The following is a 109484-nucleotide window of genomic DNA, read 5'->3' as shown; positions in this document are numbered from 1 at the left end:
GGCGCGGAGCTTGGCGACGCCCTCATCCAGCGTCTTGCCGGTGCGGAACACGGCGGCGTCGGACTGCATGGCGCGCTGCATGTCGATGCGCAGCTTGGCGGTCGGGGTCGAGCCCGAGGCGTGGCGGAAGCGGTCGAGGCGGGCCAGGTGGGCGTCGGTCGCCGAGACGGGGGCGTCGGGAACCTTCGAGGCCTTGTCGACCGTCTCGCCGCAACGCAGGCCGGCGGCGCGACCGAAGACCACCAGGTCGGTCAGGCTGTTGGAGCCGAGGCGGTTGGCCCCGTGCACCGAGACGCAGGCCGCCTCGCCGACGGCCATCAGGCCCGGCACGACGGTGTCGGCGTTGTCGCCGACCTTGGTCAGGACCTCGCCGTGATAGTTCGTGGGGATGCCGCCCATGTTGTAGTGGACGGTCGGCAGCACCGGGATCGGCTGTTTGGTGACGTCGACGCCCGAGAAGATCTTGGCGCTCTCTGAGATGCCCGGCAGCCGCTGGTGCAGGATGGCCGGGTCGAGGTGGTCGAGGTGCAGGTGGATGTGGTCCTTGTTCGGACCGACGCCGCGGCCTTCGCGGATCTCGATGGTCATGGAGCGGCTGACCATGTCCCGCGGGGCCAGGTCCTTCACGGTCGGCGCATAGCGCTCCATGAAGCGCTCGCCCTCGGAATTGGTCAGATAGCCGCCCTCGCCGCGCGCGCCCTCGGTGATCAGGCAGCCGGCGCCGTAGATGCCGGTCGGGTGGAACTGGACGAACTCCATGTCCTGCAGCGGCAGGCCGGCGCGCAGCACCATGGCGTTGCCGTCGCCGGTGCAGGTGTGGGCGCTGGTGGCCGAAAAATAGGCGCGGCCGTAACCGCCGGTCGCCAGGATGACCATCTTGGCGCGGAAGCGGTGCATCTCGCCGGTGTCGAGCTGCAGCGCGGTGATCCCGGTGCACGCCCCGCCCTGCATGATCAGGTCGAGGGCGAAATATTCGACGAAGAACTTCACCTCGCGCCGGACCGACTGGCCGTAGAGGGTGTGCAGGATGGCGTGGCCGGTGCGGTCGGCGGCGGCGCAGGTGCGCTGCACCGGGCCCTCGCCGAAATTGCGGGTCATGCCGCCGAAGGCGCGCTGGTAGATCTTGCCCTCGTCGGTGCGCGAGAAAGGCACGCCCCAGTGCTCGAGCTCGTAGACGGCCTTGGGCGCGTTGCGCACCAGGTATTCGATGGCGTCCTGGTCGCCGAGCCAGTCCGACCCCTTGACGGTGTCGTACATGTGCCACTGCCAGCTGTCCTCGCCCATGTTGCCGAGCGAGGCGGAGATGCCGCCCTGGGCCGCGACGGTGTGCGAGCGGGTCGGGAAGACCTTGGTGACGCAGGCGACCTTCAGCCCCTGCTGGGCGGCGCCGAGGGCGGCACGCAGGCCGGAGCCGCCGGCGCCGACGACGACGACGTCATACTCATGGTCGATGAATTCGTAAGCGGCCAACGATCAGGCTCCGAAACCGGCCGGCAGCGGGGCCGAGCCCAGCGCCAGTCGCACGATGAAGAAGACGCCCGCGGCGGCGATCACGACGCAGAGCAGGCCGATGACCGTCAGCAGGGCGGTCCGCGAGGCGGGCTTGTGGATGTAGTCGTCGACGATGACCTTGAGCCCCATGTTCATGTGCCACAGGCTGACCAGCAGGGTCACCGCCAGCAGGGTTGCATTGACCGGCGAGCGGAACCACTCGAGCGCCCCGTCGTAACCGGCGCCCGACATCATCCAGCCGCTCCACAAGCCCCACAGGGTCAGCGGCACGAGGATCAGCGACGACAGCCGCTCCTGCACCCATTCCCCCGCGCCGTGACGCTCGGAGACCTTGACGCCCTTGACGTAGCTTTTTGTCAGCCGGCTCAAAGGACGACCCTCCCCGAGGTGAACAGCAGGACCCAGACCAGCACCGCCAGCGCCACGCCGCCGACGATCGAAAGCCACGACAGGACATCGGCCGTCTTCGGCGTCAGGCCCTCACCCGCGTCCCAGATCAGATGACGGACGCCGCCCGCCAGGTGGATGCACAGGGCGACGGTCAGACCGAACCAGACCAGCAGGCCGAGCGGCGAGCCCATCCAGGCGGTGTAGGTCGCATAGGCGTCGGGCCCGAAGGCCAGGGCCGCCAGCCAGGCCGCGACGAACAGGGCGCCGACCGACAGGGCGCCGCCGGTGATCCGGTTGAGGATCGAGGCCAGCATGGTCACATGCCAGCGCCAGACCTGAAGATGGGGCGAAAGCGGGCGGACGCGGCCGTTGGGCTGGCGCACGAAACGACCGGTCTGGTCCTGGCCAGAGTTGGGGGTCGGATCGTGGGAGGCGTCGCCCGGCAGGGGGGAGATCGACATATGCGAATGGTTCTCAGAAACCTGAGCGAAATCAGCCGCTCGAAATCGGTGATCAGGCTTTAGTCCAGCGGCGCCGCAGGGGTCAACGAACGGTCGGCGGGTGCGACGACAACGAAGCCGAATTCGCGAAATCGGGGCGGTCGCTTTGCCAGCCGGCGGCGAAATCGGCACAGTGAGGTCATGTCGGGAATGCTGATCGCCGCGCTGGCCGGGCTGATGACGCCGCAGGCCGCGCCCAGTCCGTCGAGTCTGGAGCTCTATCAGGCTCCGGTGATCCGTCCGTTCGAGCCGGGAGCGGACTTCGGCCGAGAAATGGCCGAGGGCGACGCGGCGAGTCCGGCCCGTCGCCGGAGGCTCACCGCCCCCGTCACGGTGGAGGCCTACCGGGGTTCCTATGAGGCGACCCCGACCGATATCGAGATCGCCTATGAACAGGGGGTCGCGTCGGCCGAGCGGCGCGCCGATCAGACCGCCGGCCCCCTCGACGGGCTGTGGCGGATCAGCGACGCGGACGGACGGCCTCTCTATGAGGTTCTGCTGATGGACCCGGGCGTCGGGCTGGTCGAGGGCGGTTGGCGCGACGGCCGCGACGCCGGCGGGGCTGTCTCCGACGGGCGCACCCTGACGCTGGAAGGCCTGGCGTCGGGGGACGGCGTCATCGTGCTGGACCGCGCGGGCGAGGGCTGGCGCGGGCGGCTGACCGCGGACGGCCAGACCCGGTTGGTGACGATCACCCGGCCTGACTGAGGCGGATGCGCGAGACCGCCGCCTGCAGGGCCCCGGCGCCGTAAGGCAGGACCTTGCCCCGGCCCCAGACGGGATCGGGCCACAGGGCGTCGTCGTGACGGCGTCCCACGACATGGACATGAAGCTGGGCCGTGACGTTTCCGAGGGCGGCGACATTGAGCTTCTCCACCGGGCGGTGGACGGCCTCGCCCAGCATGCGGACCACGGCGCCCGCCCGGACGACCTCCGCCATCAGGACAGCGCAGTCGGCCTCTCCCAGGTCCTCGAGTTCATGCAGGGCCTCCCGGCGCGGGATCAGGATCAGCCACGGAAAACGGGCGTCGTCCTGCAACCGCACCTGACACAGCGGCCAGTCGCACACCACCACGGAGCCGGCGTCGAAGGCGGGATCGGCTTTGAACGACGTGATCATGTCTCCCGGTCGCCCGGCCTTGCGCATGCGTCAAGCCTGACCACCGGCAGGCTATGGTTGCGATAGATAAAATCTATCGATCATTTGCGTTTCCAATCATTGACTTTGTGCAATGCAACCGCCAATTCGCGGTTGCGGCGCCGCTCCCCCGGCGCTCCAGAGCTTCCATATTTCAGAACCATCAGGAGAACAGCGCATGCTGGGCGTCGGTCAGAAACTGCCGGAATTCAAGATCACGGGCGTGAAGCCGGGCTTCAACAGCCACGAGGAAAACGGCGTCTCGGCCTTCGAGGCGATCACCAACGAGAGCTTCGAGGGCAAGTGGAAGGTGATCTTCTTCTACCCGAAGGACTTCACCTTCGTGTGCCCGACCGAGATCGCCGAGTTCGCCTCGCTGGCGCGCGATTTCGATGACCGCGACACCGTGGTGCTGGGCGGCTCGACCGACAACGAATTCGTCAAACTGGCCTGGCGCCGCGACCACGCCGACCTGTCGAAGCTGCCGATCTGGCAGTTCGCCGACAACGGCGGCAAGTTCGCCCGCGCCCTCGGCGTGCTTGACGAGGACGAGGGCGTCGCCCTGCGCGCCACCTTCGTGGTCGACCCGCACAACGTCGTGCAGCACGTCTACGTCACCAACCTGAACGTCGGCCGCGCCCCGGCCGATACGCTGCGCGTCGTCGACGCCCTGCAGACCGACGAGCTGTGCGCCTGTAACCGCCCGGTCGGCGGCGAGACGCTCGCTGCGTAAAGGCGGCTGATCGAGCGATGGAAGGCGGCGGTGTCCGCATCGCCGCCTTTTCGCTGCTCGCTTGTTTTTTTGGGCGCTATCGGCCGCGACCCGGTCGCGTCCTGCTTGAGCGCGGTCGCGCCGGGCCAATCTTCTTCACGCACAGATTCGGGCTCAAGCAGCGAGCGGCCGCGCCGCGAGCGTTAGCCCCCAAGGAGACATCCCATGTCGGTAGACACCCTGCGCGACCTCATCCCCGCCTACGCCAAGGACATCTCGCTGAACCTCGGTTCGCTGGCGTCCGAGACGGTGCTGAACGACCAGCAAAAATGGGGTTGTTTCCTCGCCTCGGCCCACGCGATCGGCGTGGCGCCGGTGGTCAAGGCGATCGAGGCCCAGGCCGCCGCCGTGCTGTCGCCCGAGGCGCTGAACGCGGCGAAGTCGGCCGCCGCCATCATGGGCATGAACAACATCTACTACCGCGCGCTGCACCTGATGAAGAACAGCGAGTACACCACCATCCCGGCCCGGCTGCGCATGAACGTGCTGGCCAATCCGGGCGTGCCGAAGATGGACTTCGAACTGTGGTCGACGGCGGTCAGCGGCATCAACGGCTGCGGCGCCTGCCTCGACGCCCACGAGGGCGAGCTGCGCAAGCACGGCGTGCCGGCGACGCAGGTGCAGGCGGCGCTGCGCATCGGCGCCGTGGTCCACGCCGCCAGCCGCATCGTCGCCTCGGAAGCGGCGCTGGCGGGCTGAGGTTCAGGCCGCGCTGAACGTGAGCGGCGCGCCCCAGAACCGGGCCACCAGTTCGGACTGTGGGCCAGGCGCGCCGCTGGTCAGGAAGTCCCGCCGCCCGGCGCCGCCCAGCGCGTATTCGGGGTGGCGCGCGAAATAGCGGTCGAGCGCGTCGGCCACGGCGGTCGGCTGGTGGATCACCGGCGTCCCCTCCGGCAGGGCGGCGGCGAACAGGTCGGCGACGATCTCGTAGTGGGTGCAGCCGAGGATGGCCTTGTCCGGATGGCGGCCGATGCGGCGGCGCAGGGCCTCGACGTGGTCGTTGACGACGACCCTCAGCTCGTCCGCCGGGGCCCCCAGTTCGATCAGGCCCGCGAGGCCGGGGCAGGGTTCGGAGAAGACGGCCAGATCCTCGCGCCGCTTGTCGATCTCGATCTCGTAGACCCGGCTCATGGCGGTGGCGGCGGTGCAGAACACGCCGGTGACCTCCAGCGCTTCGATCTTGTCCCCCAGACGCTCGGCTTCATAGGTCCAGGGCAGGCCGGTCGCCGCCTCGATGGTCGGGACGATGATGCCCAGCACATTGATCGGCCGCCCGTGCCGCGCCCGCGCTTCGGGCACCCAGCTCTGCTGCAGGCGACGCAGGGCGATGGCGCTGGCGGTGTTGCAGGCGAGGACGATGACATTGGCCCCGGCCTCGAACAGCCGCTCGCAGCCGGCCCGGGTCAGATCGACGATCTCCTCGCCGGCGCGTCCGCCATAGGGGGCGTGGATCTGATCAGCGAGGTAGACGAAGTCCCGATCGGGGAATCGCCGGGTCAGCTCGCGATGGACCGTCAGCCCGCCCACGCCGGAGTCGAATACGCCAATGGCCATGGCGGCGGTGTTAGCGGCGACATCCAGTCGCGTCCACGTCGAAGATTAAGGTCCGTTCAGGTGACAGTCAGCCGCCGGAAGGCCTATCTAGACGACAACGACCTGAACTGACGGAGCCACATCCATGCATAGACGCCAACTCCTCATCGCCGGGGGCAGCCTGTTCGCCCTGTCGGCGTGCGCCACAGACGGCATGGACATGGGCGGCGCCTCGCCCGCCGGACTGGCCGAGGACGCCCGCATCGCCCGCGCCGTTCTGCCCACCCAGACGCCCCGCGCGGAACTGCTGCAGCCGTGGACCGGGCCCTACGAGGGGGTTCCGCCGTGGGACAAGGTCACGCCGGCCAAGCTGCGCGCGGCGATGCTGGAAGGCATCGAGCTGCAGCGCGCCGAGATCGCGGCCATCGCCGACAACCCCGAGCCGCCGACCTTCGCCAACACCCTGGTGCCGTACCAGATGGCCGGCGAGCCGCTGGACCGGGCCTCCAGCCTGTTCGGCGTGATGACCCAGAACATCGGCTCGGACGACTACCAGGCCGTCGACACCGAGCTGTCGCCCCTGCTGTCCGCCGCCGGCGACGAGATCACCTTCAACGAACGGCTGTTCGCCCGCATCAAGACGGTGGCCGACAACGCCGTCCAGGCCGGGTTGACGCCGACGCAGACGCGGGTCGCCGAGCGCACCCGCGACGCCTTCGTGCGCAACGGCGCGGCCCTGAACGCCGCCGGCAAGGCCGAGCTGGGCCGGATCAACACCGCCCTGTCGAACGCCTTCACCAGCTTCAGCCAGAAGGTGGTCGCCGACGAGAACACCTTCACCCACATCCCGAACGAGGCCGGGGTGGCCGGGCTGCCGGCGTCGAACAAGGCGGCCGCCGCCGCGGCAGCGCGCAGTCGCGACCTGACCGGCTACGCCATCGTCAACACCCGCTCCAGCGTCGATCCCTTCCTGTCCTTCGCCGACAACCGCGGCCTGCGCGAGACGGTGTGGCGCAAGTTCGTCAACCGGGGCGACAACGGCGACGGCAACGACACCAACGCCCTGATCGCCGAGATCGTGAAGCTGCGGGCCGAGCGCGCCCGCCTGCTGGGCTTCGCCAACCACGCCGAATGGCGGATGCAGGACACAATGGCCAGGACCCCCGCCGCCGCCATGGACCTGATGAACCGGGTCTGGGCGCCGGCCAAGGCGCGGGTGACCGAGGAGGTGGCCGACATGCGCGCCATCGCCGGCCACGACATCGAGCCGTGGGATTACCTGTACTACGCCGAGAAGGTCCGGAAGCAGAAATACGACCTCGATCAGAACGAGCTGAAGCCGTATTTCGAGCTGAACAACGTCAAGCGCGGCGCCTTCTACATGGCGGAGCGGCTGTACGGTTACGAGTTCACGCCCCTGCCCAAGGGCACGGTCCCGGTGTTCCACCCGGACGTCGAGGTGTTCGAGGTCAAGGACAAGGCCAGCGGCCGTCACGTCGGCCTGTTCTACTCCGACGACTTCGCCCGGTCGGGCAAGCGCTCCGGCGCATGGATGACCAGCTACCGCCTCGGCTACGGCTATGACGGCGGCGGCAACCACCTGGTTTCGAACAACAACAACTTCATCAAGGCCGAGAGCGGCCAGCCGATTCTGATCTCGCTGGACGACGCCGAGACCCTGTTCCACGAGTTCGGCCACGCCCTGCACTATCTGTCGTACAACATCGACTATCCGGCCCTGGCCGGCACGCCGCGCGACTACGTCGAATATCCGTCGCAGGTGCACGAGCACTGGGTGCTGAGCCGCCCGATCCTCGACGGCTTCATGAAACACGTCGAGACCGGGCAGGCGATGCCGCAGTCGCTGGTCGACAAGGTCGAGGCCGCCGCCACCTTCAACCAGGGCTACGCCACGGTCAGCTATCTGTCCTCGGCCCTCGTCGACATGGACCTGCACACCCGGGCCACGCCGCCGACCGACATCGACGCCTTCGAGCGCGAGAGCCTGGCGCGCTACGGCATGCCGAAGGAGATCGTGATGCGGCACCGCCTGCCGCAGTTCAATCACCTGTTCACGTCGGACGCCTATTCGGCGGGCTATTACAGCTACCTCTGGTCCGAGGTCATGGACGCCGACACCTGGGCCTATTTCGAGGAGTCGGGGGACGTCTTCAATCCGGACATCGCCGCCCGCTACAAGTCGATCATCCTGTCGGAGGGCAATTCCTCGGACCGCGGCGAGGCCTATCGCCGCTTCCGCGGCCGCAACCCGGACGTGGCCGCCCTGCTGCGCGTGCGGGGTTTCCCGACCAACTGATGGCCCGCCGCCTGAGCGCGGCGAGAGAGGCCAAGGGCCCGGCGGAGCGATCCGCCGGGCCTTTTTGCTGGTTCAGGCCACCAGCGGGACACGGCTGAGGGCGTAGTCGACCTGGGCGGCGCCGGGCAGCCGGGTGACCGCCTCGTCGCGAACGGCGGCCTGACAAGCCGCACGCCCGCCGATCATCGGCGTGTTGCGGCACAGCTTGCGGGCGGCGACGCGGACCCGCCGGTCGAAGGCGTCGGCTCCGGCGGCGGTGGACAGGTCCAGATCGCCCCAGCGAATGCGGGCCTCCTGGGCGGAGGCCGAACCGGCGGCGGTGACGATCAGAACGGCGACGAGAGAAGCGAGGGTTTTCATCATTGATCTCCTGCGGGGAGGGCGTCGCTCCTTGGCGGCGACGGTGCGGGAGATACGGCCACGCTGTTGCGGCCCGATGTGGATTTCGCGGCGGAATAGCGACGCTGGATGAATTCGCGGAAATCTGAACGTCGATCAGCCGCTGTTGCGCAGGCCCGCGGCGACGCCGTTGAGCGCCAGCAGGATGCCCTCGCGGACGCGCGGATCGTCGTCCCCGGCGCGCCGGCGACGGATCAGTTCGATCTGCACATGGTTGAGCGGCTCGACATAGGGCATGCGCAGCCGGATCAGCCGCTCCAGCTCGGGCTGGCCGGTCAGCAGGGCCTCCTGGCCGGTGATGGCCAACACCGCCGCCTCGGTCCGATTCCATTCCTCGACGATGGCGCCGTGGATGCGGTCGGCCAGCGCGCGGTCGGGAACCAGATCGGCGTAGCGGCGGGCGATGGTCAGGTCGGCCTTGGCCATGACCATCTCCATGTTCTGCACCAGGGTCCGGAAGAAGGGCCACTCGCGCGCCATGACCCGCAACTCCTCCAGATCGGCCCCCCCGGCCGCCGAGCCGAAGCCGAACCAGCCGGGCAGCATGACCCGCGACTGACTCCAGCTGAACACCCAGGGGATGGCGCGCAGATCCTCGATCGCGGTGGACGAGGTTCGCGAGGCGGGACGGGAGCCGATCTTCAGGTCGGCGATCTCGGCGATCGGGGTGGCGGCGCGGAAATAGTCGACGAAGCCGGGGGTCTCGTAGACCAGCGCCCGGTAAGCGGCCATGGACGCCCGCGACAGGGCGGCGGCCGTCTCGCCGTGACGGGCCGTGAAGGTCTCGTCGGCCGGCGGTTTCAGCGAGGCCAGCAGGACGCCGCCGGTCAGGGCGTCGAGGTTGCGGCGCGCGATCTCCGGCTCGCCGTATTTGTTGGCGATGACCTCGCCCTGTTCGGTGACGCGGATGCGACCGGCCACCGTGCCCTGCGGCTGGGCCGCCACCGCGGCGAAGCTGGAGCCGCCGCCGCGGCCGACCGCGCCGCCGCGGCCGTGGAACAGCTGCAGGCGCAGGCCCGCGGCGTCGGTCACCTCCAGCAGGGCGAGCGAGGCCTCGTGCAACTCCCAGGTCGAGGTCAGGTAGGAGCCATCCTTGTTGGAGTCGGAATAGCCCAGCATCACCTCCTGGACGCCCCGGGCCCGGGCGACGGCGAGGGCGGCGGGTTCCTGCAACAACCGCTCGAGCGTCGCCCGGGCGGCGCGCAGGTCGTCGATGGTCTCGAACAGGGGCGCGGCCTGGATCGGGCAGGCGGCGGGATCTTCGGGCCGGTAGAGACCGACCTCCTTGAGCAGCAGATAGACTTCGAGCAGGTCCGAGGCGGCGTCGGTCTTGGAGACGACGTGGGTGCGGATCGCCTGCGGCCCGAACAGGCGCAGGGCCTCGGCCGCGGCCTGCAGGATGCCGCGCTCCTTCAGCGTCTCGTCGGCGTAGCCGGCGAACGGGCTGAACAGCAGCCGGCCCGAGGCCAGTTCTGCCGCCAGCAGCGCCAGCCGGGCCTCTTCGTCCAGCGCCAGGTAGTCGTCGCAGACGCCGGCCACCTTCAGCAGATCGGCGACGACCCGTTCGTGCACATCGGCGTTCTGGCGCAGGTCGACGGTCGCCATATGGAAACCGAACACGTCGGCGGCGGTGATCAGCCGGGTCAGGCGGTCGTCCGCGAAGACCGCGCCGTGGTTGGCGATCAGGCTGTCGCGGAGCACCGCCAGATCCTTCCGGAACGCCGTCGGCCCGGCGTAGGGCGCGGCGTCGAAGGCGGCGGCGCGCGGCGCAGGCTGACCGGTCAGCACCGGATGCGTCGCCGCCAGCCGGGCGTAGATCTCGCTCAGGGCGCGGCGGTAGGGCTCGTCGGCCCGGTGCGGCGAGCGGTCGCCCGAGGCGCCGGACAGGGCCGCCAGCTCCGGCGAGATGGCGCTGAGCGAGCCGGACAGGCTGAGCTCCGCGCCCAGGGCGTGGACCTCGTCCAGATAGTGGCGGAGCGCGGCGCGGGCCTGGGTACGGAAGGCGGCGGTCAGCACCGCGCCGTCGACGTTCGGATTGCCGTCGCGGTCGCCGCCGACCCAGCTGCCGATACGGATGAAGGGGGCCAGATCCGGCGCGTCGAGCCGACGGCGCCAGTCGGCCAGCTGGGCCGGGGCGACGCGCAGGAAGACGCGCTCGAGGAAGGAGACGACGGTGTCGACCTCGTCCTGCACCACCAGTCCCGCCTGCCGCACCAGCCGGGTGGTCCACAGAATGACCGTCTGACGGCGCAGGCCGGCGGTCATCACATCGGGCGCGCAGGCCAGACTGTTCCGGTCGCAGGCGTCCAGCAGGTCCGAGACGGCGGCGATGCGGTCGATGACGCTCTTGCGCCGCACTTCGGAGGGGTGGGCGGTCAGCACCGGCGATATCAGGGCCCCGGCGAGCAGCTCGCGCACCTCTCCAAGGCTGACACCCATGTCCGACAATCGCTTCAACGCGCCCTCAGGCGTGTCGGCGCGGGCCCCCGCCGCGGCCTGATCCTGCGCCCGCCGCTTGCCGGCCCGGTCCTCGGCGACGTTGGCCAGCAGCGAGAAGACCGCGAAACCGTGGGCCAGCCCCACGGCCTGATCCAGAGACAGCTCGCCCAGCAGCCGCTCCAGCCGGGCCGCGTCCTCGGGGCCCGCGTCGCGATGCCAGGCGACCGAGGCCTGACGCACCGCCTCGATCCGGTCGTAGAGGTCCTGCCCGCCCTCGTCGCGAATGACCTCGCCCAGCAGGCCGCCCAGAAGGCGGACCTCATCGCGCAGTTGGTCGTCGGCGGCAGGGGACATGTTCAGGACTTCCGTGGAACGGCGGGAACGAAACCCTACAGGCCGCCGCGGCTCGTGGCATCCCGCTGCGCCCGACAGAAACCGAATGTGCATCCAGCCCGTCGGACGGGGCATGGCCGCGCTTGATTGCGACCTTGGCCGAAAGGGCGGATAGTGCCGTCACATGCCGCCAGTCAGGGAATCCCCGGGATGAACGACGTCGCCTCCAGGCCGAACCCCCGGTCGATGCTGATCCGACTCGGCCTCGCGATCCTTGTGGCGGCCCTGCTGTTCGGGGCCGGCTATCTGACCCGGGACGTGCCCGCCCGCGGCGCCATCGGCGAGGCCCGGACGGCCCGTGAAGCCGCCGAAACCGATCTCCGGACCCGGGTCACGGCCAATCAGCTGCTGACCGCCAACGTCTGGGTTTACCGGGCCGCGGCCGCGCTGGACGATCGCAATTTCGGGGTCGCCAACGACGCCATGGGCGAGGCTGTGGCGGCGCTGGAAGCGGTGGAGCTGCCCGAGGGCGACCCGCTGCAGGCCGGCGTGGCCGAGGCGCTGACGGCGGCGAAGAACCTGAACATCTCGGTCGCCAGCAACCTGGAGCCGCAGCGCGAGGCCCTGCTGAACCTCGCCCGGCGGGTAACCGCCCTGGCCGAGCAGTCCCAGGCCCGCACCGACGCCTGATCGGCCCGCTAGCCTCGCCCCCGGCAAACAAGCCCCACAGAGCCAGGGCGGGAGCAATTCCGGCGGTCGGGGGTTGGTCCCGGGAAAGGAGATCCAGACATGGAAGCATTTCCCTGGGGCATCGTCATCATCGGCGGTCCCGTCCTTCTCGGCCTGGCGCTGTTCTGGGCCATGATGCGCAGCCGCAAGGCCTCGGACCGGGCCGATCCGAACACCCCCTCGGACGACCCCTCGAAGGGGATGTAGGCCTCGCCTTGTCTTCACCCGTCTTTTCCGCCATAAGCCGCCGCTTCCGACGCAAGTGAACCTCGCGTCTCCACCTGCACGACCCCGGTTCCGGCCGGACGAGGCAGGCGAGAACCCTCCGCCGACGTGATCGTCGCCGGGGGCCGTCGTCGTATGGAGCCGTTTCGCCCGTCGCAACGAGGTAGTGAATGTTCGAGGCTCTGAACGAGCGGCTGACAGGCGTCTTCGACCGGATCACCGGCCGCGGCGCCCTGTCCGAAAAGGACGTGGCCGAGGCGATGCGCGAAGTCCGCGTGGCGCTGCTCGAGGCCGACGTCGCCCTGCCCGTCGTCAAGGACTTCATCGCCTTCGCCACCGAGCGCGCCACCGGCGAGGACGTCATCCGCTCGGTCAAGCCGGCCGATCAGGTGGTCAAGATCGTTTATGACGGCCTGGTCGAGATGCTGGGCGGCGAGGAGCCGGTCCCGATCAATCTGAACGCCACGCCGCCGGCGGTCATCCTGATGGCCGGCCTGCAGGGCTCGGGCAAGACCACGACCTCGGCCAAGCTGGCGCTGCGGCTGACCAGGTTCGACCGCAAGAAGGTCATGATGGCCTCGCTGGACACCCGCCGTCCGGCGGCGATGGAACAGCTGGCCACCCTCGGCAAGCAGATCGAGGTCACCACCCTGCCGATCGTGGCGGGCGAGAGCCCGGTGCAGATCACCAAACGCGCCCTCCAGTCGGCGAAGCTGCAGGGCTTCGACGTCCTGATCCTCGACACCGCCGGCCGCATCACCCTCGACGAGGCCCTGATGGCCGAGGTGGCCGAGGTCGCCGCCGTGTCGAAGCCGGTCGAGACCCTGCTGGTCGCCGACAGCCTGACCGGCCAGGACGCGGTGCGCACCGCCAAGGCCTTCCACGAGCGCCTGCCGCTGACCGGCCTTGTGCTGACCCGCGCCGACGGCGACGGGCGCGGCGGGGCCATGCTGTCGATGCGCGCCGTCACCGGCCTGCCAATCAAATACCTCGGCGCGGGCGAGAAGGTCGATGCGCTGGAGGTGTTCGACGCCCGCCGCGTGGCCGGCCGCATCCTCGGTCAGGGCGATATCGTCGCCCTGGTGGAGAAGGCCTCGCAGGAGCTCGACCAGTCCAAGGCCGAGGCCATGGCCCGCAAGCTGGCCAAGGGCCAGTTCGATCTGAACGATCTCGCCGCCCAGCTGCAGCAGATGAAGAAGATGGGCGGGCTTCAGGGCATCATGGGCATGCTGCCCGGCGTCGCCAAGATGAAGGCCCAGATGGCCGACGCCAATATCGACGACCGCATGATCCTGCGTCAGGAGGCCATCATCTCCTCGATGACCAAGGCCGAGCGCAAGAAGCCCGACCTGCTCAACGCCAGCCGCAAGAAGCGCATCGCCGCCGGCGCCGGGGTCGAGGTCCAGGACATCAACCGCCTGCTCAAACAGCACCGCCAGATGGCCGACATGGTCAAGTCGATGTCCAAGGGCGGCGGCAAGGGCCTGAAACAGATGGCCGCCATGATGGGCGGCCTGGGCGGGGGCATGGGCGGCGGACCCGACATGGCCCGGCTCAAGGCCATGGGCGGCGGCAAGATGCCGGAACCGACGGCCGAAGACATGAAAGCCATCCAGGACCGGCTCGCCGGCCTGGGCGGCGGACAACTGCCGGGGGGGCTTCCGGGCCTGCCGGGCTTTCCTCCCAAGAAGAACTGATTTCGTAGAAAGAGACTGAAAATGCTGAAGATTCGTCTGGCCCGCGGTGGCGCCAAGAAGCGCCCCTACTACTATATCGTCGTCGCCGATTCCCACTCGCCGCGCGACGGCAAATTCATCGAGCGCGTCGGCAGCTACAACCCGATGCTGCCGCGCGACGGCGAGCAGAAGCGCGTCACCCTGAAGGCCGACCGGATCGCCGAATGGCTGTCGAAGGGCGCCCAGCCGACCGACCGCGTCGCCCGCTTCCTGTCCCAGGACGAGGTGCTGGCCGACAAGGTCAAGTGGACCCAGTCGAACAACCCGAACAAGGCCCAGCCGGGCAAGAAGGCCCAGGAACGCGCCGCCGAGCGCGCCCAGCGCGAAGCCGACCGCGCCGAGGCCGAAGCCGCCGCCAAGGCCGAGGCCGCCGAAGCCGCCGCCCGCGCCAAGGAAGAAGCCAAGGCCGCCGCCGAAGCCGCCAAGAACGCTCCGGCTCCCGAACCCGAAGCCCCCGCTGAAGAGGCTCCGGCCGCTGACGCCGTGACCGAGGAAGCCCCGGCTGAAGCCGCTGCGGAAGAGGCTCCGGCCGACGCCGCCGCCGAGGACGCCCCGGCCGCCGAAGCGACCGAGGAAGAGAAGACCGAGGCCTAAGCGCCCCGGTTCCCGCCCCGGCGGGATCAAGACGACGGAAAGCAGCGTCCGGACGCCCGGGCGCTGCTTTTCTGTTATCGGGACGGACCAACAGGAGATGCGGATGACCGCCGACAGCAGACTCATCCTCGTCGCCCAGATCGCCGGCGGGTTCGGGGTCAAGGGCGAGGTGCGGGTGACGGCCTACACCGCCGAACCGATGGCCCTGATGGCGTACGGACCGCTGCTGCGGGCCGACGGTTCGGTGGGGCTGACCCTGACCTCGGCGCGGCCGGACAAGAACGGCGTCGTCGGCCGGGCGAAGGAGATCGCCACCAAGGAAGAGGCCGACGCCCTGCGCGGCCTGAAACTGCACATCCCGCGCGACCGCCTGCCCGCACCGGACGAGGACGAATTCTACCTCACGGATCTGGTCGGCCTGCAGGCGCGCGATCCGGCCGGCGTCGTGCTCGGCGCGGTCAGGTCGGTGCAGAATTTCGGGGCCGACGACATGCTGGAGATCGCCCCGGCGGCCGGCGGCCCGACCTGGTACCTGCCGTTCACCCGCGAGGCGGTCCCGGACGTCCACATCGCCGACGGCTGGCTGCTGGCCGTGCGCCCGGTCGAGGTCGGCGAGCGCGAACCCGACTGAACCGGCCTGTTCGGGATGCGTTGAGACGCGGTCCAGCACAGGAGCACGCGTTCATGGGTATCTTCAGCTCGATCTGGGACCGGATCAGAGGGCATCGCCCCCAGGCCGCCTCCACGGCGCCCGCGCCTCAATCCACACCCGCCGCTCCGACCGCGACCGCCCCGGTTGATGTCGAGGCTGTTCTCGTCTCGATGGCGGAACTGAAGGGTGAACAGGCGGCTGGCAACTGGCGTACCTCGATCGTCGATCTGCTCAAACTTCTGGGCCTTGATTCCAGCCTCGAAGCCCGCAAGGAGCTGGCGCAGGAACTTGGCGTCAACGCCGGGCCTCACGGCAGCGCCGAGCAGAATATCGCCCTGTCGAAGGCCGTCTGGCGTAAGCTGGAAGAGAACGGCGGGCGGGTGCCGGACTCTCTCAGGGACTGAGGCCCGGAAGCGGGGCGGAGCCGTCGGCGCGATCCGGCGTTCAGCCCTCATGCCCTCCAGCGTCATCCGCCGCTTCAGCTATGACGAGCCCCGCCGGCGGCTGCGGGTAACCTTCGTCAGCGGCGATGTCTATGAATACGACGGCGTGCCGCCGGAGGTGAACTCAGCCTTTCGCGAGGCTTTTTCGAAGGGCCGGTTCTTCGGCCCCAACATCCGCGACCGCTATCCTTTCCGGCGGGTAGAGCGAGGCCTGCACGCGGAATAGGCGGCCCGGCTCCGCTTTCGCGCGGGCGCGAACCGTGCCTATGGTGGCGCTTCGGAACCTGTCGGAGTGATCGGGATGCGCCGGACCGTCGTCGCCCTTGTGGCCATGACCGCTCTCGTGGCGGCCTGTCAGCAGCCCGCCGAAGCGCCGGTGGCGGAACCGGCCGGGGCGGACGCCCCGCCGCCCGTCATGCCCGCCGACGCCCCCCCGCAGGAAGAGGTCGACCCTGCCGTGGCGGCGCTGCCGGCGGGCGAACCGGTTCCCTGCCGCAACCAGCTCGGCGAAGCGGCCGCGATCCGGCTGGTCGAGCGCTGCGTCCAGGTCAGCCCCGCCAGCCACCCGCCCTGCCACCCCGACAACCCCTGCGCCCTGATCCAGGGCGAGATCGACCGGTCCTGCGCCATGTACAAGCCCGGCGAAACCCGTCCGGCCGAGTGCGGCGCTTAACGGTTCCTAGAGCCTGAAACCCTAGTCTGGCGGTCATGACGCCGGTCCAGACGCCCCCCGATCTTCGCGCCCTGACCACGCTGCGGTTCCTGGCGGCGCTGTGGGTGGTGCTGTTCACGGCCTGGCCGCATCTCGACATCGGCGTCGTGCCGACCGCGGTGACCAAGGGCTACCTCGGCGTCGAGGTCTTCTTCGTCCTGTCGGGCTTCATCCTCAGCCACGTCTATCTCGAGGCGGCCGGCCAGGGACGCCGGGAGGGCGGTTTCAGCTATCGCGGCTTCCTCTGGGCGCGGATCGCGCGGGTCTACCCGCTGCATCTGGTGACCCTCGCCGGCATGATGGCGCTCGGCGTCGCGGCCACGGTCGCCGGCCTGACCGTCAGCGAGAGCCTGCTCGACTGGCGCTCCCTGCCGGCCCACCTCAGCCTGACCCATGCCTGGGGCCTGGCCTCCAGCGCCGCCTTCAACCATCCGTCGTGGTCGATCTCGGCCGAGTGGTTCGCCTATCTGAGCTTCCCCGCCTTCGCCTTTGTCGCCTGGCGGATGCGCGAGCGGCCGGTGATGGCGGCGGGGGCGACCGCGGCCGGGGCGCTGGCGCTCTACGCCGTGTTCGAACCGGTGGCCGGCTTCTCCCTGACCGAGGCGACCTTCCTGTGGGGGGCCTTGAGAATTGTTCCGTGTTTCGCCCTCGGCTGCGCCCTCTACCTGATCCATCGCCGGGCTCCGGTGCGTCACGCTGGCGCCGTCGCCCTGGTCTGCGGCGCCGGCGTGCTGGTCTGCGCCTCGCTGGCGCTGTGGGACCCGCTGGTGGTGCTGTTCGCCGGGGGGCTGATCCTCGGTCTGGGCGGTCTCGACAACGGCCGGGCCGGCGTCTTCGCCTCGAAGGCGGGCGTCTACCTCGGCGAGATCTCCTATTCGATCTACATGGTCTGCGCGCCGGTGCTGCTGCTCGGCGTCAACGTCGCGGCGCGCATGACCGGGGCCGACGACAAGAAGCTTCACATCCTCGTGTGGTTGGCGGTTCTGGCGGCCATTCCGGTCGCGGCGGCCCTGACCTATCACCTGGTCGAACGCCCGGCCCGCAAGGCTCTGAGGGGTTTGGCGGCCAGAAAACCCGCGGCCCCGGTCGCGGCTCCGGCTGTGGCGAATTCGCCTTAAAGGGTTCTTCAACCCTCGCAAACTATCGTCTAAGGCTGATTCCGAGGCAGGTCGGGAAACACGCCAGCATGATGAAACGGCTCACAGCCGCCGCGGTTGCGGCGACCCTCGGATTTTTCGTGCTGGGCCCCATGGCCCCCGCCGCGAAGGCCGGTGAACCGTACTGGCAGTGCGTGACCTTCGCCCGGATGTTCTCCGGCATCGAAATTTTCGGCGACGCCCACACCTGGTGGTCCCAGGCCCGAAACCGCTTTCAGACCAGCGAACGTCCGCGCACCGGCTCCGTTCTGGCCTTCAAGCCTAGCGGCCGGATGAGCCGCGGTCACGTCGCCGTTGTGTCGGAAGTGCTGACCGACCGGGTCATCCGCGTCACCCACGCCAACTGGGGCGGCAGCCGCGGCAAGGTCGAGGAAAACGTCACCGTCGTGGACGTGTCCGACCGCGGCGACTGGACCGCGGTCAAGGTCTGGTACAACCCGATCAACGACCTCGGCACGAGCGTCTATCCGACCTGGGGCTTCATCCACAAAGCCCCGTTCCAGCCGTCGGACGGCCTGCTGATGGCCTCAGCGTCGGTCGGGGCCGACGGCCAGCCCTGATCTTCGAACGTCGGCGAGGCCACGCCGACGCTTGACGGAGCCCCGCCTCCCGCGCTCCATTCCCCGCCTCCGGGAGATATTCATGCGTGCTTACACCCCCTTCGCCCTGACCGCCGTTCTCGCCGCCTTCGCTCTGGCGGCCTGTTCGCCGCCGGCCGAAGCCCCGGAGCGGCCGGGCCCCGCGCCCGGTCCCGCACCGGTCCTGGCGGGCGTCGATCTGACGCAACCGTTGCGGGCGCTGGGCACGGAGCCGTTCTGGGCGGTGGAGATGACCGGCTCGGAGTTGGTCTATTCCGGGGTCGACCGACCCGAACAGCGCGCCCCGCAGGGCCAGCCCACGATGCAGGGCACCATGGCGGTGTGGGAGGCGACCACCGGCGCCGGCAATGCGCTGAAGGTCACCCTGACCGCCACCGACTGCAGCGACGGCATGAGCGACCGGATCTACCCGCTGACCGCCATGGTCGAGACCGGCGGCGAACTCCTGATGGGCTGTGCGGCTGCGGTGTCGGCCATCGAATCCGCTGGCGAGAGCGGGCGCGTGGTCGGCGGACCCGCTCAGCCGACCGGCTGATCCCTCAGCGTCCTGAGGGCCCCCAGCCGGGCGAAGGCGAGGGTCAGGGCCTTGCGCCGGGCCGGGGCCAGGGCGACCGGGGCGGCGTCGCGCACCACCGCCCCGCCGAAGCCGTCGGCGACGATCAGCCCCGGCTCGTCCGGCAGGATGTCTGACGGGAACTCCGGCGCCACGGCGAAATAGAACAGGTCGCAGTAAGGCCGGTACTCGCCCCATTTGCGATCGACGCGGAAGTCCTCCAGCCCTGACTTCACTTCGCAGATGACGATCTCTCCGCGCGGGCCGAGGCCCATGACATCGGCGCGGCGGCCGTTGGGCAGGCCGACCTCGAGCAGGGGGGCGAACCCCATGTCCGCCATCAGCCGCGCCGCGCCGCGGGTGACCGCCAGGGTCGTCGCGGGCCGGCTGAAGACGAGATCGATGTGGACGGCGGCGGCGGGCATGGAGCCGTTATGTTCGGCTTTCGTTCCAGTATCAACCGCGGGACGGATGGTGGCCGCTCAGAGACGACGGCCGCCAAGGGTGGAAAGCGGGCCTCTTGCGCATCGATTTCGCCTTAGCGGTAGCGACCAGCGGCGGCGTCCAGGCGTCGGTCGCCGGCCTCGACGCCCGAAACGGCCCCAGGTATCTGCTGTGAGAGATATTGGCACCGTGCTTTCAGGCGCGGGTACATGTCGCGCAGACGCCGACGCGCCTGCTGCGGTGTCACGCCGGTCGCATTCATGACGATCCCTATTTCAGCGCGTTCCAGATCCCGGCCCCTGTCATAGGCGCCGGCCCGGCGTTCGACACTCCAGCCAGCTTCATCCGAGCGCCGTTCGAAATCCTCGGCAAGGCGGCGCCCGACGGCGAGGTCGACGGTGTAGTAGGGCTCGCACAGCGCGAACAGGGTCGACAGGCGACCGAGATGTTCACCCTCCGCGGTCAGGGGATCGGCCGCATCTTCGGGCGGGCTCCCGACGTGCGGGGGACAGGTCGGCAGGGCGTCGTCAGAACGCCGGAGCCCGCCGATCACGACCTGCATGACCGGCTCGGGCCAGTGCTCGTACGTCGCCATTCCGGGCGGCACGGTGCACACCGATGTTGCATCCGGACCGCGCGCCTGTCCGCCGACGTAGCGTACGATAAACCCCGAATAGGCCAGCCCCTCGGACTGGCCGTTCTCGACCTTGAGCACAGAACCGATATCCTGGCGGGCATGGAGGCCGAACCTCAGGGTTCCGGCGTCAGCATGGTTCACGGACGCACGCGATCGATCCATCGGCGGCAAGACGTCCTGCACCTCGATCCGGTCGACGCCTATCAGGTCATAGGTTCCGTCATCATTCCGGCGGAGGGTCGCGCGCTCGCCGGAGGCGACGTTCAGCGTTCCCTGGACGTAGCCGGAGCGCCGGTCGCGAAACTGCTGCGGCGTCTCCGGGTAAGCGATCGGCGCGTCCTGAAAAGCCATCGCCGACACAAGGAAGGTGAACAACATAGCGCGCTCCGGTTGCCGCGGGCGCCAGCTAGCGCCCGCTCGCCAATGCTGGTCAAGCTGAGCCGCGCGGGCGCTCTATTGGCCTTGAGCAGGCCTGCCGCCGGCCCCCAGCGCCCATCCTAAAGAATAAACCGGCTGAGATCCGCGTCGCGGGCCAGGTCGGCGACCTTGTCGCGCACCTGATCGCCATCGAAGGCGACGGTCTGGCCGGTGAGGTCCGAGGCCCGGAAGCTGGTTTCCTCCAGCACCCGCTCGAGCACCGTCTGCAGCCGGCGCGCGCCGATGTTTTCGACGGTGGAGTTGGCGGCAACCGCCGCGTCGGCCAGCGCGCCGATGGCGTCGTCGGTGAAGCTCAGGGTGACGTCCTCGGTGGCCAGCAGGGCCTGGTTCTGGCGGATCAGATTGGCCTCGGGCTCGGTCAGGATGCGCACGAAGTCGTCGCGGGTCAGGGCCTTCAGCTCGACCCGGATCGGCAACCGACCCTGCAGCTCGGGCAGCAGGTCCGACGGCTTGGCCACATGGAAGGCGCCCGAGGCGATGAACAGCACATGGTCCGTCTTGGCCGGCCCGTATTTGGTCGACACCGTGGTGCCCTCGATCAACGGCAACAGGTCGCGCTGCACGCCCTCGCGGCTGACGTCGGCGCCGGACGCGCCCTGACGGGCCGCCACCTTGTCGATCTCATCGAGGAAGACGATGCCTTCGTTCTCGGCCAGCAGCACCGCCTCGCGGGTCAGACTGTCCTGATCCAGCAGCTTGTCGCTCTCCTCGGTGACCAGGGGGCCGACTGCGTCGCGCACCGGCAGCTTGACCGCCTTGGTGCGGCCGCCACCCAGCTTGCCCAGCATCTCCGACAGATTGATCATGCCGATGCCCCCGCCGCCCGGCAGGTCCATCCCCTGCATCGGCGAGGCGGTATCGGCCAACTGCAGCTCGACCTCCTTGTCGTCCAGCTCGCCGGCCCGCAGCTTCTTGCGAAAGCTGTCGCGCGTCGCCGGCTGCGAGCCCGGCCCGACGAGGGCGTCGAGGATGCGCTCCTCGGCAGCCGCCTCGGCCTTGGCCTTGACCCCGGTGCGGCGCTTGTCGCGGACCATCACCAGCGCCGATTCCACGAGATCGCGCATGATCTGGTCGACGTCCCGCCCGACGTAGCCGACCTCGGTGAATTTGGTCGCCTCGACCTTGAGGAAAGGCGCCCCCGCCAGCCGGGCCAGCCGCCGGGCGATCTCGGTCTTGCCGACGCCGGTGGGGCCGATCATCAGGATGTTCTTCGGCGTCACCTCGTCGCGCAGGTCCTCGGGCACGCGCTTGCGCCGCCAGCGATTTCTCAACGCCACGGCCACGGCGCGCTTGGCGTCGTCCTGGCCGACGATGAAACGATCGAGTTCGGAAACGATTTCGCGGGGGGATAGGTCGGTCATTGGGGTCCAGATGGGGCGGCGGGTCGGATTTGGGGAGGGGTTGGTTCCATGGGGCTCTTGCTGGCGAGTTGAACCAACCGGCCCAAAAGACTCTGCCAGCCTCCCTAGTCCAGCGTCTCCACCACCAGATTGCCGTTGGTGTAGACGCAGATGTCGGAGGCGATGGCCATGGCGCGGCGCGCGACGGTCTCGGCGTCCATGTCTGAATGGTCCAGCAGAGCGCGGGCCGCCGCCAGCGCGAAATTGCCGCCCGACCCTACCGCGGCGACCCCGTGTTCCGGCTCCAGCACGTCGCCGACGCCGGTGACCGTGAAGATCGACGACCGGTCGGCGACCAGCAGCATGGCCTCGAGCCGGCGCAGATAGCGGTCGGTGCGCCAGTCCTTGGCCAGGTCGACGCAGGCCCGGGCCAGTTGGTCCGGATACTGCTCCAGCTTGGCCTCAAGCCGCTCGATCAGGGTGAAGGCGTCGGCGGTGGCCCCGGCGAAGCCGGCCAGCACCTTGCCGCCGGCGAGGGTGCGAACCTTGCGCGCCGCGCCCTTGACGATGGTGGGGCCCATCGAGACCTGGCCGTCGCCGGCGATCACGGTGCGGCCGTCCTTGCGCACGGCCAGAATGGTGGTGCCGTGCCAGCCGGGGCCGGTGGAGTCATGCGGATGCGTCATCCGCCCCAGATGGAGACCGAATTACGGCCCGACAAGCGTTTTCGGCGGAAATTCAACAGCTGTGCCGGGCCATATTATAACCAATGTAATCCGTTACTTTGACATTATATGCCCTTCAATTCGACGAACACAGCAAGTGGCGTGCTCCACCGCGTCATCTACGCGAGCGAAGCCGTCGGCTCGACCGGCGCCTCGACGCTGTCGATCGCCCAGATTCTGGGCGTGTCCGGGCGCAATAACCGCCGCGACCACCTGACCAGCTGCCTGATGTTCCACCGGGGCCATATCCTGCAAGGGATCGAGGGCGCGCGGGTGGATGTGGACCGGCTGATGCGGCGCCTGCAGGACGACCCCCGCCACACCGGCCTGCGCATTCTCGCCGATACGCCCATTCAGGCGCGACGCATCGACGAGCCCATGATCCTGTGCGCCGACCCGGACGCCCTGCTGGAGCGGGTCGGCCTGCCCTGCCTGTCCCTGGCCACCGCCAACGAGGCGGAAGTGTTGCTCGAGCTCCGCAAGGCGGCGTGACGCCACGCGCAGGAGCGCCTAATCGGGGCGGGTGAGCTTCTCCGACGACGAAATCGAACGCTACGCCCGTCATCTGGTGCTGGGCGAGATCGGCGGCCCCGGCCAGCAACGGTTGAAGGCCGCGCGCGTGGCCATCGTCGGGCTGGGCGGCGTCGGGGCTCCGGCGGCCCTGTATCTGGCGGCGGCGGGCGTGGGGTCTCTGCGCCTGATCGATCACGACACGGTCGGACTGTCCAACCTGCAGCGCCAGATCGCCTTTTCCGAACAGGACGTCGGCGACCTCAAGGTCGAGGCCGGGGCGACGCGGTTGACCGGGCTGAACGCCCACGTCGGGCTCGAGACGGGGGCCGAGCGGCTGACGCCCGACAACGCAGCCTGGCTGCTCGAGGGGTGCGACGTCGTCGTCGACGGCACGGACGACTTCGAAACCCGGTTCGCGGTCAACGCCGCCTGCGTGGCCGGCCGGATCCCTCTGGTCTCGGGCGCGCTCGGACGCTGGAGCGGCCAGGTCGGCGTCTTCGCCGGCCGGCCCTGCTACCGTTGTCTGGTCGCCGAGGCCCCGCCGGACGCCGAGACCTGCGCCCGCGTCGGCGTCGTCGGCGCCCTGGCCGGGGTGGTCGGCGCGATGGCTGCGCTGGAGGCGATCAAGCTGGTCACCGGCGCCGGCGAGGCCTTGGCCGGGCGCCTGCTGATCTACGACGGCCTGGCCGGGACCGCCCGCACCGTCGCTGTCGCCCCCGACCCCGGCTGTCCGGTCTGCGCGTAGCGTCGGCTACAGCATCGCCGGAATCACCCGGTCCGGGGGCCGATGGCCGTTCTGGAAGGTCATGATGTTGGTGATCACCCGGTCGCCCATGTCCTGACGGGCCTCCAGCGTCGCCGAACCCAGATGGGGCAGCAGCACGACGTTGGCGTGACCGAGCAGCCCGGGATGGATGGCCGGCTCGTGCTCGTAGACGTCCAGACCGATCCCGGCGATGGCTCGACGGGCCACGGCGTCGGCCAGGGCGGACTCGTCGATCAGCTCGCCGCGGGCGGTGTTGATGAGCAGGGCGTGCGGCTGCAGCCGCGCCAGCCGTTCGGCCGACAGCAGGTGATGGGTCTCCTTCGTCGCCGGGCAGTTCAGGGAAATGATGTCCATCCGCGCCAGCATCTGATCCAGATCGTCCCACCAGGTCGCGCCCAGCTCTTCGGCGACCATGTCCGGGACCGGCTTGCGGTTGTGATAGTGCACCTGCATGCCGAACGCCTTCGCCCGCCGCGCCAGCGCCTGGCCGATGCGGCCCATGCCGACGATGCCGAGCCGCTTGCCCCACAGCTTGCGCCCGGTCATCCAGGTCGGGGTCCAGCCCTCGAACCGCCCTTCGGCCACCACCTGCGCGCCCTCGACGATGCGCCGGCTGACCGCGAGGATCAGGGCCATGGCGAGGTCGGCGGTGTCCTCGGTCAGCACGCCCGGGGTGTTGGTGACGATCAGGCCGCGCCCCACCGCCGCCTCGACATCGATGTGATCCACCCCGGCGCCGAAATTGGCGATCATCTTCAATTGCTCGCCCGCGCTCTCGATCAGACTGGCGTCGACCGTGTCGGTGATGGTCGGGACCAGCACATCGGCGCGCCGCACCGCCGCCTCCAGCGCCGCCCGATCCATCGGCGTGTCGGTCAGGTTCAGTTCGGCGTCGAACAGTTCGCGCATCCGCGTCTCGACCGCGTCCGGGAGCCGTCTGGTTAATACGACCTTAAGCCTGGGCGGGGACATTCGGGGCCTTCGATTTCATGGACCGCTCGTGTCTAGCAAAGCTCGCCCCCGCTTCCAAAGGCCCGCCGTCGCGACGTCGATCGCCTGCGCCGCGATATTGGCCGGAGCGGCGCAGACCATGCCCGACGGCCGTCCGACGCCGAGCGGCCAGCCGGTGCCGCGCTGGCTGTCGCTGAAATCGTCCGAGGTCCACGCCCGCTTCGGCCCCGGTCTCGACCACCGCATCCTGTGGGAGTACCGCGTCTCCGGCCTGCCGGTGCAGGTCGTCGCCGAGACCACGGAATGGCGCAAGGTCTGCGATCCCGAGGGGGCCGTCGCCTGGGTCCACCGCAGCGTGGTGTCGAGCCGGCGCAGCGTCTTCAACGCCTCGGACAAGGAAATCGCCATCCATTCCGGCCGCTCGGAAACCTCGCCCGTCCGCGCCCGGCTGTCGCCGCGCTCGCTGGTGGCCATGGACGAGTGCGAGGATGGCTGGTGCCGCATCCGGGCCGGACGGCTGCGCGGCTGGGTGCGCCAGTCCGCCGTGTTCGGGACCCAGGAGCGGGCGCTGTGCAACGCGGCCCGGCCGGCGGGGACCGGTCGTCGCTGACGGGGGTGGTTGAGCCTGCCCCCGGGCTCGTGTAACCCGACGGCCACACCGGCCATCAACGGCGTTCGCGCCGCCGGCCCCCTGACAGGCGAGCGCCCGTGACCCAACCCGACCGTCCCTCCTCGTATGATTATGCGGCGCTGCTGGCCGCGGGCCGGGGCGAGCTGTTCGGCGAGAAGAACGCCAGACTGCCGGCCCCGCCGATGCTGATGTTCGACCGCATCACCACGATCAACGGGGACGGCGGCGCCCACGGCAAGGGCTATGTCGAGGCCGAGCTGGATATCCACCCCGACCTCTGGTTCTTCCAGTGTCACTTCATCGGCGACCCGGTCATGCCGGGCTGCCTCGGCCTCGACGCCATGTGGCAGTTGGTCGGCTTCTACCTCGGCTGGATCGGCGGCCCGGGCCGCGGCCGCGCCCTCGGCGTCGGCGAGGTCAAGTTCACCGGTCAGGTCCAGCCTGACGTCAAGAAGGTGGTCTACAAGATCGACCTGAAGCGGGTCATCAACCGCCGCTTGGTCATGGGCATCGCCGACGGGGTTCTCGAAGCCGACGGCGTCCCCATCTATACGGCCACGGACATGCGGGTCGGCCTGTTCGGCGCCGCCGAACCGGTCGGCGGCTAAACCGTTTCCCGTCAGCACGGCCGCGCTCAGCACCGGCGGCCAAGGGTTCAAGAAGGAATCATCATGCGGCGTGTCGTCGTCACCGGACTGGGTATCGTCTCTTCCATCGGCACGGGCCAGGACGAGGTCGCCGCCTCCCTGCGCGAGGCGAAATCGGGCGTGCAGGCCTCGCCGGATCACGCCGCCCATGGCTTCCGCTCTCAGGTCTGGGCCCCGCCGTCGCTGGGCGTGACCGCCGAGGACTGGGCCCCGCACGTCGACCGCCGCGCCGCCCGCTTCCTCGCCAACGGCACCGCCTGGGGCCATATCGCCTTCGAGGAGGCGCTGAAGGACTCCGGCCTGACGCCCGAAGAGATCAAGGACGAGCGCATCGGCCTGATCGTCGGCGAGGGCGGCCCCTCGACCCAGGTGATCCTTCAGGCGGCCCAGACCACCATCGAAAAGGGTTCGCCCAAGCGCATCGGCCCGTTCGCCGTGCCCAAGGCCATGGCCTCGGGGCCGTCGGCCGTGCTGGCCACCTGGTTCGAGCTCAAGGGCATCAACTATTCGATCAGCTCGGCCTGCGCGACCAGCGCCCACTGCATCGGCGCGGGGGCCGAACAGATCGCCTGGGGCAAGCAGGACGTGGTCTTCGCGGGCGGTTGCGAGGACATCGACTGGTCGATGTCGAACATGTTCGACGCCATGGGCGCCATGTCGTCGAACTTCAACGAGACGCCCGCCGTCGCCAGCCGGGCCTATGACAAGGACCGCGACGGCTTCGTCATCGCCGGCGGCGCCGGCATCGTCGTGCTGGAAGAATATGAGCGGGCCAAGGCGCGCGGCGCGACCATCTACGCCGAGGTCACCGGCTACGGCGCCAATTCCGACGGCTTCGACATGGTCGCCCCCTCGGGCGAGGGCGCCGAGCGCTGCATGAAGATCGCGCTGGACATGGCCGGCAATCCGAAGATCGACTACCTCAACCCGCACGGGACCTCGACGCCGGTCGGCGACTCCAAGGAGATGGCCGCGGTGCGCAACGTCTTCGGCGACGACCTGCCGATGATCTCCTCGACCAAGTCGCTGACCGGCCATTCGCTCGGCGCGGCGGGCGCGCAGGAGGCGATCTACTGCCTGCTGATGATGAAGCACGGCTTCGCGGCCGAGAGCGCCCACATCGAAAATCTCGATCCCGAGTTCGAAGGTATGCCGATCCTGCGGAAGCGCCACGACGGCGAGCTGAAACACGTCATGTCCAACAGCTTCGGCTTCGGCGGGACCAACGGCACGCTGATCCTGTCGAAGATCTGACAGCAACCGCCACGGCGCCGGTGCGCTATAGTCGACTTCCCGACATCTGGAGCCGACCCTGACCGCCGACCCCTATATCCTGTTCCTGCTCGGCCTCGGGGCCGTGGTCCTGCTGGTCTCCTGGGCGCCGGTGGGGCTGAAGCGCGTGCCGCTGACCCTGCCCATCCTGTGCGTGGCCATCGGGGTGGCGGTGTTCTCGACCGGCCTGTTGGCCTTCGACCCCGATCCCCGCACCTGGGACACCCTGACCGAGCGGCTGGCCGAACTGGTGGTCATCATCAGCCTGATGGGGGCGGGGCTGAAGCTGGACCGGCCGCCGGGCTGGAAGGCATGGAATTCGACCTCGCGGCTGCTGATCGTGGCCATGCCGCTGACGATAGCGGCGACGGCGTTGCTCGGCTGGGCCGGGCTCGGCTTCAGCCTGGCCATGGCCCTGCTGTTCGGCGCCTCGATGGCGCCGACCGATCCGGTGCTGGCCGCCGACGTCCAGGTCGGGCCGCCGCGCTCGGGCGACGAGGACGAGGTCCGCTTCGGCCTGACCTCCGAGGCCGGTCTCAACGACGCCCTCGCCTTCCCCTTCGTGCATCTGGCCATCCTCGCCGCCGCCGGGGGGTTGGCGACGCAGGGCGGCCTGCTGGACTGGTTCACCGTCAAGGTCGGCTGGAAGCTGCTGGCCGGGCTCGGCGCCGGCTGGCTGATCGGCCGGACCCTCGGCCACCTGCTGTTCCGCAGCCGCCGCGGCCTGTCGAAGCTCGGCGACGGGCTGATCGCCCTCGCCGCCACCCTGATCGCCTACACCCTGACCGAACTGATCCACGGCTACGGCTTCCTCGCGGTCTTCGTCTGCGCCTTGATGATCCGGCATTCGGAGAGGGACCACGAGTTTCATCAGGAGATGCACGACTTCTCGGACCAGATCGAGCGGCTGCTGATGATGCTGCTGCTGGTCCTGTTCGGCGGCGCGCTGGCCAACGGCCTGCTGTCCAGCCTGACCTGGACCGACGCCCTGATCGGCGTTCTGGTGGTGTTCGTGGTCCGGCCGGTAGCGGGCCTGATCGCCATGGCCGGCTCCGACCAGCCGTGGCGCGAGCGGCTGCTGCTGGCCTTCCTGGGCATCCGCGGGGTCGGCTCGATCTACTACCTCGCCTACGGCATCAACCACGGGGACTTCGGGAACAGCGAGCGGCTGTGGGCCGTGGTCGGCTTCATCATCCTGCTGTCGATCATCGTCCACGGCGTCACCGCCACGCCCCTGCTGGCGCGGCTGGCGCGACGGCGCGCGGCTGACGCCTGACGCTTCCCCCCGAAAGCGGGCGCTGCTAACCCTCCGCCACGGCTTCAGGCCAATCAGACCGGCCTCATGCAGCGAGCAACCGCGTTGCGAGCGTTAGGCCCAAACGAGGAGACGGACCATGGCGAGCGAGAGCGGCTGGAACATGCCCACGGGCGACCTGATGAAGGGCAAGAAGGGCCTGATCATGGGGGTCGCCAATTCGAACTCCATCGCCTGGGGCATCGCCCAGCAGCTGGCCGCCCAGGGGGCCGAACTGGCCTTCACCTACCTCGGCGAGGGGCTGGAGCGCCGCGTCCGTCCGCTGGCGGAGAGCGTCGGCGCCAAGCTGCTGATCCAGGCCGACGTCACCGACGACGCCTCGATGGACGCCGCCTTCGCCGAGCTGGAGACGGAGTTCGGCACGATCGACTTCGTGGTCCATTCGGTGGCCTTCGCCAACAAGGACGAGCTCAAGGGCAGCTTCGTCGACAACACCAGCCGCGACAGCTTCCTGCTGGCCATGAACATCTCGGCCTTCAGCTTCGTCGACGTGGCCAAACGCGCCTCGAAGCTGATGCCGAACGGCGGCTCGCTGGTGACCATGACCTATCTCGGCTCCGAGCGGGCCATCCCCAACTACAACACCATGGGCGTGGCCAAGGCGGCGCTCGAGGCGGCGACCCGCTACATCGCCCGCGACCTGGGGCCCAAGGGCATCCGCTGCAACGCCATCTCGGCCGGAGCCATGCGCACCCTGTCGCTGGCCGGCATCTCGGGCGGCCGCGGCATGATCGCCCAGGGCCGCGCCATGTCGGCGATGAAGGAGGACACCTCGATGGAGGGCGTCGCCGGCTGCGCCCTGTGGTTGTGCTCCGACCTCGGCCTGTCGACCACCGGCGAGATCATCCACGTCGACGCCGGCTTCCACATGATGGGCCTGCCGGACGGAGACGAGGGCTGATCAACGAGGGGTGATTTGCGTATTCGCCCTGGATAGCCTTGAGTTGTCCAGAAGGCGGAGGTGGCGAATGACCGATCCTGCGTATGACCTCGGAACCGTCTGGGTGGTAGGCCAGCGCCGCCGGCCCCGCGGAACATTTCCTCCGGCGAGTGGCGGAGGCGGCGGCGGAATCCCCGGCGACTCTGGCGGAGTTCACCAGGACGAGGTCGATCCCGATCCTGACCACCCGGGGCCGGGTCCCCTGCGACGATCCGGAGACCGCGCGGGAATGGAACGCTGATGCGGCGGCTGCGGAAGCGCTCAGGCGAATGATCGCAGCTGCCTTGGCGCAGGACGACCCCACCCACCATCTCGCGAACCGAGAGTATGGAGCGATGATTTGTGAAAGGGCTGATGGCGTTCTGACAATCTCCCCGGTTGTGTGGGGTGATCCAATCTTTGATGCGGGAGGAACCTGGGTGAATCCCGGAGAGCAACCGACCGTACCTGTCGACATTGATGCCTGCGGTATCGGGAGTACCCCGCTAGCGATGATCCACACCCACCCAAGCACCGGCGGTGCGGGAGCTATACCGTCGTGGAATGATGCTCAATGGGTGGCCGCGATCAACGCGCGTCGAGGAGACAATCACGGTCGGATCTACGTTGTTGCGATCGACGGGACCTCATTTCGCATCGAAGTTTATGACCAGTCGAACGCAGGGGCTTGGGAGACGGGCGAACGCGGGCCAGAGGTCAACCCGAACGCCCAACCCTGCACATTGGATGCCGTCCAATGAGGAAGGCCATTTCGGCCATCGCCTTGGCTATTGCCGTCATCGCATCAACGGCAGCCGCGCAGGTCACGGACACAATTGCCGGTAGGGCTCAGAATGAAGCTTTCAACGGGCGAAATGCGTTTTTGGTCTACGCCGTTCAGGACGGTCGCGGCTGGAATCTTGTGTCCGTGTTCTCCCAACCCTTCGGACCCGCCGTGTCTACGCAACCGACTGCGCCCCGCCGCTGGGTGGCACGAAGGCAGGCCGGCTGGAGCGATACCCTCTCTGGCGTCGTGACTTGGGCCGACAGCGCTACCTGCCCCCAACTGGCTGGCGTCCTCTGGTCGCTGCACCAAGCCGAGGTTCCCTCTTTTGAAGTTCCTGGAATCGCCGCGCTTCGACCTGATGCGGGCGTCGAGCCCGTCCCGGTCCCTACCCATGGCCCGGTCTTCACGATCTGGGGGCGGGGGAGCCAGCCGAGCGGAGCGCTGACGTGGATGCGGGTTCAACCGTTCGGAGGTGAGTTGGCGAATTGGGGGCTGAACGCGGAACGGCATTTGGCCAACTGCTGGACGACGGATGTCCCGCTGGCCGAATATCCGAACTAGGCCCCCCTACCGCCCCAGCGCCGCCCGCTGCAGCGCGAACAGCTCGGCGCAGCCGCCCTCGGCCAGCTGGAACAGGCGGTCGAATTCGGCGCGGGTGAAGCCGCGCTTCTCGCCGGTGGCCTGGATTTCGACGATGGTCCCCGAACCGGTCAGGACGAAATTGCTGTCGGCCTCGGCGGTGGAATCCTCTTCATAGTCGAGGTCCAGCACCGGCTGGTCGCTGCACACGCCGCAGCTGATCGCCGCCACCTGGTCGAGGATGGGATCGCTCTTCAGCACCCCCTCGGCGCGCAGGTAATCGAAGGCCGAGGCCATGGCCACCCAGGCCCCGGTGATCGCCGCCGTGCGGGTGCCGCCGTCGGCCTGGATGACGTCGCAGTCCAGCGACACCTGCCGCTCGCCCAGCGCCTTGAGGTCGACCACCGCGCGCAGCGAGCGGCCGATCAGGCGCTGAATCTCCTGCGTCCGCCCGCTCTGCTTGCCGGCGGCGGCTTCTCGGCGGCCGCGGGTGTGGGTGGCGCGCGGCAGCATGCCGTATTCGGCGGTGACCCAGCCGTGCCCCGTATTGCGCATCCAGCCCGGCACCTTCTCCTCGACCGAGGCGGTGACCAGCACCTTCGTGTGGCCGAAACTCACAAGGCATGACCCCTCGGCGTAGCGGTTGACCCTGGTCTCCAGCGTCACGGCGCGGAGTTGTTCGGGCTGGCGTTCGGAGGGGCGCATGAGAAATCCTTGGAAGCGGTCGCGGGGCTGCTTATCCTGAAACGGTGAGCCTGTATTCCCCCCCGCCCGCGCCTTCCGCCGTCCGGCTGCGCCCGGTCGACCGGGAGCCGCGCCCATGACGACCTTCGGCGGCCCTGCTTTCGGCGGACCCAGCCTCGCCCTGCCGGGTCTGGACCAGCGCGCCCGCGACATCTTCCGGCGCATCGTCGAGAGCTATCTGCAGACCGGCGAGCCGGTCGGGTCGCGGACCCTGTCGCTGACCGGGGTGTCGCTGTCGCCAGCCTCGATCCGCAACACGATGCAGGATCTGACCCTCGCCGGCTTGCTGGCCTCGCCGCACACCTCGGCCGGGCGGATCCCGACCCACGCCGGCCTGCGCCTGTTCGTCGACGGCCTGCTCGAGATCGGCGACGTCGGGACCGAGGAGCGGCGCGAGATCGACGCCCGCCTCGCCGGCAGCGGTCGCAATTTCGAGGAGGCCCTGAACGAGGCCTCGTCCCTGCTGTCCGGCCTCGCCGGCGGGGCCAGCATCGTGGCCAGCCCGGTGCGCGAGGCCGGGGTCAAGCACGTCGAGTTCGTCGCACTCGGTCACGATCAGGCCCTGGCGGTGCTGGTCGGCGACGACGGCTCGGTCGAGAACCGGCTGATGCCGCTCAAGGCCGGGGTGACCCCCTCGACCCTGCAGGAGGCGTCCAACTTCCTCAACGCCCGGCTCCGGGGGCGCCCCCTGCACGAGGCGCGCACCGAGATGCGCACCGAACTGGAAACGGCCAAGCGCGAACTCGACGCCGCCGCCGCCCGTCTGGTCGAGGACGGCCTGGCCGCCTGGTCCGGCGGGGCCGAGCGCGAGCGGTCCCTGATCGTGCGCGGCCGCGCCAATCTGCTGCACGACCGCGAGACGGCCGAGGACCTCGAGCGGGTCCGCGTCCTGTTCGACGATCTGGAGCAGAAGGAACAGTTGATCAGCCTGCTCGACGGGGTGTCCACGGCCCAGGGCGTACGCATTTTCATCGGCGCGGAAACGCGGTTGTTTTCGCTTTCGGGTTCCGCCGTCATCGCGGCGCCCTATATGACGGGCCGGCAGCGGGTGCTGGGCGCCATCGGCGTGATCGGCCCCGCGCGACTGAACTACGCCCGTGTCATACCGTTGGTGGACTATACCGCCCGGGTGCTGGGCCGGATGCTGGACGGACAAGAGACTTGAGCGACATTCACGACAACACCCCGACCTCCGAGGAACTGGCCGCTGACATCGGCGAGAGCGAAGGCTTCGACGGCGAGCCCGATGACGGTCTTGGCCCGATCGACGCCCTGATCGCCGAGCGCGACCAGTGGAAGGACCGCGCCCTGCGCGCCGTGGCCGAGGCCGAGAACACGAAGAAGCGCGCCGAAGCCCAGAACAACGACGCCCGCGCCTACGCCATCCAGAAATTCGCCCGCGACCTGCTCGGCGTGGCCGACAATCTGGAGCGCGCGCTGCAGGCGGCCCCGAAGGACGCCGACGCCGGCGAGGCCGGCCTCGTCACCGGTCTGGAGCTGACCCAGAAATCGCTGCTGCAGGCCTTCGAGGCCAACAATCTGAAGCGCGTCGCCCCCGAACCGGGCGAGGCGTTCGATCCGCATTTCCACCAGGCGATGATGGAACAGCCGTCCGACACGGTTCAGGGCGGCCAGGTGATCCAGACCCTGCAGGCCGGCTACGCCCTGTTCGGTCGCACCGTACGCCCGGCCATGGTCGTGGTCGCCGCCAAGGGCTCCGGCGCCGCGGCCGGGAACGCCGCCTATGCCCGGGCCGAGGCCTCGGACGGCGGCAATTTCGACGGCACGGCGTAAACCCCACATCCTCCCCCCTTGGGGGAGGGGGACCGCGTAGCGGTGGAGGGGCTGACTTCGGCCGCCGGCGGATGGGTTCGGCCCCCTCCACCACCCTTCGGGCGGCCCCCCTCCCCCTTCGCTCCGCTCGGGGAGGACTACTTCAACCGCGCCTCGAACAAAGCCAGTAGCTTGGCCCAGCCGTCGGCCGCGTCGGCCGGGCGGTAGCTGTCGCGGTAGTCGGCGTGGAAGCCGTGCGGGGCCGCCGGATAGACCTCGATCCGGCTGTGGGTCTGGCCAGCGCGCTGCAGGGCGCTGCGCATGGCCTCGACGCTGTCCAGCGGAATGCCCCGGTCGGCCTCGCCGTACAGGCCCAGAACCGGCGCCTTGAGGTCTCCCGCGAGATCGACGGGCCACGGCTGGCCGGCCGCCTTCTGCTCGGGCGTGGCGTTGGCCGGCGGGGCCAGACGGCCGTACCAGGCCACCCCCGCGTCGATGGCCGCGAACCGGGCCGCCGCCTGCCACACCACCTTGCCGCCCCAGCACCAGCCGGTGATGCCGACCTTGTCGGCGTTCGCCCACAGCTGCTGGCTGGCCCAGTCGAGGGTGGCGGCGACGTCGCCCATGACCTGTTCGTAGCCGGCGGCGGCGACGATCTGCTGAACCCGGGCCATCTCGGCCCCGGCCGGGTCCTCGACGCGAACGAAGAAGGCCGGAGCGATGGCCGCGTAGCCCTCGCGCGCCAGCCGCCGGCAGACGTCGCGGATATATTCGTGGACGCCGAAGATCTCGGACACGACCACCACCACCGGGAAGGGACCGTCGCCCGCGGGCCGGGCGACATAGGCAGGCAGGTCGAAGCCGTCCGGGGCCGGATAGCTGACGTTGGCGATCTCCAGCCCGTCCGCAGGGGTGCTGACCGGGCTGGCCTGGGCCGCCAGGGCGGCCGGGGCGTAGCCGGCGAACAGCAGGCCGCCGAGCCCGGCCGTGGCGAGACCCCGGCGGCTCAGGCGGATGTCGTCGGCCTCGGGGCCTTCGGGACGGATCAGATCGGACATCGGAGCCTCCGGCGCGGAAAGCGGGACAGTGACCCGGCCCTTTCGGAGCGTCGAGTCACGATTGCCGTGAAGCCCCGGCCCGGCGCAGCGTCAGATTGACCCGCCCGCCGCCGGGGATCAGGGCCGACGATCCCGCCAGAATCCGGTCGACGCCGTGCCGGGCCAGCCGCGCCGGTCCGGTCAGGGCGCAGACGTCGCCCGAGGCCAGCCGCACCGACCGGGTCGGTCCGCCCTCTGCCGCCCCGACCCGGAACACCGCCGTATCGCCCAGCGACACCGACAGCACCGGCGCCGCCCGGTCGGCCTCGTCGAGATCCTGATGCAGCCCCATCCGGGCGGCTCCTCGGTACCGGTTGACCAGACAGGCGTCGGGCGGCTCCGGCCAACCGGTCAACTCATCCCACAGCTCAACCAGCCGCTGCGGCATCGGCGGCCACGGCGCGCCGGTCACCGGGTGGGTCGGCTGGTAGCGGTAGCCCGCCCGGTCCGAGACCCAGCCCATCGGGCCCAGATTGCTCATCTCCACCGAGAACGGCCGCCCGCCCCGCGTCGTCGGGCGATAGAAGGGCGCGGCCTCGACCGCCGCCAGCACCTCATCCTTCAGCGCCGCCTGCTCGTCGGGCGACAGGGCGGCGGGCCACAGGCGGAAGCCCTCGATCCCCGTGTCGATCTCGCGCCGCGTCAAGGCTCAGCGGGTCAGGTAGTAGTCGGCGATGCGGCAGACGTTGATATTCTCGCGCAGCAGCACCTGCCCGCCAGCGAGCTCGGCCCGCAGGTCGTAGAGGCAGCCGCCGGTTCCGGCGTCGATGGTCACCGGCGTGCTGGCGCCGCTGGCCACCGGGGTCCCCCCCAGCAGGTCGCCGCCGAAGGTTCCGGTGCGGACGTCGGCCGCCTGCAGCTTCTGCAGCGTGACCCCGGTCTGGTTGTGGATGCGGACGCGGCGGTTCTGGCCGTCGCTCGACTGGCTCCCGGGCGGCGGAGCGGCGATGAAGCCGGACACGCCGAGCGCGGCGGTCATCAGGGCGACTGTAAGAGCTCTTCGGGCGATCATGGCCCCTCCTTTCGGCGGCCTCTCGGAGGGGGGCCGCCCGGGATACTATATGCCGATGCGCGCTTCGTGACACACCTGACAGAGACTGACGCTGAATCGCGATCAGGCCTTGCGGGGCGAGGCCAGTTTCCCATATCGGCGACAACCCGTCGGAAAACCCCGCATATCGTGGGGCTATCCGACCGGAACCGTACAATCGACTGAGACCCTGCTACCGGGGGCGGTCACGCGCGGCGCTTGGTTCAAAGGCCGCCGCACCGCCCGCTGAAATGGAGTGAAAGACAAAAGATATGGCCAAGATCATCGGCATCGACCTCGGCACCACCAACTCGTGCGTGGCCGTCATGGACGGCAAGAACCCCAAGGTCATCGAGAACGCGGAAGGCAACCGCACGACCCCGTCGGTCGTCGCCATCCAGGACAATGGCGAGGTGCTGGTCGGCCAGCCCGCCAAGCGTCAGGCCGTGACCAACCCGACCAACACCTTCTTCGCCATCAAGCGCCTGATCGGCCGCAACTACGACGACCCCGTCGTGGCGAAGGACAAGGGCATGGTGCCCTATGAGATCGTCAAGGGTCCGACCGGCGACGCCTGGGTCAAGGCGCACGGCAAGGACTATTCGCCCCAGCAGGTTTCGGCCTACACCCTCGGCAAGATGAAGGAGGCCGCGGAGGCCTACCTCGGCGACACCGTCACCCAGGCCGTCATCACCGTCCCGGCCTATTTCAACGACGCCCAGCGTCAGGCCACCAAGGACGCCGGCAAGATCGCCGGCCTCGAGGTGCTGCGCATCATCAACGAGCCGACCGCGGCCGCCCTGGCCTACGGCCTCGACAAGAACGACGGCCAGAAGATCGCCGTCTACGACCTGGGCGGCGGCACCTTCGACGTCTCGATCCTCGAGATCGGCGACGGCGTGTTCGAGGTGAAGTCGACCAATGGCGACACCTTCCTCGGCGGCGAGGACTTCGACCTGCGCCTCGTCGACTACCTCGCCGACGAGTTCAAGAAGGAGCAGGGCGTCGACCTGCGCCAGGACAAGCTGGCCCTGCAGCGCCTGAAGGAAGAGGCCGAAAAGGCCAAGAAGGAGCTCAGCTCCACGACCCAGTACGAGGTCAATCTGCCGTTCATCACCATGAACGCCTCGGGCCCGCTGCACCTCAACATCAAGCTGTCGCGCGCCAAGCTGGAGGCCCTCGTCGAAGACCTCGTCCAGCGCACCATCGAGCCCTGCGCCAAGGCGCTGAAGGACGCGGGCCTCAAGGCCTCGGACATCGATGAAGTGGTGCTGGTCGGCGGCATGACCCGCATGCCCAAGGTGCAGGAGGCCGTGAAGGCCTTCTTCGGCAAGGAGCCGCACAAGGGCGTCAACCCGGATGAGGTCGTCGCGCTCGGCGCCGCCGTTCAGGCCGGCGTGCTGCAGGGCGACGTCAAGGACGTGCTGCTGCTCGACGTGACGCCGCTGACCCTCGGCATCGAGACCCTTGGCGGTGTGTTCACGCCCTTGATCGAGCGCAACACCACCATCCCGACCAAGAAGAGCCAGACCTTCTCGACCGCCGACGACAACCAGTCGGCCGTGACCATCCGGGTCTTCCAGGGCGAGCGCCCGATGGCGGCGGACAACAAGATCCTCGGCCAGTTCGACCTGATGGGCATTCCGCCGGCCCCGCGCGGCATGCCGCAGATCGAGGTCGCCTTCGACATCGACGCCAACGGCATCGTCCACGTGACCGCCAAGGACAAGGCGACCAACAAGGAGCAGTCGATCCGCATCCAGGCCAACGGCGGCCTGTCGGACGACGACATCGAGAAGATGGTCAAGGAAGCCGAGGCCAACGCCGCGGCGGACAAGGCCCGCAAGGACCTGGTCGAAGCCCAGAACTCGGCCGACAGCCTGATCCACTCGACCGAGAAGGCCCTCGCCGACCACGGCGACAAGGTCGGCGAGACCGAAAAGGCGGCCATCCAGACCGCCCTCGATGACCTCAAGGCGGCCAAGGACGGAACGGACCCCGACGCCATCCGCGAGAAGACCAACACCCTGGCCCAGGCCTCGATGAAGCTGGGCGAGGCCATGTACGCCGCCGCTCAGGGCTCCGGTGACGGCGCTGCGGCCGAGGCGCCCGCCGACGACGGCGTGGTCGACGCCGAGTTCGAGGAAGTCTCCCCGGACGGCGACGCCAAGGCCGACGCCGACGACGAGAAGAAGAGCGCTTAAGGGCGGCGGCAAGGTCCTCCCCCTTGGGGGAGGGGGACCGCGAAGCGGTGGAGGGGGCCGGGTTCGGGTTCCGGCGTGAGCCCGAGCCCTCCTCCACCATCCTTCGGATGGTCCCCTCCCCCGTCGCTTCGCCGGGGGAGGACTTGCCGTTTCACAAAACTTGCATCAGTCGACCGGGCGCCCATGTCAGCCCGGTCAGCCTTTTCCATAGCGGCCCGGCAGAGGCGGCGGCGGAAGCGGCGGAGTAAGAGGACGAACGCCAGATGGCGACGCGTGACTATTACGAAATTCTGGGCGTCGAGCGGACCATCGACGCCGCGGGGCTGAAATCCGCCTATCGCAAGCTGGCCATGCAGCACCATCCGGACCGCAACGGCGGCTGCGATGACGCCATGGCCCGCTTCAAGGAGATTTCCGAGGCCTACAGCGTTCTTTCCGACGACCAGAAGCGCGCCGCCTACGACCGCTTCGGCCACGCCGGCGTCAACGGCGGCGGAAATCCGTTCGGACAGGGCGGAGCGGGCTTCGCCGACGTCAACGACATCTTCTCCCAGGTCTTCGGCGACGCCTTCGGAGACGTCTTCGGCGGCCGCGGCGGCGGCGGGGCGCGCCAGCACGGACCGCGCCGCGGCTCGGACCTGCGCTACGACCTCGAGATCAGCCTGGAGCAGGCCTACAAGGGCGCCGATGTCGAGATCGGCGTGCCCACCACCGCCAGCTGCGACACCTGCGACGGTTCAGGCGCCAAAAAGGGCACCAAGCCGGTCACCTGCACCACCTGCCAAGGCGCCGGCCGCGTCCGCACCGCCAACGGCTTCTTCCAGGTCGAGCGCACCTGTCCGCGCTGCGGCGGTCAGGGCCAGATGATCGCCGAGCCCTGCGCCACCTGCCACGGCCACGGTCAGGTGCGGAAAAACCGCACCCTGCAGCTCAAGATCCCCGCCGGCGTCGACGACGGCTCGCGCATCCGCCTGTCGGGCGAGGGCGACGCCGGCCAGCGCGGCGGCCCGCGCGGCGACCTCTATGTCTTCATCTCGGTGACCCCCCACGAACTGTTCGAGCGCGACAACCTCGACCTGCTGGTCACGGTGCCGGTGCCCATGACCACCGCGGCCCTCGGCGGCGAGATCGACGCTCCCTGCCTGGTGTCCGAGGCCTGCGACGGCCGCTGCAAGGCCCCCGTCACTGTCCCCGCCGGCGCCCAGACCGGAAAGACGGTGCGCATCAAGGGCAAGGGCATGCCGCACCTCAACGGCCGCCAGCGCGGCGATCTGGTGGTCGAACTGTTCGTCGAGACTCCGACCGACCTGACCGCCCGCCAGAAGGAGCTGCTGGAAGAACTGGCCGCCTCGCTGGGCGACCTGCAGACGCCGCGCAACTCGTCCTTCGCCGGCAAGGCCAAACGCTTCTGGGCCGACATCCTCGGCGCGGAAGCGACGCAGTAGGTTCCGCTCGCGCGGGTGCGAAGATGACGACCGCCGCGAAAGCCTTCACAGTGCCGCCGACAGGTTCAGGGGTCTGATTTGAGCGCCATCTTCCATGCCGGCATCTCCGGCGCCCGGGGCCGTATGGGCCGCGCCGTCTCGGCCGCGCTGGACGCGCGCGAGGACGTCGTCGTCGCGGCCCGCTTCGATCGCGGCGAGACGCCGGATCTGTCGCTGTGCGACGTGGTCATCGACTTCTCCACCCCCGACGCCTCCGTCGAACTGGCCCGCGCCTGCGCCGCCCGCGGCGGCCCCGCCCTCGTTATCGGTTCGACCGGCCTTACCCCCGAGCAGGAGGCCGAAATCCTCGAGGCCTCGGGGTCCGTGCCTATCGTCCGCAGCGGCAATTTCTCGCTGGGCGTCAACATCCTGATCGGCCTGGTCGAACACGCCGCCCAGCGGCTCGACCCCGCCGACTGGGACATCGAGGTGCTGGAGGCCCATCACCGCCGCAAGGCCGACGCTCCCTCGGGCACCGCCCTGATGCTCGGCGAGGCCGCCGCGAGCGGCCGCGGCGAGGACCTCGCCGACGTGCGCAGCGCCCCTTACGACGGCCTCACCGGCGCCCGCCAGACCGGCAAGATCGGCTTCGCCTCGCTGCGCGCCGGCGGCATTGTCGGCGAGCATACCGTGTTGTTCGCCTCGGACGATGAGACCCTCACCCTCAGCCATTCGGCCATCGACCGCGCCCTGTTCGCCAAGGGCGCCGTCGCCGCCGCCGCCTGGGTCCGCAGCCGCAAGCCCAGCCTCTACGACATGCAGGATGTGCTGGGTTTCCGGCAGGCCTGACGCGCCGCCGCCATTCCCCCCGGCGGGGAGGACTGCCTACCGCCCCGTCGAGCCGAAGCCGCCGGCGCCGCGCGCGGTCTCGTCCAGCGCTCCGACTTCCGTCATCGCGGCCTGGGCGTAGGGGGCGATGACCATCTGGGCGATGCGTTCGCCGCGCCGGATCACGAACGGCTCATGGCCGTGGTTGATCAGGATGACCCCGACCTCGCCGCGATAGTCGCTGTCGATCGTCCCCGGCGAGTTGAGACACGTGATCCCGTGCTTCAGCGCCAGCCCGGAGCGCGGCCGCACCTGCGCCTCGAAACCGGGCTCCAGCGCGATCTTCAGCCCCGTGGGAACAAGCGCCCGGGCGCCGGGTGCGAGGGCGACCGGCGCGTCCTCCGCCACCGCCGCCCGCAGATCCATGCCGGCGGAACCGGATGTCTCATAGACCGGCAGGGGCAGGCCTTCGGCGTGCGGAAGGCGTTCGACGCGAACGGTCGTCATGGGCGGGCTTTCCTCAGGTCCTGAAATGATCGGCGATGCGGGCGGCCAGCTTCCTCGCCACCTCCGCCTTCGACTGGCGCGGCCAGCTCTCGGCCGCCCCGTCCCTCGTGAACAGGGTCACCGTATTGGCGTCGGCCCCGAACACCGCCTCGGACACGTCGTTGCCGACGATCCAGTCGCAGCCCTTGCGCGACAGCTTGGCCCGGGCGTTGGCCTCCAGGTCCGTGGTCTCGGCCGCAAAGCCGACGACCAGGCTCGGCCGCGTCTTCCCCGCCGCCGACACCCCGGCGAGGATGTCCGGGTTCTCGATCAGGCTCAGCGACGGCGGCCCGCCGGGGGCCTTCTTGATCTTGCCCGAGGCCACGCCGTCGACGCGCCAGTCGGCCACCGCGGCGCTCATCACGGCGATGTCGGCGGGCAGGGCCTTGTCCACCGCCGCCTGCATCTCCCGCGCCGTCTCGGCCCAGACCCGCTCGACGCCCGCCGGGGCCGCGATCGCCACCGGCCCGGAGACCAGCGTCACCCGCGCGCCCAGCGCCGCCAGCGCCCCGGCGACGGCGTAACCCTGTTTGCCGCTGGAGCGGTTGGTCAGGCCGCGCACCGGATCGATCGGCTCGAACGTCGGACCCGCCGTCACCACCGCGTGCCGCCCCGCCAGCGGCCGGCCCGGCTCCGAAGCATTGGCAGGCCCCGCCAGCAGCCCCTCGATGGCCTCGAGAATCGCCGTCGGCTCCGCCATCCGCCCGGGTCCGAATTCGCCGCAGGCCATCTCGCCCTCGTCCGGCCCGACCAGGGCCGCGCCGTGAAAGCCGTCGAAGCCCTGCAGCCGTTCGACATTGGCCTGCACCGCCGGGTGCCGCCACATCCGCACATTCATCGCCGGGGCCAGCAACACTCGCTTGTCGGTCGCCAGCAGGGTGGTCGAGGCGAGGTCGTCGGCCAGGCCGTTGGCCGCCTTGGCGATCAGTCCCGCCGTGGCCGGCGCGACCACGACCAGATCGGCCCAGCGCGACAGTTCGATATGGCCCATGGCCGTCTCGTCGTCGGGCAGGAACAGATCCTGCCGCACCGGCTGGCCAGTCAGGGCCGCCAGCGACATCGGGGTGACGAACTCGGCGCCAGCGGCGGTCAGCACCGTGCGCACCTCGGCGCCCGCCTTCTTGAGCAGACGCACCAGCTCCAACGCCTTGTAGGCGGCGATGCCGCCGCCGACGATCAACAGGATCTTCCGTCCGGACAGCGACGCCTGGGTCATGCCGTTGATCTAGCGACCCGGCCCCTCGCCGTCGAGTGAGGCGACACTCTCCAAGAACATTGCAAGAACAGCATAACAACGGGGGTGTATCCCCTCTAGACATGTAAGCCCGGATATGGGATATTCGGGACATGGAAAAGACCCCGACCCCGAAAGGCCCGACCCTCCGCCAGTTTCAGGCGCGGTTCCCCACTGAGGATAGCTGCCTCGAACACCTGAAGCTGGTTCGCTACGGGGCCAAACACACCTGCGCCAAGTGCGAGCGGGAGGCCCGCTATTACCGGGTGAAGGCGCGCCGCTCCTACGAGTGCGAGCATTGCGGCTATCAGGTCTATCCGACCGCCGGGACGCCGTTCCATGGCACCCGGACCAGCCTGCGCGACTGGTTCTATGTGATGTTCCTGTTCACCAGCACCCGGAACGGGGTGGCTGCGAAGCGGGTCCAGCGCGAGATCGGCGTGACCTACAAGACGGCTTGGCGCATGTGCAATCTGATCCGCAAATACATGGGCTATGTGGACGGCGACGACGCTCTGGGCGGTGCGGACGGTCAACCTGTCGAGGTTGACCACGCCTTCATCGGCGGCGAGACGACGAAGGCCAACGCCTTCCGTAACAAGGCCATCGTCATGGGTATGGTCGAGCGCGGCGGCGACATCATCACCCGCCACATCCCGGCCCGTAACAGCGGCCAAGTGAGCCGGGTTGTCCGGGCTGCGATCAAGCCAGGTTCGCGGGTTTCATCCGATGCCGACGTTAGCTTCGGCGGGCTGTCCACCATGGGCTACAGCCACACAGAGGTTAAGCAGCGTCGGGGCTCCTACAGCGCCGAAACCAACACCATTGAGGGCTACTGGGCTCTGCTTAAGCGCGGCATCAACGGGACGTATATCAGCGTCTCGCAGAAGCACCTGCAATCGTATCTGAGCGAGTTCGAGTTCCGCTATAACCTGCGGAAGCACCCCCACATGATGTTCGATCTGCTGCTGCTGTCGTTCCCGCGCGGTGCATAAAGCGTTGTTTTGATTCGCGCCTTTCTTCTTGAATTTTCTTTATATTCAGCCATAATGCGCCGCCAATAGGAGGCCGAAGGTATGCCCAGTGCGCGCGATGTCGCACAGCACATTCTGGAACGTCGCGGCGGCATGACTGCGATGAAGCTCCAAAAGCTTGTCTATTACAGCCAAGCGTGGAGCATCGTCTGGGATGACAACGTAGTCTTCCCCGAGCCTATCGAGGCTTGGCGGAATGGACCCGTCGTGCGCGATCTCTGGGAGAGCACCCGGGGCCAATTCCGGGTCGACCGCGTTCCCGGCGGGACGGCGGGGAACCTGTCTGCCGCCCAACAAGAGACGGTCGATAGGGTTCTGGCGGCGTATGGGGACAAAGACGCCCAATGGCTGAGTGACCTGACCCACATGGAAGCGCCGTGGCAAGAAGCCTTCGCCCGGGGCCAAAGCTCGCCCATTAGCCTTGAGATCATGTCAGAGTTCTACTCCTCTCTCGGCCCAAATGAGCAGGCGGCAGGCGCGGCTTGAGCGCGAGGCGCAGCGGAAGCTTAAAGCGGCGGAGAAGTCGGCTCGGCTACGCGAGCGCCCGGTAGAGGAAAAGACCGTCAGGTTCGGCGCGGACCCGGGATCCATTTTCCACATGCAGATGACGTGGACCGTCGATCAGGCGGATTGCGATGGCGCTTGGGCCTCGGGAACGCCGAGGCAGTGGTCCGAGGAGTGTTGGGCCAACGAGATTGAACCGAAGCTGGGCGAGTTCGCCGCGCTGACGTGGGCGGAGATCGACACGTTCACAACCAGCAGCGGCCACAAGATGCACCACTCAATGGACACGTCGCAAATCGCCAACGAAGCTCAAGCTAGGCTGGCGGAGCTATCCCGGAGCGAGGAATCCATCTTCCGGTTTCGGCTGGGCGGGAAGCCGCGCCTCTGGGGCTTCAGAGTGGTTTCGACCTTCAACGTGCTTTGGCATGACCCGGAGCATGAGGTTTACCCGGTGGACGTGGACTAGCCCTCGTCGTCCTCGCGCTTGTCGTCGTCATCCATCTGCTCGTCGTGAGGCTGGACCTTCTCTAGCGGCGGCTTGTTGACCATCGCGTCTAGCAGACGGTCGAAGCGTTGTGTGTCGTTGTGCTCAGGCATTGCGGGCCATCCCGCTGTCAATCATCCCGTTTAGGTCCTCGGCCCACGCTCTTGCCTTGACGATCATAGCGCGCATCTCTGCCATCCAACGATCACCCTTTTTGAACTCCGCCTCCATCTTTAACACAAACTCCTCGTTAGCACCGGGGAGATAGACGACCCCGCTTCCACTTCCGCCGGGGTTATGGCGCAGAATAGGCTCGTGTTTGACGATATCTGGCGGGGCGGGCACTGGTCCGATCAAACGAAGATTGGGCACAGGCGAATAGGGTGTAATTTTGGGCAGAATGTATTGGGCGTGGGTGGCTTGCCGCTCTTGAGTGTAGTTCATCTTGAAGAGCATTTGGTTCTCGCCATGCGTACGCATTGCAAGATCGACATAGCGCTCTAGTTCATTGGCCTCATTGGTTACGCGCTGGGCCTTGTGAAGCAAAAGTGGCTGCTCGTAGTATTTCTGAAATCCCGCGTGTTCGCTGCGCATTTGCGCAATCAGTGACTCCGCCTCTCCCCTTACACTGTCGGCCCGTATGGCCTCCTCCTGTTTGTACAGGTCGAAGCGCCGACGCTCTGCCCTCCACAGCTGATAGGGGGCAATCACGAGCAGCTGTAGGAAAAACACCCCCAGGACGATGAGCCCAGAGGCAGCGAGCGCCAAAAATACGAGCGTGACCTCGTCGCTAAAGAGCGAACCGTCAGCGCCAGCGGTCTGCTGAGTGTAGAAAGCGAGCGCGAGCAAGAGGACCGCTGTAGTCAGCGCCTTGATCGCGAGTTGCTGCCACGAGTGCGCGATCACGGCGCGCCACGTCGCGCTGGACGCCTCTCGAAGGAGTTCGAGGAAGTAGCTTGGCCGGTCCATAAGCCAGCCATATCACATATCTCCTCTACATGTCGCAAGGGGATACATCCCTAACAACGTTATGGAGTCCGGCGGGTTTGGAACCACGGAGGGTTGTGATGATCGGCCGGCGCGAATGGAAGGGCGCGACGACAGGACTGGCGCTGTTGGGACTGGCGGCGTGCGGCAACGGCGGCTCGGCGGTCGAGACGCGGGACCGGACGGCGGACGGGGCGGAGGCGGTCCTGATCTCCGCAGCGGGATCGGCCAAGGCGTCTGAGGCGGCGCCCGAGACAGCCAAGCCGGTCCTCACCGCCAACCGGCGCGAAACGGTCGACGCCAAGACGGCGCGGCTGTTCGAACGCAACGGAGCCGACTTCGGCGCCACGACACCCGGGGATTATCTGGCCAAAGTTCAGGCCTTCACGACCCGGCCGCCGTCCGGAACCGAACGGGTCGAGCGGCCCAACGGCGATGTCCTGCTGTATCAGGCCTCGACCAACACCTTCGCCGTGGTGTCGCGCGAAGGGATTGCCAAAACCATGTTCAAGCCGCGCGACGGCGCCGCCTATTGGGCCGAGCAGAAGGCGGCCGCGCCCGATTTCGGGCGGCGTCGACCGTCGGCGGACTAGTCAGGGCCGACGGGGTCAGGCCTCGTCGGCGTCCCTGCGGTCCGCCATGTCGCGGATCAGCTCCAGCGCCAGCTTCTGCTGCCGGGACGACAGTTGCGGCGCGAGGCGGCCGATCTCGATCGTGTAGCGGGTCGCCGGGAATTCGTGCTCGTAGCCCGCGCCGCCCTCGGCCATACCGGCCAGCTGGGCGCCGCTGAGGCCCTCGAAGAAATAGCCGATGTCGACCTTGAAGAAGCGCGCGATGTCCCAGAGTTTCGACGCCGAAATCCGGTTCGCGCCTTTCTCGTATTTCTGGATCTGCTGGAAGGTCAGCCCCAAGGCCCGACCGAGGTCGCTCTGGTTATACCCGAGCGCCAGTCGTTTTTCGCACACCCGCCGGCCAACGTGCCGATCTACGGGATGGGGTCCGTCCTCGCCCTTGCCTCTTGCCATGTTTCCTTATGCCCTCTCGTGGCTGACTTTCGTCCTGAATGCGCCCGCTTTTTTCTACTGTCACGGAAAAACGCCCCGTTTCGGCGCTCTCACAGACCTGTGGTTGCGTAGCCGTTTCGACCCCTCTCCACTGGCGGGAAACTCGCGTAAGAGGGGAAGTTTCAGCCTCGCATCCCACGGCGGAGCCGACGCCACGGCGTCAGGGGGACGAAGGCCGCCAACAGACCGAGCCCGAACAGGATATCGCCGAACCGGCCGTAAACAGTCGCTGCCGTCGGGGCCGGCAGGCGGGCGTCGATGACCCCGCTTTCACCGGGTTCGAGTCGTTGCTCGCCGACAACCCGGCCCCATGGGTCAATCATAGCCGAAACACCGGTCGGTGTCGACCGGACCACCGGCAGGCCGGTCTCGACCGCGCGATAGCTGGCCAGGTTGAGATGCTGCAGCGGACCCGAGGTGCGTCCGAACCAGGCGTCGTTCGAGATGTTGACGATCCAGCGCGGCCGGTCCGCCCCGCCCGGGGTGAAGCCGGGATAGAGGCTCTCGTAGCAGATCAACGGCTGGGCCCGCGGCAAGCCGGGAATGTCGATCGGCGCTGGCCGCGGTCCGGCGCTGAAGTCCGTCGGCATGTGGGTCAGGCTGCGCACGCCCAGCGCGCCCAGCAGGTCGCCCGCCGGCAGGAATTCCCCGAACGGCACCAGCCGGTATTTGTCGTAAACGGCGGCGATCCGCAGACCATCGTCGCCCGCGTCGGTCAGGGCCAGCAGGCTGTTGTAATAGCGGCCGCCGTCGGGCGCGGACGCGTCGGCGACACCCCGGCCCAGACCGAGGATCAGGCTCTGGCCCGGCTGCACCGCCCGCGCGATGGCGGCGGCGTCGGGCGAGCCGGCGGCGAACACCTGGTTGAACGAAGCGGGCAGGGCCCCCTCCGGCCAGATGACCACGTCGGGGACCACCGCCCCGGGCCGCGCGGTCAGGTTCACATAGCGATCGACGATGCCGCGATAGGCCTCGGGCGTCCATTTCGACTCCTGCGCCACGTCGGCCTGGACGATGCGCACCACCGTGTCGGTCAGGGACAGCTGGGCGCCCGACAGCCTCGCCGCCCCGCCGATCTGCAGCGCCGCCAGCGCCAGCGCGCCCAGCACCGCGGCGCCGATCCGGGCCTTGCGCGGCCCCGGACCCGCCAGCGGGGCGAAGGCGGCCACCGCCGCCACCGTCACCAGTCCCAGACCATAGACTCCCACCACCGAGGCGAACTGCGACCCGGCCGATCCGGCCTTCCAGCTGGCCCCCGCCGGGTTCCACGGAAAACCGGTCAGCACATGGCCGCGCAGCCACTCGAGCAGGCAGAAGAAGGCGGCGAAGACCAGCACCCGGCCCACGCCGGCCGGTGCGAAGCGGCGGTACAGCGCCGTCGCCGCCCCCCAGAACAGACCCAGGCCGACGGGCAACAGCGAGGCCGCGAAGGGCGCCATCCACGCCTGCGCCGGATTGACCAGAAAGGCCTCGGCCACCCACCAGCAGCTGATGAAGAAATAGGCGAAGCCGGCCAGCCAGCCCATCCAGAAGCCGCCGCGGGTCGTGGCCGAACGCTCGGCCAGCAGCATCAGCAGCGCATAGCCCAGCAGGCCCGGCAGGAAGCCGAACGGCGGATGCGCCAGGGCCGCGCCCGAACCCGCCGCCAACGCCAGGGCGATACGGCCGAAGCGCAGGATCAGCCGGTCGCGGCGGGAGGCGGGATCAAGCTTGAGCATCGGCCCTGTATGGGTCGGCGACGCCCAGCGTGGCAAGGATGCTCCGCTCCTCGGCTTCCATCGCCTCGGCCTCCGCCTCGTCCTCGTGGTCGCGGCCCAGCAGGTGCAGCACGCCGTGCACCGTCAGATGCGCAAGATGGTCGGCCAGCGTCTTGCCCTGCGCCTCGGCCTCGGCCGCGCAGACGCCATAGGCCAGCACCAGGTCGCCGAGCGGCGCCGCCTGTCCCGGGATGGTCATCCCGGCGGCTGGAAACGACAGCACATTGGTCGGCCGATCCCGGTCGCGGAACCGCGCGTTGAGCTCGCGCACCGTATCGTCATCCGTCAGCAGCACCACGACGCCGCCCTCGACCGTCCCGAGCGCCGCTGCCGCCGCCCGCTCCGCCACCGCCGCGGCGTCCGGCAGGGCGGCGGTCCAGGCCGCGTCCTCGATCTCGACCTCGATCACGAGTCCGGGTCTTCCAGATCGGCCGAGGGCCGGTGTTTGGCGGCGTCGGCGTCATAGGCGCGGACGATGCGCTCGACCATGGCGTGGCGGACCACATCCTGGGCCTGGAAGGTCTGGATGGCCACACCCTTGACCCCGTCGAGGATGCGCAGGGCGTGGCGCAGGCCGGAGTCGCGCGGATTGAGCAGGTCGATCTGCGACGGGTCGCCGGTCACCACCATGCGCGCCCCCTCGCCCAGCCGGGTCAGCACCATCTTCATCTGCAGCCGCGAGGTGTTCTGGGCCTCGTCGACGATGATGAAGGCGTGGGCCAGCGTCCGGCCGCGCATGAAGGCGATCGGCGCCGCCTCGATCTCGCCCTTGTCGCGGCGGCGCCGCACGTCGTCCGGCCCGAGGATATCGTTCAGCGCCTCCCAGATCGGGGCCAGATAGGGATCGACCTTCTCGTTCAGGTCGCCGGGCAGAAAGCCCAGCTTCTCGCCCGCCTCGACCGCCGGCCGGGTGATGACCAGCCGGTCGACCTGCCCCCGCCGCAGCAGCGAGGCGCCATACGCCGCCGCCAGGAAGGTCTTGCCCGTCCCCGCCGGCCCGACCCCGAAGGTCAGCTCGCATTTCGAGAGCATGTCCAGATAGTTGGCCTGGGCCGCCGTCTTGGGCGCGATGGCCCCGCGCCGTCCGACCGGCAGGGCGATGGCGTTGGGCGCCACGGTCCCCTGCCCGTCTCTCGGCCGGGTCGCCGCCGCGCCCAGCGCCGTACGCACATCGGCCTCGGTGATCTCGGCCCCGGTCGTCGAGCGCGCCGCCAGCGTCTCGATGACCCGTTTCGCCTGGGCCCTGTCGCGGGTCGAGCCGTTGATGGTCACGCCGCCGCCGGGGGCCTCGACCAGCACCTTGTAGGCGTCCTCGATCAGGGCGATGTGGCGGCTGTGGGGGCCCACGACGGCGCGCAGGGCGGCGTCGTCCAACGCCAGGAACTCACTCTCACGCGCCATCAGGCCGCCTTCTGCTGGAGCCGGCCCGTGAGGCTGTTCTGCTGGCCGCGCTCGATCTCCACCGGAACGATCCGGCCGATCAGATGATCCGCGTCCTCGACATGGACCGACTGCAGATACGGCGAACGGCCGATGGCCTGCGCCCCGTGCCGGCCCTTGCGCTCGAACAGCACCGGCAGGGTCCGCCCCGCCTGGGCCGCGTTGAAGGCGACCTGCTGTTCGGTCAGCAGGGCCTGCAGCGCATGCAGCCGCGCCCGGCTGACATCGTCCGGAACCTGCGCCGCCATGGTCGCGGCCGGCGTACCGGGGCGCGGCGAATACATGAAGGAGAAGGCCGAGGCGTAGTTCACCCGCCGCACCAGATCCATCGTCGCCTCGAAATCGGCGTCGGTCTCGCCCGGGAAGCCGACGATGAAATCGCCCGACAGCGCCATGTCCGGCCGGGCCGCGCGGATGCGGTCGATCAGATCGAAATATTTCTGCCGCCCGTGCTTGCGGTTCATCAGCCGCAGGATCCGGTCCGAGCCCGACTGCACTGGCAGGTGCAGATACGGCATCAGGGCGTCCAGCTCGCCGTGCGCGGCGATCAGGTCGTCCGACATGTCGTTGGGATGGCTGGTCGTATAGCGGATGCGGTCCAGCCCCGGGATCTCCGCCAGGGCGTACGCCAGCCGCGCCAGCGTCGACGGCTTGCCGTCCGGTCCCTCGCCGTCATAGGCGTTGACGTTCTGGCCCAGCAGGGTGACCTCGCGCACGCCCCGCGCCGCCAGCTCGCGCGCCTCGGTCAGCACGTCCGCCACCGGCCGAGACCACTCGGCGCCGCGCGTATAGGGCACCACGCAGAAGGTGCAGAATTTGTCACAGCCCTCCTGCACGGTCAGGAAGGCCGTCACCCCGTCGCCGCCGCGCGGGACCTGCAGGGCGTCGAACTTCTCATTGGGCGCGAAATCGGCCCCGATGCGCTCGCCCCGGGCCCGCGCCGTGCGGGTCAGCAGCTCCGGCAGCTGGTGATAGGCCTGCGGCCCGACCACCAGATCGACCGCCGGCTGCCGCCGCATGATCTCCTCGCCCTCGGCCTGGGCCACGCAGCCGGCCACGGCGATGGTCATGCCGCCCTCGCGGCCCTCCTTCAGCACCCGCAGCTTGCCGAGCTCGGAATAGACCTTCTCGGCCGCCTTCTCGCGGATGTGGCAGGTGTTGAGGATGACGAAGTCGGCGTCCTCGGCCGTGTCGGTCGGCGCATAGCCCAGCGGGCGCAGCACATCGGCCATGCGCTCCGAGTCATAGACGTTCATCTGGCAGCCGTAGGTCTTGATAAACAGGCGCTTCGGCGCGGCCTGCCGGACCTTCGGCGGGACAAGGGTTTCGGTCATGGCGTGTCTTTTAGAGCGCCGGGGCCGCCTGCGCCACTTGCGCGGTTCTAGGCCGCGTCGCCGCCGTCCTGCGCGTGGCGTTTGTAGATCAGGCCCTCGCGGCTGGACGGCTCGGCGCCCTCGATCGGCTTGCCGTAGAGTTCCAGCTTGTGGCCGATCAGTTCGAAGCCCAGCCGTTCAGCGATCTCGGTTTTGAGCCGCTCGATCTCGGCGTCGAAGAATTCGATCACCTCGCCGGTCTTGGTGTCGATCAGGTGGTCGTGGTGGTCGTCCCCCGCCTCTTCGTAGCGCGACCGGCCATCGCCAAAGTCATGTTTTTCAACGACTCCGGCTTCCTCGAACAGCCGCACCGTGCGGTAGACGGTGGCGATCGAGATATGCGGGTCGATCGACGAGGCGCGGCGGTACAGCTCCTCGACGTCGGGATGGTCCTCGGCGCTCGACAGCACCCGGGCGATGACCCGACGTTGCTCGGTCATACGCATGCCGCGGTCGGCGCAGAGTTTCTCGATCCGGTCCATGGCCGGGAGAATAGGCGGGCCCGACGCCCTAGGGAAGCGTGCCCGGCAAGTTGAGAACCAGAATCAGGGCGTCGCGCCGTCCCCCGTCGGCGCCGGCGTAATAGGCGGGACGCCGGCCGGCCTCCGCGAACCCCGCCCGGGCGTAGAGCGCCCGCGCCGCGGCGTTATCCTCCGCCACCTCGAGGAAGACCCGCGCGGCCCCGCGCGCCGCCGCCGCCAGCACGCCGTCGCCGACCAGCCGCGTCCCCTGGCCGCCCCGCCGCGCGCCCGGCCGCACCGCCAGCGTCAGGATCTCCGCCTCGTCGGCTGCGGCCCGCATCAGGATGAAGCCGTCGGCGCTGTCGAGGGCGAAGACACCCGCCTGCGCGAGCAGGTCGGCGAAGGCGGCTTCGCTCCACGCCGCCTCATTCGGCCCCGCGAAGGCCTCGGCGTGGATCGCCGCGAACCGCGCGGCCCGCTCCGTTTGGTCCCGGCCCGTGTCCCCGCCCGGGTCGCCGCCCGTCATGGCGTCTGCGGCCGCGGCTGCCCCGGAAGACGGCTGGGCGGGGTGGCGTCGGGCGCCCGCAGATAGAGGGGGCGGGGCGGGCTCATTGCCGGATCGGCCGCCGCCGTCAGCCGCGCCAGCGCCTCGGGCGCGGGGCCGTCGAGCCCCGTCGCCGCGGCATGCTCCGTCACCAGCCCAGCCCCGGACCCGACCAGCCGGACATCAGAACCGAGCGCCAGGACCCGCGCCCGCGCCGCCTCGATCGACAGGGCCTCGGCCGGCCCCTCGGGAACGCCGAGCCGCCAGAATCGGGCGTAGACCTGCCCCCGCCGCGCATCGATCAGGGCTGCCGTCGGCCCCTCGCCATCGACCGACGCCGCCAGGGCGTCCAGCGTCGAAACCCCCACCACCGGTACGCCGAGCGCGGCCCCCAGCCCCTGGGCGAAGGCCAGCCCGACCCGCAGGCCGGTGAACGACCCCGGCCCGACCGTCACGCCGATCCGGTCGATCCCGGCGAAGCCCCCGGCCTCGGCCACGGCGTCGCGCGCCATGCCCGCCAGCCGCTCCTGATGGCCGCGGGTCATGGCTTCCGAGCGCAGGCCCAGCGGCCGCGCCACGCCGCCGGCGCCGGCCTCGACCTCGAACACCCCGGCGCTGCACAGGCCCAGCGCCGTATCGACGACCAGCACCCTCATGACGCCGCCCCGGCGCGGCGGGCGGTCAGTCGCGCCGGGCCAGGGCCCGCACCACCCGCGCCAGCGCCTTGCGCACCTCCCGGTCCTCGATCAGCGGCCAGGCCGCCGCCACCGAACGGCCGTCCGGCGTGGCGGCGATATGCCCCAGCGCCTCCCAGCCGGCGTCGCCCGGCCCGCGCGCCGTCTCGACCGGCGGAAAGAAGGCCTCGACCGAGGTGGCCAGCACCGTCGCCACCCGGTGCAGCCGCGAGGCCGAGATGCGGTTCTGCCCCGTCTCGTATTTCTGCACCTGCTGGAAGCTGATGCCGATCTGCTGCGCCAGCGCCGTCTGCGACAGGCCGAGCGCCGAGCGGCGCAGGCTGATCCGCGCGCCCACGAAGGCGTCCACCCTCTCCGGTTCCCCGACCCTGGCCATGGCGCCGCTCCTCCTGCCTGCAACCAGACAGTTTCATGGAAACCGGGTTCCTGCAACCGTTTCGTTTCATCTAGACATCCAGCCGGGCTGTCACCGCCGACACCTGCCGCGTCGCCGACCGCTCGATCCGTTCCTCGCCGCCCCGTAACCCGCGCACCGTCAGGGCCTCGGCGTCGGCGTGCTCGTAGAGACGAACCCGCAGTTCCCCGTCGGCCATTTCGATGACGCAGCCCTGACCCCGCCGCGGCCAGCGCCCCGGCTCATACTCCAGCACCACGCCCGAGGCGGCCCACGGCGCCAGATCGTCGTTGGACAGCTGCAGCCGCCGCGTCGCCGCCGACGGTCCCGCGAACGCCCGCCCCCGGTTCTCCACGCCCGATGCGGCCGGCTCGGGCGGCGGCGGCGCAGGCGCGCCCAGCTTCAGCGCCAGCGCTTCGGGCGAGGCGCCGAGCGCCGTGGTCAGCCGCCGCTGCACGTCGGGCCGGAACAGGCCGGGACGCTTGCCGGATTCATACAGTCCCCAGCCCTGGCTGGTCATGCCGACCCGTTCGCCCGCCGCGGCCTGGCTCAATCCCGCCTCCTGGCGCAGGGCGGCGAGCGCCTCGCCGAGGCGCCGGGCGTCGCTGTCGCTTTCGAACCGGGGCATGGGGCGATGATGACGGGTTCCGCCGCCCGAAGCGAGGACGGATTTGTTTCAGGCGCGATCAGGAAGCGAGTGACCGCGTCGCGAGCTATAGCGCGCAAAACCCGCGCTCAAGCAGCGAGCCGCCGCGCGGCGAGCGATAGCGCCACTTAAATGACCTGCTCGACCCGCGTCACTTCCGGCACATAGTGGCGCATCATCTGCTCGACCCCGGCCTTCAGGGTCGCCGACGACGACGGGCAGCCGGCGCATGCGCCGCGCATGCGCAGGCTCAGCACCCCGGTTTCCAGATCGAACGAATCGAACAGGATGTCGCCGCCGTCCTGGGCCACGGCCGGTCGCACCCGGCTGTCCAGCAGCTGTTTGATCTCGGCCACGATCTCGCTGTCCTCGCCCTCCGGGTCGCCTCCCTCGACGGCCCCGCCAGGCAGCAGCGGCGCGCCCGAGACGAAATGATCCATGATCGCCGCCAGGATCGGCGCCTTCATCTGCGGCCAGTCGGGACCCGCCGGATCGCGCGTCACCGAGATGTAGTCGGCCCCGTAGAACACCCCCGCCACGCCCTCGAGCTGGAACAGCCCCTCGGCCAGCGGCGACGCCGTGGCCTCGTCGATGGTGCGGAACTCGCGCGGATCGGCCGAGACCTCCCGTCCGGGCAGGAATTTCAGCACGTTCGGATTCGGCGTCGGTTCGGTCTGGATAAACATGGCCGGTAAGTGCGCCCGGCGGACGGCGGGTTCAAGGTCTGCACGTCTCCCTCCCCGCCCCGGGGAGGGTGGTCGCGCAGCGACCGGGTGGGGAGGGCTCGGCGACACGAGCGCCGTCGTCCGTTTCGCGGTGACGCCCCCACCCCGCCGATGCTCCGCATCGACGACCCTCCCCTGAAGGGGAGGGAGAACCCCCGCGCTCAAGCAGCGAGCGCCCGCGGCGCGAGCGTCAGCGCCCTCCCGGCGCTACGCCAGGTCCTCGATCTCTTTCTCGGTCAGTTCGCCCGGCACGATGGTCACCGGCAGCTTCCGCCCCGTGAAGGCCGCGCCCTGTTTGACCACCGCCGCCACCAGCGGCCCCGGCGCCGCGGAGCCCGCCGCGAGCACGAGAATCTTGATGTCCGGGTCCTCGCCGACGACCTTGCGGATACAGTTCTGCGGCTCGCCGCGCTCGATCAGCAGCATGGGGGTCGAGCCCGACCGTTCCGCCGCGTCGCCGGCCCATTTGTTCAGCGTGGCCTCGGCCTCGGCCCGGGTCTGGCGCTCGATCTCCTCGCGCACCCCGGCCCAGTGGGCGTCCGACGCCGCCGGCGGGATGATCCGCAGCATGACCACCCGGCCCCCGGTCGAGCGCGCCCGCCGCGCCGCATAGAGCAGCGCCGCCTCGAACTCGGGACTGTCGTCGACGACGACCAGAAACTTCCGCGGCATCGGCGGCCCTCTCCCACTCCTCGGCACGCTAGCAGATCACGACCGCCCGCGCGAAGCGCCAGGCCGCGTCGGGTCGGGACCCGAAGGGCGGCGCGCAGCAGTCAGGTCCCGAAGGGCCGACGACCGCGGCCCAGGCAAGAGCGCGTCCTCAGCCTGCTGAGGACGCGATCTCGCGGATCACCGCATTGGCGATGGTCAGCTTGGCGAAGGTCCAGCCCGACCCGGAAGCCTCGATCTCGTCGACCGAGGCGCGGACGCCCTCGACGATCGCCTGGCGCGGTCCGATCCAGCGGTCGACCGCCTTCTCGGACAGCAGTTCGCTGGCCCCGACCGAGGCGTCCGCCGACCGGGCCACGGCCCGGGTCAGGGCCAGTTGCTCGTTCATCAGATCCTCGATCATCCGACGCACGGCCAGACGGTCGAAATGGTCCGCCGAGGGCACCGCCCCCGCCGCCGCCCGCAGCCGGTCGAAATCGAACGCCGCCCCGACCTGGTGGTACAGGGTGGCCATGGCCGGCTCGGGCCAGCCCGCCTCGCGCGCCAGGTCGCCGATATCCGCCGTGGCCACCAGCGGCCGCAGCATGGCGAGGTCGCGCGCCATGGCGTCCGGCGCGCCATAGCCGGCGAAGGTGGCGATACGCGCCTGCAGCCCGGCCTGTTCGAACCGCGACAGCACCGATCCGCCGGCGGCGCGCAGGGCGTCGGCCGCGGGACGATAGGCCGCGATCAGCCCGTCGACCGAGGCGCCGTCCCGCGTGGCGCGGCGGGCCAGCCAGAACGTCTGGCGGCGCAACACGGTCGAGATCTCGCGATAGAGGGCGATCTGGGCGTCGGCCGAAATCTTGAGGTCCAGCGCCGAAACCTGGTCCCAGGCCTCGTCCAGCCTGAACACCTGCCGCGCCGCCTCGAAGGCGATGACCATGGCCGAGGTGTCGCACTGCGCCGACAGCCGCAGCCGCTCGGGGAAGGTCGGGCCGCACATGTTGACGATCTCGTTCGACAGCACCGTCGAGATGATCTCGCGCTTCAGCCGGTGCCGCTCCATGTCGGCCTCGAACCTGGCCAGCGGCTCCGGGAAGTAGCGCACCAGGGTGCGGTGGAAGAACGGATCGTCCGGCGCGGTCGAGGCGACCACGTCGTCGAACAGTTCGATCTTCGAATAGGCGGTCAGCACGGCCAGCTCCGGCCGGGTCAGCCCCTGTCCGGCCGCCTTCATCTCGGCCAGTTTGAGATCGTCGGGCAGGCCCTCGACCTTGCGGTCCAGCTTACCCTTGCCGCCCAGCCACTGCATGAAGCGCTGCTGCGAATCCAGCGCCGCCGCGCCCTCCGCCTCCTGCAGGCTGATCGCCAGGGTCTGGTCGTAGTTGTGGGCCAGCACCTTCAACCCGACCTCGTCGGTCATCGAGGCCAGCAGGGCGTTGCGCTTGTCCGCCTTCAAGGCCCCGGAGGCGATCGCCGCCCCGGTCAGGATCTTGATATTGACCTCGTGGTCCGAGGAGTCGACGCCCGCCGAATTGTCGATGGCGTCGGTGTTGATGCGGCCGCCGTTGCGCGCGAAGCCGATGCGGCCGGCCTGGGTCATGCCCAGGTTCGCGCCCTCGCCGATGACCTTGGCGCGCACCTCGACGCCGTCGACCCGGATCGCGTCATTGGCCTTGTCGCCGACCTGGGCGTCGGTTTCGTGGGCCGCCTTCACATAGGTGCCGATGCCGCCGAAATAGAGCAGTTCGGCCGGGGCCAGCAGGATGGCCTTCATCAGGGCGGCCGGATCCAGGGCGTCCGCCTCGATGTCCAGCGCGGCCTTGATCTCGGGCGACAGGGCGATCGACTTGGCCGAGCGCGAGAACACGCCTCCGCCCTTCGAAATCTTCGACGTATCGTAGTCCTGCCAGGACGAGCGCGGCAGGGCGAACATCCGCTCACGCTCGACCCAGCTGGTCGCCGGGTCCGGGTTCGGATCGATGAAGATGTCGCGGTGATCGAAGGCGGCGACCAGTTTGATGGCCTTCGACAGCAGCATGCCGTTGCCGAACACGTCGCCCGACATGTCGCCGACGCCGACGACGGTGAAGGGCTCGGTCTGGATGTCCTTGCCCATCTCGCGGAAGTGGCGCTTGACCGCCTCCCAGGCGCCGCGGGCGGTGATGCCCATGACCTTGTGATCGTAGCCGACCGACCCGCCCGAGGCGAAGGCGTCGTCCAGCCAGAAGCCGTAGTCGGCCGAGATGCCGTTGGCGATGTCCGAGAAGGTCGCCGTGCCCTTGTCGGCGGCCACGACCAGATAGGGGTCGTCGCCCTCCCAGATCACCACCGCGTCCGGATGGATCACCGATCCGTCGGCGGCGATGTTGTCGGTGATGTCCAGCAGACCCGACAGGAAGGTCTTGTAGGCGCGGATCGCCTCGGCCACCTGGGCGTCGCGGTCGCCCCCGGCGCGAACGATCTCCGTCAGGCATTTGGGGAAGAAGCCGCCCTTGGACCCGACCGGCACGATCACCGCGTTCTTGACCTGCTGCGCCTTCACCAGGCCCAGCACCTCGGTGCGGAAGTCGTCGCGCCGGTCCGACCAGCGCAGCCCGCCGCGCGCCACCGGGCCGAAGCGCAGGTGCACGCCCTCGACGTGCGGCGCCCAGACGAAGATCTCGCGGAACGGCTTGGGCAGCGGCACGTCGTCCAGCTCGCGCGAGGCGATCTTGATCGAGATATGCGGCTTCGGCTCGCCATCGGGGCCGGTCTGGAAATAGTTGGTCCGCTTGATCGCCTGGATCAGCAGGGCGAGGCGCCGCAGGGCCCGGTCGTGGTCGAGGCTCTTCACGTCCCGCAGCAGGGCGATCAGCTTGTGGAACTGCTCCCGGACGGCCGGCTCGCGGGACAGCGGGTCGCCCCCGTCCGCCGGATCGAACTTGGCGTGGAACAGCGACAGCAGGCCGCGCGCCACGGCCGGATAGTCGCGCAGCGCCTCTTCCTGCACCGCCTGGCTCGGATCGAGCCCGGTCTGCTGGCGATAGCGGGCGAGGGTGCGCACCAGGGCCGCCTCGCGCCAGCCGACGCCCAGTTCGATGACCAGCCGGTTGAAGCCGTCGCTCTCGGTGCGGCCCGTCCACACCGCGGCGAAGGCGTCCTCGAACGGCTCTCGCACGTCGTCGAAATGCAGGTCGCCGCCGCGCGGGTCCTCGAGCAGGAACTCGTGAACGTGGATCTTCGGCCCGCCCAGCGGCGTCAGGGCGTTGCCCCACTCCTCCAGCGTCTTCAGTCCCATGTCGGCGAGGATCGGCAGCACGTCCGACAGCGGCACCGCCGCGCCCCGGCGATAGAGTTTGAAGCGGAAATTCAGCGGCCCGTCGCGCGCGTCCCGGAAGGCCCGCACGGCCACCGGGTCGCCGCCGTCGTTGAGGCCCGAGGCGTTCAGCCGGTCGGCGGACTGCAGGTCCCGCACCGCCTCGTCGGCGTCGTAGCGGTCGCGGTAGCCGGCCCCGAAGGCCCAGGCCCAGCGGCCGCTGAGCGAGCCGATCTGGACGTCGTCGACCTCGGCGGCGCGCAGGGCGCTCTCGAAACGGTCGACCCAGCCCCGCCCGGCCTCGGCGATCTCCATGTCGAGCGCGACCGGATCCGGGCACGGATGATCGCCCGGCGTCACCCCGATGATGTAGTGGATGCGCACCAGCGGCTGGTCGGAGAGCTGCGGATACCAGGCCGACAGCCGTCCGCCCCAGGCGTTGGCGAGAATCCGCCCGATCCGTTCACGGACGGCCGGGTTGAAGCGCTCGCGCGGAATGAAGGTCAGCACCGAGACGAAGCGGTCGAACGGGTCCTTGCGCGTGAAGCTCTTGATCCGCGGCCGGTCATGCAGGTGCAATATGCCCAGGGCGATCTCGAGCAGCTCGTCCTCGCCGATCTGGAACAGCTCGTCGCGCGGGTAATTCTCGAGGATGTTCTTCAGCCGTTTGTGGCTGTGCGACCCTTCCACCTTGTCGGCCCGCTTCAAGGCGTTGGACACCTTGCGGCGCAGCAGCGGCACCTCATTGGCGGTCTTGTCATAGGCCTCGGCGGTGAACAGGCCGACGAAGCGGGTCTCGCCCGATGGCTTGCCGTCCGCCCCGAACCGCTTGACGCCGATATAGTCCATATAGGCCCGGCGATGGACCTTCGAACGGGCGTTGGCCTTGGCCACCGTGACCGGCTCGGACAGGTTCAGCTGGCGCTTCATCGACTTGGTCAGCACCGCCGGCTCATTGGCCCGACGCAGCACCGTCCGGTCCGGATCGACCAGCACCCCCAACCCGGCGCCCGACTGCGACAGCGGGGCCTCAGCCTCGTAACCGCCGTCGCTGGTGCGCGGATAGTCGTAGTCGCGCGCGCCGAGGAAGACGAAATGATCCGCCTCCAGCCAGCGCAGGAAGGCCAGGTTCTCGGCCAGCACGTCCGGGTCGACGCCCGCGACCCCGGCCTCCAGATGCGCGATCGATCGGGCCATCAGCGCATTCATCGCCGCGTGATCCGAAACCGCCGCGCGCACGTCGGCCATGGTCGCGGCCAGGCTTTCGCCGAGCGCATCGCGCCGCTCCTGCGGGGCCGGATCGATGACCACGACGATCAGCGAGGTGCGCACCCCCTCCAGCTCCACGATCGGGTGGAACATCGAGCGCACCGTGACGCCCGCCTCCGCCAGTTCGCCCATGACGCTGTCGACGAGGAAGGGCCGGTCGTCCTGGATGATGGCGATGGCGTCGTAGCCCGAGGCGCGGCCGTCGGCGCCGGTCACGGGCCCCAGGGTGATCCGGGCGGCCTCGCCCGGCTTGCGCCCCACCGCCGACTTCCACACCGAGGCCAGCAGACAGGCCAGATCCATGCCGCCCAGTTGCGGCGTCTCGTCGGCGACATAGTCGTCATGAGCCTGGGCGAGATAGGAGCGCGCCGCCTCGCTCCACGCGCCGCCCACCGCGGTTTTGAAGCTCGCCTCCAGCGCCTCCAGACTGATGGCCTGAGGAACCGTGGGGGCGGAGGCGCCGGGCATGAAGGGCTCGCTTGCGGACGCGGCCGTTGACCGGCCGCCGGGGAAAACATCGCCAGACTAGGCCGCTTCGCCACTTCGGCAAGCCGACTGCCTGACCCCGGCTCCACTAGGCCAGCGGGAGAGCGGCGGGAAGCCCCAAACGAAGAAAGCCGGCCCCCTTCGGGACCGGCTTCCTCGACCATCCGCGGATGGCGGCTTCGTTTTAGAAGCGGACGTTCATGCCCAGCCGGAAGGCGTGGGTTTTGAACGAGTCGCCCGAGCGGGTCATGTCCGTGCCCGTGGTGTTCGGGGCCAGGATGAACGGGTTGGTCGCCGGCGTCGTGCCGTTGTTGGCGACGCGGATGTTGTACTCGCCCGTCTCGAGGTCCGAGTAGATGTACTCGCTCGTGAAGGTCAGGTTCGGGGCCAGCCGCCACTCGACGCCGCCGCCGAACTGGTAACCGTCGGCGTCGTCCTCGTCCGCCGTCACGGTGAAGCTGTTGGCGGAGTTGTCGGTGACGAAGCTGTTCTCGACCTTGCCGTAGGCGACGCCGCCGGTGGCGTAGATCAGGGCCGGGCCCGCCGCATAGCCGACGCGGGCGCGCAGGGCGGCCGTGTGATCGAGGTTGCGGGTGAAGCTGTAATAGGCCGGGGTCGAGCTGAAGCCGGTGACGCTGTCCTCGGCGTCGGAGCCGGCCACTTCGCCGACCGCGCCGACGACCCAGCGGCCGAACTGCATGTCATAGCCCAGCTTGACGCCGCCCTCGACGCCCGAGCCGTCGGAGTCGCACGGCTTGGCGCCGCCGCTGATCTGGTCGGCGCAATAGCGGGTGAAGGCGTCGTTCCCGCCCGACGTCCTGACGGTGTCGTCGTACTGGCCGTCGAGATCGCGATCGAACACCAGGGTCTCGTTCCTGTCGTCGCGCGGCTGGGTGTAGCCGCCGAACACGCCGACGTAGGGGCCCGACCAGTCGGGAACGGATTGGGCCAGGGCGGGCGCGGCGACGCCGGTGAACAGAAGCGCCAGGGAGGCGGCGGATACGGTCTTCAGCATTGAAATAACGTCCTTGAAACTGCGGGTAGCCCCCTCCCCGGCCGCAGCAACGGGACGCGCCCGGCCCCGTTCCGGATCCGAACGTTGGTTTGTGGCGCTGGGGCAACTCCTCCCGAAAATCGTGTCATTCTCGCAACAGGCAGCCCGGGGCCCGGCGCATACGACAAGGCCGCCGGACTTTCATCCGGCGGCCTGTCGGACCGGCGCCCAGGAGGGGGAGGGAAGGCGCCGATCTGGGCGCCGCGGTCTTGGGGGGAGGGGGACCGCGGCGACAGGGCTGAGATAGGCGCGGGTTGTGGCCAATCAAGGGCGCCGGAACGGGGTCAATCGGCCTTGGCCTGCGGCGGGTTGACGCGGTTCTTCCCGGGCTTGGCGGGGCCCTCCTCCTCGGCGTAGGGCTCGCCGTCGCCGGACAGCAGGATGGCCATCCAGCGCGACCCCCGGAACTCCGCCAGAATGGCCATGGCCATCACCGCCAGCGGGGTCGACAGGAACATGCCCACCACCCCCCAGACCTTGCCCCAGAAGGCGAGGGCCAGCAGCACCACCACCGGATCGATGTTCTGGTTGTCGCCCTGCATGCGCGGCTGGATCAGGTTGCCGCTGATGAACAAAATGGCCTGTAGCCCGATCAGCAGAACCACCGCCTGCCAGTAGGTCTCGAACTGGACCAGGGCGAACAGCGGCGGCGCCAGCCCCGCCACGGCTCCGCCCAGCACCGGGATGAAGCCGACGATAAAGATGATGAAGGTCCAGAACTCGGCGTTGGGCAGGCCGACCGCCCGCATCAGCACCCAGGCGAAGGCGCAGATCAGGACGCCGGTCACCGTCTGAACCCACAGATAGCCCTCGACGCCGCCACGGACCCGCTGGAACACCTCCTGCGCCTCGCCCCGCGCCGCGCGGTCGGGGAACATGCCGACCAGCTTGCGCCGGAATCCCGCTTGGGAGGCCAGCAGGAAGCCGAGATAGATCAGCACGAAGATCGATCCGGTGACCACGCCCTGGGCCTGGCGCGCGACCATCGCCAGATAGCTGCCGACGTCGATCCGGGCGATCAGGTCGCTGACCGTCGGCGGCTCGTCGGTCATGCCGGCGATCCGGTAGATGTCGACGAGGATCTGGTCCAACCGGGGACCGATCCGCGCCACCACGCCGGTCGACTCGTCGAAGAAGCCGGCGGCGCCGTAGACCACGATGCCGATGGAGGCGAAGAAGCCGAGGATGACGAGGATCAGCGCCGCCGCCCCGGCCAGATGCGACGGCACCGGCGTCCGGTCCTCGATGAACCGCTTCACCCCGTCGATCATGATCAGCAGGAAGATGGCCATGGCGAGCGGCGTGAGGATGTCCCGCAGCCAGAACACGGCGGCCCCCGTCGCCACGACGGCGATGGTCACCAGGGCGTTTCGGCCCACGGTCGAGGTCGGCAGGCTGATCGGCGCTTTCATCGGCATATGGTCAAGCCCCGCGGAGGCGGCGTCAATCGGCCTTGAATCGCGACGCCGCCAGCCAAGGCAAGAGCGCCGCTCCTGTCCGGGAGTTCCGCGCCGCTCGACGCCGGTTTGTTCATCTCAACGGCAATTGCTGCGCTGCAAGTTAATGTGCAATCCGCCTATCGAAATCTCCCAACCCGTTGTTTTCCTTGCTCCCGGTTCGTGATCGAGCGTCCTGAACCCGCCTGAGGGCGGAGGGGGTTTAGGATAGGGGCATCCCGTCGGTGGGGAGGGCGTCGGATCCACGTTCTCGATGGCGGCGGGCTGTGGTCGAGCGATGAAGCCCGGGCGACGGAGAGTCCGGGGGTCCTCGTCGGGCAGGGATGGATCCTGCCCGCTTGCTCGCCGCGCGCTAATGGAAGCGGGCTGCTGACGTCAGCAACATGCCGTCATGTCCGCCCCGCGTCGAAGTCAGCAATGGCGGCGGCGGTGATCCGGCAAGGCTCGAATGACAGGGCCGCCAGCCGGAGGGCGCGTGGATAACGACCGCGCGGGACAGTCTGTCTCGTCGAAACGGTATTCACATCCCAACCGGGCGAGGCCCGGCTGTCCCGCGCCCTCCCCACCTTCCGCGGCCCGCGCCCCGGAGGACGATCACCCGTGCGTTCGGGTCTTTGACAATTCGATCAGTCGCCGCGCGGAACCAGCCGCCACATCCGCAGCGGATGACGCACGGCGCCGGCCTCCTCGCCCGCCGCCGCGCCCCGGCCCATGTAGAGGTCGGCCCGCACCGGCCCGCGAATGGCCGAGCCGGTGTCCAGCGCCACCACCAGACCCTGATAGCTGCCCCGGGCCCCCCTCAGATTGCCGCCGTCGGCGTGGATCCAGACGAGGTCGCCGTAGCGCCAGTGGGCCGGGTCGACGGCGATGGCGCGGCGGGCGGGCAGGGGGATGCCCGCCGCGCCGTTCGGATCGCCGCCGTCGTCCGGGTCGAGCCTGAAGAAGATGTAGCGCCGGTTCAGGGCCATCACCTCGCGCGCCGCCGGCCCCCGGTGCGCCGCCAGCCAGGCCCGGATGGCCTCGCCCGAGGTCCCGTTCGGCGGCAGCAGGCCCCGCTCCGCCATCGGCCGGGCGATGCCGGTGAACGGCCGTCCGTTGTCGGCGGCGTAGGCGGCCCGCGCCTTTGTCCCGTCGGCAAAGGTCAGATAGCCCGACCCCTGGATCTGCATGAAGAACAGATCCTCGGCCCGCATCCAGGCCAGCGGCGCCACCGGGGGCGTCGCCTCGATCTCGGCCCGTTCGGGCAGGACCTGGCCGCGCGTCCAGCCGGCGGGCGGGGCCAGCACCGGCATGTCGAACTCCGCATCCGGGGCGCGGCGCGCCGGATACTCCGGCGCGAAATAGGCGGTCAGCAGGCCGGGGCCGCCGTCCGCCGTCTCCGCTGCGACCACCGAGAAGCCGCTCTCGAAAAAGGTCCGCGCCATCGACGGCGTCACCGGTCTTGAGGTGCGGCGGAGGGTCAGGGCGCGCTCGCACTGGACTCGCGCCGCCGGATCGCGGGCCGGGCGGCAGCCGTCCACCCAGGCGTCGAAGGCCGCGAGATGATTTTCCTGGTCCCAGCCGGGCAGGGCCGCGGGGCTGGTCCCGGCCGGCGGAACCGGCGCGGGAAGGCTCGGCGGCGACACGGGACCGGGAGCGGGAGCAGCAGCGGTCGGGGCGGGGGGCGGAGACGCGGGGGCCGGCGCGGTGGCGCAGCCGGCGACGAACAGGCCGAGGGCCAGAACCGGACCGACAACCCCGGCGCGGCGCCCGGTCATCAGGCGGAGGCGGGTTCGGTGCGGGCCAGCAGCCAGTTGGGATCGCTGGCGCCCAGCGTCCGTTCGAAGGTCCAGACCTCGGCCACCCGGCGTTCCTCGACCTGCTCCTCGGCCGACGCATCGGCGGGCTTCACCCGGTTGCGCAGCTCGGCGAGGAAGCGGACCTTGGCCACGGCGCGGTTCTCCTCGGCGGTGGCCGTCTCCAGATCGGCCCGGGCGGGATGCAGGAACTCGGCCTCCTCGGTCTCGCCCCGCGCCTCGCGGGCGGCGATGCCGCTCTCGAACGAGGCCATGACGTGCGGGGTGAGCAGCGGCTTGAGCGTCTCGCGGTCGCCCGCGGCATAGGCCCGAACGATGGTCTCGTGGGCCTGACGCGCGCCCTCGAGGAAGCGGACCGGATCGAAATTGGGGTCCCGGGCCCGGAGGCCGGCGATGGAGGCCAGGGTCACCGCGTCCAGGGCATTGGGCCGGCCGGCGCCGCCGTCCGCGGCCGGCGCGGCCGCGGCAGGCTGGGCGCGAGCGTCTTCCTCGGGCTGCCGCCCGACCTTCTTGCCCAGCATATTGTAGAGCTGGAACAGCACGATGGCCGCGATCACCGCGGAGATGACGATCAGAACCTGGTCCGGCACGGGCGTTCCCTGACTGGCGCCCGAAGAACGCGGGGCGCGATGAATGGACGATTAGGGGCTGATATGGGGGCGCGCAAGGCGAAGGCAGCCCCGCCCCGCCTGCGGCGGATCGCCCACCGCGGTCCACGGCCCCTTGGGCGAGCGTCGTTGCCGCAACCGGCGGTGCATGCTAGTCGCCGCGCCTTCCGGGCCGGACCGCCGCGCCCCCAACGCCATTCCAGACAAGACCGATCGCCATGACCGACGCCGCCCCGCCCGCCGACGCCAAAACCGCCGATCCGGCCGCCGGCCAGAACGGCGAAGCCGCCGGCCCCGGCTTCCGCATCCTCGCCCAGTACGTCCGCGACCTGTCGTTCGAGAACCCCAAGGCGCCGGACTCGCTGCGCATCGACACCAAGCCGGCCATCGACCTCGGCGTCGAGATGAACGCCCAGGGCCGCAAGGACGGCCTGTTCGAAGTCGAGCTGCGCCTGACCGTCAAGGCCTCGACCGACGCCATGACCGTGTTCAACGTCGAACTGCTCTACGGCGGCTTGTTCGCCCTCTCCGGCGTCGCCGAACAGGACATCGAGCCGCTGCTGCTGATCGAGTGCCCGCGCTACCTCTTCCCGTTCGCCCGCGAGATCATCGCCCGCGCCACCTCGGACGGCGGCTTCTACCCGCCCTTCATGCTCGACCCGATCGACTTCGCCGGCATCTACATGTCGCGTCAGCAGCAGGTCGCGCGCGGCCCGGCCGAGAGCGCCCAGGCCTGATACCGGAGGCTCGAGGGCGGTTCAGGCCGCCTCGACGTCCAGCCCGTAGGCCACCCACAACGAGCGATCCTTGAGGGTCTCGCGCAAGAAGGCCAGATGCGCCGCCCGTTCGGTCTCGGTCGAGCGCGGCGCCAGCGGCCGGGGCCGCTCGCCATAGCCGCCCGACGTCGCCGCGACGACCTGGGCCGTCGTCGTGCGGGACGACGACAGGTCCAGCCGCCGCTCCTTGCCGCCCTTGAGCTCCAGATAGACTTCGGCCAGCAGCCGGGCGTCGATCAGGGCCCCGTGCAGCGTCCGTTCGACCAGGCTGATCTTGAACCGCTTGCACAGGGCGTCGAGCGAATTGGCCATGCCGGGAAACCGCGTCTGCGCCAGTTTCAGCGTGTCGATCCAGCGCGTCTCCTCGATCAGCGGGTGGCTGCACAGACCGCATTCGTGATCGATAAACGAGCGGTCGAAGGCGGCGTTGTGGGCGATCACCGGCGCGTCTCCGATGAAGTCCATCAGGTCCTGCACCACCTCGTGGAAGCGGGGCGCGCCACGCACCTTCTCGTCGGTGATGCCGTGCACCCGGATGGCGTCCGGCGGGATCAGCCGCTCGGGATAGACCAGGGTGTGGAAGGTTCGCCCGGTCGGCAGCAGGTCCTCGATCTCGATACAGCCGACCTCGATCAGCCGGTCGCCGGTCTTCGGGTCGAAGCCGGTGGTTTCGGTGTCGAGAACGATTTCGCGGGCCATGGCTCTTATTGAATCGGTTCGTCGCCGGGCGAAACCCCGCGCCGCGGCGAAGTCCACGCCGGGGCCAGAACCGTCCCCACGATTTCTCGCACCCGGGCCCGCGCCGCCTCCAGCCCGTGACCGGTGTCGACAATGAAGTCGGCCCGTCGGCGCTTCTCGACGTCGGGCGTCTGCCGCGCCAGAACGGCCTCGAACCGCTCGCGGGTCATGCCCGGCCGGGCCAGCACCCGCTTGGCCTGCACGTCCGGGTCGGCGGTGACCACCACCACGGCGTCCACGGTGGCGTCGCCGCCGGTCTCGAACAGCAGGGGGATGTCCAGCACCGCCAGCCGCACGCCGCGCCGCTCGGCCTCGACCAGATCCTCGAGCCGCCCCTGCATGACCAGCGGATGCACGATCGCCTCCAGTCGCCGGAACGCCGCCTCGTCCTGCCCCAAGGCTCCCGCCAGGCGGATGCGGTCCACGGCACCGTCGACCACCACCCCCGGAAAGGCTTCGCCGACCGGCCCGACCGCCGCTCCGCCCTCGGCGTAGAGGCGGTGCACCGCCTCGTCGGCGTTCCACACCAGCGCGCCCTCATCGGCGAACATCCGCGCCGTCGTCGTCTTGCCCATGCCGATGGAGCCGGTCAGGCCGAGCACGATCATGCCGTCTCTCCCAGCGCTTCGAGCGCGAGCCGGCGCACGTCGACCTCCGGCGGTTCAAGCCCGAAGAAGGCCCTGAAGGACGGTCGCGCCTGGCCGATCAGCATGGCCAGGCCGTCCACGGTCGTCAGCCCCCGCGCCCGTCCCGCGGCGAGAAAGGGCGTCAGCAGCGGACGATAGGTCATGTCCATCAACACAGCGTCGCCCCGCAGCGACGCCGCGTCGATGTGCGGCGGAACGCTCAGCGCATTGACCACCAGAGCCGCCGTCGCCACCGCCTCCGGCCCCGCGGCCCGGACGCCGAGATCAGCGGCGAGCCGCTCCGCCCGCTCCGCCGTCCGGTTGAGCACCGCCACGTGCGCCCCCGCCGCCTTCAGCGCCGCCGCCGCCGCCCGCGCCGCGCCGCCCGCGCCGAGCACCAGCACCGGCCGGTCCGTCACCTCGAGCCCCGGCGCCTGGTCCTCCAGCGCGGCCATCAGGCCCTCGCCGTCGGTGCTGTCGGCGCGAACCCGGCCGCCGTCGAGCACCAGCAGATTGGCAGAGCCGCACAGCCGCGCCGTCGCGCTGACCTCGTCAGCCAGCGCCAGGGCCGCGGCCTTGAACGGCGCCGTGACGTTCAGGCCACGCAGTCCTTCCGCCCGACCCTCGGCGACCAACGCTGCAAAGCCGGCTTCGTCGTCCGGCCCGAACGCGCGGTAGTCGGCGTCCAGCCCCGCCGCCGCGATCCAGGCCGAGTGGATCAAAGGGCTGAGAGAATGCGCGATCGGCTGGCCCGCAACCCCCGCGACGACGGTCATGTCGTCAGCACCCCGGTCCGGCGCAGCTCTGCCAAGACGGGCCATAACGGCAGGCCGAGGACGGTGAAATAGTCGCCGTCGACCGCCTCGAACAGCTGCGAGCCCATCCCCTCCAGCCGGTAGAATCCGACCGAGCTCAGCAGCGCCTCGCCCTCCGCGGCGAGATAGGCCTCGAGGAAGGCGTCTGTGAAATCGCGCATACGCATCGTCGCCGTATCGACCCCGGACCAGACGACCTGGCCGTTGCGGGCCAAAGCCGCTCCCGAATGCAACTGGTGGCTTCGCCCGCGCATGGTCTGCAGCCGCGCCGCCGCCTCATCCAGCGAACCGGCCTTCGACACCAGCCCCCCGTCGAAGGCCAGGGTCTGGTCCGCGCCCAGCACCCAGGCCTCGGGATCGTGCCGCGACACCGCCAGCGCCTTGATCCGCGCCAGCTCGACCGCCAGCCCCGCCGAGTCGGCCGGATCGTGATGGGCCTTGACCGCGTCCTCGTCGACATCGGCGATCTGAACGGAGAACGGGACGCCGGCGCCCTCCAGCATCGCCCGCCGGGCCGCGCTCCTTGACGCCAGAATGAGCCGTTCGCCGCTCACCAGCTGGTCCCCACACGATGGGTGCGGCGCTCGTTCAGCACATTGATGATCGCCGCCGCCGTCTCCTCGACCGAACGCCGGGTCACGTCGATGACCGGCCAGCCGCGGCGCTCGAAGGCCCGGCGCGCCTTGACCGTCTCCTCGCGCACCGCCTCGTGGTCGGTATAGGTCGAGGCGCGGCCGGCGTTGAGCCCGTCCATCCGGTTGCGGCGGATCTGCACCAGACGATCTGGCGAGACCGTGAGGCCGATGACCAGCGGGTTCTTCAGCCCGACCAACCGCTCGCCGTCTTCCTGACCGGGCACCAGAGGCACATTGGCGGCGCGGATGCCGCGGTGGGCCAGGTAGATGCAGGTCGGGGTCTTCGAGGTCCGGCTCACCCCGCACAGCACCACGTCGGCGCCCTCCAGCTGCTCGGTCGTGCCCTGTCCGTCGTCGTGGGCCATGGCATAGTCGAGCGCTGCGATGCGGTTGAAATAGTCGGTGTCCAGCGCGTGCTGGGCCCCCACCCTTGTCGACAGGGCCGCGCCGAGATAGCGCGACAGGGCCCCGACCAGCGGATCGAGCGCCGCGATCTGCGGCATGTCAACGCGCCGGCAGCCCTCCTCAAGCTGTTCCCGCAGGTCGCGGTCCACAAGCGTGTGCAGCACCACGCCGGGCGACGCCGCGATCTCCTCCAGCACCCGATCCATCTGTTTCGCCGAACGGACGAGGGCGTAGATGTGCTCGATCGGGATCACGCCGTCGAAACGGGCCACAACCGCCTTGGCCATGGCGTTCAGGGTCTCACCGGTCGAATCCGAGACCAGATGGACGTGGAAATAGGTCGCCAGACGCGTCAGGCCGGCGGGCCGGGCCGGGCTCATGCCGCGGACTCCATGGGGACGGCTCGGTCGGATCTGTCCATGGCGGCGAGACTCCTGTGGACGGGGCCGGGCGCCGATCACCCTGACCGGGGCGCCGATCTCTATAGCGGGGCGCGTCGAAAGCGGCGAGCGGGGATCAAGGTGGATGACGATCCAGCCAATCCGTCGTCTTGTCCCATGGTCCCGCGTGACATCCGGTCTGGATGTGGACAGTCTTAACAGAGTCTTAACGGCGCCGGGTCGCCGAGCGGGCCCGGCGCCGCCCCAGGGCCCGCCGGTTAAGGTCTCGTTAGGATTTTTCCCCGCTATCACCAGCCCGATGAACGGGCGGGGATGACCCTCCGGTCGCCTGCGGAAAACTGGCTGCCCGCTCTTCTGTCGGTGGTCTTATCCCCGTGATCCCCGGCCCTGCTTCCTTCCTCCAGTCTTTTCGAATCTCTTTCATTGAAGGATTGGAGGGTGCGACATCGGCCCGGGCTTGAGCGTGACCCCGCCCCCCGGTAAGCCCCGATCAGATGATCGCCCCAGACACACCCCTGCTGCTCAAGGTTCTCGCCGGCGAGGCGACGGCGCGACCGGCGGTCTGGTTCATGCGTCAGGCCGGGCGTCATCTGCCGGAATACCGGGCGCTCAGGGCGACCACCCCGGACTTCATCTCCTTCTGCCTCGATCCCGAGAAGGCGGCCGAGGCCACCCTGCAGCCCATGCGGCGCTACGGGTTCGACGCCGCCATCGTCTTCGCCGACATCCTGCTGATCCCCCGGGCCCTGGGTCAGGACGTCTGGTTCGAGGCGGGGGAGGGACCGCGCCTTGGCGCCCTGCCGTCGGTGGAAGCGATGCAGACCTTGGCCTCCGGGGCGGGCGAAGCCCTGAACTCGGTGGGCCGGACCCTGTCGATCGTGCGCCGCGAGTTGGAGCCGCATCGGACCGTGATCGGGTTCGCCGGCGCGCCCTGGACGGTCGCGACCTATATGCTGGACGGCGAAGCCCGGACCATCGGCAAGGGCGAGCGGGCCCAGGCGCGGACCTACGCCTATGCCGAGCCGGACAGGGTGGCGGCCCTGCTCGAGGTGCTCGTCGAGGCCACGGCGCATTATCTGAAGATGCAGGCCGACGCCGGCGCCCAGGTGCTGAAAATCTTCGAGAGTTGGGCCGAAGGCCTGCCGGACGACCTGTTCGAAAGCCTGGTCCTGAAGCCGCATCAGGCGCTGGTGAAACGGGTTCGGGAACTGGGCGTAACCGTCCCCCTGATCGGCTTTCCGCGTGGGTCGGCCGCCTTGGCGGAACGCTATGCGGCCGAATGCGACGTTCAGGCCGTGGCGCTGGACACCGCCTGCCCGCTGGCCGTGGGTCGCCGGGTTCAGGCCCTGAAGCCCATCCAGGGCGCGCTCGATCCGTTGTTGCTGCGCGCCGGCGGCCCGCTTCTGGACCGGAGGGTGGATCAGTTGCTGGAGGCCTGGGGGCAGGGGCCGTGGATCTTCAACCTCGGCCACGGCATCCTGCCGGACGTGCCCATCGCCCATGTCGAGCAGGTCCTGAAGCGGATCGGCGCCCAATGAAGACGCTCACCGGTCGCCGCATCGCCGTGGTCCTGTTCAATCTCGGCGGGCCCGATGACCAGGCGTCGGTGAAGCCCTTCCTGTTCAATCTGTTCAACGATCCGGCCATCATCGGCCTCCCCGGCGTGGTCCGGACGCCGCTGGCGCGGCTGATCTCCAGTCGGCGCGAGAAATCCGCCCGGGCCAACTACGCCCTGATGGGCGGCGGCTCGCCCTTGCTGCCCGAGACCCGGAAGCAGGCGGCGGCCCTCGAGGCGACCTTGGCGCCGCGGCTGCCCGACGACGAGGTGCGGGTCTTCATCGCCATGCGCTACTGGTCGCCGCTGACGGAGGAGACCGCTCTCGAGGTGGCCGCCTTCGGTCCGGAAGAGATCGTCCTTCTGCCGCTGTATCCGCAGTTCTCCACCACCACCAGCCAGTCCTCGCTTAAGCGCTGGAGCGCCGTCTACGCGGGGTCCGGCGAGAGCCGCACGGTGTGCTGCTGGCCCGAAGCCCACGGCTGGATCGAGGCCCAGGCCGCGGCCATCGCGACGATGCTGGACGAGGCCGGCGACCGTCCGGTGCGCGTACTGTTCTCCGCCCACGGCATCCCGGAGTCCCTCGTCAGCCGCAAGGGCGATCCCTACCAGGAGCAGGTCGAGAGCACCGTCGCCGCCGTCGTGGCGAAGCTCGAGGCCATGGGCCGGACGGTCGATCACGCCCTCTGCTACCAGAGCCGGGTCGGACCGATGAAATGGCTCGGGCCGTCGACCCCGGAGGCGTTGGAGCAAGCAGCGGCCGACAGGGTCGGGGCGGTGGTCGTACCGATCGCCTTCGTCTCCGAGCACGTCGAAACCCTGGTCGAGCTCGACATCGAATACGGTGAGCTGGCTCACGAGCTGGGCGTTGTCCCCTACCTCAGGGCTCCGGCGGTCGGGACCTCGGCGCCCTTCATAGCCGCACTCGCCGACGCCTCGCTGCACGCCTTGTCCCGCACCGGGGTCGCTCCCTATGGTCCCGGGTGCCGCGGGGACTGGAAGGCCTGTCCCTGCCAGGCGGAGAACCGGTCGGGATGAGCTACGAGGTCTTCAACGTCGTGCGCGGCCTGCACATCCTGGCGGTGATCGCCTGGATGGCCGGCATGCTCTTTCTGCCCCGCCTTTACGCCTACGACGTAGAACAGACCGGCAAGGCGGAACCGCTGCGCTCCGAGATGCAGGGGCTGCTGCGGCTATGGCAACGCCGCCTGCTCAAGATCATCATCAACCCTGCGATGACCGCGGCCTGGATCTTCGGCGTCTGGATGATCCTCGTCCACGCCCATGGCTTCGGCCAGGGCTGGGGCTTCATCCTGCTGCCGTGGATGGCGACCAAGCTGATCGCGGTCGTCATTCTCAGCGGCTGGCACGGCTTCCTCGCCGGAGAACTCAAGCGTATTCACGCCGGGACCTCGACCCGCTCCGGGCGGTTCTGGCGCATGACCAACGAGATTCCCTTCCTGCTCGCCATCGTCGCGGTGCTGTCCGTGACCGTCGAGTGGACCCTGGGATAGCCGCCGACGCTTGACCTTGCCCGCCCGGCGTGGTTTCGCTGGTCGCGAACCGCTCCTGGCCCCGGGCTAGCGCCCTCCGGACGGTCCCTCTCTTACAGCGACGCCTGCCGGGTCGACCCTGCGGGACCCACGTCGCCTTCCCTGCCGGCCTCCGGGCCAACATCGCCAGCCTGCTCCGACGCCGTTTCCCGCGGTGCGCCCGGACGTGCACGCCTGAAGAAGATTTCCATGACCGACGTCCGCGACACCGATCCCACCGCTCCCGAGACCGGGACCCCCGATGGCGAACAGCCCGCCAACGAGGTCGCCGCCGCAGATCTGCCGATGGTCGACCAGGAGGCTGACGAGGACGAGGATGACGGCGAACCCATCGTTCCCAACGGCCGCATCACCCTGGCCGAGCTGAACGAAAAGACGCCCGCCGATCTGGTCGCCTTCGCCGAAGGCCTCGAGGTCGAGAACGCCTCCAACCTGCGCAAGCAGGACCTCCTGTTCGCCATCCTCAAGGCCTTGGCCGACGAGGAAGTCGAAATCATTGCCGACGGCGTGCTCGAGATCCTGCCCGACGGCTTCGGCTTCCTGCGCAGCCCGGACGCCAACTATCTTCCGGGTCCGGACGATGTTTACGTCTCGCCGTCGCAGATCCGCCGCTTCGGCCTGCGCTCGGGCGACACCATCCACGGCGCCGTGCGTGGACCCCGTGAAGGCGAGCGCTATTTCGCCCTGCTCAAGGTCGATACGATCAATCTCGAAGACCCCGAGATGGTCAAGACCAAGGTCCTGTTCGACAACCTGACCCCGCTCTATCCCGAAGAGCGCCTGCATATGGAGATCCAGGACCCGACCCTGAAGGATCGGTCGGGCCGGGTCATCGACATCGTCGCGCCGCTCGGCAAGGGCCAGCGCTGCCTGATCGTCGCCCCGCCGCGCGTCGGCAAGACCGTGATGCTGCAGAACATCGCCAAGTCGATCGAGAAGAACCACCCCGAGGTCTTCCTGATCGTCCTGCTGATCGACGAGCGGCCGGAAGAGGTCACCGACATGCAGCGCACGGTGAAGGGCGAGGTGATCGCCTCGACCTTCGACGAGCCGGCCACCCGCCACGTCGCCGTCGCTGAAATGGTGATCGAGAAGGCCAAACGCCTGGTCGAGCACAAGAAGGACGTGGTTATCCTGCTGGACTCGATCACCCGTCTCGGTCGCGCCTACAACGCCACCGTCCCGTCGTCGGGCAAGGTGCTGACCGGCGGCGTCGACGCCAACGCCCTGCAGCGGCCGAAACGCTTCTTCGGCGCCGCCCGGAACGTGGAGCAGGGCGGCTCGCTGACCATTATCGCCACCGCCCTGATCGACACGGGCTCGCGGATGGACGAAGTGATCTTCGAGGAGTTCAAGGGCACCGGCAACTCGGAAATCGTGCTGGACCGCAAGGTCGCCGACAAGCGCATTTTCCCGGCCATCGACGTGCTCAAGTCCGGCACCCGCAAGGAAGAGCTCACCACGCCGAAGGATCAGCTGGCGAAGACCTATGTCCTGCGCCGCATCCTCAACCCCATGGGGCCCCAGGACGCGATCGAGTTCCTGATCGACAAGCTGCGGCAGTCGAAGAACAATGCGGACTTCTTCCAGTCGATGAACACGTGATGCAGCGGCGCCTGTTTCACGTGAAACATGGAGCGGTGGCATGAAGGTCAATGTCGAGGTAGACTGCACGCCGGCGGAGGCCCGCGCCTTCCTTGGCCTGCCGGATGTCCAGCCGCTCAACGACCATCTGGTCGCCGAGATGAAGCGTCGCATGGACGAGAACATGGCCGCAATGCAGCCGGACGAGCTGATGAAAACCTGGACCAGTTTCGGCCTTCAGGCCCAGGATCAGTTCCGCAAGCTGATGGAAGCAGCAACCAAGCCGTGAGCCGGTCGGTCTCCTCCCCCTGCGGGGGAGGGGGACCATCCGAAGGATGGTGGAGGGGCCAGTCCCTGACGCTGCCGGATGCCGATCCGCCCCTCCGCCGCTTCACGGTCCCCGTCCGCATTGCATGGGGACGAGACACGTGACTTCAGACACCATTTTCGCCCTCGCCACCCCGCCGGGCCGCGGGGCCATCGCCATCATCCGCCTCTCCGGGTCAGGGACCGGGAGGGCGCTGGAGACGCTGGGAGCTTCCAATCTCAAGCCGCGCATGGCCTCGCTCCGGGCCCTTGGCATGGACGGTCACGCCCTCGATCAGGCGCTGGTGCTGCGTTTCCCCGCGCCGAACTCCTATACAGGCGAGGACTGCGCCGAACTCCACCTCCACGGCGGCCGCGCGGTGGTCGAGGCGGTCGGAGAGGCACTCGTGACGCTCGGCGTGCGCCCGGCGGAGCCTGGGGAATTCACCCGGCGGGCCTTCGAGAACGGGCGTATGGATCTGGCCCAGGCCGAGGCCGTGGCCGATCTGATCGACGCCGAGACGACGGCCCAGGCGGCGCAGGCCCTCGGCCAGCTGGATGGGGCTTTGTCACAGGCCTATGCCGGTTTCCGCCGGGACCTGCTCAAGGCTCTCGCCCTCGTCGAGGCGGAGATCGATTTCCCCGACGAGGAGGTCCCCGACAACCTGGCTCGCGCCGCCGGTCCGGTGCTCGACAGCCTGATCGTCGATCTTCAGACGGCTCTGGCCGACGGCCGGCGCGGCGAGCGGGTGCGTGAAGGCTACCGCATCGTGCTGATCGGCGAGACGAACGCCGGCAAGTCGTCGCTGTTCAACGCCCTCGTCGCCCGCGAGGCGGCGATCGTCACCCCGATCGCCGGGACCACGCGGGACGTGCTCGACGCCGACCTGGTCATCGGCGGCTACGCTGTGACCCTGTCCGACACCGCCGGCCTGCGCGACAGTAACGACCCGATCGAGGTTGAGGGGGTCCGGCGCGCCCGCGCCTGTGCGGAACACGCTGACCTCCGCCTATGGGTTCGGGCGCCGGGTGATCCTGAGGGTCCGGCCGCCCGGTTCGCTCGGCCTGAAGATCTGCTGGTTCTGACAAAGTCCGACCTGGATCGCCCCGCGCCGCCGGCCGACCGCCACGCGATCAGTGTCAGCACCCGGACAGGCGAAGGCCTCGGCGCCTTGCACGACTGGCTCGCCGCAAGGCTGGCGACAGACCTGTCCGGGGCCGATTTCCCTGCGGTCACACGGGAGAGACACCGGCGGCGTCTGACCGAGGCCCTGGCGTCGGCCCAAGCCGCCCGCCTTGCTCTCGAAGTCTCCCCGGAACTGGCAGGCGATGATCTAAGGCGCGCGGCCGACAGTCTCGCCCGTGTCACGGGGGCCATCGGGGTCGAGGACATCCTCGGCGAAGTCTTCTCGACCTTCTGCATCGGCAAGTGATCGTTTCACGTGAAACAGTCCGGCGGCGCCGGTGGCGAAGTCGGCCGTTTTCGCCTATGTCCCCGGCCATGAAGCGTTTCGACGTCATCGTCATTGGGGGTGGGCACGCCGGCTGCGAGGCCGCGGCGGCGTCGGCCCGCGCGGGTGCGGCCACCGCCCTGCTGACGCAGAAGCTGGAAACGGTCGGGGAGATGTCCTGCAACCCGGCCATCGGCGGGCTCGGCAAGGGCCATCTGGTGCGCGAGATCGACGCCATGGACGGCCTCATGGGGCGATTGGGCGACGTGTCCGGTATCCAGTTCCGTCTGCTCAATCGCTCCAAGGGGGCGGCGGTGCAGGGGCCGCGCAGTCAGATCGACCGCCGGCTCTACCGCGAAGCCATGCAGGCCGAGCTGGCCGCGACTCCGAACCTCACCCTGATCGCGGGAACGGCCGAGGGCCTGATCCTCGATGAGGGCCGGGTGGTCGGCGTGGTCACCGGGGAGGGCGCCGGGTTCCGCGCCGGCGCTGTGGTCCTGACGACCGGCACCTTCCTCAACGGCGTCATTCACAAGGGCGACCAGCGCATCCCGGCCGGCCGCCACGGCGAGGCGCCTTCGACCGGTCTGGCCGCCGACCTCTGCGGGGCGGACCTGGTCATGGGCCGGCTCAAGACCGGCACCCCCGCGCGCCTCGACGGCCGCACCATCGCCTGGGATCGGCTGGAGATGCAGGCGGCCGACGACGAACCCGTGCCCTTCAGCTTCCTGACCGATCGCATTGACGTGCCCCAGATCGCCTGTGGCGTCACCCATACCACGGCCGAGACGCACCAGATCATCGCCGACAACCTCGGCGACAGCGCCGTCTATGGCGGCCACCTGTCCGGTCGGGGGCCGCGCTACTGCCCCTCGATCGAGGACAAGGTGGTCCGTTTCGCTGACAAGCCCTCGCACCAGATCTTTCTCGAGCCGGAAGGGCTCGACGATCCGACCGTCTATCCGAACGGCATCTCGACCTCGGTGTCAGACGCCACCCAGGCCGCCTTCCTGCGCACCATCCCGGGGCTGGAAGCGGTCGAGGTGTTCCGCTTCGGCTACGCCATCGAATACGACTTCGTCGACCCGCGCGAGCTGACCCCGGCGCTTGAGGTCAAGAAGCGGCCCGGCCTGTATCTGGCCGGCCAGATCAATGGCACCACGGGCTATGAGGAGGCGGGCGCGCAGGGGTTGATCGCGGGGCTGAACGCCGCCCGCGCCGCCGCCGGCGCCGATCCGATCATCCTCGGCCGGGACCAGGCCTATATAGGCGTCATGATCGATGATCTGGTCACACGTGGCGTGACCGAGCCCTACCGGATGTTCACCAGCCGGGCCGAATACAGATTGACGCTCCGCGCCGACAACGCGGATCAACGGTTAACCCCCCTCGCCATCGAGGCGGGCATCGTTTCGGAGGCGCGCCGGACCGTCTTCGGGGCCAAGGCGGCGCAGCTGGCCGAGGCGGCGGCGCTCGTGCGCGGCGCGACCTACACCCCCAGGGAGGCCGGCGCGCTGGGCATCGCCGTCAACGCCGACGGTCAGCGCCGCTCGATCCGTGACCTCCTCGCCTTCCCCGGTGTCGACTTGAGGATCTTCGAATCCGCCCACCCGGAAATCGCCGCCTGGCCCCGTCAGGTCCGCGAGCAGATCGAGATCGACGCCGGCTACGCCGGCTACCTGGATCGACAGGCCTCGGACGCCGAGGCGCTGCGGCGGGAGGAGGCCCTGGCCATACCGGTGGACCTCGACTACGCCACCATCGGCAGCCTCTCGAACGAGGTGCGCGAGAAACTGGCCCTGATCAAGCCGCGCACTCTCGGTCAGGCTGGCCGCATTGAAGGCATGACGCCCGGCGCCCTGACGGCGCTGCTGTCGCACGTGAAGCGGGCCCGGGTGGCGGCGTGACGCCCTCGGAATTCCAGACCCTGACCGGCGCGACGCCGGCGGGCATCGCCGACCTCGAAGCCTTCATCGAGCGGCTCGCCGAGGCCAATGCCGTGATGAACCTGATCGGCCCCGACACCCTGCCGGACGTCTGGAACCGACACATCTGGGACTCGGCCCAGCTGCTGAAGCCGGCGGGGGACGCGCGGACGTGGGCCGACCTTGGGGCCGGGGCGGGCTTTCCCGGCATCGTGCTGGCGATCCTGCTGAAGGACCGCTCTGACGCCCATGTCTGGCTGGTCGACAGCTTGGGCAAACGCTGCCGCTTTCTTCAGTCCGTCGTCAATGAACTGTCCCTTCCGGCCACGGTGATCAACGGCCGCGCCGAGGCGCAGAGGCTTAAGGTCGATGTCGTCACGGCCCGGGCGGTGGCGCCGATGGAGAAGCTGATCGCCTATGCACAGCCTTATCTACAGCGCGGCGCACAGGGGCTGTTTCTCAAGGGGGAAAAGGCCGAGGCTGAGTTGATCGAAGCCCGCAAGGTCTGGCATTTCGACAGCAGCCTTTCCGTCTCGCGCAGCGATCCGCGCGGCCGTATCGTTTCCGTCCGGAGCCTCCGCCGTGTCCACAACCGGTAAGACTCGCGTCCTCGCCGTCTCGAACCAGAAGGGCGGGGTCGGCAAGACGACCACGGCGATCAACCTCGGCACGGCCCTGGCCGCGATCGGCGAGAAGGTGCTGATTGTCGACATGGACCCGCAGGGCAATGCGTCCACGGGCTTGGGTGTTCCACGTGAAACACGGCGGGTGACCATCTACGACGTCATCGTGGACGGCCGCTCGGTCGACGAGTCTGCGGTTCCGACGGCGGTGCCGGGCCTGCATATCATTCCCGCGGACGCCGACATGTCCGGGGTGGAAATCGAACTGAGCCAGGCCGACCGTCGATCCTATCGCCTCCGGGACGCCCTGGGGGGGCAGGGGGCCGAGGGGCAGGCCCGCTATGACTACGTCCTGATCGACTGTCCGCCGTCGCTGAACCTGCTCACCCTGAACGCCATGGCCGCCGCCGACGCCGTGCTGGTGCCGCTACAGTGCGAGTTCTTCGCGCTCGAAGGCCTGACCCAGCTGATGAAGACCATCGAGATGGTGCGGCAGAGCCTCAATCCGTCGCTGGAGATACAGGGGCTGGTGCTGACCATGTACGATCGACGAAACGCCCTGTCGGGCCAGGTCGCCGCGGACGTACGCTCGCATTTCGGCGACAAGGTCTATGAGGCGGTCATCCCCCGCAACGTGCGGGTCTCGGAGGCGCCCTCGTTCGGCAAGCCCGCCCTGATCTACGACCTGAAATGCGCCGGCAGTCAGGCCTATCTGCGCCTCGCCCGCGAGGTGGTGGCGCGCGAGAAGACCCGGCGGTTGCAGGCCGCGTGATGAAAACTTTCGAAGTGGAATCAGTCTCTTGAGCGAACGTCAGCGCGGTCTGGGCCGGGGGTTGTCGGCCCTTTTGGGGGAACAGGCGGGGGAGGCCGTGCCGATCGACGGCTCGGTCGCGGCGTCGGGCGTCCAGATGGCCCCGATCGAGTCGTTGAAACCCAATCCGGATCAGCCGCGCAAAATCTTCGACCAGACGGAACTGACCGAACTGGCCGAGTCGATCCGCGACAAGGGGGTGCTGCAGCCCATCCTCGTGCGGCCGCAGCCGAACCAGGACGGTGTCTGGCAGATCGTGGCCGGCGAGCGTCGCTGGCGGGCGTCCCAGCTGGCGCGCCTGAGCCAGGTTCCGGTCATCGTCCGCGAGATGGACGACATCGCCGTGTTCGAGGTGGCGATCATCGAGAACGTGCAGCGCGCCGACCTCAATCCGCTCGAGGAGGCCGACGCCTATCGGATGCTGATGGAGCGGTTCGGCCGCACCCAAGACGCCGTCGCTGGCGTGGTCGGCAAGAGCCGCAGCCATGTCGCCAACACCCTGCGGCTGCTGCAGCTGCCCGAGGAGGTGCTGTGGTATGTGCGGCACGGCAAGTTGAGCGCGGGCCATGCCCGGGCGCTGATCACCGCCCCCAACCCGGCCGCGCTCGCCGAGCAGATCGTCAACGAGGGCCTCAACGTGCGCCAGACCGAGGCGATGGCGCGGCGGGCCGCCGAGGGACCGAAGCCCGGCAAGGCGAAGACGCGGTCGAGCGGCAGCGGCGGCGAAGGCGGCGCCGACATCGCGGCGCTGGAGCAGGACCTCACCGACGCGCTGGGTCTTCAGGTCCAGTTGGCGGATCGCGGCGGCAAGGGTGAACTGACCCTGCGCTACGGCACGCTGGAACAGCTGGACGAGCTGTGCCGTCGCCTGATGCGCGGCTGAGAGAACCGTGCGAGGATGATCGGATGACCGACAAGCCCGCGAATCCGACCGCCGAAGCCATGAAAAAGGCGCTCGCCGCCAAGCGGGCGGCGGGCGGACCGGCCCATACCGGCCTTCAGGGCGGGCAGCGGGCCGAAGAGAAGGCCCAGAAGGCGCGCAATGTCGCCCTGGCCAAGCCGGCCTTCCGAAAAGCCTCGAAGCGGGGCTAGCTAAAGGCCCAACCGTCGCGCCCGGGCCGAGATTTCCAGCAGCAGGCGTTCGGCGATCAGCTGGTCGGGGGAACCGGTCGTCTTGGTGGCGATGTCGGCGGCGTTGACGCTGTCCAGAACCTTGTCGAGGTCCTCGAGTCGCCAGCTGCGCGCCTGGCGCAGCATCTCCGCCTCCTGTTTCCAGAACACGCCGGCGGCCTTGGCGGCCTCCTTGGCGCCCGCGCCGTTGGACTGCAGCACATTGATGCGGCGCAGCTTGCCGAGATGGATCGAGGCCTGGCGCACCGCCATCACCGGCGACTCCCCCTCGGCGAGGGCCCGGCGAAGTCCGGATTGGGCCGGGGCGGGCCGACCGCCGAACGCCTGCAGGGCGGCGTCCTGCCGGGAGGCGTCGGGCTCGACCCCGAGGTGCAGCTCCAGCTCGGCGACGTCGATGGTCTTGCCCGAGCCGGGGCCGATGTAGAGCGCCAATCGCTCGATCTCCTGCCGCATCAGGCCGCGTTCGCGGGGCAGGCGGGCTACGAAGCGGTCCAGCGCGTCCTGGGTCAGGCCGACCTTGTCGGCGGCGAGCGCCTCGCGCGTCATCCGGGCCACGTCGCCCGTTTCGTCCTCGTAGCAGGCGATGCCCACGGCGGCGCTGGACGCCTCCGCCGCCTTGCGCAGGGCGGAGTCGCGCCCCAGCGCCCCGGCCTCGATCACCAGCATGGCGTCGGGGTTGTAGGCCCCCTCGGCGTGGGCCTTGAGGGCGGCGGCGACCTGTTTGTCGATCGAGGCCTTCTCGGACCCGAGCCGCACGCGCACCAGCCGGCGGCCCCCGATCATCGACAGGGCCGTCAACGCCTCGTCCAGCCGCGTCTCGTCGCCGTCGATGTCGCTGTCGGTCAGGACGGTGACATTGAACGGGTCGTTGAGGTCGGGGGTGATCGCCCTGCAGAGCAGCGTGGCGCGCTCGGCCACGCCGGAGCGATCCTTGCCGTGGATGACGGCGGCGCGCACCGCCGGGTCGGGCGATTTGAGGAAGCGATCGACCTCGGGCCGTTTCGCAAGGATCATGGCCGGCGGATCATGGATGGTCCGGCAGGGCCCGCAGCAGCTCCAGCCGGATCTGGCGGGCCAGCCCGGCCGCGGCTCGGTCCTCACCGTCCTGCTGGGCGGCGATGGCGGCGTAGGGCTGGTCGGCGGCGGCATAGGTGGTGGTCACGGTCTGGACGCCCGACAGGGGCGGACCGCCCCCCACCGGGGTCAGGGTCCACGAACCCCGCACGGTCAGTTCGTAGCGGGTCGCGGTGGCGTCGATCCGTCGACCGAGCGGGCGGCGGGTCTGTTCCGCCGTGGTCTCGAGCCGCCACAGGGGGGCCTGGGAGGCGTCGCGACCCAGCGCATCCTCAAGCTGTTCGCGCAACCGGTAACCGAGGCGGTCGTCCTGGGTGGTGACGGCGATGCGTGACAGGCTGGAGCCGACCCCGGTCTCGCCGTACAGCGGCGTGAAGCCGCAACCGGCGAGCATCAGTCCCGCGAACGAGACAAGCGCCGCGGCCCGCGCGCCCATCACCCGACCACCAGATTGACGATGCGGTCCTTGACCACCACGATCTTCCTCACCGTCTGACCCTCCAGGCGCGCCTGCACGTCGGCGTCGGCGAGGATGATGGCCTCGACCTCGGCCGGCTCCAGCCCGCGGGCGACGCGGATCTCGCCGCGACGCTTGCCGTTGACCTGGATGGGCAGAATGACCTCGTCGTCGGCCGCCAGCGCCGGATCATACTCAGGCCACGGCGCATCAAGGATCATCCCTGCTTCGCCGAGCCGCGTCCAGCCTTCCTCGGCGAGGTGCGGCGTGAAGGGCGCGACCAGTCGCAGCAGGGCCGACAGCGCCTGCCGCCGGGCCTCGCCACCGGCCTTGCCGTGATCCCGAACGGTGGCGACGAAGGCGTAGAGTTTGGCGATCGCCGAGTTGAAGCGGAAGCCTGCGATGCCTTCGGACACGGCCTTGATGGCCTTGTGTGTCTCGCGGACGAGGGAAGCGTTGGCCTGTTCGTCGCCAGCGAAGGCCGGATCGAAGCCATCAACCTCGGCCCAGACGCGCTGGACAAAGCGGCTGGCGCCCTCGACGCCGCCGGGGGTCCACTGCACGTCCCGCTCGGGCGGGCTGTCCGACAGGACGAACAGGCGGCCGGCGTCGACGCCATGGGTGTCCACGATCTCCTGCGGGGCGACGACGTTCTTCTTCGACTTCGACATCTTCTCGATGTCGCCTATGATCAGGGGCTCCCCGGTCGACAACTGGCGGGCCGAGCGAACGCCGCCCTCGTGGATCAGCTCGACATCGGTCGGTTCCACCCAGGCGCCGTTGGCGCGGCGATAGGTCTCGTGGATGACCATGCCCTGGGTGAACAGGCCGGCGAAGGGCTCGCGGACGTTCATCAGGCCCGCGTCGGACAGGGCGCGGGAGATGAAGCGGGCGTAGAGCAGATGCAGGACGGCGTGCTCGACCCCGCCGATATACTGGTCGACCGGTAGCCATCTGTCGGCGGCGGCCTTCGAGATCGGCTCGTCGGCGGTCGGATCGGCGAAGCGGGCGAAATACCAGCTGGAGTCGACGAAGGTGTCGAGCGTGTCGGTCTCCCGCACCGCCGCGGCTCCGCACGACGGGCAGTTGACGTGCTTCCACGTCGGATGCCGGTCCAACGGATTGCCCGGCGTATCGAAGGTCACATCCTTCGGCAGCTCCACCGGCAGGTCGGCCGCCGGCACGGGTCCGCAGGACGGACAGTGGACGATCGGGATCGGGCAACCCCAGTAGCGCTGGCGGCTGACGCCCCAGTCGCGCAGGCGATAAATGGTCGCGCCCTGTCCCTGACCGGCCGCCTCGACGCGGGCGATGGCCTGGACCTTGGCTGTCTCGATGTCGAGACCGTTCAGGAAGTCGGAGTGGAAGATCGAGCCTGGGCCAACATAAGCTTCTGTTCCGACAGAAAAGTTTTCACCAGCCCCCTCAGGTCTCACAACCGGGATAACGGGCAAATCGTATTTGCGCGCAAAGTCCAGGTCACGCTGGTCGTGAGCCGGACAGCCGAAGATGGCGCCTGTGCCGTATTCCGACAGGATGAAATTGGCGATCCAGACGCTGACCTCACGGCCGTCGAACGGGTGGAGGACTTTCAGGCCGGTGTCGAAGCCGATCTTCTCGGCCTGTTCGATCTCGGCCTGGGTCGAACCGCCCTTGCGGCACTCGGCGATGAAGGCGGCGGCGTCCGGGCTGGTTTCGGCGATGGCGCGGGCGACCGGGTGGTCCGGGGCGATGCCCATGAAAGAGGCGCCGAACAGGGTGTCGGGACGCGTCGTATAGATTTCGAGTCCATCCGGAGCCGAACGGGGCGCGTCGCCGGCCCAGCGCCAGGTCATCTGCAGCCCTTTCGAACGGCCGATCCAGTTCTCCTGCATCAGCCGGACCTTGTCGGGCCAGCGTCCTTCCAGCTCTTTCAGCCCCTCGATCAGATCGTCAGCGTAATCGGTGATGCGCAGGAACCACTGGTTCAGCTTGCGCTTCTCGACCACCGCGCCAGAGCGCCAGCCGCGACCGTCGACGACCTGCTCATTGGCCAGCACGGTGTTGTCGACCGGGTCCCAGTTGACCACCGAGTCCTTGCGATAGACGAGGCCGCGCTGGAACAACTCCAGGAACCAGGCCTGCTGCTTGCCGTAGTAGGCCGGGTCACAGGTGGCGAACTCGCGCGACCAGTCGAGCGACAGGCCGAGAAGCTTGAGCTGTTCGCGCATCGTGGCGATGTTCGACCAGGTCCAGTCGCCGGGATGGACGCCGCGCTCGATGGCGGCGTTCTCGGCCGGCAGGCCAAAGGCGTCCCAGCCCATCGGGTGCAGCACGTCGAAGCCCTGGGCCCGCTTCGACCGGGCCACGACGTCGCCCATCACATAGTTGCGGGCGTGACCCATGTGGATGTTCCCCGACGGGTAAGGGAACATCTCCAGGACATAGTATTTCGGCCTTCCCGTTTCCGCGGTCGGCGTTCGGAAGGCGTCGGCCTCCGCCCAGCGGGCCTGTTGGCGGGGTTCTGCGGTCTTGGGCTCGTATCGGGCCACGGCGATCTTTCAGGCGGCTCCTGAAGGGCGCGGCCTTGAGGAGGCTGTGGTCGGGAAGAAGGGATCAGCGGGCGGTGGAAAGGTTGAGCTGGCGCGCCTTGGTCAGGATCGCGTTCTCGAGATCGGTCTCGGTCTGGGCGGCCACCGGAGCGCCGACCCACCCGCCGGTCGCGTCGCGGACTTCCTTGGTCACCGTGACGTTCAGCGCGTCGGCGCGCAGACGGGTGTCGAGGATGAACACGGTGGCCTTGAAGCGCTCGTTCGGGGTCTGGGGATCGGTGTACCAGTCATAGTTGACGACGCCGCCCCACGGGTCGGCGCTGGCCAGCGGCATGAAGCTGAGCGTGTCCAGCGTGGCGCGCCAGAGGAAGGCGTTGACGCCGATGCCCGTCTGGGCCCCCGTCGCGGGTTTGGACCCGCCGCCAAAGCCCGGGATCCCGCCGCATCCGCCCAGCATCAGACCCGAGGCGATCAGGGCGATCGCTGCGCCGCGAACCAGCACCATCGAGACTCTCCATTCCATCAAGACGTACAGCGGACCTTCCGCGCACGCGCCGGCTCGCCCACAGGGTCGAAATGCCGAAGCGACGCTCTATAACACGGTCAAAAGGGGCGATGACAAGGCGAAGTCTCTTCACTGGGGCCACAGGCCGGCGATCAGGCGGCGACAACCCGTCCGGCGCGACTTCGACGCGTGACGCTCGCGCCACAGGAGTCCCGTAGAGTTGCGCGGAACCATGGGTCGAAGGCCACGTTTCGTTGACCGGGCTGACCAGCGGTGTCTAATCGCTGGCGAGAACCGTGACGGAGGCTCCGTCGCGGCGTGAAGGGCAGGATATGCGCAAGGGCGCTGTCATCGCTGGACTGGCCGGGGGCCTCGCGCTCCTCGTCGTGGCCGACGCCGCTTCGGCCCAGACCGCCGCTGCGCGCAGCCGCGCGCCCGCCGTCAGCCTGACCGAAGCCCAGACCGCCCGGTCCGCGGCCAATCCGGGACAATCGCGCCTCCGCTTCACCGAGCGAGGCCGTTGGGGTCTCGATCTCAACCTCAGCCAGCCGGTCGGGCGCGAGAGCAATCTCGGCGACGTCGAGGCCGGCGCCTACTACCGGGTCAATCCGCGCCTGCGGGTCGGCGCCGCGGCCGGTCTGGCCGAACCTGAAGCCGATCCGGCCAGCCCCCCGCAAACGGAACGCCGCACGGCGCCGCGTTTCCGTCTGGAATCGATCTTCCGCTTCTAGTCCGGGCCGAACGCCGCCCGGATCGCTGACACCCCCGCCAGCCCGCAGGCGCCCGTGCCGATCAGCGCCCCCGCATTGGCGGCGTCGATACCACCCAGCGCATAAACAGGGATCGTCGCCTCCCGCACCCGATCCTCGAACCCGTCGAGGCCGAGCGGCGGGCGGTCAGCCGAGGCCCCGCCCGCCCCGAACACCGGCGACAGCACGGCGGCGTCCAGCCCGTTCGCGCCGGCGAGCGCCTTAGCAGAATGGACGGCACCGGTGATCCGCCAGCCCGGCCGGGCGGCGGCGAGTTCCGGCGCCAGACCGAGCGCCCGCTCGGGAAGATGGACGCCGTCGGCTTCCACCAAGGCGGCCAGCTCGGCGTCCAGCCCGATGAGCAGCAGGGCGTCGCGCTGCCGGGTCACCTCGCGCAGGCGCAGGCCGGTTTCATGGGCGTCCGGCTGGCCGAACGACCGGAACACCACCGCCGCGCCCGGCGGCAGACGCGCGGCCGTCTCCCACGGGCGGGGCGTGCGTTCGGGGTCGGTGAAGAACAGCAGGGGCGGCAGGCTCGGGCCCGGACGGGCGGACGTGCGGCTGACATCGGCCGCGTCCCGTGCGAGGACGCTGGCTGTCTCCCACAGGATACTCGCCGCGGACCGGTTCATGGCCTCCTCTTCTCCCGATCCCGCCCGGACGTCCAGCACGGTCGCCGAACGCCTCGCCGGTGTGCGCCGCGACATCGCGGAGGCCTGCCGCGGCGCCGGACGGTCGCCGCAGGCGGTGGTGCTGACCGCCGTGACCAAGACCCAGCCGAGGGACGCCCTGGAGGTCGCTCTCTCGACGGGGCAGCGGGTGTTCGGCGAGAACAGGGTTCAGGAGGCGCAGACCCATTGGGCCGATCTCCGCGCCCGGGTCCCCGACCTCGAGCTGCGCCTGATCGGGCCGCTGCAGACCAACAAGGCGGCTGACGCTGCGGCCCTGTTCGACGTCATCGAGACGCTGGACCGCGCCAGGCTGGCCGACGCTCTCGCCGTCGCGGCCGCCAAGGGGGGGCGGACAGTCCGCGTGCTGGTTCAGGTCAACACCGGGGCCGAACCGCAGAAGGCGGGGGTCCTGCCGCGGGACGCCGACGCTCTTGTGGCCTACGCCCGCGACAAGGGGCTGTCGGTCGAGGGCCTGATGTGCATTCCGCCCGCGGACGAGGCGCCCGGTCCGCATTTCGCCCTGCTGCGCAAGATCGCGCGCCGCAACGGGCTCGATACGCTTTCGATGGGTATGAGCGGCGACTACCGGACCGCGATCCGCTTCGGCGCGACCCATGTGCGGCTCGGGTCGGCGCTGTTCGGGGAACGAAACCGCCCCGAAACGCCCTCTATGGACTGAAAACCGCTCCGCTTCAGGTCCAACCCTTGGCGGAACGTCCGACGCTCTCCATTCTGGTATCCATGCCCACGCCCAAGACCATCCTCATCATCGACGACGACGACGACCTGCGCGAGGCCCTCGCCGAGCAGCTGGCCCTGCACGAGGCCTTTCGGCCGGTGCAGGCGGCCACGGCCGCCGAGGGAGTCAAACTGGGCCGGGAGACCCGGGCCGATCTGATTCTACTCGATGTCGACCTGCCCGACATGGACGGGCGCGAAGCCTGCCGGCTGCTGCGTAAGGACGGGGTCTCGACCCCGATCATCATGCTGACCGGCCAGGTGTCGGACGCCGACACGGTGCTGGGCCTCGAGTCCGGCGCGAACGACTATGTCACCAAGCCCTTCCGATTCGCGGTTCTGCTGGCCCGCATCCGGGCCCATCTGCGCAGCCATGAGCAGTCCGAGGACGCCGTCTTCCGGGTCGGCCCCTACGAATTCCGCCCCGCCGCCAAGGTGCTGGTCGACGACGGCGGGCGCAAGGTGCGGCTGACCGAGAAGGAAACCAGCATCCTCAAATATCTCTACCGTGCCGGGGCCAAGGCCGTATCGCGCGAGGAACTGCTGACCGAGGTGTGGGGCTACAACGCCGGGGTCACGACCCACACGCTCGAGACCCACATCTATCGCCTGCGTCAGAAGATAGAGCCGGAACCGGGTCAGGCCCGCCTGCTGTTGACCGACGCCGGCGGATACCGGCTGCAGCCGTGATCAACCCGGCCGCCACTCGCTGAGCGTCTCGCCGTCGGCGGTCTGGAACGCGACGCGGTCCAGTTGAATGGCCGCCACGCAGACTGGCCGCTGGTCGGGGCCCGAAGCCCGGCAGCGTATGGCTCGCCCGCCGGGGAAGGCCGCGAGCCGGCCCTCGAGCACAGCCCGATATCCGCCGGCCGGCGCGGCTAGGGGCGAGTCGCCGTCGGGCCGGACCGTATAGGCGTAGGCCCGGCCGTTGCGGCGACCCACGCGGGACTCGTCGGCCCGGAACACCGCCGCCAGCCCGACGGTCTGCGGAGAGGGAGTCACTTCGCCGCTCTGCAGGGCGTCGGCCCGGATCGAGGAACAGGCTTCCTTGCGCAGCCAGGGACGCGGTATCCAGAAGCCCTCGACCGCCTCCCAGTCGGAACCGTCCGCCGCGCCCGCGATCAGCGCCGTGTTCAGCCAGTCTCCGGGGGTCAGGGTCAGCTGAATCGTCTTCTGCTCCGGGCCCCAGGTCCAGCGCGCCAGGCCGTCGCCCGTCGCTGCGGCGGGCGTCGGCTGGGGACCGTTGCATCCGAAGGGAATGCGGATGGCGAAGGGACGTCCGACGAGCGAATCCGAACCTTGCGTGGCCTCGCCCGCGGCGTAGGCGGAGGCGGCGCGGGACACGGCGTCGAGCAACTCCTCGCGGCTCATGGCCGTGGGCGTCGCGATGACTTTTGGCGGCGTGGGTTCCGGCGCAGCGGCTGGCGGGCTCGCCGGCTCGGGCTCGTTGCGATTGCACTGGGCCAGCATCACGCCGGATGCGGCCATCGCCAGAACAGCCAGACGGCGGTGAGAAATCGTCTTTATTCCAAGCATGACCTCACCTTAGCATAGACCGGCGCGTTGTCGTCCCCGCGTCAAAACCATTGACGCAGGCGTTCCCGGCGGGTCTCAAGTCAGCATGAATTTCGATCAAATCGCGGCGCTGGTCGTTCTGGTCGCCGTCGTGGCGGTCCTGATCCACGGCCGGCTGCGGTCGGATGTGGCCGCGCTGTCGGGCGCGGCCGCCTTGCTTCTGCTTGGCGTGATCCGCCCCGTCGAGGTGCAGGGCGCTTTCGCCAGTCCCGCCGTCATCGCGCTCGCCAGCCTGTTCGTCATCGCCTACGCGATCGAATTATCCGGGTTGCTGGGCCTGCTGATCCGGCAAGCGACAAAACTGTGCACCCGGCTCGGGGAACTGGGCCTGTGGGTGGTGATCGTGTTGTGCGGGGGCGCGTCGGCGTTTCTCAACAACACGCCCATCGTGGTTCTGGCCGCTCCGGTGGTGAAGGACGTGGCGGCGGGCATGAACCTCTCGCCGAAGCGGTTTCTGATCCCGCTCAGCTATGTCTCGATCATGGGCGGCGCCTGTACGCTGATCGGCACCTCTACCAACCTGCTGGTCAACGACATGGCGCGAAATGCGGGCCAGCCGGTGTTCACCCTGTTCGAGATCACGCCGGTGGCGTTGGTCATCGCGGCGTTCGGCGGCGCCTACCTGTATTTCATCGGCGGCCGGTTGCTGGGTGGGGCCGACGCGGGCGCCCCCCGGGTCCAGCCCCATGAGCAAACCGGCGACGGACTGTTGGGGGACGCGGAGCTTTTCGCCGCGGCTGACCGGCCGTTCGAAGCCAAACGGGCCTTCCTGTCCCTCGGCGTCTTTCTGGCCGTCATCGCCGCGGCCGGACTGGGTATCGCCCCGATCGCCGCCTCGGCCTTCGCGGGGGCGGTCATCCTCATCTTGCTGCGCGTCGTCAGCCCGGAGGAGGCCTATGCCGGATTGCGGCCGGAAGTTCTGCTGCTCATCGCCGGCATGGTGGTCGTGGGTCTGGCCATCGAGGTTACGGGGCTGGCCGGCGAGGGAGCCGAGCTGCTGATCGGGGCGATCCGGCCGCTCGGGCCGTTGGGCGCGCTGATCATCCTGTACGGTGTGACGCTGTTCGCCACGGAGTTGCTGTCGAACGCCGCCGTCGCGGTCCTCATCACGCCGGTCGCGGTGGCGCTCGCGGCCAGTCTGGGGGTCGACCCCCGGCCGTTCCTCGTCGGGGTCATGATGGCCGCCTCTGCCGCCTTTGCGACGCCGTTCGGCTACCAGACCAATGTGCTGGTGTTCCAGATCGGCGACTATAGCTACATGGATTTCGTCCGGATCGGGGTGCCGCTGAACCTGGTCACCTGGGCCGCCGCCATGGTGGCGATCCCGATCTTCTTCCCCTTCTAGGGGGCCGGGCTAGACGTCGAGATCCATCGTGACCGGGGCGTGGTCGCTGGGCTGGGTCCATTCGCGGACGGTGTCGTGGATGCGGGCGCTGGCCGGGACGACGGCGGGCGTCAAACCCGGCGAGGTCCACAGGTGGTCGAGGCGCAGGCCGCGGTTAGACTTGCGAAAGTCGGCGGCGCGGTAGCTCCACCAGCTGGCCAGTTTGACCGGCTCGGGAATCTGGTCGCGGACCACGTCGGCGAAACCCCCGGCCGCCTGCAGGCGGCGCAGGGTCTCGACCTCCAGCGGGGTGTGGCTGACGATCTTCGACATGTAGCGGTGGTTCCAGACGTCGTTCTCTCCGGGCGCGATGTTGAAGTCTCCCGCCAGCACCAGCGGCCGCTGTTGGTCCCGGCCCGCCATCTCGGCGGTCAGCCGCTCGTAGAAATCCATCTTGTGATCGAATTTCGGGTTCAGCTTCCGGTCGGCCACGTCGCCGCCGGCGGGAATGTAGAAATTCTGGATCTCGACCCCGTCGACGTCGGCGGCGACGCAGCGGGCGTGACCTTCACGGCAGACGTCGAGGCGGGGCGCCTCGGCGATGGGCTTGCGGCTGGCGATGGCGACGCCGTGCCAGCCCTTCTGACCGCCGATCTTCAGATGCGGCAGGCCCATGGCCTCGAAGGCGGCGCGGGGGAACTGGTCCTCCAGGCATTTGATCTCCTGCAGGCACAGGACGTCGGTCCCGCTTTCGGCGACGAAGCGGGCGACCTGATCGACGCGCAGGCGGACGGAGTTGATGTTCCAGGTGGCTATGCGAAGCATGAGAGGGCTCTAGCAGGCGATGCGACTGCGGCCCACCGTGCCGCGCTCAAGCAACGAGCGACCGCGTCGCCCGCGATAGCGCCCTTCCGGACAAAGAGACGCCCGGTCCTTGCGGGCCGGGCGTTTCAGGTTCGTCTCTCTCGCCGCCGGGAAGGGGATGAAATCCGTAGCGGGTCAGACCGGCTCCCGCCGATCTGTGACTAAAACAACACGCCAGGCAAAAAATGTCAAGGTGAACTCGCGCGGCGGGGGAGATCAGTTGCGGCGCGGACGGGTGGTCGGATCGCGCAACTGGAACAGGCTGGCCGACAGGCCCGAGGCCGGGCGCAGCGTGGTCAGCTGGGTGCGGGTGCGGCCGCCCTGGGCGTCGATGATGGTCCACTCCTGCAACCGGACCGGATCGCCGGCGAAGGCGAGGACCACCGAACCGTCGTTGGGCCGGCGGTTGTCGCGGGCGGTGATGGCGAAGGCGCCGGAGGCCATCCGGGTGACGCGGTCGATCCGCACGCCCTGATCGAGGCGGACGGTGCGGGCCAGGAAGGTCGACAGCGGCGTCTGGCCCAGCGGCACCTGGCGGAAGACGTTCAGGCGCGGATCGTAGCGCTTCACGTTCGAGCCGTCCGAGACGACCAGCAGGCCGGCCGGGTCGGTGTATTCGAACCGCATCCTGCCGGGGCGCTGCAGATAGAAGCGGCCCTGACGGCGCTGGGCGCCCGAGGTCTCGACGAAGGTTCCCTCGGCCGAGGTCAGGCCTTGAAGGTAGGTCTGGGCGCGAGCCAGGACGGCGCGGTCTTCCGCCGAAAGATTCGACTGGGCGTGGGCCGGCAGGGCCGCGACGGCGGCGACGGCGGCGGTTCCGAGCGCGAAAGCGCGGCGTGAGACGGTCATGATGTCTTCTCCCGTTCGGGATGGTTGAGAATGCCGTCTTGCCGGGTCGGTCTGGCGAGGGCGTGACCCGAGCCTGACCATATTCCGGCGCTGCGATGAAGCCCTGTTCAGCTTCCTCCCGGCGAACGGCGGCTCTTCCTAACGCCGCGGGCCCTGGTCCGTTGCCCGGAGCCGCCTACATCGGCGGCGGACCCGCGAGGATGTCGCGTTTGCCGGCGTGGTTGGCGGGGCTGACCACGCCCTCCTGCTCCATCCGCTCGATCAGCGAGGCGGCGCGGTTGTAGCCGATCTGCAGACGGCGCTGGATATAGCTGGTCGACGCCTTGCGGTCGCGGGTCACCACGGCCACGGCGCGGTCGTAGAGGTCGTCGCCCGAGCCGCCGCCCTCGTCGCCGAAGGCCGCGTCGCCGTCGCCGTCCGGATCGTCTGTGATCAGGTCCAGATAGTCGGGCTCGGCCTGGGCGCGCAGGTGTTTGCAGACCTCATCGACCTCCTGGTCGGTCACGAACGGGCCGTGCAGACGGGTGATGCGACCGCCGCCCGCCATGTAGAGCATGTCGCCTTGACCGAGCAGCTGCTCGCCGCCCTGCTCGCCGAGGATGGTGCGGCTGTCAATCTTGGAGGTGACCTGGAAAGAAATCCGGGTCGGGAAGTTCGCCTTGATCGTGCCGGTGATGACATCGACCGATGGGCGCTGGGTGGCCATGATCAGATGGATGCCGGCGGCGCGGGCCATCTGGGCCAGCCGCTGCACCGCGCCTTCGACGTCCTTGCCGGCGACCAGCATCAGGTCGGCCATCTCGTCCATGACCACGACCAGATAAGGCATGGGCTCGGGACGGATCTTCTCGGACTCATAGACCGGCCGGCCCTGGTCGTCGAAGCCGGTCTGGACCGTACGCTCGAAATGCTCGCCCTTGGCCTGGGCCTCGCGGGCGCGCTCGTTGTAGCTGGCGATGTTGCGCACGCCGAGCTTGGACATGCGGCGATAGCGATCCTCCATCTCGCGCACCGTCCACTTCAGCGCGACGACCGCTTTCTTCGGATCCGTGACGACCGGGGCCAGCAGGTGTGGGATGCCGTCATAGACGCTGAGCTCCAGCATCTTGGGATCGATCATGATGAAGCGGCACTCGGCCGGGCTGTGCCGGTACAGGATCGACAGGATCATGGCGTTGACCCCGACCGACTTTCCCGAGCCGGTGGTGCCGGCGATCAGCAGGTGGGGCATGCGCGCCAGGTCGGCGACATAGGGCTCGCCACCGATCGACTCGCCGAGGGCCAGCGGCAGCAGATGGGCCGGCTTGTCGTATTCGGCCGAGGCCAGCAGGTCGCGCAGATAGACGGTCTCGCGCTTGGCGTTGGGCAGTTCGATGCCGATGGCGTTCCGCCCCGGCACGACGCTGATGCGGCAGGCGCGGGCCGACATCGAACGGGCGATATCGTCGCTGAGAGCCACGACGCGGCCATGCTTCACGCCCGGGGCGGGAACCAGTTCGTACAGGGTGACGACCGGGCCGGGGCGGATCTGGTCGATCACGCCGCGCACGCCGAATTCCTGCAACACGCCTTCGAGCATCTTGGCGTTCTGCTTCAGCGCCTCCTCGTCAACCGAGGCGACGCGCTTGGCCGGCTTGGTCAGCATGGCCAGCGGCGGCAGGTCGAAACCGGTCGAGGGTTTGGCGAAGTCGAAGGCGGCCTGGCTGTCGTCGGCGTCGCGTTTCGAGGCTTTCGGCGCCTTGACCGCGGCGACTTTCGGCTCGGGCGCGCCACGGGCGGGGGCCGGCGCCTCCTCGCGCCACGGCGGACCGTCGTCGGGGTCGGGGCTGGCTGGGTCGTAGCTCTCGGGCTCCGGCGCGGGCCGCGGCCGGGGCGGGGCCTTCGCGCTTCGGCGTGCGGCGGCCGGCGGCGGGCCCGCCCGGCGCGCACCCCGCGCCCAGTCGACCGCCTCGCCCAGATCGGCGACACGCAGACCGATGGCGTAGCCGACGCTCCACAGGCCCAACGCCAGGAAGACCGCGCCGGCGGCGATGGCCGCGCCGGGCAGGCGCAGCGCCGCGAAGGCGAGCGCCACGAGGCCGACGAGGGCGTCGCCCCACAATCCACCGAGACCGGTCGCCAGAGGCCAGGCGGCGGGCTGGGCCAGGGCGGACAGGGCGGCGGACAGGCAGAATACCCCGCCCGTGGCCGCGAAAATCTTCAATGCCGTGGGCTTCAGACGCTGCTGGATCGCGTCGCCGATAGCCCCGGCCAGCCCAAAGGCGATCAACAGCAGGGCGGCCGGCCAGGCGGCGAGCCCCAGCGACTGCATGAACAGGTCGGCGAACAGGGCCCCGTTCAGCCCCAGCCAATTGGTCGGCTCGACGGAAGAGGCGGCGTTGAGGCTAGGGTCGGCCGGATTCCACGAGATCAGCGCGACCAGCAGCAGGGCGGCCAGCAAGGCCTGCAGCACGCCCCGGAAGCGCACCGCGAACGGCGCGGCCCAGACAATGCGGGCGCTCTCGAAGGCGCGATTGCCGAGGGCGAGGGCGGCGGACATGCGGCGGCGGACTCCGGCAGTGGCGAGACTCCGAACGTTGTCGCCCGGACAGGGTTAAGGGGCTGTTTACTTTAGGCGGCAGGCAACAGGTCGCACTGGACCTCGCGCCCCGCCGGCGCGACAACCGGCGCATGACCGAGACCGACCACTACGACGTCATCATCGCCGGCGCCGGGCTGGCGGGCGCGACCTTCGCCCTCGCCGCCGCCCAGGGCGGGCTCAAGGTGGTCCTGGTTGATCCGCAGCCGTTCCCGGCCCAGCTGGCGCCGACCTTCGACGGCCGCTCCACCGCCATCGCCTTCTCGACCTTCCGCATGCTCGACGCGCTCGGCGTCGGCGAGGGCCTGCGCCCGTACGCCTGCCGCATGGACCGCATCCTCGTGACGGACGGACGGCGTCCGGGGGCGGCGTCGCCGGCGGCCTCCTCCGCCTTCCTGCGCTTCGACGCCGACGAGATCGGCGAGCGCACCGATGGCGAGCCGCTCGGCTATATGGTCGAGAACCGGCGCATCCGCGTCGCCCTCAGCGAGGCGGTGACGGCGGCGGAGATCGAGGTCCGCGCGCCCGCCTCGGTCGACCGGGTCGGGACCGGTCCCGGTCTGGCGACGGTGACCCTCGCCGACGGCGCCGAGCTGCGCGCCCCGCTGGTGGTCGGGGCCGAAGGTCGCGGTTCGCGGGTTCGGCGCGAGGCCGGCATCGACACGGTCGGCTGGGGCTATGGCCAGAGCGGCGTGGTCGCCACCGTCGCCATGGGCCGCGACCACGGCCATGTGGCGCACGAATATTTCCTGCCCTCGGGCCCCTTCGCCATCCTGCCGCTGACCGAGCAGCGCGCCAGCCTGGTGTGGACCGAGACGACGCGACGGGCCGAGGCGCTGAAGGCCGCTTCGGACGAGGCCTTCCATGCCCATCTGATGCGCCGGTTCGGGGATTTCCTCGACGACGTCTCGGTGGTCGGACCCCGGTTCGTCTATCCGCTGTCGCTTCAGCTGGCCGAACAGCTGACCGCGCCGCGCGTCGCCCTGATCGGCGACGCCGCCCATGCGGTGCATCCGGTCGCGGGGCAGGGCCTGAACATGGGGTTGAAGGACGCGGCCGCCCTGGCCGAGGTGCTGGTCGAGGCGGTGCGCTTGGGCGAGGACATCGGCTCGGAGACGGTGCTGGACCGCTATGCCCGCTGGCGGCGCTTCGACAATGCAGCGCTGGCGGCCGGATTTGACGGCTTCGTCCGGCTGTTTTCCAACGACATCGCCCCCGTGCGGCTGGCGCGGGACCTCGGCATCGCCGCCGTCAACCGCATCGCCCCCCTGCGCCGCGCCTTCATGCACGAAGCCGGCGGCGCGACGGGCGACCTGCCGCGCCTGCTCAGGGGCGAAGCGCTCTGACTAGTCCAGTCTGCGGGCCTCGTCCGCCAGCATGATCGGCACACCGTCGCGGATCGGAAAGGCCAGCCTGGCGCCTTTCGAGACCAGTTCCTGGCGCTCGCGATCATACGTCAGGCGGCCCCGGGTCACGGGGCAGACCAGCACTTCCAGCAGGCGCGGATCGACCGAGGCAGGGGTGTTGAAGGCGTCGCTCATCACATCACTATTGCATCGAAGGGGCGTCGCCGTCGCCGGTTTCCGCCGCGTCTATGGTCATCAGGGCCGTCAGAACGCTGGACCGGTCGGTCAGGCTGGCGGCCTCAAGCAATGCCTGTTTCTCCGCCGGTTCGAACGGCAGGGCCATCGACAAGCTGTTGATCAAGGCCTCGGGCGGCGCCGTCTCGGCGGTGTCCCAGTCAATCTCCAGACCGCGGGTCTCAAGATAGGCACGCAGGGCGTCCAGCAGGCCTTCCCGGTCCAGGCCGACGTCGTCGACGGGCGGCGGGGCCAGATCGGCCTCGAACGGCGTGAAATCGGCGCGCACCTGGCGATAGGGCGACTGGCTCGGCAGTTCGCTGCCGAGGCGGAAGCGGGCGCAGCCGGTCAGGGTGATCAGATAGCGGCCGTCCGAAGTCTCGGCGAAGCTGGTGATCCGTCCCGCGCAGCCGACCGGCGACAGCCCGGGCGCGGCGCGTGCGCCGGGCCGGGGCTGGATCATGCCGATGATGCGGTCGCCGGCCATCGCGTCGTCGATCATGTTCAGATAGCGCGGCTCGAAGATGTTCAGCGGCAACTGGCCGCGTGGCAGCAGAATGGCGCCGGGCAGGGGGAAGACCGGGATGACCTGCGGCAGGTCGGCGGCCCTGTGATAGCCCTGCGCCATCGCAACCCCCTAGGCGAACAGGATGGAGGAGAGACGGCGGCGGCCGTCGCGGGCGACCTCTGAAGACGCGCCGGCCGCCTCGAATACGGTCAGCAGCTGTTTCCGCGCGGCGTGATCGTTCCATTCGCGGTCGGCGGCGACGATGGCCAACAGGCTGTCGACCGCGCCTTTCAGGTCGCCGGCCGCGGCCTGGGCCAGCGACAGATCATAGCGCGCCTGGTGGTCGGAGGGATCGGCGGCGACCTTCGCCTCCAGCTCGGCGCTCGCGCTCGCCGGGGCGGCGGACGCCAGGCTCAGCTGGGCCCGGATCGACTGGACCTGCGCATTCTTCGAATCGGCCGGGGCCATGGCGATGGTCTGGCGGGCCTGTTCGGGGTCGCCGTCGGCCAGATAGACGCGGGCCATGCCGGCGATGGCGCCCTCGTGTCCGGGCTCGAGGGTCATCACCTGGGCGAAGGCTTGGGCGGCCCCGCCGAGGTCGTTCAGCGACAGCGACTCCTCGCCCATCGACATCAGCTGCTCGATATCGGAGTTGGCGCTGGTCCCGCCGGACAGTTTGTCGATGAAAGCCTTGAGCTGGCTCTCAGGCACCGCGCCCTGGAACCCGTCGGCGGGCTGGCCGTCGACGAAGGCGTATACGGTGGGGATCGACTGCACGCGCAGCTGGCCAGCATAGGCCGGGTTCTTGTCGACATCGATCTTGACCAGTTTGACCGCCCCACCGGCGGCGCGAACGGCCTTCTCCAGCATCGGCGTCAGCGTCCGACACGGTCCGCACCAGGTGGCCCAGAAGTCGACCAGCACCGGCTGGGTCTTCGAGGCCTCGACCACATCGGCCATGAAGCTGGCGTCGGAGCCGTCCTTGATCAGGTCGTCAGGCAGGGTGGTGGGGTCGGCGAAGCTCATCGGGCGATCCTGTGGTCGGTAAGGCGTAACGCGGCAGTCCCAAGATGGTCGCGGCGACCGATCGTCTCAAGGGACGGGTCAGGTGGGATCGCCGCCCGAGCCGGCCGGGCTCAGCTTCCAGCGGATCTTGGTCTCGGAATCGGTGCGGGCCGAGCCGCGCACGACGATCTGCAGAGAGCGCCGGGTCAGACCCTCGTCGATGTGGACCGAGGGCTCGATGGCCACGTCCGGCCCGTCGGTGCGGAACCACCATCCCCGGCCGGAATGGCCGCGCAACAGGATCGAGCGGCGGTCGCGGGCCAGCGAGGCCTGCACGCCCGGTTCGAGCTGAAAGCGGATGGCGTAGGGGGCGGCGATGGCCCGAACCACCTCCTTCTGGCCCGGTCCGGGATGCAGCCGCTCCTCGGCGCGCAGCTCATCGAGGCGCTGGTCCAGATAGAGCCGGCGTTGGTGGAGCAGGCCATAGTCGTGGACCCAGCCGTCGTGCTCGGCTTCCAGCCAGACCGCGCCCTCGCCGTCGCGGCGATGCACCTCGACGTTCAGGGGTCGGCTGATCAGACGATGGCCCAGAAGCCCACCCCTCCAGCCGCCGAGCGGCGCCCCGGTGGAGCTCTCGGCGAGGGTCAGGGTCGAGTGGCCGGGGCCGAGCCGCAAGCCCTGACGGTCGGCCGCGCCGGGGGTCCAGCCGCAGCCGGTGACCAGACGGTCGCGTCCACAGACGATCTCCAGCGCCAGCGGCTGGGCGCAGGCGGCGGCGGACCAGGCGCCGCGCGCGGGGGCGGCGATGTCGGCGGCGACGGTCAGCAGCGGGCTGCGGATACGGGCGACGCCGCCCACCGTTCCGGTCGGGGCCTCGTCGCCCTCGGCCTCGTCGTGGGCCACGGCCGCGGCCACCCGCGCCGGCGTCGATGGCCCGCCGCCCTGCAGGGTGATCAGGCGGCCGTCGGGCAGGGTGTGAAAGCTGGCCGCCGAGGTCAGCCGCCGGATCGCCGACCGCATGGCGTCCGGGGCCGGCTCGGACAGCTGGGCGAGGGCGTCCTCGAGCGTCAACAGGTCGAGCAGCAGCTCCAGCCCGGCCTCGGGGCTGCGGGAGGTATGGGCTCCATCCTCGCCGACGGTCTGCACCAGCGCCGACGGCAGGGCGCCCAGGGCCGCCCGGCGCAGGGCGGTTCCAGGGGACCCGGCCAGCACGCAGCCGGCGACGGCGGCGGCGATCAGGCGTTCGGCGCGGCCCGCGATCCCGCCTGGCGGACGCAACAGCTGTTTCGCCTGCCGGCCCAGTACATCGGCCAGCCTCAGCCTTTCCGCCTCGGTGGCGACCTGGCTCATGCGGCGCGCGGCGCAGGCGAGGTTGAGGGTGCGCCGGGCGAGGATGGCGGGGTCCCAGGCGAACGGGGACCAGCGCGCGAACACCGTGGCCCAGGTCAGGGTCAGACGCAGCGCCTCGCGGGCCCCTCGCTCACCCTGCAGCATCAGCGACGGCAGCCAGGCGAAGGCGTGCAGTTCGACGGCGAAGGCGCGGGTCGGGCTGGGCCGGTTCCAGGGATCCTCGGGCGCGGGCGCTTCGAGACTGGCGCCCGCCAGCACGAACCGACCGCCCAAGGCGGCCTTGCCAGGCGCGGGGTCGACCGGGCGGAAGTCGCGCGGTGTGGCGGCGAAGCCCTGCGCCGTCCGACCCCGGAGGGTCAGGCCGTAGCCGGGCAGGCCGTACAGTTCGATCCACAGCTGCCGTGTCAGCAGCCGGCCGAGGACGGCGGGCCACAGGCCGGGCCCCGCCGACGCCTCGGTGGTACGGACCGGCGTGCGCATGGGCGCGCCGCGAAGTCCGGGAATCTCGCCGGGCGCGGGCGCTGCGGCCTCGGTGCGGGCGAAGGGGCCGAGCGGACTCACGCGGTCTTCAGCGCCCGGATGTTGTCGGCGTAGGCCGGGGGGCCGCCCCGGAACACCGCCGTGCCGGCGACCAACGCGTCGGCGCCGGCGGCGACGCAGGCCCCGGCGTTGGCGGCGGTGACCCCGCCGTCGACCTGCAGATGGGCCCTGGAGCCGGCTGCGTCGAGCAGGGCCCGGGCTCGTTCGATCTTCTTCAGGGTGGAGGGGATGAAGGACTGGCCGCCGAAGCCGGGGTTGACCGACATCAGCAGCACCAGGTCGACCAGGTCGATCACTTCTTCCAGCACGGACAGGGAGGTGCCGGGGTTGAGCACCACGCCCGCCTTGAGGCCCAGCTGGCGGATGCGGCCAAGCGTGCGGTGCAGGTGCGGCCCGCTCTCGGGATGGACGGTAAGGTAATCGGCCCCGGCGTCGCGATAGGCCTCCAGCCACGGATCGACCGGCGCGACCATCAGGTGCACGTCGAACGGTAGCTTGGTGTGGGGACGCAACGCCTTCACCACGTCCGGACCGATGGTGATGTTGGGTACGAAATGGCCATCCATCACATCGACGTGGACCCAGTCGGCGCCGGCCGTTTCGAGGGCGGCGACCTCCTCGCCCAGACGGGCGAAGTCGCTGGCGAGGATCGATGGGCAGATCAGCGGGGACGGCATGCGTCCGGGGATAAGGCGGGATGCGGGCCGTAGCAAGGCGCGGGCTGGGTTTCGACGACATCCGCGGCTACACGGTTCGGTCATCGCGCCCAGCCGGCCGAGCGGAGACCCGTCATGAGCGAGCACATCGCCACCGTGGAATGGAGCCGCGACGGCCAGCCATTCTCCGACAACCAGTATAGTCGCGCCCATGACTGGCGGTTCGACGGCGGCGCGGTGGTGCGCGGATCGTCGGCGCCGACCAGCGTGCCCGAGCCTATGTCCGATCCGGCGGCGGTCGACCCCGAGGAGGCGCTGGTCGCCGCCGTGTCCAGTTGTCACATGCTGTTCTTCCTCGCCTTCGCCCGCAAGGACGGCCTTGTGGTCGACCGCTACCGCGACGACGCGGTCGGCCTGCTCGGCCGTGACGAGCGGGGCCGGATGTCGATCACCGCGCTGACCCTGCGGCCTCAGGTGAGCTTCGCCGGCGCGGCGCGGCCCGACGCCGCCGCCCTGGACGATCTGCATCACCGCGCCCACGAGGCCTGCTATATCGCCAACTCGATCCGGGCCGAGGTCGCCGTCGAGCCGCGCTGAACCATCCGACGGGCGTTCACACGCCGGAACAAATGAGGCACAAGGCGGCGATGCCCGCCGACTCGCTTTCAACCGCCGCCCCGCCGTCCCTGGCCGAGGCCCGGGCGACGCTGGAGCGGGTCTGGGGCCACGCCGGCTTCCGGGGGCTGCAGGCCGAGGTGGTGGCCGAGGTTCTGGCGGGCCGGGACGTGATGGCCGTGCTGCCGACCGGCGGCGGCAAGAGCGTCTGCTACCAGATCCCCGCCATGCTCCGGCCCGGCCTCGGCCTGGTTGTCTCGCCGCTGATCGCCCTGATGACCGACCAGGTCGAGGCCTTGAAGCAGCAGGGCGTGGCCGCCGCCCGCCTCGATTCCGGCGTCTCGCTGGACGACCGGTCGGAGATCTGGCGCGCGGCGAGGGCCGGGGAACTCGACCTGCTCTATGTCTCGCCCGAGGGACTGGCCCAGCCGCACCTGATCGACCGGCTTCACGACCTGCCGCTGTCGCTGATCGCCATCGACGAAGCGCACTGCGTCTCGCAGTGGGGACATGACTTCCGGCCGGACTATCGGAGCCTCGGCCGGCTGGCCGAGCTGTTCCCGGGCGTGCCGAGGATCGCGGTGACGGCCACCGCCGACGCCCGGACCCGCGAGGATATCGTCCGCTCGTTGCGGCTCGGCGAGGCCCGCATCGTGGTCGACAGCTTCGCCCGGCCGAACCTGCAGCTGGCGGCGGTGCGCAAGGAGAACGCGTCGCGGGCGAAGACCGACGCGGCGGTGATCGATCTGGTCCGCCAGAGGCGCGGCAAGTCTGGCGTGGTCTACTGCGGCTCGCGTGACGGCTGCGAGCGGGTGGCGCACGCCCTGCGCGACGCCGGGACCAACGCCATCGCCTATCACGCGGGCATGGAGGCCCGTGACCGGGACCGCCGGCTGGAGCGGTTCCTCGCCGAGGACGGGGCGGTGATGGTGGCGACCATCGCCTTCGGCATGGGGGTGGACAAGGCCGATGTGCGCTTCGTCATCCACGCCGATCCGCCGGGCTCGCTGGAGGCCTATTGGCAGGAGATCGGCCGGGCCGGGCGCGACGGCGACCCCGCAGAGGGAATCACCCTCTATGGCCCATCGGACATCGCCTGGACCCTGCGCCGGCTCGAAGGCAGCCCGATGGCCGGGGAGGTCAAGGCGGTGCAGGTGCGCAAGGCGCGCCAGCTGTTCGCCATGCTGGACGGGGCGGTGTGCCGCCCGCAGGCGGTGCGGCGCTACTTCGGCGAGACCGGCGCGGAGCCGTGCGGCGTCTGCGACATCTGCCAGGACCCGCCGGCCCTGTTCGACGCCACGGTGCAGGCCCAGAAGGCCCTGGCCGCGGTGCAGCGGCTCGGCGAGCGCTTCGGCCGGGGCCGGGTCGTCGACCACCTGCTCGGCAAGACGAAGGATGCCCAGCCCTGGGAGACGGCGCTGTCGACCTGGGGCGTCGGCGCCGATACCGCACTGCACACATGGCGGGACGTGATCGATCACCTGATGTTCGAGGGCCTGCTGGTCGAGGATCCGAACGAGGGCAAACCGCTGGTCATGCTCGGCGATCCCGAGGCGGTGCGGGCGGTCTACCGCGGCGAGCGGGCGATCGAGGTGCGTCGCCAGCCGGCGCGCGCCGGGGCCTCGCGCGAACGGACCCGCACCGGTCGCAATGCCGCGCTGGAATCGATGGACGCCGACGTGCGCGCGCGCTTCGAGACCCTGCGGGCCTGGCGCCGTGATCGGGCAGCGGAGCAGCGGGTGCCGCCCTATGTGATCTTCCAGGACAAGACCTTGCTGGAAATCGCCCTCGCGGAGCCCGGCGATCTGGACCACCTGGCCCGTATTCCCGGCGTCGGTCAGACCAAATTGGACCGGTATGGCGCGGGAGTCCTGCAGGCGCTTTCACAGCACGCCGCCTGACCCAAAACGGGGAACCACCGTTCCCGCGGTAAGATTCGGTCAAGGTCTCGGAAGGGGGGCCTTAAACTTTCAGCGCCACAGTCCGACGGTGCTCCCCAATCGCGCTCCATCTCCGATCGACAAACTGGCCGTGGCCGTCGTCCACGAGCCGGCGCGCGCCGTGAACGCCTATGCGCCGCTGCCGGCCGGCGCGCGCGAGGAAGCCTTGCGGTTTCTGCTGCAGACCGCCGCCGACGCCGGGGTCACCCTGGTGGCGACCAAGCCGGACGGCGACGGCGAACGCCGGCTGGGCCAGGCCTGGCCCTTCCCCTCCCCCTTCCAGGTCACGGTCCGCACCGTCTCGATCACCGACGGGGTGGATCGCGTCGAGGCCCGCGCCCGCCGCTCGCTGGAGCGGCTCGGCCTGCCCCGCGGCGACACGCTTCTCGTCTCCAGCGCTGACGATCTGGCCGGAGCCGAGGGCCGCGCCCTGTGGGACCGGCTCGAGGCGCTGAAGGCGCGCAGCCTCTATCGCCGCATCGGATTCCGCGCCGGCGTCGAGGACGGCCCCGCCCTGCTGGCGCGACGGTTCCGGCCCGACGTCATCGAACTGCCGATCAACCTGCTCGACCAGCGCATCCAGCACACCGGCGTCCTGTCGGAGCTGGCCACGCTCGGCGTCGCCGTTCACGCCACCTCGGTGTTCGCCGACGGCCTTCTGTTCATCAGCGGCGAGCCGCTGCCGCCTGAAATGGCCCGCCATGCCCACGCCCTGTCGCGCATCCGCCGCCGCCTGGCCGAGGCCCGGATCGATCCGATGCAGGCCACCCTGGCCTACGCCATGGGCCTGCCGGAGGTCTCGGCGGTGATCGCCAGCGTCGCCTCGGCCGCCGAACTGCGCGCCGTGGTCGCCGCCGCCAACGCTCCGACCCCCGCGCTCGACTGGGCCGCCCTGCAGCTGGAGCCGGCGACGGTCGCCGCCGCCGGCCCCCGCGCCATCAGTAGCGCAGCCTGATCCCGAGGTAGCCGGACCGGCCCGGCTCGCCATAGCCGAGCAGCTGCTGATAACGCTCATCCGCCAGGTTCTCGACCCGCGCCGTCAGGGTGACCCGATCGGTCAGGTTCCAGGCGGCGTTCAGGTTGGCGGTGACGAAGCCGTCCCGCGTCCCGCCCGAGTCCGGCATGTCGCCTTCCGCCCGCACGGTCAGGGCCGCCGACAGCCGCTCGCCGCTCCAGCCCAGCGTCGCCGAACCGGCCTGCTCCGGAACGCGCAGTATGGCCGCGCCGGTCGTGGCATTGACCGCTTCGGTCCACGCATAGGCCAACGACAGATCGAAGCCGCCGCCGAGGATCGCGCCGCCTTCCAGTTCGACCCCGTCGGTGCGCGTCTCGGCGATGTTGACGTAGTAGAACTCGAAGGATCCGGGATCGAAGAAGCCGTCGATCTGGTCTTCGACCTCCAGCCGGTAGAGGGTCGCCCGGCCGTCGAAGCGGCCGTCGGCGGAGCGCCAGCCGAGCGCGATCTCGCCGCCCGTGGCGTATTCCGGGACCAGCGGCGCGACAACGGTGCCCGGCAGGACGAAGCAGAAATCGCACACTGCCTGGCTGACGCTGGGCGTTTTGAAGCCGGTCCCCCAGGCCCCTGACACGGTGAGGCCGGCAAGGAGGTCGTACGCCGCCGACAGCCGCCCCGTGGTCTCGCCGCCGAAGTCATCGGTCGAATCGTGGCGGAGACCGAGGTTGAGGGTCAGCCGATCCGAGGCCTGCCAGCGCACGGTCCCGAACGCCGACCCGACGCCCAGCCCGGCGCTGGAACCGTTCAGGAACGCCTCGGTCTCCTCGCGCTCAAGGCCGACGGCGTAGCGGACGGGGCCCGCCCCCCGGCTGTCGGCCTGCCAGCGCCACAGGCGGTGCTTGCCCTCATAGGTCGAGGGGAAGGCGCTGTCGGTGATACGCTCGACATCTGATGCGGCGGCGATGAACTGATGGTCCAGTCCCAGCAGGTCGCGAACTGTCATTCGCGCCCGGCCGGACCGGTTGACCGTGGCGGCGGTGTCGAGGGTGTCGACCGGACCCCAGCCGTCGATCTCGGCGAAGCTGTCGGCTTGCCGGACCCGCGCGTCGATCCCGACCCGGTCGCTAAAGGCGTAGCGGCCGTTGGCCCCAACAGTGGTGTTGTCAAAACCGTCGGCCTCCGTCCCCGTGGCGGCGGCGGAGATCCCGTCGGTGTCGAAGCGCGACACGAAGGCGCCGATGGCGTAGCGGTCTTCAGCGACGCCCGCCGCGAGGCGGCCGCGCACCGTGTCGAACGCGCCGGCCTCGACCTCGGCCCGGACGCCGTCCAATTCGCGCGAGGTGAAGGCGATGACTCCGCCGATGGCGTCGGATCCCCACAGCGACGATTGCGGCCCGCCAAGCACCTCGATGCGTTCGATGTCGCCGAGGTCGAATCCGGAGAAGTCGAAGCCCCCGGCCGGCTGGCTGGGATCGTTGACCGGCACGCCGTCGACCAGCACCAGCGACTTGTCCTGGCTGGTCCCGCGAATGCGCACGGAGGTGACGCCGCCGAGGCCGGCCCGATAGACCGACAGACCGGGCACGTCGGGCAGGATGTCCGCCGCGAACACCGCCCCGCGCCGGTCGATGGTCGCCCGGTCGATGACCCGGGCGCCCGGCGTGTCGGCGACGACGGCGGGCAGGCGGGTGGCGGTGACCACCACCTCGGGCAGGGGATCGTCCGCCGCCTGGGCGAAGGCGTGGGCGGGCAGAAGCACGGTCGCGGCCGTGGCGAGCAGAAGGGATCGCGTCATTGCGATGGCTCCGTCGTCCCCGCGCGAGCGCGTCGCGGCGACGTGTGAATGGCGGCCGACCCGCCCGGAATGGACGGCGCAGGTGTCGGGTCGCCTCGACGGATCACCGCGTCTCTGCCTGGTCCCGGGCAGCGGACGGACGACATCGGCGGCCAGGTCTCCTGGCTTGCGGGTCAAAAACGGAGGATCGCGCCTTCCCGGTTTCCCAGTGACGCCGGAGCCAAGGCCCCGGAATGATCGTCCGTCTCGCCGCCTACAGTTGCGGGCACAGCCGCGGTGTCGGACCGCGTTCCCTTAACCGCCTGCCCCGCTTGTCGCAGGGACACACCGTTCGGACAAGCGGCAACCCCATGACCGAGGCCCGCCGCCGGCTGGTTCGTCACAACGAGCATGGCCGACCTCACCCCGACAGGGAGGCGCAATGGAACGCTTGAGCGCGCCCCCTCATTCCTTCACCCTGCGCGGCTCAGATGAACGCCCCCCTAGCCCATCCGCCGAAAGCCGAAAGCCTGCCGTCCGCCGAAGGCGTGACGCCGGTCATGGCGCAGTTCCTGGCGGCCAAGGCCCAGGCGCCGGACGCCATCCTGTTCTTCCGCATGGGCGATTTTTACGAGCTGTTCTTCAAGGACGCCGAAATCGCGGCCGCCGCCCTGGGCATCACCCTGACCAAGCGGGGCAAGCACCAGGGCGAGGACATCCCCATGGCCGGGGTGCCGGTCCACGCGCTGGACGGCTATCTGGCGCGGCTGATCCGGCAGGGGTTCAAGGCGGCGATCTGCGAACAGCTGGAGGCGCCGTCCGAGGCGAAGAAACGCGGCTCCAAGGCGGTGGTCCACCGCGACATCGTCCGCGTGGTCACCCCCGGCACCCTGACCGAGGACAGCCTGCTGGACGCACGCGGGGCCAACCGGCTGGCCGCGGTGTCGATCCGCAGGGGCCGGGCGGCGGTGGCGGTGGTCGAACTGTCGGCCGGCTCGGTCGATGTGGTGGGCTGTTCGCTGGAGGATCTGGCCGCGACCCTGGCGTCGTTCCGGCCGTCCGAGGTGCTGGTCCCCGACCGGCTGTTCTCGGACGAGGCGGCCAGGGCGGCGCTCGACGGATCGGGCGGCGTGGTCCAGGCCCTGCCGCAGGCCATGGCCGAGCCGGTAGGGGCCCGGGTCCGGGTCGAGCGCCTTTACGGCGTCGCCTCGCTCGACGGCTACGGCGCCTTCGAGGAAGGCGAAGTTTCCGCGCTGGGACTGATCGCCGCCTATCTGGAAACGACCCAGGCCGGCAAGATCCCCGCCCTGTCGCCGCCCCGACGGTCCGGCGACACCGGCTTTCTCGCCATCGATCCGGCCACCCGGCTGAGTCTCGAGATCGACCGCACCCAGCGCGGCGAACGCGACGGTTCGCTGCTGGCCTGCATCGACCGCACGGTCACCTCGGGCGGAGCGCGGGCCCTCGCCGAGCGGATCGCCCGCCCCCTGCGCGACCCCGTGGCCATCAATCACGGCCTCGACGCGGTCGAATGGCTGCTCGAGCGCCGCGATCTGCGCCGCGATTTGCGCGACGGGCTGAAGGCGGCCCCGGACGTGGCCCGGGCGGTGTCGCGGCTGGTTCTCGGGCGGGGCGGCCCGCGCGATCTGGCCGCCATCCGCGCCGGCCTGTCGGTCGCAGAGGGCGTGGCCGGCCTGTTCCCGCCCGATCGCGACGCGCTGACCGGCCCGCCGGTCCGGCTGGTCGCCTGCCTGGACCGGCTGATGCTGTCGCCCGAGACCGGCGGCCTTCTGGTCGATCTGGCCGAAGGCCTCGTCGCCGAGCCGCCGCATCTGGCCCGTGACGGCGGCTTCGTCGCTCCCGGCTACCGGCCCGAGCTGGAAGAGGCGCGACGCCTGCGCGACGACAGCCGCCGCGTGGTGGCCGATCTGGAGGCGCGGGCGGTCGCCGATGCGGGTGTGCCGTTCAAGATCAAGCACAACGCCGTGCTCGGCTATTTCCTCGAGGTCTCGGCCAGGGCCGCCGAGCCGCTGCTGCGCCCGAGCGGCGACAGCCCCTTCATCCACCGCCAGACCCTCGCCAACCAGGTCCGCTTCACCACGGTCGAACTGTCCGAGCTGGACGCGAAGATCAGTCAGGCCGGTCATCGGGCGCTGGCCATCGAGGGCGAGACCTTCGAGACCTGGCGGCATACGGTCCAGTTGCTGGCGCGGCCCCTGCAGGCCGTCGCCGAGGCGCTGGCCGAACTGGACGCCCACGCGGCCCTCGCGGAATGGGCCGAGGAGGTCGGGGCCGTCCGTCCGGCGGTGGACGACACTGCCTGCTTCGAGGTCACGGCCGGACGCCATCCGGTGGTCGAGGCGGCGGTCAAGGCGGCCGGCGACCCCTATACGCCGAACGACTGCCGGCTGGACGGCTCAGGCGCCAACTGCGCCCGGCTGTCGATCGTCACCGGCCCGAACATGGCGGGTAAATCCACCTTCCTGCGTCAGAACGCCCTGCTGGTCGTGCTGGCCCAGGCCGGCGCCTTCGTCCCGGCGAAGGCCATGCGGCTCGGCGTCGTCGACCGGCTGTTCAGCCGCGTCGGGGCCGGCGACGACCTCGCCCGCGGCCGCTCCACCTTCATGATGGAGATGGTCGAAACCGCCGCCATCCTGACCCAGGCCACCGACCGCAGCTTCGTCGTACTGGACGAGATCGGGCGCGGCACCGCGACCTATGACGGCCTCGCCATCGCCTGGGCGGTGGCCGAGGCCCTGCACGATCACAACCGCGCCCGCACGCTTTTCGCGACCCACTATCATGAGCTGGCCGGGCTGGAGACGCGGCTGGCCCACGTCTGCAATCTGTCGATGAAGGCCCGCGAATGGAACGGCGATCTCGTTTTCCTGCACGAGGCCGCGCCGGGGGCGGCCGACCGCTCCTATGGGGTGCAGGTCGCGAAGCTGGCGGGGGTGCCCCCCGCCGTCGTGGCGCGGGCCCGGGCGGTGCTGGACCGGCTTGAGGGTGAGAAGACCGCCGCCGTCAGCCTCGACGACCTGCCCCTGTTCGCGGTTACGGAAACGCCCGCCCGACCCCCGTCCTCGGCCCTGCATGACGCGCTCACGGCCATCGAGCCGGACGAACTGTCGCCGCGCGAGGCCCTGGAGGCGCTCTACCGGCTGAAGGCCATCCGCCCCTAACCGGCCCGGGCGAAGTCGAGCACGCAGACGGAGCGCCAGACCGGATGCGGGGCGCAGGCCGCGCCGACCAGCGTATAGACCGGATTGAACAGGATGGTGCGATGGCCCCGGTCGGGCACGCCGTCGTCGACGATCAACTGCAGGATCACGTCCTCGGCCCGGTCGGAACCGTAGGCGATGGCCTCGCCCGTCGCCGACCAGCGGCCCTGACGGCGCATCCGGTCCGAGGGGCTCGATCCGTCCGCCCCGGCATGGGCGACCTGCCCCGTCCGGCTCTGCTCGTCGGCGTGTTCTGCCGCGGCGCGGTCCAGTCCCGGACTGCCCCGCAGCGCCGGGCGCGGTGTCTGCGTCTCGAGGAAGGCGATGGCCTCATCGACCGCCTCCGGCCCTTCCCGGGTGACCAGCGCGATCTCGCCCGGCCGTTCGATGCGGTCGCCGTTGAACAGGGCGCGCAGGGCGCGGGCCTTGCGGGCGTAGGCGGCCGGGTCGGTCCGGGCGGCGTTGAGCTCGGCGACGATGTCGGCCCGCGCGACGGCTCGCGTCGGACCCTGCGCCGCCGCTGGCGGACGGACGGGATCGGCCGGCGCGCATCCCGCGACGAGGATGGCCAACATCAGGCCCGTGGTTCTGATCATCCGCGTCTCCCGGTCCCGGCCACTGTCGCGCAGGCCCGCGCCCCGGTCTATACCGACCCGATGAGTCCCCGCAGTCGCCGCCCGTCCGACGCCGCCGCCCCGCCGACGGCCGACATCGACGCCTGGGCCGCGGCCGCCGCGGCGAGCGACCCGCGGGCCGCCGCCACCGCCCTGCTCCGGCAGTCGTGGGAGGCCGCCCGGACCCGCGCGGCCCAACGGCTCGAACACGGTCTCGGCGGCGTCGAGGTGGCGCGGCTGCACGCGGCAGCCGCCGACGAGATGCTGACCTCCCTGTGGCGGTTCGCGACGGAGGTCCTGTATCCGGCCCCCAATCCGACCGCGGCCGAGCGGCTCAGCCTGATCGCGGTCGGCGGCTACGGGCGCGGCGTGCTGGCGCCCTTCTCCGATCTCGACCTGTTGTTCCTGCGCCCATGGAAGTCCATCCCGCGCACCGAACAGGTGATCGAGTTCATGCTGTATGTGCTGTGGGATCTCGGCGTGAAGGTCGGCCAGTCGGCGCGCTCGGTCGACGAATGCCTGGCGCTGGCGAAGTCGGACATGACCGTGCGCACGGCCCTGCTGGAGGCGCGGCCGGTGGCCGGGGACCAAGCACTGGCCGAGGACTTCATCGGCCGGTTCCAGGCCTTTATGGCCCGGTCCGATCCCCGGCCCTTCATCGCCGCCAAGCTGGAAGAGCGCGACGCGCGTCACCAGAAGGCCGGAGCGGTGCGCTACCGGGTGGAGCCCAACGTCAAGGACGGCAAGGGCGGCCTGCGCGATCTCAACACCCTGTTCTGGATCGCCCGCTCGCTGGCGCCCGACAGCCCCCTGGGCGCGCGCGTCATGGACGATCTGCTGACCGCGCGGGAGCGCCGCACCTTCGAGGAGGCGTTCGACTTCCTGTGGCGCACGCGGGCGCATCTGCACAGGGTCGCCGGGCGCGCCGAGGAGAAGCTGACGTTCGACCTGCAGCCCGAGGTGGCGCGGCGCATGGGCTGGCGCGGCCGCGGCGACGAGCCGGCGGTCGAGCGCTTCATGCGCCGCTATTTCATCGTCGCCCGCGAAGTCGGCGCCCTGACACGGGCCATGTCGGCCAAGCTGGAGGCGCGCCAGCAGAAGCCCACCCTCAGCCTCTCGCGGCTGATCCCGGGCCGGCGGCGCAAGCTCGGCGTCGACGGCTTCGTGGAAGT

The 109484-nt window shown here is 69.7% G+C and carries 113 protein-coding genes and 1 riboswitch (2 of these 114 running past the window's edge); of the genes, 55 read left to right on the top strand and 58 right to left on the bottom strand.

Features of this window, described 5'->3' with window-relative positions:
* The 3 genes in view from sdhA to sdhC are tightly spaced (at most 3 nt apart) and all read right to left on the bottom strand, a layout consistent with a single transcriptional unit that may run on beyond the window.
* On the bottom strand, nucleotides 1-1470 hold the 5' portion of the coding sequence (sdhA, locus tag HNQ67_RS06375) for a succinate dehydrogenase flavoprotein subunit (protein ID WP_183253519.1). Its footprint begins 315 nt before the window's first position; 1470 of the gene's 1785 nt are visible here — the first part of the coding sequence; it begins with the start codon at nucleotides 1468-1470; its stop codon lies beyond the left edge, outside the window.
* A gap of 3 nt (nucleotides 1471-1473) precedes the next feature.
* Entirely contained in the window at nucleotides 1474-1881 is a 408-nt protein-coding gene (gene sdhD, locus HNQ67_RS06370; RefSeq protein ID WP_246347470.1) for a succinate dehydrogenase, hydrophobic membrane anchor protein, read from the bottom strand.
* On the bottom strand, nucleotides 1878-2363 hold the full coding sequence (gene sdhC / locus HNQ67_RS06365) for a succinate dehydrogenase, cytochrome b556 subunit (protein ID WP_183253517.1): 486 nt from the start codon (nucleotides 2361-2363) through the stop codon (nucleotides 1878-1880). The genes sdhD and sdhC overlap by 4 nt, the downstream gene beginning before the upstream one ends.
* Before the next feature lie 180 nt (nucleotides 2364-2543).
* On the opposite strand from sdhC, the gene HNQ67_RS06360 reads away from it, so the two are divergent.
* The gene (locus HNQ67_RS06360) at nucleotides 2544-3110 is read left to right on the top strand and encodes a hypothetical protein (protein ID WP_183253515.1); all 567 of its coding nucleotides are present in this window, start codon (nucleotides 2544-2546) and stop codon (nucleotides 3108-3110) included.
* On the opposite strand, the gene HNQ67_RS06355 is transcribed toward HNQ67_RS06360, so the two are convergent.
* Entirely contained in the window at nucleotides 3094-3519 is a 426-nt protein-coding gene (locus HNQ67_RS06355) for an HIT domain-containing protein (protein ID WP_183254015.1), read from the bottom strand. The two genes, HNQ67_RS06360 and HNQ67_RS06355, sit on opposite strands and share 17 nt — an antisense overlap.
* Before the next feature lie 199 nt (nucleotides 3520-3718).
* Here HNQ67_RS06355 and HNQ67_RS06350 point away from each other — a divergent pair, with 199 nt between their 5' ends.
* Together HNQ67_RS06350 and ahpD are read left to right on the top strand one after the other, a co-directional pair.
* Nucleotides 3719-4273, top strand: a complete 555-nt coding sequence (locus HNQ67_RS06350) for a peroxiredoxin (RefSeq protein WP_183253514.1) — start codon at nucleotides 3719-3721, stop codon at nucleotides 4271-4273.
* Nucleotides 4274-4477: 204 nt separating this feature from the next.
* Nucleotides 4478-5011, top strand: coding sequence for an alkylhydroperoxidase, AhpD family (gene ahpD / locus HNQ67_RS06345; RefSeq protein ID WP_183253511.1), 534 nt, complete (start codon nucleotides 4478-4480; stop codon nucleotides 5009-5011).
* 3 nt (nucleotides 5012-5014) lie between these two features.
* Here ahpD and HNQ67_RS06340 read toward each other — a convergent pair whose 3' ends face one another.
* The gene (locus tag HNQ67_RS06340; RefSeq protein WP_183253509.1) at nucleotides 5015-5866 is read right to left on the bottom strand and encodes a glutamate racemase; all 852 of its coding nucleotides are present in this window, start codon (nucleotides 5864-5866) and stop codon (nucleotides 5015-5017) included.
* Nucleotides 5867-5990: 124 nt separating this feature from the next.
* On the opposite strand from HNQ67_RS06340, the gene HNQ67_RS06335 reads away from it, so the two are divergent.
* Complete coding sequence (locus tag HNQ67_RS06335) at nucleotides 5991-8162, top strand: M3 family metallopeptidase (RefSeq protein WP_183253508.1); 2172 nt, start codon at nucleotides 5991-5993, stop codon at nucleotides 8160-8162.
* A gap of 72 nt (nucleotides 8163-8234) precedes the next feature.
* Here the strand turns inward: HNQ67_RS06335 and HNQ67_RS06330 are convergent, their stop codons facing one another.
* The gene (locus HNQ67_RS06330) at nucleotides 8235-8522 is read right to left on the bottom strand and encodes a UrcA family protein (protein WP_183253506.1); all 288 of its coding nucleotides are present in this window, start codon (nucleotides 8520-8522) and stop codon (nucleotides 8235-8237) included.
* A gap of 135 nt (nucleotides 8523-8657) precedes the next feature.
* Complete coding sequence (ppc, locus tag HNQ67_RS06325) at nucleotides 8658-11354, bottom strand: phosphoenolpyruvate carboxylase (RefSeq protein WP_183253504.1); 2697 nt, start codon at nucleotides 11352-11354, stop codon at nucleotides 8658-8660.
* A gap of 189 nt (nucleotides 11355-11543) precedes the next feature.
* On the opposite strand from ppc, the gene HNQ67_RS06320 reads away from it, so the two are divergent.
* The 11 genes from HNQ67_RS06320 to HNQ67_RS06270 all read left to right on the top strand — a co-directional run bounded on the left by HNQ67_RS06320 (nucleotide 11544) and on the right by HNQ67_RS06270 (nucleotide 18715).
* The gene (locus HNQ67_RS06320) at nucleotides 11544-12023 is read left to right on the top strand and encodes a hypothetical protein (protein ID WP_183253502.1); all 480 of its coding nucleotides are present in this window, start codon (nucleotides 11544-11546) and stop codon (nucleotides 12021-12023) included.
* A gap of 99 nt (nucleotides 12024-12122) precedes the next feature.
* Nucleotides 12123-12269, top strand: coding sequence for a hypothetical protein (locus HNQ67_RS06315; RefSeq protein ID WP_183253501.1), 147 nt, complete (start codon nucleotides 12123-12125; stop codon nucleotides 12267-12269).
* A 188-nt stretch (nucleotides 12270-12457) separates the two neighbouring features.
* The gene (gene ffh / locus HNQ67_RS06310) at nucleotides 12458-13984 is read left to right on the top strand and encodes a signal recognition particle protein (protein WP_183253499.1); all 1527 of its coding nucleotides are present in this window, start codon (nucleotides 12458-12460) and stop codon (nucleotides 13982-13984) included.
* Between the two features lie 21 nt (nucleotides 13985-14005).
* The gene (gene rpsP / locus HNQ67_RS06305) at nucleotides 14006-14617 is read left to right on the top strand and encodes a 30S ribosomal protein S16 (protein ID WP_183253496.1); all 612 of its coding nucleotides are present in this window, start codon (nucleotides 14006-14008) and stop codon (nucleotides 14615-14617) included.
* A 97-nt stretch (nucleotides 14618-14714) separates the two neighbouring features.
* A complete protein-coding gene (gene rimM, locus HNQ67_RS06300) occupies nucleotides 14715-15248 on the top strand; it encodes a ribosome maturation factor RimM (protein ID WP_246347469.1) in 534 nt (177 codons plus the stop codon).
* A gap of 53 nt (nucleotides 15249-15301) precedes the next feature.
* Nucleotides 15302-15673, top strand: coding sequence for a DUF3597 domain-containing protein (locus HNQ67_RS06295; protein WP_183253492.1), 372 nt, complete (start codon nucleotides 15302-15304; stop codon nucleotides 15671-15673).
* Nucleotides 15674-15722: 49 nt separating this feature from the next.
* Entirely contained in the window at nucleotides 15723-15938 is a 216-nt protein-coding gene (locus HNQ67_RS06290; protein ID WP_183253490.1) for a KTSC domain-containing protein, read from the top strand.
* A 75-nt stretch (nucleotides 15939-16013) separates the two neighbouring features.
* Nucleotides 16014-16385, top strand: a complete 372-nt coding sequence (locus HNQ67_RS06285; protein ID WP_183253488.1) for a hypothetical protein — start codon at nucleotides 16014-16016, stop codon at nucleotides 16383-16385.
* A 35-nt stretch (nucleotides 16386-16420) separates the two neighbouring features.
* The gene (locus tag HNQ67_RS06280; RefSeq protein WP_183253486.1) at nucleotides 16421-17542 is read left to right on the top strand and encodes an acyltransferase family protein; all 1122 of its coding nucleotides are present in this window, start codon (nucleotides 16421-16423) and stop codon (nucleotides 17540-17542) included.
* A 71-nt stretch (nucleotides 17543-17613) separates the two neighbouring features.
* Complete coding sequence (locus HNQ67_RS06275) at nucleotides 17614-18141, top strand: CHAP domain-containing protein (protein ID WP_246347468.1); 528 nt, start codon at nucleotides 17614-17616, stop codon at nucleotides 18139-18141.
* A gap of 82 nt (nucleotides 18142-18223) precedes the next feature.
* A complete protein-coding gene (locus HNQ67_RS06270) occupies nucleotides 18224-18715 on the top strand; it encodes a COG3650 family protein (protein ID WP_183253482.1) in 492 nt (163 codons plus the stop codon).
* On the opposite strand, the gene mmcB is transcribed toward HNQ67_RS06270, so the two are convergent.
* The 4 genes from mmcB to hslV form a co-directional block, all read right to left on the bottom strand.
* A complete protein-coding gene (gene mmcB / locus HNQ67_RS06265) occupies nucleotides 18700-19158 on the bottom strand; it encodes a DNA repair putative endonuclease MmcB (protein WP_183253480.1) in 459 nt (152 codons plus the stop codon). The genes HNQ67_RS06270 and mmcB overlap by 16 nt on opposite strands.
* Before the next feature lie 113 nt (nucleotides 19159-19271).
* Nucleotides 19272-20192: a hypothetical protein gene (locus tag HNQ67_RS06260; RefSeq protein WP_183253478.1), complete on the bottom strand. Its 921-nt coding sequence runs from the start codon at nucleotides 20190-20192 to the stop codon at nucleotides 19272-19274.
* A gap of 119 nt (nucleotides 20193-20311) precedes the next feature.
* Nucleotides 20312-21613 carry an ATP-dependent protease ATPase subunit HslU gene (hslU, locus tag HNQ67_RS06255; RefSeq protein WP_183253476.1) on the bottom strand — a complete coding sequence of 434 codons (1302 nt, stop codon included), beginning with the start codon at nucleotides 21611-21613 and terminating at the stop codon, nucleotides 20312-20314.
* 104 nt (nucleotides 21614-21717) lie between these two features.
* On the bottom strand, nucleotides 21718-22278 hold the full coding sequence (hslV, locus tag HNQ67_RS06250; RefSeq protein ID WP_183253474.1) for an ATP-dependent protease subunit HslV: 561 nt from the start codon (nucleotides 22276-22278) through the stop codon (nucleotides 21718-21720).
* A 141-nt stretch (nucleotides 22279-22419) separates the two neighbouring features.
* Between hslV and HNQ67_RS06245 the strand changes: the two genes are divergently transcribed.
* Entirely contained in the window at nucleotides 22420-22809 is a 390-nt protein-coding gene (locus HNQ67_RS06245; RefSeq protein WP_343054837.1) for a BLUF domain-containing protein, read from the top strand.
* Nucleotides 22810-22840: 31 nt separating this feature from the next.
* Complete coding sequence (locus tag HNQ67_RS06240; RefSeq protein WP_183253470.1) at nucleotides 22841-23575, top strand: molybdopterin-synthase adenylyltransferase MoeB; 735 nt, start codon at nucleotides 22841-22843, stop codon at nucleotides 23573-23575.
* A 6-nt stretch (nucleotides 23576-23581) separates the two neighbouring features.
* Here the strand turns inward: HNQ67_RS06240 and HNQ67_RS06235 are convergent, their stop codons facing one another.
* On the bottom strand, nucleotides 23582-24568 hold the full coding sequence (locus tag HNQ67_RS06235) for a 2-hydroxyacid dehydrogenase (RefSeq protein ID WP_183253468.1): 987 nt from the start codon (nucleotides 24566-24568) through the stop codon (nucleotides 23582-23584).
* 118 nt (nucleotides 24569-24686) lie between these two features.
* Here HNQ67_RS06235 and HNQ67_RS06230 point away from each other — a divergent pair, with 118 nt between their 5' ends.
* The 7 genes from HNQ67_RS06230 (at nucleotide 24687) to HNQ67_RS06200 (ending at nucleotide 30679) form a co-directional block, all read left to right on the top strand.
* Nucleotides 24687-25157 carry an SH3 domain-containing protein gene (locus HNQ67_RS06230; protein WP_183253466.1) on the top strand — a complete coding sequence of 157 codons (471 nt, stop codon included), beginning with the start codon at nucleotides 24687-24689 and terminating at the stop codon, nucleotides 25155-25157.
* Between the two features lie 98 nt (nucleotides 25158-25255).
* Nucleotides 25256-25786 carry a 3-hydroxyacyl-[acyl-carrier-protein] dehydratase FabA gene (gene fabA, locus HNQ67_RS06225; protein ID WP_183253464.1) on the top strand — a complete coding sequence of 177 codons (531 nt, stop codon included), beginning with the start codon at nucleotides 25256-25258 and terminating at the stop codon, nucleotides 25784-25786.
* 63 nt (nucleotides 25787-25849) lie between these two features.
* Nucleotides 25850-27079 (top strand): beta-ketoacyl-ACP synthase I, encoded by a 1230-nt coding sequence (gene fabB, locus HNQ67_RS06220; protein ID WP_183253462.1) that lies wholly within the window; start codon nucleotides 25850-25852, stop codon nucleotides 27077-27079.
* 103 nt (nucleotides 27080-27182) lie between these two features.
* Nucleotides 27183-28373: a cation:proton antiporter gene (locus HNQ67_RS06215; RefSeq protein WP_343054836.1), complete on the top strand. Its 1191-nt coding sequence runs from the start codon at nucleotides 27183-27185 to the stop codon at nucleotides 28371-28373.
* Between the two features lie 142 nt (nucleotides 28374-28515).
* On the top strand, nucleotides 28516-29313 hold the full coding sequence (locus HNQ67_RS06210; protein ID WP_183254010.1) for an enoyl-ACP reductase FabI: 798 nt from the start codon (nucleotides 28516-28518) through the stop codon (nucleotides 29311-29313).
* A 308-nt stretch (nucleotides 29314-29621) separates the two neighbouring features.
* Nucleotides 29622-30092 carry a hypothetical protein gene (locus HNQ67_RS06205; RefSeq protein ID WP_183253460.1) on the top strand — a complete coding sequence of 157 codons (471 nt, stop codon included), beginning with the start codon at nucleotides 29622-29624 and terminating at the stop codon, nucleotides 30090-30092.
* The gene (locus HNQ67_RS06200; protein ID WP_183253458.1) at nucleotides 30089-30679 is read left to right on the top strand and encodes a hypothetical protein; all 591 of its coding nucleotides are present in this window, start codon (nucleotides 30089-30091) and stop codon (nucleotides 30677-30679) included. The genes HNQ67_RS06205 and HNQ67_RS06200 overlap by 4 nt, the downstream gene beginning before the upstream one ends.
* A 6-nt stretch (nucleotides 30680-30685) precedes the next feature.
* On the opposite strand, the gene rph is transcribed toward HNQ67_RS06200, so the two are convergent.
* Complete coding sequence (gene rph, locus HNQ67_RS06195) at nucleotides 30686-31402, bottom strand: ribonuclease PH (RefSeq protein ID WP_183253456.1); 717 nt, start codon at nucleotides 31400-31402, stop codon at nucleotides 30686-30688.
* Between the two features lie 115 nt (nucleotides 31403-31517).
* On the opposite strand from rph, the gene hrcA reads away from it, so the two are divergent.
* Nucleotides 31518-32606, top strand: coding sequence for a heat-inducible transcriptional repressor HrcA (gene hrcA / locus HNQ67_RS06190; RefSeq protein ID WP_183253454.1), 1089 nt, complete (start codon nucleotides 31518-31520; stop codon nucleotides 32604-32606).
* A 47-nt stretch (nucleotides 32607-32653) separates the two neighbouring features.
* On the top strand, nucleotides 32654-33235 hold the full coding sequence (gene grpE, locus HNQ67_RS06185; protein WP_425486339.1) for a nucleotide exchange factor GrpE: 582 nt from the start codon (nucleotides 32654-32656) through the stop codon (nucleotides 33233-33235).
* 137 nt (nucleotides 33236-33372) lie between these two features.
* Here the strand turns inward: grpE and HNQ67_RS06180 are convergent, their stop codons facing one another.
* The 3 genes from HNQ67_RS06180 to HNQ67_RS06170 are packed head-to-tail and all read right to left on the bottom strand — an operon-like array spanning nucleotide 33373 to nucleotide 35323.
* Nucleotides 33373-34272: a dienelactone hydrolase family protein gene (locus HNQ67_RS06180; protein ID WP_183253451.1), complete on the bottom strand. Its 900-nt coding sequence runs from the start codon at nucleotides 34270-34272 to the stop codon at nucleotides 33373-33375.
* 55 nt (nucleotides 34273-34327) lie between these two features.
* Complete coding sequence (locus HNQ67_RS06175) at nucleotides 34328-34957, bottom strand: alpha-ketoglutarate-dependent dioxygenase AlkB (protein WP_183253449.1); 630 nt, start codon at nucleotides 34955-34957, stop codon at nucleotides 34328-34330.
* 3 nt (nucleotides 34958-34960) lie between these two features.
* A complete protein-coding gene (locus tag HNQ67_RS06170; RefSeq protein WP_183253447.1) occupies nucleotides 34961-35323 on the bottom strand; it encodes a hypothetical protein in 363 nt (120 codons plus the stop codon).
* A 290-nt stretch (nucleotides 35324-35613) separates the two neighbouring features.
* Here HNQ67_RS06170 and dnaK point away from each other — a divergent pair, with 290 nt between their 5' ends.
* The 3 genes from dnaK (at nucleotide 35614) to dapB (ending at nucleotide 39818) form a co-directional block, all read left to right on the top strand.
* Nucleotides 35614-37545 (top strand): molecular chaperone DnaK, encoded by a 1932-nt coding sequence (dnaK, locus tag HNQ67_RS06165; RefSeq protein ID WP_183253445.1) that lies wholly within the window; start codon nucleotides 35614-35616, stop codon nucleotides 37543-37545.
* Nucleotides 37546-37808: 263 nt separating this feature from the next.
* Nucleotides 37809-38990 (top strand): molecular chaperone DnaJ, encoded by a 1182-nt coding sequence (gene dnaJ, locus HNQ67_RS06160; RefSeq protein WP_183253444.1) that lies wholly within the window; start codon nucleotides 37809-37811, stop codon nucleotides 38988-38990.
* A gap of 78 nt (nucleotides 38991-39068) precedes the next feature.
* Nucleotides 39069-39818 (top strand): 4-hydroxy-tetrahydrodipicolinate reductase, encoded by a 750-nt coding sequence (gene dapB, locus HNQ67_RS06155; RefSeq protein ID WP_183253442.1) that lies wholly within the window; start codon nucleotides 39069-39071, stop codon nucleotides 39816-39818.
* 36 nt (nucleotides 39819-39854) lie between these two features.
* Here dapB and dut read toward each other — a convergent pair whose 3' ends face one another.
* Nucleotides 39855-40304: a dUTP diphosphatase gene (dut, locus tag HNQ67_RS06150; RefSeq protein WP_183253440.1), complete on the bottom strand. Its 450-nt coding sequence runs from the start codon at nucleotides 40302-40304 to the stop codon at nucleotides 39855-39857.
* Between the two features lie 13 nt (nucleotides 40305-40317).
* The gene (gene coaBC, locus HNQ67_RS06145; protein ID WP_183253438.1) at nucleotides 40318-41559 is read right to left on the bottom strand and encodes a bifunctional phosphopantothenoylcysteine decarboxylase/phosphopantothenate--cysteine ligase CoaBC; all 1242 of its coding nucleotides are present in this window, start codon (nucleotides 41557-41559) and stop codon (nucleotides 40318-40320) included.
* 131 nt (nucleotides 41560-41690) lie between these two features.
* Between coaBC and HNQ67_RS06140 the strand changes: the two genes are divergently transcribed.
* The 3 genes from HNQ67_RS06140 to HNQ67_RS06130 all read left to right on the top strand — a co-directional run bounded on the left by HNQ67_RS06140 (nucleotide 41691) and on the right by HNQ67_RS06130 (nucleotide 43581).
* Nucleotides 41691-42572: an IS1595 family transposase gene (locus tag HNQ67_RS06140; protein ID WP_183253436.1), complete on the top strand. Its 882-nt coding sequence runs from the start codon at nucleotides 41691-41693 to the stop codon at nucleotides 42570-42572.
* A gap of 81 nt (nucleotides 42573-42653) precedes the next feature.
* Entirely contained in the window at nucleotides 42654-43097 is a 444-nt protein-coding gene (locus HNQ67_RS06135; protein ID WP_183253434.1) for a Panacea domain-containing protein, read from the top strand.
* Nucleotides 43072-43581, top strand: a complete 510-nt coding sequence (locus tag HNQ67_RS06130; RefSeq protein WP_183253432.1) for a hypothetical protein — start codon at nucleotides 43072-43074, stop codon at nucleotides 43579-43581. Before HNQ67_RS06135 ends, HNQ67_RS06130 begins: the two co-directional genes overlap by 26 nt.
* On the opposite strand, the gene HNQ67_RS13730 is transcribed toward HNQ67_RS06130, so the two are convergent.
* Both HNQ67_RS13730 and HNQ67_RS06125 read right to left on the bottom strand, forming a co-directional pair.
* Nucleotides 43578-43712, bottom strand: coding sequence for a hypothetical protein (locus tag HNQ67_RS13730; RefSeq protein ID WP_281380665.1), 135 nt, complete (start codon nucleotides 43710-43712; stop codon nucleotides 43578-43580). The genes HNQ67_RS06130 and HNQ67_RS13730 overlap by 4 nt on opposite strands.
* A complete protein-coding gene (locus HNQ67_RS06125) occupies nucleotides 43705-44568 on the bottom strand; it encodes a hypothetical protein (RefSeq protein ID WP_183253430.1) in 864 nt (287 codons plus the stop codon). The genes HNQ67_RS13730 and HNQ67_RS06125 overlap by 8 nt, the downstream gene beginning before the upstream one ends.
* A 98-nt stretch (nucleotides 44569-44666) precedes the next feature.
* Between HNQ67_RS06125 and HNQ67_RS06120 the strand changes: the two genes are divergently transcribed.
* Entirely contained in the window at nucleotides 44667-45179 is a 513-nt protein-coding gene (locus HNQ67_RS06120) for an S-type pyocin family protein (RefSeq protein WP_183253429.1), read from the top strand.
* A 15-nt stretch (nucleotides 45180-45194) separates the two neighbouring features.
* On the opposite strand, the gene HNQ67_RS06115 is transcribed toward HNQ67_RS06120, so the two are convergent.
* The 17 genes from HNQ67_RS06115 to timA form a co-directional block, all read right to left on the bottom strand.
* Nucleotides 45195-45611, bottom strand: a complete 417-nt coding sequence (locus HNQ67_RS06115; RefSeq protein WP_183253427.1) for a helix-turn-helix domain-containing protein — start codon at nucleotides 45609-45611, stop codon at nucleotides 45195-45197.
* Nucleotides 45612-45772: 161 nt separating this feature from the next.
* Nucleotides 45773-47368, bottom strand: a complete 1596-nt coding sequence (gene lnt, locus HNQ67_RS06110; protein WP_183253425.1) for an apolipoprotein N-acyltransferase — start codon at nucleotides 47366-47368, stop codon at nucleotides 45773-45775.
* The gene (ybeY, locus tag HNQ67_RS06105) at nucleotides 47355-47816 is read right to left on the bottom strand and encodes an rRNA maturation RNase YbeY (protein WP_183253423.1); all 462 of its coding nucleotides are present in this window, start codon (nucleotides 47814-47816) and stop codon (nucleotides 47355-47357) included. Before ybeY ends, lnt begins: the two co-directional genes overlap by 14 nt.
* Nucleotides 47813-48808, bottom strand: a complete 996-nt coding sequence (locus HNQ67_RS06100; protein ID WP_183253421.1) for a PhoH family protein — start codon at nucleotides 48806-48808, stop codon at nucleotides 47813-47815. Before HNQ67_RS06100 ends, ybeY begins: the two co-directional genes overlap by 4 nt.
* Nucleotides 48808-50181, bottom strand: a complete 1374-nt coding sequence (miaB, locus tag HNQ67_RS06095) for a tRNA (N6-isopentenyl adenosine(37)-C2)-methylthiotransferase MiaB (RefSeq protein ID WP_183253419.1) — start codon at nucleotides 50179-50181, stop codon at nucleotides 48808-48810. Before miaB ends, HNQ67_RS06100 begins: the two co-directional genes overlap by 1 nt.
* A 47-nt stretch (nucleotides 50182-50228) precedes the next feature.
* A complete protein-coding gene (locus HNQ67_RS06090; RefSeq protein ID WP_183253417.1) occupies nucleotides 50229-50702 on the bottom strand; it encodes a Fur family transcriptional regulator in 474 nt (157 codons plus the stop codon).
* 28 nt (nucleotides 50703-50730) lie between these two features.
* Nucleotides 50731-51207: a GNAT family N-acetyltransferase gene (locus tag HNQ67_RS06085; protein WP_183253414.1), complete on the bottom strand. Its 477-nt coding sequence runs from the start codon at nucleotides 51205-51207 to the stop codon at nucleotides 50731-50733.
* The gene (gene tsaB / locus HNQ67_RS06080; protein ID WP_183253412.1) at nucleotides 51204-51881 is read right to left on the bottom strand and encodes a tRNA (adenosine(37)-N6)-threonylcarbamoyltransferase complex dimerization subunit type 1 TsaB; all 678 of its coding nucleotides are present in this window, start codon (nucleotides 51879-51881) and stop codon (nucleotides 51204-51206) included. The genes HNQ67_RS06085 and tsaB overlap by 4 nt, the downstream gene beginning before the upstream one ends.
* Before the next feature lie 25 nt (nucleotides 51882-51906).
* Nucleotides 51907-52296 carry a helix-turn-helix domain-containing protein gene (locus HNQ67_RS06075; protein ID WP_183253410.1) on the bottom strand — a complete coding sequence of 130 codons (390 nt, stop codon included), beginning with the start codon at nucleotides 52294-52296 and terminating at the stop codon, nucleotides 51907-51909.
* Between the two features lie 70 nt (nucleotides 52297-52366).
* Complete coding sequence (locus HNQ67_RS06070) at nucleotides 52367-52942, bottom strand: helix-turn-helix domain-containing protein (protein ID WP_183253408.1); 576 nt, start codon at nucleotides 52940-52942, stop codon at nucleotides 52367-52369.
* Nucleotides 52943-53088: 146 nt separating this feature from the next.
* Nucleotides 53089-53646, bottom strand: a complete 558-nt coding sequence (locus tag HNQ67_RS06065; RefSeq protein ID WP_183253406.1) for a NifU family protein — start codon at nucleotides 53644-53646, stop codon at nucleotides 53089-53091.
* 246 nt (nucleotides 53647-53892) lie between these two features.
* A complete protein-coding gene (locus HNQ67_RS06060; protein WP_183253404.1) occupies nucleotides 53893-54357 on the bottom strand; it encodes a universal stress protein in 465 nt (154 codons plus the stop codon).
* Nucleotides 54358-54505: 148 nt separating this feature from the next.
* Entirely contained in the window at nucleotides 54506-59371 is a 4866-nt protein-coding gene (locus HNQ67_RS06055) for an NAD-glutamate dehydrogenase (protein ID WP_183253402.1), read from the bottom strand.
* 202 nt (nucleotides 59372-59573) lie between these two features.
* Nucleotides 59574-60404, bottom strand: coding sequence for an outer membrane protein (locus HNQ67_RS06050; RefSeq protein WP_183253400.1), 831 nt, complete (start codon nucleotides 60402-60404; stop codon nucleotides 59574-59576).
* A 323-nt stretch (nucleotides 60405-60727) separates the two neighbouring features.
* Nucleotides 60728-61855: an AI-2E family transporter gene (locus HNQ67_RS06045; protein WP_183253397.1), complete on the bottom strand. Its 1128-nt coding sequence runs from the start codon at nucleotides 61853-61855 to the stop codon at nucleotides 60728-60730.
* 671 nt (nucleotides 61856-62526) lie between these two features.
* Nucleotides 62527-63657 (bottom strand): MltA domain-containing protein, encoded by a 1131-nt coding sequence (locus HNQ67_RS06040; RefSeq protein ID WP_183253395.1) that lies wholly within the window; start codon nucleotides 63655-63657, stop codon nucleotides 62527-62529.
* Entirely contained in the window at nucleotides 63657-64286 is a 630-nt protein-coding gene (timA, locus tag HNQ67_RS06035; RefSeq protein WP_183253393.1) for a TIM44-related membrane protein TimA, read from the bottom strand. The genes HNQ67_RS06040 and timA overlap by 1 nt, the downstream gene beginning before the upstream one ends.
* A 236-nt stretch (nucleotides 64287-64522) precedes the next feature.
* Here timA and secB point away from each other — a divergent pair, with 236 nt between their 5' ends.
* Nucleotides 64523-65041, top strand: a complete 519-nt coding sequence (gene secB / locus HNQ67_RS06030) for a protein-export chaperone SecB (protein WP_183253391.1) — start codon at nucleotides 64523-64525, stop codon at nucleotides 65039-65041.
* A gap of 21 nt (nucleotides 65042-65062) precedes the next feature.
* Here secB and dnaQ read toward each other — a convergent pair whose 3' ends face one another.
* Genes dnaQ through HNQ67_RS06005 form a run of 5 tightly spaced genes read right to left on the bottom strand, consistent with a single transcriptional unit; the run spans nucleotide 65063 to nucleotide 68679 of the window.
* Nucleotides 65063-65779, bottom strand: a complete 717-nt coding sequence (dnaQ, locus tag HNQ67_RS06025; RefSeq protein WP_183253389.1) for a DNA polymerase III subunit epsilon — start codon at nucleotides 65777-65779, stop codon at nucleotides 65063-65065.
* A gap of 5 nt (nucleotides 65780-65784) precedes the next feature.
* Nucleotides 65785-66426, bottom strand: coding sequence for a dephospho-CoA kinase (gene coaE / locus HNQ67_RS06020; RefSeq protein WP_183253387.1), 642 nt, complete (start codon nucleotides 66424-66426; stop codon nucleotides 65785-65787).
* A complete protein-coding gene (locus HNQ67_RS06015) occupies nucleotides 66423-67220 on the bottom strand; it encodes a shikimate dehydrogenase family protein (protein ID WP_183253385.1) in 798 nt (265 codons plus the stop codon). The genes coaE and HNQ67_RS06015 overlap by 4 nt, the downstream gene beginning before the upstream one ends.
* Nucleotides 67217-67813: a Maf family protein gene (locus HNQ67_RS06010; RefSeq protein ID WP_343054834.1), complete on the bottom strand. Its 597-nt coding sequence runs from the start codon at nucleotides 67811-67813 to the stop codon at nucleotides 67217-67219. The genes HNQ67_RS06015 and HNQ67_RS06010 overlap by 4 nt, the downstream gene beginning before the upstream one ends.
* Complete coding sequence (locus HNQ67_RS06005) at nucleotides 67810-68679, bottom strand: pyruvate, water dikinase regulatory protein (RefSeq protein WP_183253383.1); 870 nt, start codon at nucleotides 68677-68679, stop codon at nucleotides 67810-67812. Before HNQ67_RS06005 ends, HNQ67_RS06010 begins: the two co-directional genes overlap by 4 nt.
* A gap of 515 nt (nucleotides 68680-69194) precedes the next feature.
* Between HNQ67_RS06005 and hemE the strand changes: the two genes are divergently transcribed.
* The 11 genes from hemE (at nucleotide 69195) to HNQ67_RS05950 (ending at nucleotide 79600) form a co-directional block, all read left to right on the top strand.
* Nucleotides 69195-70238: a uroporphyrinogen decarboxylase gene (gene hemE / locus HNQ67_RS06000; protein ID WP_183253381.1), complete on the top strand. Its 1044-nt coding sequence runs from the start codon at nucleotides 69195-69197 to the stop codon at nucleotides 70236-70238.
* Nucleotides 70235-71293, top strand: coding sequence for a ferrochelatase (gene hemH / locus HNQ67_RS05995; RefSeq protein WP_183253379.1), 1059 nt, complete (start codon nucleotides 70235-70237; stop codon nucleotides 71291-71293). Before hemE ends, hemH begins: the two co-directional genes overlap by 4 nt.
* On the top strand, nucleotides 71290-71769 hold the full coding sequence (locus HNQ67_RS05990; RefSeq protein WP_183253377.1) for a CopD family protein: 480 nt from the start codon (nucleotides 71290-71292) through the stop codon (nucleotides 71767-71769). The genes hemH and HNQ67_RS05990 overlap by 4 nt, the downstream gene beginning before the upstream one ends.
* A gap of 228 nt (nucleotides 71770-71997) precedes the next feature.
* Nucleotides 71998-73413, top strand: coding sequence for a transcription termination factor Rho (gene rho, locus HNQ67_RS05985; protein WP_183253376.1), 1416 nt, complete (start codon nucleotides 71998-72000; stop codon nucleotides 73411-73413).
* A 40-nt stretch (nucleotides 73414-73453) separates the two neighbouring features.
* Nucleotides 73454-73681: a DUF6489 family protein gene (locus HNQ67_RS05980; RefSeq protein ID WP_183253374.1), complete on the top strand. Its 228-nt coding sequence runs from the start codon at nucleotides 73454-73456 to the stop codon at nucleotides 73679-73681.
* A 139-nt stretch (nucleotides 73682-73820) separates the two neighbouring features.
* Nucleotides 73821-75131, top strand: a complete 1311-nt coding sequence (mnmE, locus tag HNQ67_RS05975; protein ID WP_343054833.1) for a tRNA uridine-5-carboxymethylaminomethyl(34) synthesis GTPase MnmE — start codon at nucleotides 73821-73823, stop codon at nucleotides 75129-75131.
* 68 nt (nucleotides 75132-75199) lie between these two features.
* Entirely contained in the window at nucleotides 75200-77056 is a 1857-nt protein-coding gene (gene mnmG / locus HNQ67_RS05970) for a tRNA uridine-5-carboxymethylaminomethyl(34) synthesis enzyme MnmG (RefSeq protein ID WP_246347467.1), read from the top strand.
* The gene (gene rsmG, locus HNQ67_RS05965) at nucleotides 77053-77673 is read left to right on the top strand and encodes a 16S rRNA (guanine(527)-N(7))-methyltransferase RsmG (protein ID WP_343054832.1); all 621 of its coding nucleotides are present in this window, start codon (nucleotides 77053-77055) and stop codon (nucleotides 77671-77673) included. Before mnmG ends, rsmG begins: the two co-directional genes overlap by 4 nt.
* Entirely contained in the window at nucleotides 77657-78469 is an 813-nt protein-coding gene (locus tag HNQ67_RS05960) for an AAA family ATPase (protein ID WP_183253368.1), read from the top strand. Before rsmG ends, HNQ67_RS05960 begins: the two co-directional genes overlap by 17 nt.
* Before the next feature lie 28 nt (nucleotides 78470-78497).
* Complete coding sequence (locus HNQ67_RS05955) at nucleotides 78498-79391, top strand: ParB/RepB/Spo0J family partition protein (RefSeq protein ID WP_183253366.1); 894 nt, start codon at nucleotides 78498-78500, stop codon at nucleotides 79389-79391.
* Between the two features lie 23 nt (nucleotides 79392-79414).
* Nucleotides 79415-79600, top strand: coding sequence for a hypothetical protein (locus HNQ67_RS05950; RefSeq protein WP_183253364.1), 186 nt, complete (start codon nucleotides 79415-79417; stop codon nucleotides 79598-79600).
* Here HNQ67_RS05950 and holA read toward each other — a convergent pair whose 3' ends face one another.
* The 4 genes from holA to HNQ67_RS05930 all read right to left on the bottom strand — a co-directional run bounded on the left by holA (nucleotide 79601) and on the right by HNQ67_RS05930 (nucleotide 84206).
* Nucleotides 79601-80653 (bottom strand): DNA polymerase III subunit delta, encoded by a 1053-nt coding sequence (gene holA, locus HNQ67_RS05945; RefSeq protein ID WP_183253362.1) that lies wholly within the window; start codon nucleotides 80651-80653, stop codon nucleotides 79601-79603.
* Nucleotides 80654-80663: 10 nt separating this feature from the next.
* Nucleotides 80664-81149, bottom strand: a complete 486-nt coding sequence (lptE, locus tag HNQ67_RS05940; RefSeq protein ID WP_183253360.1) for an LPS assembly lipoprotein LptE — start codon at nucleotides 81147-81149, stop codon at nucleotides 80664-80666.
* A complete protein-coding gene (gene leuS, locus HNQ67_RS05935; RefSeq protein WP_183253358.1) occupies nucleotides 81149-83701 on the bottom strand; it encodes a leucine--tRNA ligase in 2553 nt (850 codons plus the stop codon). Before leuS ends, lptE begins: the two co-directional genes overlap by 1 nt.
* Nucleotides 83702-83765: 64 nt before the next feature.
* Nucleotides 83766-84206 (bottom strand): DUF3576 domain-containing protein, encoded by a 441-nt coding sequence (locus HNQ67_RS05930; RefSeq protein ID WP_183253356.1) that lies wholly within the window; start codon nucleotides 84204-84206, stop codon nucleotides 83766-83768.
* 332 nt (nucleotides 84207-84538) lie between these two features.
* On the opposite strand from HNQ67_RS05930, the gene HNQ67_RS05925 reads away from it, so the two are divergent.
* Nucleotides 84539-84937: an NtrZ family periplasmic regulatory protein gene (locus HNQ67_RS05925; protein ID WP_183253354.1), complete on the top strand. Its 399-nt coding sequence runs from the start codon at nucleotides 84539-84541 to the stop codon at nucleotides 84935-84937.
* On the opposite strand, the gene HNQ67_RS05920 is transcribed toward HNQ67_RS05925, so the two are convergent.
* Nucleotides 84934-85587, bottom strand: a complete 654-nt coding sequence (locus HNQ67_RS05920; protein WP_221247766.1) for a thiamine phosphate synthase — start codon at nucleotides 85585-85587, stop codon at nucleotides 84934-84936. The genes HNQ67_RS05925 and HNQ67_RS05920 overlap by 4 nt on opposite strands.
* On the opposite strand from HNQ67_RS05920, the gene HNQ67_RS05915 reads away from it, so the two are divergent.
* Together HNQ67_RS05915 and HNQ67_RS05910 are read left to right on the top strand one after the other, a co-directional pair.
* Nucleotides 85586-86305, top strand: a complete 720-nt coding sequence (locus tag HNQ67_RS05915; protein WP_183253350.1) for a YggS family pyridoxal phosphate-dependent enzyme — start codon at nucleotides 85586-85588, stop codon at nucleotides 86303-86305. The genes HNQ67_RS05920 and HNQ67_RS05915 overlap by 2 nt on opposite strands.
* A gap of 62 nt (nucleotides 86306-86367) precedes the next feature.
* Complete coding sequence (locus tag HNQ67_RS05910) at nucleotides 86368-87054, top strand: response regulator transcription factor (protein WP_183253348.1); 687 nt, start codon at nucleotides 86368-86370, stop codon at nucleotides 87052-87054.
* On the opposite strand, the gene HNQ67_RS05905 is transcribed toward HNQ67_RS05910, so the two are convergent.
* Complete coding sequence (locus tag HNQ67_RS05905; RefSeq protein WP_246347466.1) at nucleotides 87055-87852, bottom strand: hypothetical protein; 798 nt, start codon at nucleotides 87850-87852, stop codon at nucleotides 87055-87057.
* Between the two features lie 133 nt (nucleotides 87853-87985).
* Between HNQ67_RS05905 and HNQ67_RS05900 the strand changes: the two genes are divergently transcribed.
* Nucleotides 87986-89284 carry an SLC13 family permease gene (locus tag HNQ67_RS05900; RefSeq protein ID WP_183253343.1) on the top strand — a complete coding sequence of 433 codons (1299 nt, stop codon included), beginning with the start codon at nucleotides 87986-87988 and terminating at the stop codon, nucleotides 89282-89284.
* A 9-nt stretch (nucleotides 89285-89293) separates the two neighbouring features.
* Here the strand turns inward: HNQ67_RS05900 and HNQ67_RS05895 are convergent, their stop codons facing one another.
* From HNQ67_RS05895 to HNQ67_RS05885, 3 genes are all read right to left on the bottom strand, one after another.
* On the bottom strand, nucleotides 89294-90088 hold the full coding sequence (locus tag HNQ67_RS05895) for an exodeoxyribonuclease III (protein WP_183253341.1): 795 nt from the start codon (nucleotides 90086-90088) through the stop codon (nucleotides 89294-89296).
* A gap of 255 nt (nucleotides 90089-90343) precedes the next feature.
* On the bottom strand, nucleotides 90344-90976 hold the full coding sequence (locus HNQ67_RS05890) for a LolA family protein (protein WP_183253339.1): 633 nt from the start codon (nucleotides 90974-90976) through the stop codon (nucleotides 90344-90346).
* A gap of 175 nt (nucleotides 90977-91151) precedes the next feature.
* Nucleotides 91152-93515, bottom strand: a complete 2364-nt coding sequence (locus HNQ67_RS05885) for an FtsK/SpoIIIE family DNA translocase (protein WP_183253337.1) — start codon at nucleotides 93513-93515, stop codon at nucleotides 91152-91154.
* Between the two features lie 131 nt (nucleotides 93516-93646).
* On the opposite strand from HNQ67_RS05885, the gene HNQ67_RS05880 reads away from it, so the two are divergent.
* Nucleotides 93647-94900, top strand: coding sequence for a UbiH/UbiF/VisC/COQ6 family ubiquinone biosynthesis hydroxylase (locus HNQ67_RS05880; protein ID WP_183253335.1), 1254 nt, complete (start codon nucleotides 93647-93649; stop codon nucleotides 94898-94900).
* Here HNQ67_RS05880 and HNQ67_RS05875 read toward each other — a convergent pair whose 3' ends face one another.
* From HNQ67_RS05875 to rpe, 5 genes are all read right to left on the bottom strand, one after another.
* Complete coding sequence (locus tag HNQ67_RS05875) at nucleotides 94901-95095, bottom strand: Trm112 family protein (RefSeq protein WP_183253333.1); 195 nt, start codon at nucleotides 95093-95095, stop codon at nucleotides 94901-94903. It abuts the gene before it with no gap.
* Nucleotides 95096-95102: 7 nt separating this feature from the next.
* Complete coding sequence (locus HNQ67_RS05870; protein WP_183253331.1) at nucleotides 95103-95762, bottom strand: LON peptidase substrate-binding domain-containing protein; 660 nt, start codon at nucleotides 95760-95762, stop codon at nucleotides 95103-95105.
* Nucleotides 95763-95771: 9 nt separating this feature from the next.
* A complete protein-coding gene (gene trxA / locus HNQ67_RS05865; RefSeq protein ID WP_183253329.1) occupies nucleotides 95772-96668 on the bottom strand; it encodes a thioredoxin in 897 nt (298 codons plus the stop codon).
* A 78-nt stretch (nucleotides 96669-96746) separates the two neighbouring features.
* Nucleotides 96747-98558, bottom strand: a complete 1812-nt coding sequence (locus HNQ67_RS13815) for a heparinase II/III domain-containing protein (RefSeq protein WP_183253327.1) — start codon at nucleotides 98556-98558, stop codon at nucleotides 96747-96749.
* Complete coding sequence (gene rpe, locus HNQ67_RS05855) at nucleotides 98555-99214, bottom strand: ribulose-phosphate 3-epimerase (RefSeq protein WP_183253325.1); 660 nt, start codon at nucleotides 99212-99214, stop codon at nucleotides 98555-98557. Before rpe ends, HNQ67_RS13815 begins: the two co-directional genes overlap by 4 nt.
* 114 nt (nucleotides 99215-99328) lie before the next feature.
* Between rpe and HNQ67_RS05850 the strand changes: the two genes are divergently transcribed.
* The 3 genes from HNQ67_RS05850 (at nucleotide 99329) to HNQ67_RS05840 (ending at nucleotide 102703) form a co-directional block, all read left to right on the top strand.
* A complete protein-coding gene (locus tag HNQ67_RS05850; RefSeq protein WP_183253323.1) occupies nucleotides 99329-99790 on the top strand; it encodes an OsmC family protein in 462 nt (153 codons plus the stop codon).
* Nucleotides 99791-99840: 50 nt separating this feature from the next.
* Nucleotides 99841-101709, top strand: a complete 1869-nt coding sequence (gene recQ, locus HNQ67_RS05845; protein WP_183253320.1) for a DNA helicase RecQ — start codon at nucleotides 99841-99843, stop codon at nucleotides 101707-101709.
* 88 nt (nucleotides 101710-101797) lie between these two features.
* The gene (locus HNQ67_RS05840) at nucleotides 101798-102703 is read left to right on the top strand and encodes an aldo/keto reductase (RefSeq protein WP_343054830.1); all 906 of its coding nucleotides are present in this window, start codon (nucleotides 101798-101800) and stop codon (nucleotides 102701-102703) included.
* Here the strand turns inward: HNQ67_RS05840 and HNQ67_RS05835 are convergent.
* Nucleotides 102687-104498: a TonB-dependent receptor plug domain-containing protein gene (locus tag HNQ67_RS05835; RefSeq protein ID WP_183253316.1), complete on the bottom strand. Its 1812-nt coding sequence runs from the start codon at nucleotides 104496-104498 to the stop codon at nucleotides 102687-102689. The genes HNQ67_RS05840 and HNQ67_RS05835 overlap by 17 nt on opposite strands.
* A 134-nt stretch (nucleotides 104499-104632) precedes the next feature.
* Nucleotides 104633-104841, bottom strand: a riboswitch (cobalamin riboswitch).
* Nucleotides 104842-104968: 127 nt separating this feature from the next.
* Here HNQ67_RS05835 and mutS point away from each other — a divergent pair.
* Nucleotides 104969-107659 carry a DNA mismatch repair protein MutS gene (gene mutS, locus HNQ67_RS05830; protein ID WP_183253314.1) on the top strand — a complete coding sequence of 897 codons (2691 nt, stop codon included), beginning with the start codon at nucleotides 104969-104971 and terminating at the stop codon, nucleotides 107657-107659.
* Here mutS and HNQ67_RS05825 read toward each other — a convergent pair.
* A complete protein-coding gene (locus HNQ67_RS05825) occupies nucleotides 107656-108294 on the bottom strand; it encodes a CAP domain-containing protein (protein WP_183253312.1) in 639 nt (212 codons plus the stop codon). The genes mutS and HNQ67_RS05825 overlap by 4 nt on opposite strands.
* Before the next feature lie 60 nt (nucleotides 108295-108354).
* On the opposite strand from HNQ67_RS05825, the gene glnD reads away from it, so the two are divergent.
* Nucleotides 108355-109484: the 5' portion of a [protein-PII] uridylyltransferase gene (glnD, locus tag HNQ67_RS05820; RefSeq protein ID WP_183253310.1), read on the top strand. 1600 nt of this gene lie beyond the right edge of the window; 1130 of the gene's 2730 nt are visible here — the first part of the coding sequence; its start codon is at nucleotides 108355-108357; its stop codon lies off the right edge, out of view.

Origin of the sequence: Brevundimonas basaltis, assembly GCF_014202075.1 — a bacterium.
Taxonomy (GTDB): domain Bacteria; phylum Pseudomonadota; class Alphaproteobacteria; order Caulobacterales; family Caulobacteraceae; genus Brevundimonas; species Brevundimonas basaltis.
Note: the sequence above shows the minus strand (reverse complement) of the source record. Positions and strands in the feature narration are given on the sequence as shown.

Bases quoted from the DNA above. Each gene is read 5' to 3' on its own strand.
- sdhC (WP_183253517.1), bottom strand. From the start codon at position 2,363: ATGTCGATCTCCCCCCTGCCGGGCGACGCCTCCCACGATCCGACCCCC.
- HNQ67_RS06360 (WP_183253515.1), top strand. From the start codon at position 2,544: ATGTCGGGAATGCTGATCGCCGCGCTGGCCGGGCTGATGACGCCGCAG.
- HNQ67_RS06350 (WP_183253514.1), top strand. From the start codon at position 3,719: ATGCTGGGCGTCGGTCAGAAACTGCCGGAATTCAAGATCACGGGCGTG.
- ahpD (WP_183253511.1), top strand. From the start codon at position 4,478: ATGTCGGTAGACACCCTGCGCGACCTCATCCCCGCCTACGCCAAGGAC.
- HNQ67_RS06340 (WP_183253509.1), bottom strand. From the start codon at position 5,866: ATGGCCATTGGCGTATTCGACTCCGGCGTGGGCGGGCTGACGGTCCAT.
- HNQ67_RS06335 (WP_183253508.1), top strand. From the start codon at position 5,991: ATGCATAGACGCCAACTCCTCATCGCCGGGGGCAGCCTGTTCGCCCTG.
- HNQ67_RS06330 (WP_183253506.1), bottom strand. From the start codon at position 8,522: ATGAAAACCCTCGCTTCTCTCGTCGCCGTTCTGATCGTCACCGCCGCC.
- ppc (WP_183253504.1), bottom strand. From the start codon at position 11,354: ATGTCCCCTGCCGCCGACGACCAACTGCGCGATGAGGTCCGCCTTCTG.
- HNQ67_RS06320 (WP_183253502.1), top strand. From the start codon at position 11,544: ATGAACGACGTCGCCTCCAGGCCGAACCCCCGGTCGATGCTGATCCGA.
- HNQ67_RS06315 (WP_183253501.1), top strand. From the start codon at position 12,123: ATGGAAGCATTTCCCTGGGGCATCGTCATCATCGGCGGTCCCGTCCTT.
- ffh (WP_183253499.1), top strand. From the start codon at position 12,458: ATGTTCGAGGCTCTGAACGAGCGGCTGACAGGCGTCTTCGACCGGATC.
- rpsP (WP_183253496.1), top strand. From the start codon at position 14,006: ATGCTGAAGATTCGTCTGGCCCGCGGTGGCGCCAAGAAGCGCCCCTAC.
- rimM (WP_246347469.1), top strand. From the start codon at position 14,715: ATGCGGATGACCGCCGACAGCAGACTCATCCTCGTCGCCCAGATCGCC.
- HNQ67_RS06295 (WP_183253492.1), top strand. From the start codon at position 15,302: ATGGGTATCTTCAGCTCGATCTGGGACCGGATCAGAGGGCATCGCCCC.
- HNQ67_RS06290 (WP_183253490.1), top strand. From the start codon at position 15,723: ATGCCCTCCAGCGTCATCCGCCGCTTCAGCTATGACGAGCCCCGCCGG.
- HNQ67_RS06285 (WP_183253488.1), top strand. From the start codon at position 16,014: ATGCGCCGGACCGTCGTCGCCCTTGTGGCCATGACCGCTCTCGTGGCG.
- HNQ67_RS06280 (WP_183253486.1), top strand. From the start codon at position 16,421: ATGACGCCGGTCCAGACGCCCCCCGATCTTCGCGCCCTGACCACGCTG.
- HNQ67_RS06275 (WP_246347468.1), top strand. From the start codon at position 17,614: ATGAAACGGCTCACAGCCGCCGCGGTTGCGGCGACCCTCGGATTTTTC.
- HNQ67_RS06270 (WP_183253482.1), top strand. From the start codon at position 18,224: ATGCGTGCTTACACCCCCTTCGCCCTGACCGCCGTTCTCGCCGCCTTC.
- mmcB (WP_183253480.1), bottom strand. From the start codon at position 19,158: ATGCCCGCCGCCGCCGTCCACATCGATCTCGTCTTCAGCCGGCCCGCG.
- HNQ67_RS06260 (WP_183253478.1), bottom strand. From the start codon at position 20,192: ATGTTGTTCACCTTCCTTGTGTCGGCGATGGCTTTTCAGGACGCGCCG.
- hslU (WP_183253476.1), bottom strand. From the start codon at position 21,613: ATGACCGACCTATCCCCCCGCGAAATCGTTTCCGAACTCGATCGTTTC.
- hslV (WP_183253474.1), bottom strand. From the start codon at position 22,278: ATGACGCATCCGCATGACTCCACCGGCCCCGGCTGGCACGGCACCACC.
- HNQ67_RS06235 (WP_183253468.1), bottom strand. From the start codon at position 24,568: ATGTCCCCGCCCAGGCTTAAGGTCGTATTAACCAGACGGCTCCCGGAC.
- HNQ67_RS06230 (WP_183253466.1), top strand. From the start codon at position 24,687: ATGCCCGACGGCCGTCCGACGCCGAGCGGCCAGCCGGTGCCGCGCTGG.
- fabB (WP_183253462.1), top strand. From the start codon at position 25,850: ATGCGGCGTGTCGTCGTCACCGGACTGGGTATCGTCTCTTCCATCGGC.
- HNQ67_RS06210 (WP_183254010.1), top strand. From the start codon at position 28,516: ATGCCCACGGGCGACCTGATGAAGGGCAAGAAGGGCCTGATCATGGGG.
- HNQ67_RS06205 (WP_183253460.1), top strand. From the start codon at position 29,622: ATGATCGCAGCTGCCTTGGCGCAGGACGACCCCACCCACCATCTCGCG.
- HNQ67_RS06200 (WP_183253458.1), top strand. From the start codon at position 30,089: ATGAGGAAGGCCATTTCGGCCATCGCCTTGGCTATTGCCGTCATCGCA.
- rph (WP_183253456.1), bottom strand. From the start codon at position 31,402: ATGCGCCCCTCCGAACGCCAGCCCGAACAACTCCGCGCCGTGACGCTG.
- hrcA (WP_183253454.1), top strand. From the start codon at position 31,518: ATGACGACCTTCGGCGGCCCTGCTTTCGGCGGACCCAGCCTCGCCCTG.
- HNQ67_RS06180 (WP_183253451.1), bottom strand. From the start codon at position 34,272: ATGTCCGATCTGATCCGTCCCGAAGGCCCCGAGGCCGACGACATCCGC.
- HNQ67_RS06170 (WP_183253447.1), bottom strand. From the start codon at position 35,323: ATGATCGCCCGAAGAGCTCTTACAGTCGCCCTGATGACCGCCGCGCTC.
- dnaK (WP_183253445.1), top strand. From the start codon at position 35,614: ATGGCCAAGATCATCGGCATCGACCTCGGCACCACCAACTCGTGCGTG.
- dnaJ (WP_183253444.1), top strand. From the start codon at position 37,809: ATGGCGACGCGTGACTATTACGAAATTCTGGGCGTCGAGCGGACCATC.
- dut (WP_183253440.1), bottom strand. From the start codon at position 40,304: ATGACGACCGTTCGCGTCGAACGCCTTCCGCACGCCGAAGGCCTGCCC.
- coaBC (WP_183253438.1), bottom strand. From the start codon at position 41,559: ATGACCCAGGCGTCGCTGTCCGGACGGAAGATCCTGTTGATCGTCGGC.
- HNQ67_RS06140 (WP_183253436.1), top strand. From the start codon at position 41,691: ATGGAAAAGACCCCGACCCCGAAAGGCCCGACCCTCCGCCAGTTTCAG.
- HNQ67_RS06135 (WP_183253434.1), top strand. From the start codon at position 42,654: ATGCCCAGTGCGCGCGATGTCGCACAGCACATTCTGGAACGTCGCGGC.
- HNQ67_RS06130 (WP_183253432.1), top strand. From the start codon at position 43,072: ATGAGCAGGCGGCAGGCGCGGCTTGAGCGCGAGGCGCAGCGGAAGCTT.
- HNQ67_RS13730 (WP_281380665.1), bottom strand. From the start codon at position 43,712: ATGCCTGAGCACAACGACACACAACGCTTCGACCGTCTGCTAGACGCG.
- HNQ67_RS06125 (WP_183253430.1), bottom strand. From the start codon at position 44,568: ATGGACCGGCCAAGCTACTTCCTCGAACTCCTTCGAGAGGCGTCCAGC.
- HNQ67_RS06120 (WP_183253429.1), top strand. From the start codon at position 44,667: ATGATCGGCCGGCGCGAATGGAAGGGCGCGACGACAGGACTGGCGCTG.
- HNQ67_RS06115 (WP_183253427.1), bottom strand. From the start codon at position 45,611: ATGGCAAGAGGCAAGGGCGAGGACGGACCCCATCCCGTAGATCGGCAC.
- lnt (WP_183253425.1), bottom strand. From the start codon at position 47,368: ATGCTCAAGCTTGATCCCGCCTCCCGCCGCGACCGGCTGATCCTGCGC.
- HNQ67_RS06100 (WP_183253421.1), bottom strand. From the start codon at position 48,808: ATGGCGCGTGAGAGTGAGTTCCTGGCGTTGGACGACGCCGCCCTGCGC.
- miaB (WP_183253419.1), bottom strand. From the start codon at position 50,181: ATGACCGAAACCCTTGTCCCGCCGAAGGTCCGGCAGGCCGCGCCGAAG.
- HNQ67_RS06090 (WP_183253417.1), bottom strand. From the start codon at position 50,702: ATGGACCGGATCGAGAAACTCTGCGCCGACCGCGGCATGCGTATGACC.
- HNQ67_RS06085 (WP_183253414.1), bottom strand. From the start codon at position 51,207: ATGACGGGCGGCGACCCGGGCGGGGACACGGGCCGGGACCAAACGGAG.
- tsaB (WP_183253412.1), bottom strand. From the start codon at position 51,881: ATGAGGGTGCTGGTCGTCGATACGGCGCTGGGCCTGTGCAGCGCCGGG.
- HNQ67_RS06075 (WP_183253410.1), bottom strand. From the start codon at position 52,296: ATGGCCAGGGTCGGGGAACCGGAGAGGGTGGACGCCTTCGTGGGCGCG.
- HNQ67_RS06070 (WP_183253408.1), bottom strand. From the start codon at position 52,942: ATGCCCCGGTTCGAAAGCGACAGCGACGCCCGGCGCCTCGGCGAGGCG.
- HNQ67_RS06065 (WP_183253406.1), bottom strand. From the start codon at position 53,646: ATGTTTATCCAGACCGAACCGACGCCGAATCCGAACGTGCTGAAATTC.
- HNQ67_RS06060 (WP_183253404.1), bottom strand. From the start codon at position 54,357: ATGCCGCGGAAGTTTCTGGTCGTCGTCGACGACAGTCCCGAGTTCGAG.
- HNQ67_RS06055 (WP_183253402.1), bottom strand. From the start codon at position 59,371: ATGCCCGGCGCCTCCGCCCCCACGGTTCCTCAGGCCATCAGTCTGGAG.
- HNQ67_RS06050 (WP_183253400.1), bottom strand. From the start codon at position 60,404: ATGCTGAAGACCGTATCCGCCGCCTCCCTGGCGCTTCTGTTCACCGGC.
- HNQ67_RS06045 (WP_183253397.1), bottom strand. From the start codon at position 61,855: ATGAAAGCGCCGATCAGCCTGCCGACCTCGACCGTGGGCCGAAACGCC.
- HNQ67_RS06040 (WP_183253395.1), bottom strand. From the start codon at position 63,657: ATGACCGGGCGCCGCGCCGGGGTTGTCGGTCCGGTTCTGGCCCTCGGC.
- secB (WP_183253391.1), top strand. From the start codon at position 64,523: ATGACCGACGCCGCCCCGCCCGCCGACGCCAAAACCGCCGATCCGGCC.
- dnaQ (WP_183253389.1), bottom strand. From the start codon at position 65,779: ATGGCCCGCGAAATCGTTCTCGACACCGAAACCACCGGCTTCGACCCG.
- coaE (WP_183253387.1), bottom strand. From the start codon at position 66,426: ATGATCGTGCTCGGCCTGACCGGCTCCATCGGCATGGGCAAGACGACG.
- HNQ67_RS06015 (WP_183253385.1), bottom strand. From the start codon at position 67,220: ATGACCGTCGTCGCGGGGGTTGCGGGCCAGCCGATCGCGCATTCTCTC.
- HNQ67_RS06005 (WP_183253383.1), bottom strand. From the start codon at position 68,679: ATGAGCCCGGCCCGGCCCGCCGGCCTGACGCGTCTGGCGACCTATTTC.
- hemE (WP_183253381.1), top strand. From the start codon at position 69,195: ATGATCGCCCCAGACACACCCCTGCTGCTCAAGGTTCTCGCCGGCGAG.
- hemH (WP_183253379.1), top strand. From the start codon at position 70,235: ATGAAGACGCTCACCGGTCGCCGCATCGCCGTGGTCCTGTTCAATCTC.
- HNQ67_RS05990 (WP_183253377.1), top strand. From the start codon at position 71,290: ATGAGCTACGAGGTCTTCAACGTCGTGCGCGGCCTGCACATCCTGGCG.
- rho (WP_183253376.1), top strand. From the start codon at position 71,998: ATGACCGACGTCCGCGACACCGATCCCACCGCTCCCGAGACCGGGACC.
- HNQ67_RS05980 (WP_183253374.1), top strand. From the start codon at position 73,454: ATGAAGGTCAATGTCGAGGTAGACTGCACGCCGGCGGAGGCCCGCGCC.
- mnmG (WP_246347467.1), top strand. From the start codon at position 75,200: ATGAAGCGTTTCGACGTCATCGTCATTGGGGGTGGGCACGCCGGCTGC.
- HNQ67_RS05950 (WP_183253364.1), top strand. From the start codon at position 79,415: ATGACCGACAAGCCCGCGAATCCGACCGCCGAAGCCATGAAAAAGGCG.
- holA (WP_183253362.1), bottom strand. From the start codon at position 80,653: ATGATCCTTGCGAAACGGCCCGAGGTCGATCGCTTCCTCAAATCGCCC.
- lptE (WP_183253360.1), bottom strand. From the start codon at position 81,149: ATGGGCGCGCGGGCCGCGGCGCTTGTCTCGTTCGCGGGACTGATGCTC.
- HNQ67_RS05930 (WP_183253356.1), bottom strand. From the start codon at position 84,206: ATGGTGCTGGTTCGCGGCGCAGCGATCGCCCTGATCGCCTCGGGTCTG.
- HNQ67_RS05925 (WP_183253354.1), top strand. From the start codon at position 84,539: ATGCGCAAGGGCGCTGTCATCGCTGGACTGGCCGGGGGCCTCGCGCTC.
- HNQ67_RS05915 (WP_183253350.1), top strand. From the start codon at position 85,586: ATGGCCTCCTCTTCTCCCGATCCCGCCCGGACGTCCAGCACGGTCGCC.
- HNQ67_RS05920 (WP_221247766.1), bottom strand. From the start codon at position 85,587: ATGAACCGGTCCGCGGCGAGTATCCTGTGGGAGACAGCCAGCGTCCTC.
- HNQ67_RS05910 (WP_183253348.1), top strand. From the start codon at position 86,368: ATGCCCACGCCCAAGACCATCCTCATCATCGACGACGACGACGACCTG.
- HNQ67_RS05905 (WP_246347466.1), bottom strand. From the start codon at position 87,852: ATGGCCGCATCCGGCGTGATGCTGGCCCAGTGCAATCGCAACGAGCCC.
- HNQ67_RS05900 (WP_183253343.1), top strand. From the start codon at position 87,986: ATGAATTTCGATCAAATCGCGGCGCTGGTCGTTCTGGTCGCCGTCGTG.
- HNQ67_RS05895 (WP_183253341.1), bottom strand. From the start codon at position 90,088: ATGCTTCGCATAGCCACCTGGAACATCAACTCCGTCCGCCTGCGCGTC.
- HNQ67_RS05890 (WP_183253339.1), bottom strand. From the start codon at position 90,976: ATGACCGTCTCACGCCGCGCTTTCGCGCTCGGAACCGCCGCCGTCGCC.
- HNQ67_RS05885 (WP_183253337.1), bottom strand. From the start codon at position 93,515: ATGTCCGCCGCCCTCGCCCTCGGCAATCGCGCCTTCGAGAGCGCCCGC.
- HNQ67_RS05880 (WP_183253335.1), top strand. From the start codon at position 93,647: ATGACCGAGACCGACCACTACGACGTCATCATCGCCGGCGCCGGGCTG.
- HNQ67_RS05875 (WP_183253333.1), bottom strand. From the start codon at position 95,095: ATGAGCGACGCCTTCAACACCCCTGCCTCGGTCGATCCGCGCCTGCTG.
- HNQ67_RS05870 (WP_183253331.1), bottom strand. From the start codon at position 95,762: ATGGCGCAGGGCTATCACAGGGCCGCCGACCTGCCGCAGGTCATCCCG.
- trxA (WP_183253329.1), bottom strand. From the start codon at position 96,668: ATGAGCTTCGCCGACCCCACCACCCTGCCTGACGACCTGATCAAGGAC.
- rpe (WP_183253325.1), bottom strand. From the start codon at position 99,214: ATGCCGTCCCCGCTGATCTGCCCATCGATCCTCGCCAGCGACTTCGCC.
- HNQ67_RS05850 (WP_183253323.1), top strand. From the start codon at position 99,329: ATGAGCGAGCACATCGCCACCGTGGAATGGAGCCGCGACGGCCAGCCA.
- recQ (WP_183253320.1), top strand. From the start codon at position 99,841: ATGCCCGCCGACTCGCTTTCAACCGCCGCCCCGCCGTCCCTGGCCGAG.
- HNQ67_RS05835 (WP_183253316.1), bottom strand. From the start codon at position 104,498: ATGACGCGATCCCTTCTGCTCGCCACGGCCGCGACCGTGCTTCTGCCC.
- mutS (WP_183253314.1), top strand. From the start codon at position 104,969: ATGAACGCCCCCCTAGCCCATCCGCCGAAAGCCGAAAGCCTGCCGTCC.
- HNQ67_RS05825 (WP_183253312.1), bottom strand. From the start codon at position 108,294: ATGATCAGAACCACGGGCCTGATGTTGGCCATCCTCGTCGCGGGATGC.